Source organism: Arthrobacter sp. 179 (genome assembly GCF_052379645.1).
Taxonomy (GTDB): domain Bacteria; phylum Actinomycetota; class Actinomycetes; order Actinomycetales; family Micrococcaceae; genus Arthrobacter_H.
The window spans coordinates 1-84,594 of record NZ_JBQSYU010000016.1 but is presented as its reverse complement, the minus strand read 5'-3'; the positions used below and the strand labels follow the sequence as shown (position 1 = coordinate 84,594).

82 protein-coding genes and 1 pseudogene are annotated in these 84,594 nt (G+C 66.4%); 47 read left to right on the top strand and 36 right to left on the bottom strand.

What is annotated here, in order from left to right; translation table 11 throughout:
* Positions 1-839: helix-turn-helix transcriptional regulator (locus ACT3UE_RS10975; RefSeq protein ID WP_444566690.1), on the top strand; the 839-nt coding region annotated here is incomplete at its 5' end.
* Positions 840-1,152: 313 nt separating this feature from the next.
* Here the strand turns inward: ACT3UE_RS10975 and ACT3UE_RS10970 are convergent.
* Positions 1,153-1,431: a helix-turn-helix domain-containing protein gene (locus tag ACT3UE_RS10970; RefSeq protein ID WP_444566689.1), complete on the bottom strand. Its 279-nt coding sequence runs from the start codon at positions 1,429-1,431 to the stop codon at positions 1,153-1,155.
* Between the two features lie 132 nt (positions 1,432-1,563).
* On the opposite strand from ACT3UE_RS10970, the gene ACT3UE_RS10965 reads away from it, so the two are divergent.
* Entirely contained in the window at positions 1,564-2,160 is a 597-nt protein-coding gene (locus tag ACT3UE_RS10965) for a sce7726 family protein (RefSeq protein ID WP_444566688.1), read from the top strand.
* Here the strand turns inward: ACT3UE_RS10965 and ACT3UE_RS10960 are convergent.
* Positions 2,157-3,206 (bottom strand): beta family protein, encoded by a 1,050-nt coding sequence (locus ACT3UE_RS10960; RefSeq protein ID WP_444566687.1) that lies wholly within the window; start codon positions 3,204-3,206, stop codon positions 2,157-2,159. The genes ACT3UE_RS10965 and ACT3UE_RS10960 overlap by 4 nt on opposite strands.
* Positions 3,207-3,925: 719 nt before the next feature.
* Positions 3,926-4,252 carry a winged helix-turn-helix transcriptional regulator gene (locus ACT3UE_RS10955; protein WP_444566686.1) on the bottom strand — a complete coding sequence of 109 codons (327 nt, stop codon included), beginning with the start codon at positions 4,250-4,252 and terminating at the stop codon, positions 3,926-3,928.
* 90 nt (positions 4,253-4,342) lie between these two features.
* Between ACT3UE_RS10955 and ACT3UE_RS10950 the strand changes: the two genes are divergently transcribed.
* A complete protein-coding gene (locus tag ACT3UE_RS10950; RefSeq protein WP_444566685.1) occupies positions 4,343-5,137 on the top strand; it encodes an NAD(P)H-dependent oxidoreductase in 795 nt (264 codons plus the stop codon).
* A gap of 145 nt (positions 5,138-5,282) precedes the next feature.
* Here the strand turns inward: ACT3UE_RS10950 and ACT3UE_RS10945 are convergent, their stop codons facing one another.
* The gene (locus ACT3UE_RS10945) at positions 5,283-6,146 is read right to left on the bottom strand and encodes a TIGR02391 family protein (protein WP_444566684.1); all 864 of its coding nucleotides are present in this window, start codon (positions 6,144-6,146) and stop codon (positions 5,283-5,285) included.
* A gap of 775 nt (positions 6,147-6,921) precedes the next feature.
* Between ACT3UE_RS10945 and ACT3UE_RS10940 the strand changes: the two genes are divergently transcribed.
* Complete coding sequence (locus ACT3UE_RS10940; protein ID WP_444566691.1) at positions 6,922-7,308, top strand: hypothetical protein; 387 nt, start codon at positions 6,922-6,924, stop codon at positions 7,306-7,308.
* An 846-nt stretch (positions 7,309-8,154) separates the two neighbouring features.
* On the opposite strand, the pseudogene ACT3UE_RS10935 reads toward ACT3UE_RS10940, so the two are convergent.
* The 4 genes and pseudogenes from ACT3UE_RS10935 to ACT3UE_RS10920 form a co-directional block, all read right to left on the bottom strand.
* Positions 8,155-8,589 (bottom strand): annotated as a pseudogene (locus ACT3UE_RS10935) (TniQ family protein); the annotation flags it as partial.
* On the bottom strand, positions 8,558-9,622 hold the full coding sequence (locus ACT3UE_RS10930; protein ID WP_444566683.1) for an ATP-binding protein: 1,065 nt from the start codon (positions 9,620-9,622) through the stop codon (positions 8,558-8,560). The gene ACT3UE_RS10930 and the pseudogene ACT3UE_RS10935, both read right to left, overlap by 32 nt.
* Positions 9,619-11,634, bottom strand: coding sequence for a transposase (locus tag ACT3UE_RS10925; RefSeq protein WP_444566682.1), 2,016 nt, complete (start codon positions 11,632-11,634; stop codon positions 9,619-9,621). Before ACT3UE_RS10925 ends, ACT3UE_RS10930 begins: the two co-directional genes overlap by 4 nt.
* Positions 11,627-12,364 (bottom strand): TnsA-like heteromeric transposase endonuclease subunit, encoded by a 738-nt coding sequence (locus ACT3UE_RS10920; protein ID WP_444566681.1) that lies wholly within the window; start codon positions 12,362-12,364, stop codon positions 11,627-11,629. Before ACT3UE_RS10920 ends, ACT3UE_RS10925 begins: the two co-directional genes overlap by 8 nt.
* 205 nt (positions 12,365-12,569) lie before the next feature.
* Between ACT3UE_RS10920 and clpB the strand changes: the two genes are divergently transcribed.
* Positions 12,570-15,182 (top strand): ATP-dependent chaperone ClpB, encoded by a 2,613-nt coding sequence (gene clpB, locus ACT3UE_RS10915; RefSeq protein ID WP_444553413.1) that lies wholly within the window; start codon positions 12,570-12,572, stop codon positions 15,180-15,182.
* Here clpB and ACT3UE_RS10910 read toward each other — a convergent pair.
* Positions 15,179-15,775, bottom strand: coding sequence for a septum formation family protein (locus ACT3UE_RS10910; protein ID WP_444553412.1), 597 nt, complete (start codon positions 15,773-15,775; stop codon positions 15,179-15,181). The two genes, clpB and ACT3UE_RS10910, sit on opposite strands and share 4 nt — an antisense overlap.
* Positions 15,776-15,970: 195 nt before the next feature.
* Here ACT3UE_RS10910 and ACT3UE_RS10905 point away from each other — a divergent pair, with 195 nt between their 5' ends.
* A complete protein-coding gene (locus ACT3UE_RS10905; protein WP_444553411.1) occupies positions 15,971-16,198 on the top strand; it encodes a DUF3073 domain-containing protein in 228 nt (75 codons plus the stop codon).
* Between the two features lie 109 nt (positions 16,199-16,307).
* Positions 16,308-17,252: a Sir2 family NAD-dependent protein deacetylase gene (locus tag ACT3UE_RS10900; protein WP_444553410.1), complete on the top strand. Its 945-nt coding sequence runs from the start codon at positions 16,308-16,310 to the stop codon at positions 17,250-17,252.
* A gap of 106 nt (positions 17,253-17,358) precedes the next feature.
* Here the strand turns inward: ACT3UE_RS10900 and purM are convergent, their stop codons facing one another.
* The 6 genes from purM to ACT3UE_RS10870 are packed head-to-tail and all read right to left on the bottom strand — an operon-like array spanning position 17,359 to position 22,484.
* Complete coding sequence (gene purM / locus ACT3UE_RS10895) at positions 17,359-18,501, bottom strand: phosphoribosylformylglycinamidine cyclo-ligase (RefSeq protein WP_444553409.1); 1,143 nt, start codon at positions 18,499-18,501, stop codon at positions 17,359-17,361.
* A 14-nt stretch (positions 18,502-18,515) separates the two neighbouring features.
* Positions 18,516-20,066, bottom strand: a complete 1,551-nt coding sequence (gene purF / locus ACT3UE_RS10890) for an amidophosphoribosyltransferase (RefSeq protein ID WP_444553408.1) — start codon at positions 20,064-20,066, stop codon at positions 18,516-18,518.
* Between the two features lie 47 nt (positions 20,067-20,113).
* Positions 20,114-20,449 carry a hypothetical protein gene (locus tag ACT3UE_RS10885; RefSeq protein ID WP_444553407.1) on the bottom strand — a complete coding sequence of 112 codons (336 nt, stop codon included), beginning with the start codon at positions 20,447-20,449 and terminating at the stop codon, positions 20,114-20,116.
* Positions 20,450-20,452: 3 nt separating this feature from the next.
* Entirely contained in the window at positions 20,453-20,836 is a 384-nt protein-coding gene (locus ACT3UE_RS10880) for a sterol carrier family protein (RefSeq protein WP_444553406.1), read from the bottom strand.
* A 3-nt stretch (positions 20,837-20,839) separates the two neighbouring features.
* Positions 20,840-21,838: an asparaginase gene (locus tag ACT3UE_RS10875; RefSeq protein ID WP_444566680.1), complete on the bottom strand. Its 999-nt coding sequence runs from the start codon at positions 21,836-21,838 to the stop codon at positions 20,840-20,842.
* A gap of 34 nt (positions 21,839-21,872) precedes the next feature.
* On the bottom strand, positions 21,873-22,484 hold the full coding sequence (locus tag ACT3UE_RS10870; protein WP_444566679.1) for a class I SAM-dependent methyltransferase: 612 nt from the start codon (positions 22,482-22,484) through the stop codon (positions 21,873-21,875).
* A gap of 53 nt (positions 22,485-22,537) precedes the next feature.
* On the opposite strand from ACT3UE_RS10870, the gene purD reads away from it, so the two are divergent.
* Positions 22,538-23,824 (top strand): phosphoribosylamine--glycine ligase, encoded by a 1,287-nt coding sequence (purD, locus tag ACT3UE_RS10865; RefSeq protein WP_444566678.1) that lies wholly within the window; start codon positions 22,538-22,540, stop codon positions 23,822-23,824.
* A complete protein-coding gene (locus ACT3UE_RS10860) occupies positions 23,824-24,729 on the top strand; it encodes a phosphoribosylaminoimidazolesuccinocarboxamide synthase (protein ID WP_444553402.1) in 906 nt (301 codons plus the stop codon). Before purD ends, ACT3UE_RS10860 begins: the two co-directional genes overlap by 1 nt.
* A 31-nt stretch (positions 24,730-24,760) precedes the next feature.
* On the opposite strand, the gene ACT3UE_RS10855 is transcribed toward ACT3UE_RS10860, so the two are convergent.
* The gene (locus ACT3UE_RS10855; protein ID WP_444553401.1) at positions 24,761-25,999 is read right to left on the bottom strand and encodes a helix-turn-helix domain-containing protein; all 1,239 of its coding nucleotides are present in this window, start codon (positions 25,997-25,999) and stop codon (positions 24,761-24,763) included.
* A gap of 171 nt (positions 26,000-26,170) precedes the next feature.
* On the opposite strand from ACT3UE_RS10855, the gene ACT3UE_RS10850 reads away from it, so the two are divergent.
* Complete coding sequence (locus ACT3UE_RS10850) at positions 26,171-26,476, top strand: hypothetical protein (protein ID WP_444553400.1); 306 nt, start codon at positions 26,171-26,173, stop codon at positions 26,474-26,476.
* 97 nt (positions 26,477-26,573) lie between these two features.
* Here ACT3UE_RS10850 and ACT3UE_RS10845 read toward each other — a convergent pair whose 3' ends face one another.
* From ACT3UE_RS10845 to ACT3UE_RS10830, 4 genes are all read right to left on the bottom strand, one after another.
* Entirely contained in the window at positions 26,574-28,382 is a 1,809-nt protein-coding gene (locus ACT3UE_RS10845; protein ID WP_444553399.1) for an ABC transporter ATP-binding protein, read from the bottom strand.
* Entirely contained in the window at positions 28,379-30,166 is a 1,788-nt protein-coding gene (locus ACT3UE_RS10840; RefSeq protein WP_444566677.1) for an ABC transporter ATP-binding protein, read from the bottom strand. Before ACT3UE_RS10840 ends, ACT3UE_RS10845 begins: the two co-directional genes overlap by 4 nt.
* Before the next feature lie 235 nt (positions 30,167-30,401).
* The gene (locus ACT3UE_RS10835; protein WP_444553397.1) at positions 30,402-31,355 is read right to left on the bottom strand and encodes a metallophosphoesterase; all 954 of its coding nucleotides are present in this window, start codon (positions 31,353-31,355) and stop codon (positions 30,402-30,404) included.
* A gap of 29 nt (positions 31,356-31,384) precedes the next feature.
* On the bottom strand, positions 31,385-33,553 hold the full coding sequence (locus tag ACT3UE_RS10830) for a transglycosylase domain-containing protein (protein WP_444553396.1): 2,169 nt from the start codon (positions 33,551-33,553) through the stop codon (positions 31,385-31,387).
* A 265-nt stretch (positions 33,554-33,818) separates the two neighbouring features.
* On the opposite strand from ACT3UE_RS10830, the gene ACT3UE_RS10825 reads away from it, so the two are divergent.
* Together ACT3UE_RS10825 and ACT3UE_RS10820 are read left to right on the top strand one after the other, a co-directional pair.
* Complete coding sequence (locus ACT3UE_RS10825; RefSeq protein ID WP_444553431.1) at positions 33,819-34,244, top strand: RidA family protein; 426 nt, start codon at positions 33,819-33,821, stop codon at positions 34,242-34,244.
* A gap of 82 nt (positions 34,245-34,326) precedes the next feature.
* Complete coding sequence (locus tag ACT3UE_RS10820) at positions 34,327-35,232, top strand: NUDIX hydrolase (RefSeq protein ID WP_444553395.1); 906 nt, start codon at positions 34,327-34,329, stop codon at positions 35,230-35,232.
* A 143-nt stretch (positions 35,233-35,375) separates the two neighbouring features.
* Here the strand turns inward: ACT3UE_RS10820 and ACT3UE_RS10815 are convergent, their stop codons facing one another.
* Positions 35,376-36,053 carry a Crp/Fnr family transcriptional regulator gene (locus tag ACT3UE_RS10815; RefSeq protein WP_444553394.1) on the bottom strand — a complete coding sequence of 226 codons (678 nt, stop codon included), beginning with the start codon at positions 36,051-36,053 and terminating at the stop codon, positions 35,376-35,378.
* A 203-nt stretch (positions 36,054-36,256) separates the two neighbouring features.
* Here ACT3UE_RS10815 and ACT3UE_RS10810 point away from each other — a divergent pair, with 203 nt between their 5' ends.
* Positions 36,257-37,438, top strand: a complete 1,182-nt coding sequence (locus tag ACT3UE_RS10810) for a MarP family serine protease (protein WP_444553393.1) — start codon at positions 36,257-36,259, stop codon at positions 37,436-37,438.
* 5 nt (positions 37,439-37,443) lie between these two features.
* Here ACT3UE_RS10810 and ACT3UE_RS10805 read toward each other — a convergent pair whose 3' ends face one another.
* From ACT3UE_RS10805 to acs, 3 genes are all read right to left on the bottom strand, one after another.
* Positions 37,444-38,427, bottom strand: coding sequence for a DUF2332 domain-containing protein (locus ACT3UE_RS10805; protein ID WP_444553392.1), 984 nt, complete (start codon positions 38,425-38,427; stop codon positions 37,444-37,446).
* Positions 38,428-38,459: 32 nt separating this feature from the next.
* The gene (gene aroQ / locus ACT3UE_RS10800; RefSeq protein WP_444553391.1) at positions 38,460-38,912 is read right to left on the bottom strand and encodes a type II 3-dehydroquinate dehydratase; all 453 of its coding nucleotides are present in this window, start codon (positions 38,910-38,912) and stop codon (positions 38,460-38,462) included.
* Between the two features lie 103 nt (positions 38,913-39,015).
* Entirely contained in the window at positions 39,016-40,998 is a 1,983-nt protein-coding gene (gene acs / locus ACT3UE_RS10795; RefSeq protein WP_444553390.1) for an acetate--CoA ligase, read from the bottom strand.
* 246 nt (positions 40,999-41,244) lie between these two features.
* Here acs and ACT3UE_RS10790 point away from each other — a divergent pair, with 246 nt between their 5' ends.
* The 3 genes from ACT3UE_RS10790 to ACT3UE_RS10780 are packed head-to-tail and all read left to right on the top strand — an operon-like array spanning position 41,245 to position 44,065.
* Positions 41,245-42,495: a hypothetical protein gene (locus tag ACT3UE_RS10790; RefSeq protein ID WP_444553389.1), complete on the top strand. Its 1,251-nt coding sequence runs from the start codon at positions 41,245-41,247 to the stop codon at positions 42,493-42,495.
* Positions 42,496-42,545: 50 nt separating this feature from the next.
* On the top strand, positions 42,546-43,313 hold the full coding sequence (nth, locus tag ACT3UE_RS10785; RefSeq protein ID WP_444553430.1) for an endonuclease III: 768 nt from the start codon (positions 42,546-42,548) through the stop codon (positions 43,311-43,313).
* Positions 43,310-44,065: an NUDIX hydrolase gene (locus tag ACT3UE_RS10780; protein WP_444553388.1), complete on the top strand. Its 756-nt coding sequence runs from the start codon at positions 43,310-43,312 to the stop codon at positions 44,063-44,065. Before nth ends, ACT3UE_RS10780 begins: the two co-directional genes overlap by 4 nt.
* A gap of 10 nt (positions 44,066-44,075) precedes the next feature.
* Here ACT3UE_RS10780 and ACT3UE_RS10775 read toward each other — a convergent pair whose 3' ends face one another.
* Entirely contained in the window at positions 44,076-45,791 is a 1,716-nt protein-coding gene (locus tag ACT3UE_RS10775; RefSeq protein ID WP_444566676.1) for a bifunctional 3'-5' exonuclease/DNA polymerase, read from the bottom strand.
* Between the two features lie 133 nt (positions 45,792-45,924).
* Here ACT3UE_RS10775 and ssd point away from each other — a divergent pair, with 133 nt between their 5' ends.
* The 7 genes from ssd (at position 45,925) to ACT3UE_RS10740 (ending at position 51,015) form a co-directional block, all read left to right on the top strand.
* Positions 45,925-47,112 (top strand): septum site-determining protein Ssd, encoded by a 1,188-nt coding sequence (gene ssd, locus ACT3UE_RS10770; RefSeq protein WP_444566675.1) that lies wholly within the window; start codon positions 45,925-45,927, stop codon positions 47,110-47,112.
* On the top strand, positions 47,109-48,365 hold the full coding sequence (locus ACT3UE_RS10765; protein WP_444566674.1) for a TadA family conjugal transfer-associated ATPase: 1,257 nt from the start codon (positions 47,109-47,111) through the stop codon (positions 48,363-48,365). Before ssd ends, ACT3UE_RS10765 begins: the two co-directional genes overlap by 4 nt.
* Complete coding sequence (locus ACT3UE_RS10760) at positions 48,353-49,228, top strand: type II secretion system F family protein (RefSeq protein WP_444566673.1); 876 nt, start codon at positions 48,353-48,355, stop codon at positions 49,226-49,228. Before ACT3UE_RS10765 ends, ACT3UE_RS10760 begins: the two co-directional genes overlap by 13 nt.
* Positions 49,228-49,794 (top strand): type II secretion system F family protein, encoded by a 567-nt coding sequence (locus ACT3UE_RS10755; RefSeq protein ID WP_444553383.1) that lies wholly within the window; start codon positions 49,228-49,230, stop codon positions 49,792-49,794. The genes ACT3UE_RS10760 and ACT3UE_RS10755 overlap by 1 nt, the downstream gene beginning before the upstream one ends.
* 171 nt (positions 49,795-49,965) lie before the next feature.
* The gene (locus tag ACT3UE_RS10750; RefSeq protein ID WP_444553382.1) at positions 49,966-50,202 is read left to right on the top strand and encodes a DUF4244 domain-containing protein; all 237 of its coding nucleotides are present in this window, start codon (positions 49,966-49,968) and stop codon (positions 50,200-50,202) included.
* Positions 50,203-50,210: 8 nt separating this feature from the next.
* The gene (locus ACT3UE_RS10745; protein ID WP_444553381.1) at positions 50,211-50,591 is read left to right on the top strand and encodes a TadE family type IV pilus minor pilin; all 381 of its coding nucleotides are present in this window, start codon (positions 50,211-50,213) and stop codon (positions 50,589-50,591) included.
* Entirely contained in the window at positions 50,581-51,015 is a 435-nt protein-coding gene (locus tag ACT3UE_RS10740; RefSeq protein WP_444566672.1) for an Rv3654c family TadE-like protein, read from the top strand. The genes ACT3UE_RS10745 and ACT3UE_RS10740 overlap by 11 nt, the downstream gene beginning before the upstream one ends.
* An 8-nt stretch (positions 51,016-51,023) precedes the next feature.
* On the opposite strand, the gene ACT3UE_RS10735 is transcribed toward ACT3UE_RS10740, so the two are convergent.
* Both ACT3UE_RS10735 and ACT3UE_RS10730 read right to left on the bottom strand, forming a co-directional pair.
* A complete protein-coding gene (locus tag ACT3UE_RS10735; RefSeq protein ID WP_444566671.1) occupies positions 51,024-53,342 on the bottom strand; it encodes a DEAD/DEAH box helicase in 2,319 nt (772 codons plus the stop codon).
* A gap of 47 nt (positions 53,343-53,389) precedes the next feature.
* Positions 53,390-54,055, bottom strand: a complete 666-nt coding sequence (locus tag ACT3UE_RS10730) for a GNAT family N-acetyltransferase (protein ID WP_444553378.1) — start codon at positions 54,053-54,055, stop codon at positions 53,390-53,392.
* Positions 54,056-54,231: 176 nt separating this feature from the next.
* On the opposite strand from ACT3UE_RS10730, the gene trhO reads away from it, so the two are divergent.
* Positions 54,232-55,158: an oxygen-dependent tRNA uridine(34) hydroxylase TrhO gene (trhO, locus tag ACT3UE_RS10725; RefSeq protein WP_444553377.1), complete on the top strand. Its 927-nt coding sequence runs from the start codon at positions 54,232-54,234 to the stop codon at positions 55,156-55,158.
* Here the strand turns inward: trhO and ACT3UE_RS10720 are convergent.
* Entirely contained in the window at positions 55,113-55,676 is a 564-nt protein-coding gene (locus tag ACT3UE_RS10720) for a GNAT family N-acetyltransferase (protein WP_444561093.1), read from the bottom strand. The genes trhO and ACT3UE_RS10720 overlap by 46 nt on opposite strands.
* Before the next feature lie 65 nt (positions 55,677-55,741).
* Between ACT3UE_RS10720 and ACT3UE_RS10715 the strand changes: the two genes are divergently transcribed.
* From ACT3UE_RS10715 to proC, 6 genes are all read left to right on the top strand, one after another.
* Complete coding sequence (locus tag ACT3UE_RS10715) at positions 55,742-57,400, top strand: DUF7059 domain-containing protein (protein ID WP_444553375.1); 1,659 nt, start codon at positions 55,742-55,744, stop codon at positions 57,398-57,400.
* Between the two features lie 11 nt (positions 57,401-57,411).
* On the top strand, positions 57,412-58,053 hold the full coding sequence (locus ACT3UE_RS10710) for an ArsR/SmtB family transcription factor (protein WP_444553374.1): 642 nt from the start codon (positions 57,412-57,414) through the stop codon (positions 58,051-58,053).
* Between the two features lie 130 nt (positions 58,054-58,183).
* Positions 58,184-60,922: a type I DNA topoisomerase gene (topA, locus tag ACT3UE_RS10705; RefSeq protein ID WP_444553373.1), complete on the top strand. Its 2,739-nt coding sequence runs from the start codon at positions 58,184-58,186 to the stop codon at positions 60,920-60,922.
* A 17-nt stretch (positions 60,923-60,939) separates the two neighbouring features.
* The gene (locus ACT3UE_RS10700) at positions 60,940-61,959 is read left to right on the top strand and encodes a Ppx/GppA phosphatase family protein (protein WP_444553372.1); all 1,020 of its coding nucleotides are present in this window, start codon (positions 60,940-60,942) and stop codon (positions 61,957-61,959) included.
* Positions 61,960-61,976: 17 nt separating this feature from the next.
* Positions 61,977-62,834 (top strand): sugar phosphate isomerase/epimerase family protein, encoded by an 858-nt coding sequence (locus ACT3UE_RS10695; protein ID WP_444553371.1) that lies wholly within the window; start codon positions 61,977-61,979, stop codon positions 62,832-62,834.
* Positions 62,835-62,918: 84 nt separating this feature from the next.
* The gene (gene proC / locus ACT3UE_RS10690) at positions 62,919-63,788 is read left to right on the top strand and encodes a pyrroline-5-carboxylate reductase (protein WP_444553370.1); all 870 of its coding nucleotides are present in this window, start codon (positions 62,919-62,921) and stop codon (positions 63,786-63,788) included.
* Between the two features lie 14 nt (positions 63,789-63,802).
* On the opposite strand, the gene ACT3UE_RS10685 is transcribed toward proC, so the two are convergent.
* Entirely contained in the window at positions 63,803-64,441 is a 639-nt protein-coding gene (locus tag ACT3UE_RS10685) for a potassium channel family protein (RefSeq protein WP_444553429.1), read from the bottom strand.
* A 25-nt stretch (positions 64,442-64,466) separates the two neighbouring features.
* On the bottom strand, positions 64,467-65,885 hold the full coding sequence (locus ACT3UE_RS10680) for a TrkH family potassium uptake protein (protein ID WP_444561091.1): 1,419 nt from the start codon (positions 65,883-65,885) through the stop codon (positions 64,467-64,469).
* Positions 65,886-66,087: 202 nt separating this feature from the next.
* Between ACT3UE_RS10680 and ACT3UE_RS10675 the strand changes: the two genes are divergently transcribed.
* The 6 genes from ACT3UE_RS10675 to ACT3UE_RS10650 all read left to right on the top strand — a co-directional run bounded on the left by ACT3UE_RS10675 (position 66,088) and on the right by ACT3UE_RS10650 (position 70,688).
* The gene (locus tag ACT3UE_RS10675; protein WP_444553428.1) at positions 66,088-67,233 is read left to right on the top strand and encodes an acetoin utilization protein AcuC; all 1,146 of its coding nucleotides are present in this window, start codon (positions 66,088-66,090) and stop codon (positions 67,231-67,233) included.
* Between the two features lie 52 nt (positions 67,234-67,285).
* On the top strand, positions 67,286-67,897 hold the full coding sequence (locus ACT3UE_RS10670; protein ID WP_444553368.1) for an ArsR/SmtB family transcription factor: 612 nt from the start codon (positions 67,286-67,288) through the stop codon (positions 67,895-67,897).
* A gap of 165 nt (positions 67,898-68,062) precedes the next feature.
* Positions 68,063-69,403, top strand: coding sequence for an NADP-specific glutamate dehydrogenase (gdhA, locus tag ACT3UE_RS10665; RefSeq protein WP_444553367.1), 1,341 nt, complete (start codon positions 68,063-68,065; stop codon positions 69,401-69,403).
* A gap of 89 nt (positions 69,404-69,492) precedes the next feature.
* The gene (locus tag ACT3UE_RS10660) at positions 69,493-70,044 is read left to right on the top strand and encodes a flavin reductase family protein (RefSeq protein WP_444553366.1); all 552 of its coding nucleotides are present in this window, start codon (positions 69,493-69,495) and stop codon (positions 70,042-70,044) included.
* A 205-nt stretch (positions 70,045-70,249) separates the two neighbouring features.
* The gene (locus tag ACT3UE_RS10655; protein ID WP_444553365.1) at positions 70,250-70,462 is read left to right on the top strand and encodes a helix-turn-helix domain-containing protein; all 213 of its coding nucleotides are present in this window, start codon (positions 70,250-70,252) and stop codon (positions 70,460-70,462) included.
* Between the two features lie 127 nt (positions 70,463-70,589).
* Positions 70,590-70,688, top strand: coding sequence for a 30S ribosomal protein bS22 (locus tag ACT3UE_RS10650; RefSeq protein ID WP_003792170.1), 99 nt, complete (start codon positions 70,590-70,592; stop codon positions 70,686-70,688).
* Between the two features lie 118 nt (positions 70,689-70,806).
* Here the strand turns inward: ACT3UE_RS10650 and ACT3UE_RS10645 are convergent, their stop codons facing one another.
* The gene (locus tag ACT3UE_RS10645) at positions 70,807-71,625 is read right to left on the bottom strand and encodes an HAD family hydrolase (RefSeq protein ID WP_444553364.1); all 819 of its coding nucleotides are present in this window, start codon (positions 71,623-71,625) and stop codon (positions 70,807-70,809) included.
* Positions 71,626-71,727: 102 nt separating this feature from the next.
* On the opposite strand from ACT3UE_RS10645, the gene ACT3UE_RS10640 reads away from it, so the two are divergent.
* Entirely contained in the window at positions 71,728-71,982 is a 255-nt protein-coding gene (locus ACT3UE_RS10640) for a glutaredoxin family protein (protein ID WP_444553363.1), read from the top strand.
* Between the two features lie 5 nt (positions 71,983-71,987).
* Positions 71,988-72,635 (top strand): redox-sensing transcriptional repressor Rex, encoded by a 648-nt coding sequence (locus ACT3UE_RS10635; RefSeq protein ID WP_444553427.1) that lies wholly within the window; start codon positions 71,988-71,990, stop codon positions 72,633-72,635.
* 6 nt (positions 72,636-72,641) lie between these two features.
* On the opposite strand, the gene ACT3UE_RS10630 is transcribed toward ACT3UE_RS10635, so the two are convergent.
* Complete coding sequence (locus ACT3UE_RS10630) at positions 72,642-73,484, bottom strand: hypothetical protein (RefSeq protein ID WP_444553362.1); 843 nt, start codon at positions 73,482-73,484, stop codon at positions 72,642-72,644.
* A 172-nt stretch (positions 73,485-73,656) separates the two neighbouring features.
* Here ACT3UE_RS10630 and ACT3UE_RS10625 point away from each other — a divergent pair, with 172 nt between their 5' ends.
* From ACT3UE_RS10625 to ACT3UE_RS10600, 6 genes are all read left to right on the top strand, one after another.
* Positions 73,657-74,319, top strand: coding sequence for a histidine phosphatase family protein (locus ACT3UE_RS10625; RefSeq protein WP_444553361.1), 663 nt, complete (start codon positions 73,657-73,659; stop codon positions 74,317-74,319).
* A gap of 7 nt (positions 74,320-74,326) precedes the next feature.
* Entirely contained in the window at positions 74,327-74,962 is a 636-nt protein-coding gene (locus tag ACT3UE_RS10620) for a TlpA family protein disulfide reductase (RefSeq protein WP_444553360.1), read from the top strand.
* Positions 74,959-75,753: a cytochrome c biogenesis CcdA family protein gene (locus ACT3UE_RS10615; protein ID WP_444553359.1), complete on the top strand. Its 795-nt coding sequence runs from the start codon at positions 74,959-74,961 to the stop codon at positions 75,751-75,753. Before ACT3UE_RS10620 ends, ACT3UE_RS10615 begins: the two co-directional genes overlap by 4 nt.
* A complete protein-coding gene (gene resB / locus ACT3UE_RS10610) occupies positions 75,753-77,432 on the top strand; it encodes a cytochrome c biogenesis protein ResB (protein WP_444553358.1) in 1,680 nt (559 codons plus the stop codon). The genes ACT3UE_RS10615 and resB overlap by 1 nt, the downstream gene beginning before the upstream one ends.
* An 18-nt stretch (positions 77,433-77,450) precedes the next feature.
* Positions 77,451-78,512 carry a c-type cytochrome biogenesis protein CcsB gene (ccsB, locus tag ACT3UE_RS10605; RefSeq protein ID WP_444553357.1) on the top strand — a complete coding sequence of 354 codons (1,062 nt, stop codon included), beginning with the start codon at positions 77,451-77,453 and terminating at the stop codon, positions 78,510-78,512.
* A gap of 170 nt (positions 78,513-78,682) precedes the next feature.
* A complete protein-coding gene (locus tag ACT3UE_RS10600) occupies positions 78,683-78,910 on the top strand; it encodes a hypothetical protein (RefSeq protein ID WP_444553356.1) in 228 nt (75 codons plus the stop codon).
* 34 nt (positions 78,911-78,944) lie between these two features.
* On the opposite strand, the gene ACT3UE_RS10595 is transcribed toward ACT3UE_RS10600, so the two are convergent.
* The gene (locus ACT3UE_RS10595; RefSeq protein WP_444553355.1) at positions 78,945-79,370 is read right to left on the bottom strand and encodes a PLDc N-terminal domain-containing protein; all 426 of its coding nucleotides are present in this window, start codon (positions 79,368-79,370) and stop codon (positions 78,945-78,947) included.
* Between the two features lie 54 nt (positions 79,371-79,424).
* Here ACT3UE_RS10595 and ACT3UE_RS10590 point away from each other — a divergent pair, with 54 nt between their 5' ends.
* Positions 79,425-79,694 carry a DUF4229 domain-containing protein gene (locus ACT3UE_RS10590; protein WP_444553354.1) on the top strand — a complete coding sequence of 90 codons (270 nt, stop codon included), beginning with the start codon at positions 79,425-79,427 and terminating at the stop codon, positions 79,692-79,694.
* Positions 79,695-79,705: 11 nt separating this feature from the next.
* On the opposite strand, the gene ACT3UE_RS10585 is transcribed toward ACT3UE_RS10590, so the two are convergent.
* Genes ACT3UE_RS10585 through ACT3UE_RS10575 form a run of 3 tightly spaced genes read right to left on the bottom strand, consistent with a single transcriptional unit; the run spans position 79,706 to position 82,724 of the window.
* On the bottom strand, positions 79,706-80,602 hold the full coding sequence (locus tag ACT3UE_RS10585) for a 1,4-dihydroxy-2-naphthoate polyprenyltransferase (RefSeq protein ID WP_444553353.1): 897 nt from the start codon (positions 80,600-80,602) through the stop codon (positions 79,706-79,708).
* Positions 80,603-80,645: 43 nt separating this feature from the next.
* On the bottom strand, positions 80,646-81,764 hold the full coding sequence (locus ACT3UE_RS10580) for an AMP-binding protein (protein ID WP_444553352.1): 1,119 nt from the start codon (positions 81,762-81,764) through the stop codon (positions 80,646-80,648).
* Positions 81,765-81,773: 9 nt separating this feature from the next.
* Positions 81,774-82,724, bottom strand: a complete 951-nt coding sequence (locus ACT3UE_RS10575; protein ID WP_444553426.1) for a 1,4-dihydroxy-2-naphthoyl-CoA synthase — start codon at positions 82,722-82,724, stop codon at positions 81,774-81,776.
* Positions 82,725-82,830: 106 nt separating this feature from the next.
* Between ACT3UE_RS10575 and ACT3UE_RS10570 the strand changes: the two genes are divergently transcribed.
* On the top strand, positions 82,831-83,979 hold the full coding sequence (locus ACT3UE_RS10570; protein WP_444553425.1) for a baeRF3 domain-containing protein: 1,149 nt from the start codon (positions 82,831-82,833) through the stop codon (positions 83,977-83,979).
* Between the two features lie 32 nt (positions 83,980-84,011).
* Positions 84,012-84,557, top strand: a complete 546-nt coding sequence (locus tag ACT3UE_RS10565; protein ID WP_444553351.1) for an SRPBCC family protein — start codon at positions 84,012-84,014, stop codon at positions 84,555-84,557.
* The last annotated feature ends 37 nt before the right edge of the window (positions 84,558-84,594 follow it).

Below are 84,594 nucleotides of genomic sequence, written 5' to 3'. Positions count from 1 at the left end.
GATCGTTCAAGGTCAATCGTGGCTTGATGTCCGCAACGCTGGCCAGCTTGGACGGGGACGCCAAACGTGCCAATGAGATTGTGCGAGAGACCGCCCAGCTAGTCACTCCGGGGCAGAGCCCCGCCCAAGAGGCGCTCATTGCGGTAAGGCAGGCCCGTATCGCGATGATGACGCGCGACCACGAGGTCGCGTCGTTCTACTTCGCGCGGGCCTGGAAGGTTGGTGCGGACCTGATGAATCCTCAATTTCTAAGATTCCATGGGGACTACATCGATACGTTGCTAGCTTTGGGGCAGCGCGAACTGGCGACAGAACTTTTTCAGGAGCTTGAGGTTGCTGCTGGGAACACCCCGTCGAATTGGGCTGCCCTTACCCTGAGACGGTGTGAGGCAAAGCTTTTGGACGGAGAGGAATCCCTTCAAGCATTCGCTGAGCTGGTGGAGTCGTGGATTGATGGAAACTACGAGTATTTGCGAGCGAGAACATTATTTTCTTATGCCGACAAGTTACAGGAACTTGGCCACGGCAGGCGGAGCATGGAAGCCAGACGCGAAGCCTTGAGCATCTTCCATGAGATAGGGGTGAGCTCAAAGATAGAGCCCTGCCACGATGAACAACCGGCCTCAGCGGGATCGCCGCTCCTAGAGCTGCTCGACGGTAAGGAACTGCCCGTTGTCCGGCTACTCGCCAAGGGATACAAAAACCAGAGCATCGCACATGAATTATTCATTTCTGTACGCACAGTCGAGCTGCGATTGACCAACGTGTACCGCAAATGCGGAGTCAAGTCCCGTTTTGAGCTCATGAAACTCATCGCCGGCCAGCTCGACGAGGAATGACGGGTTGGGCGTTTCCGTGCTTGGTTTCTAGGGGCTGGAATAGCTGTTGATGTGTCCCTGTCCGCTATCGGCTATCTGTTCGAGATGAGTCAGCCCTTCCTGGACCGATGTAGGTGGGTTCACTAGAGGTCTAAGGGTTTAGGCCCGTGGGTTCCGGGTATTTGGCGAAATCGCTGGGGGCACTTCGGTTCAGGCTTCCACCCGGCTGAAACATGAGGTCCCGCGCGGTCGCCACTACTCCGAGTTCGGCGCGTTCGCCGGGCTCAATACTTGGTTGCCGCGATCGGAGGGGCCGAGGGGCTCTGCTATGTGGTCAAGGGGTTCGGCGCCGGGATGACGTGAGTTCCTGGGTGACTTGGCCGAGGGCATCCCACGGCAGGTCGAGTTTGTGCCAGATCCGGTGCAAAGTGAAAAGTCCGGGGTTCGTTGTCGTGCCGTTTTCGATCTTTCTTAGTGTACTCAAGGAGAGTTCCGTGCCACGAACCATTTCGTCTTGGGAAATTCCTCTTCCCAATCGGGCTGAGTGGATGTAGGCGCTGAGTTTTTCCCGAGGGATAGGGAGGCGCCACTGGCTAATTTCGGCTCGTCGCAAGCTCGTTCTCTTTCGATAGTTGTTACAATCGTAACGTTACTATCGTCGCCTTTATAAGCAGAAGGGAAATGGCGAATGCGTGGAGGAAGTAACATCCATAGGGATCTACAGGGACTTAGGCAGGGTTAAACGATGTACGACTCCGACATACGAGCGGCCCTACGGGGGCGACTCGAAACACGCTTGCATGGTCAGCCGCACCTGCTCGTCCCAGAAGTCGAAGTCCGATGGGGGACCCCGGTGAGAATCGATGAGATGCTCATCACCGATAAGGTCTCTGGATACGAGATCAAAAGCGACAAGGACAGTGTCGCCCGGCTCGAACGCCAGATCCGCGGATACAACCCCTTCGTGCAGCGGGCACACCTCGTCGTCGGAAACCGGCTACGGGCCCATGCGACATCCCTCCTGCCCTCATGGTGGGGGATCTGGTCTGCCACGCCGGGGGCAGCGGGAGTAAAGCTCAAAGAAGTTCGCAGGGCACGGCGCAACCCCGAGTTCAACCCGATCATGCTCACCACATACATGTCACGGTCGGACTTGACGGGGAAGCTCCGTGAGCTCGGTGAGGCCCGTCTCTCAACGCGGACGGTGGATGAAATGCGTTTCCTCTTGTTGGACCGGCTCGGCCCCACCAAGACCGCGCAAGCAGCCATCACGGTGATGAGGACGCGCGAAGACTGGGTAGCGAAGTCACGGAGGGCTTCGCAGGCCCTGTCTGTCGCCTAAGGTGTACCGGCCGGTGGTGCCGCTGGCGGTGCCGTGAGCTGATCCTCGACCAGGCGCAGGTGATGTTGCAGGGCAATGGTTCGCCATGCTTCAGGGCTGCCCTTCGGTTTTCCGACGGAATGGACCACATCGTCGATCGTGGAGTCGCCGAGGCTGAACGCGCGGCCCGCGAACATGTGCAAGGCGACGAGGTTGTCGCAGCACATCTTGAAGCCGGCCCCCATACCGCCTGTTGGTGCGACTTGGCGTTCGATATGCAGCTCGTCGCCGGCTGAATAGCGCAAGTGTCCATAGGTAGGACGCCCGCGGCCCGGCTGCTGGGGTGGAAACAGGGCGTAGTCGCCGAAACTGACGTCTTGGTTTTGTGCATTCAGGCGGAGCCACAGCCACCACTCCCGGCGGGTGAAGTCCCACTGCCCTGCTTGTGTGCAAGTGGTGGTGTCGGGGGTACCTGCCACGATGACGGGAGTAGCGGCCGGGACTGCACCGAGGATGGCCTGCGCATGGTGCTCCAGGGAGTCCAAGGCATGCTGTTCGGTTGAGTCACCCCAGTCGATCAGTAGTTCGACTGCGGTGGCTGGTAGGTCCAGGGTGTTGGCGCAGTTCTTGACGAACTTGGCGAGTGCTGGAATGTCGGGGCAGGGCGCCGTAACGCGGACGAGTGCCTTTCCTGCTGTTTTTGCGAGTGGCTTTGCGCTGTTGAGCACTGCGTTGTCGTCCGTGGTGCTCAGTACCGGGGCCAGATGGTGTGTGGGTACGCCGGGCAGGCTGATGAGGGCGTTGAGGGCAACCCACCAGTTTGTGCGTTCTGGACGGGTTGAGGCCACGCGGCTGAGGTCCACAAATGAGGGCTTCCACCATTGGCGGCGGAGGTTATCGATGAAAGATGCTGCATCTGCGCCGATGGATTTGTTCGTGCCTGTCGGGTCCCAGAGCGCGTTTTGGATTTCGAATACCGGCTCGACTGGGCAGCTGATTTGCTGGGTGGAGAGCGCAGCTAATTCGGCCCTTTTTGCTTTGAGGATGGGGACGTAACGCATTGTCATACTTCCGTTCTGCCGTTCTGCGGTTCTGCGGTTCTGCCGTTCTTGGCTGGACTGCTCGCTGGGTCTGGATCGCTGGTGGACGGTGTTTGGCTAACTACCGGGACTTGAAGTGGCCTCTGGATTATCTTTCTTGATGCCTCCTGTTTAACGGTTTGTGATAGCACCCTACATACGACAGACAAATGGATGACAGGGCATCTCATTTCATTTTCCGTTGAGTAAATTTCCGCAGGTAAGCTTTCAGGATTTCCACGCGATGCGCTGAACGTCTCCGGAACGTTGCCAACTCAGGGTAGTCCGCAGTAATTGCTAGCCTCGCCGTGCGAGTTGCATTGCCATATGAAACGAAAGATCGACTCGAAAAGAGCACAAATGTATGCGGAGCCCCTGCGGGTTTTGCGGCCGCAAGGAAAGACGAAGCAATGAAGAATATGCGAGCCCACAGTGAATATCTGGTAGTGCCCACTAGCGTTGTGGACGTTGCCGAACTCCTGTGAGTGGCTTCCGGACATAAGGCTGCCACTGTGTGATGAGCATCAACGGCAAAGCGCCATAAGCAGGTGGCGGACGGTCTGAAGGCGACTAGCGACAACGCCAAAGGGATCGATGAGGCCGTCCGCTGGGGGAACGCTCTGCGGGCAGGTGCCCACGAACTCGACACAGCAATTGCTCGGGCTGATCCCGTTATGTGTGAGACGCGGCCTGAGGCCACTATGTGATCAAGACTGGGCGTATCCAGCTCCCCATTGATCAAGTTGGGTCACGATCGGACCCAGGGTGCGCCCGAGCTCAGTCAGCGAATATTCAACGCGTGGGGGCACTTCAGCGAACACCTCACGGTGGATGATCCCGTCGGCTTCCAGATCGCGTAGCTGACGGGTCAGTGTCCGAGTACTCACTGGGCTCAGCCGGCGCTGCAACTGACCGAAACGAAGCGTCGATTCCAAGAGATGCTTCACAATGGTCATTTTCCATGTTCCACCGAGAACCGCGATGGCGACCTCGACCGGGCATATCTCCATGGCAGTTCGAACAGGATCGCGCATCCGAGCAACCTCCAATACTTTCCAAACTGCCACTATAAGCCAAAAATCACCCTACTTACGAAGTCGACACAAGATTGCAATCATGAACCTATGACAACTTCGCGAAAAATTCTCTGGGTCAGAGCTTTCCCCGAACCCCACTCGCTGAACGGTTCCCTCCGATCCGCGGGCATCGACAAGCTAGTTGGTATGGACCACCAGGTGGTGACCTCGCCCCTTTACGAAATGGGCTGGAATCCCGTTGTGACCGGCGACGGCATCGTTCCCCCTGGGACTCGATTCAACGCAACCACCGACTCCCGTCAGGCCTACCTCGAAGGCCGGCTGCCCCACGACGTATCGGCGGAGCAGGAGAAAATCCGGGCCGCAGATGCGATCGTCGTTCAATTCCCTCTGTGGTGGTACGGACTGCCCGCGATACTCAAGGGCTGGATCGATCGCGTGTTCATCAGCGGCTTCGCCTTCGGCAAGAACCCCGACACCGGGAAACGGCTTAGGTTCGAACAGGGACCTTTCCGCGGCAAACGCGTGCTCGTCGTCATGACCCTCGGCGACAGGGAACGCGCCATCGGTCCGCGAGGGAAGAGCGGCGAACTCCACGAGCTGCTCTTCGGGCTCCTCCACGGGACCTTCGCCTATACGGGAATGGATGTCATTGATCCGGTAGCTTTCCCCAGTGCTGACTTCACCGACTCCCAAAGCTACTACCTCGCGGAAAAAAGACTCGGGCGCCGTCTGAGCCATCTCTTTGATGCTGAGCCAATTCCGTATCGGCCTCAGTTTCAAGGCGACTACACGGCGGAATGGGACCTCGAGCCTGATGTCCGGCCAAATGAAACGGGCCTGTCAGTCCACGTCATGACCACCGAAGAACTAGGCCGCTGACCAGGAACGCCACCAAGAGGTGATCTACTGCGCCGGATGCGTTCTCGGGCGTCACGCATCGCTCCATCCGAATCTCGAACGGCCGCCTACGAGGGGGCGTCGAGCACCAGAGACTACATCTCCGGGCATTTCATAAGGCGATTCTTCACCGGGCGGGATCATTCTCGAAGCGGTCTATCTGGCACTGGTCGAGTAAATGGGCGAGGAAGCTGTACGCGGCAAGGCGCTCCATTGCTTGCTGCTCAGTGAGCTCGTCTCTAGTGTGGGTAGTAACGTTTCGGACAGTCAGATTCAGGCCAGTAGCCAGGGCGTTTAAAGCTTTGGCGAGAGGTTCAAGACCGCCGCGCATGCTCTTGGCGGTTTTGTCGTCGACGGGACCGGGCCAAGTAAGCTTGGGACGGCCATCGGCTGCCTCACCCGCTGACAGGGTCTGTTGCCAGAACACGGTGTCATCCACGTCGTTGCGGTCAAGCTTCTGCTTCCAATGGACCGTCAGCCCTTCAGCTGCTTCGCGGACGGCGACGCGGAACTGGTGCGCCGTCCAGTGCGCAGCTGCACCCGACCAGATCACAGGGTGCAGCTGCGCGGGGGAAAAGCTTGGCAGGCTAGAGTCCGCGATGCTCTGCGCGTCGATGAGCATGGCTTCCAACCGGCCTTTGACGTTTGCAGCTGTCATTCGAATGTCGCGCGGTGCAAGCGGAGCCTTGGGTGATGACATGAACGACCAGTTGGAAATCGGGTCGATAACACCCAGCCCTGCGACGGAAATGTACGCCCCAGTAACGGCGACGCCGCGTGCTGCCAGCCCGGCGGCCTCTGCCACATCGAGTTCGAGGCGGCGCACCAGCGCAGAGTCAACTCCGTTCTTAACCCAGACGGTTGGAAGAAGCCCGCGGGAAGACAGATGATCAGATTCTTGTTGCGTTTCCATCCATGCATTGAAAACCGCCTCGAAGCGTTGAACAGCATCGAGTAGGCGCCGCAGATAGTCCTCACCATAGTCGCTCAAATCATTCCCCCACATTCAGATCCCACGTCACTGTCTCAGGCTTCAGCTTATTCCGGATCCCGTTACCCAACAGCGCTGCCCGTATGCCGGTCCTCCACCGGACATCGACCGGGCTGACCAGCACACATGAGAAGCGGCGGCCATCATCATCCCTTTTACCCTGTCCGGTGATTCGTCCGATGAACGGGCCACTTGCGGACTTGAGCCCGGAGGATTTCTGCCGTGGAAGCTGGAATCAGCTTCCGTAGAGATGGCACACAAGGGCGTGGACTCTCTTGTTGAGATACCGGGCTAGCGTCGGAATTTTGCTTATTCACAAGGCGCGCCCCTTCATGGAGGTCTATCAGGAGCGGAGCGGCCCTTGCGGGCCTCCGGCCAGCCGTTCGTACGCCTCGGTCCAGTGCTCATCGGGAAGGAGCTGCCACTGGGTGTTTAGGTTGCTTTGCGGGACTGTACGTGTGAGGTCTTCGAACTCTGTGAGGGGACCGCATGTGTGAGATAGGGCGGCGAGGAGTTGGTGGCGTGTGGTCGTGTAGCTCAACGGTTCGTAGGCCCATCCGTCCCGTCGCAGCACGTCGGTGACGTCGGAGATCGGGTGGGTTGTGTCGTGCGCCGGCCACCGGGGCACGAGTTCTGATCTCCATGTAACTGACCACCAGAAGATGTTGCCGAGGTGGGCCTCCGCGGGCAATGGTGCTCGAGTTGCCCGTTTGGAGTGTCCCTTTCATGGGGGTGGGGACCAGACCAGGGGTTCTCCCGGGGCCATCCCGTATTCGTGTTGGAGGAATCCCAACGCTTTGGTGAAGTCGCTCTCGTGTTCGGTGCGTGCGGTGGGCCGCTGTGTCTTGAATATGGCGTATTGGCTGGATGTGGGGTCCATTCCGAGTGGTGGTGGTGCCAAGGAGATGTCGCCGCCGGTGAAGGCTTCCCAGAAGTGTCGGATCAGGTCGGGGCCTGGATTGGTTCTGGTGGCCTGGTGCAAGGCCCTTTGGAGGTCGGCCGGGTCGTGGGCGACGACGCGGCGGATCCTGTAGTTGATGGGTGGTGGAGAGTCGAGGAGTCGGTTGAATTGGTGTTCGAGGCAGGCTATCTGTTCGGCCCATTTAGTTGCTGCGAGGTGTTGTACGTGTGTTCGGGCTTGGTGTTGGAGTTGGCGGGGTAGGCCGAGTTCGAGGGCGAGGTGGCTCCAACGGGATGCTCTTCCGAGGTGGAGGAGGAGCATTGACTGGGTTGCGCGTTCCCCGGGGTCGTCAGTGGGGGTTTTGGTGTTGAATCCGGGCCAGAGGACTTGGGGGATCCATTCGGCGGGGGGCGATATGGGTTTTGTCTGGTGCTCGGGGAGGAGTAATTGTTCAGCGTTTTGCGTCGGATGGGACGAGTTGGTTGACCAGTCGGCGGGGTGCGCCGGCCAGCTTCTGCCGGTTCGGAATGCGAGTTGCTTGTTCGCGGAAAGGTGGCCGTGCTGTCTTAGGCCGACTGCAGTCAGGATGGGGCCGAGCGCGGATGCTTGTGCGGTTCTGGGTGGGCCTAGGAGGCCGGTCTTTGATGGATCGTCTAGGAGCCGTTTGAGGTTGGGGCCCGTTCCGGGGGTGGAAGAGAGTTCGGTGTAAGCGTTCCAGGCTTCAAGGAGGGTGGCTACTTGTCCGCCGAGTCCGGGGGGTTGTGTGGCGGTGTAGCTGATGAGCTTTTTGAAGGCGTGGGCTTTCTGGTGGGCGGTGACGAACTCCCAGGGACCGAAGGGGTGGAGGGCATCCGGGGTCGCGGCTTGGTCTCGGAGTGCTTGGTGGAGGGTTTGTTGGGCTTCGATGAGTTCGGGTGGGGCCGGCCGTGTGGAGGCTTCGCGGAGGTCTTGATTGCACCATTCTCGAACGGAGCTGCGCCCTGTAGTGGACGGTGTTGTGGGGGTGCGTTCGGTGCAGCGGTGGGGGAGCGCGGTGCGGCTGAGCCAACTGGACGGGGTCCATTGGCTGGAATCGCAGGCGGGGCAGGAGATGTTGAGCAGGATTTGGTGTGTGGGGCAGGTGAGGGCCCATTCGGTTTGCCAGTCTGTACTCCAAGCGCCTGTTTCAGCGAGGCAACGAGGACAGTATTGTGAAGGTGCGTCGGATATGTAGGGTTTGGCGACGGACCGGTTGTCCTGGAACTGGTAGCCGGTGGGTATCCTTCCCAAAGCTGCCGTAATCTTGGCTAAGTGTTCCGGCACGTGCGCCAGGAGACGGGCGGAAGTCTGCTCGTTGGGGATACCGAGGGCAGTAAGGAATTGGCGTGGCGTGAGCCCATACCGGTGACTGGCGCGGGCGGCCCAACTGTGGATGGGTTCCTTGGGCATCGGCGGGACGTGGATGGGCCAACGGGTGCGGTGCTCAACAGGTATGAGTTCGTCGAGGCGCCGCCTACGTGGGAGTGCTGATTCATCTCCTTGAGGAAGCGGTTTCGGCAGCATTGTCGATGACCACCTTCTTGACTATGTCGTAGGTGATCGTTTCGGTGCCGGTTGTGATGGCTGCCGCGCAGGCCCTGTCCATCAGGTTCGTTACGGAGGCGATGTGGCCTTGGGTGCGTTCGAAGAGGTAGTCCCCGAGGCCGGTCAGGGTTCCCTCGGTATTGTTGGCTAGCTTCAAGTGGGATTCGAAAGATGAGAGTAGGCGTTGCCATGCCCGATTCCCGGATTCCGTGGAAAGAGTGAACGGGGCTACCGGGCAGGAAGTGGTTCGGCGGGAAGTCTGCGACAGTGACGGGTCCCCGCCGAGTCCTTCGTCGAAGAATTTCTTGCGGGAGAGGCCGACTCCCACGTGGATGAACGTGGCAGCAGATTCATTGGCCAACCATTTGAGGTGGTTGCTGACTTCCACGCCGGTGCGGTGGTTGAAGTTGATGAAGTGCAGGTCGTCCAGGACGATAAGGCGCGTTTCAGTGCTGTGGATGCAGTCCATTGCCAGGGTGCCGAGTTCTGCCTTTGATGTTCGGGTGGCGGCCGGGTGGTCATAGAAGCGAAGGATTTTCTGGTTCAGCTGTTTCAGGGTCATCCCAGCGGAGAGCGGGATGAACGCTACGGGTAGCCGGGGGTTTCCATCGGCGGTTGTGTGTCCGTACCGTCGGCGTTGTTGTTGGTCGAAGTGGCGGGCGTAGCTGCTGGCGATGGTGGTTTTCCCCAAGCCGGGGAGGGCATCGAGTGCGACGGCTCCGCGGACGCTACTGCCGTCCCGGTGGGATGAGGCCATAACTTGATCGATGAGGTCGTGGGCGTTCTTCAGCTGCGGGGTTTTGACTGTGGCGGGGTTCGAGTTCCAGACGTTTCTGGCCTGGTTGTAGTCTTCTAGCGTTTCGGGGTCGAGTCCGCGCATTTCGTCCATGGTCAGGGTCCGGAAGTCCGGCCGGATCCCGGTGTTAACGAAGTCGATCCACCCGGCCTTGGTGCCCAGGTTGAAGTGCTTTGTTCCGTGTTGCCTGAGCCAGTCGGCGTAGGGGTTGCTCATTCGTCGAAGACCTCGAATCCTTCGTTTTCGGGCCCGGTGTCGTTTTCGAAGACGTCCAGGTCGTCGCGGGTGCCGGTGGCGTTCTTGGTTTTGGCGCGGGTGAGCATGTCGATGATTCCTGGGGTGGATGCAAGATCACGTGGATCGGTGTCCCCGTCGCTGCTCTCGTCTGGGTGCGCTCGTGTTGCGCTGACCCTTTTGGCGATGTTTCTGGCGCGTCGGTCGGTGACCTTGTTCTCGTGCCAGTCCTCCAACAGCGCAATAACGGCGGATTGCGGGTCGTGGAACCTGTTTTCGCTGATGCTGAGGCGCCTCGTGTAGTCGGCTGCTTCGGCGCTGAAGGGGGTATCCAGGAAGTGTGCGTGTTCCCATTCGAGCTTATGCCACGTCCCGTCTGCGGGGTCCTTAAAGTGGACCCACCTGACGTCGTCCCTGTCGACGTAGATTGGCCATTTTCCGGGAAACTTTCCGGTGTACGCAGATTTTTGGCCACGGTACGGCGAAATGCCTGCCCCGTCGTACCGTCTACCGTTGACTTCGACCCCATAGTGATGAATCTGTCGCCACTCCACTGCAAGGAATTCCATGACCACGTCGTCGTTCGCGGGAAGGCGAAGGACACCTGATTGGCTAATGCCGCGTTCGAACATCTGGTTTGGGGTGAGCATGATGTCGGGCATGTGGGGGTCCCGCAAACTATCGTGGGGGGTTTCGTGGTAAATGCCCACCCATTCGCGGATTATCTGCTCGAGCTCGGAAACGAAGAAGAAGGCCGACTTCTCCACGTCCTTGCCCCGCGAGAAGACATCCGGTCCCTTGTAGGCGGGCAGGTGTTCGAGGAGCGATTGCCGGAGGGTGCGGAAAAACCTCTCGATCATGGCCTTGTCCGTGGGTTGGATCGGGCGAGCAGGTTGCACATTGATTCCCAGCCGGTCGCAGACAGCGAGCACGTGACGTGAGAGGTATGCCTTGCCATGGTCCACGATGATGCTGTCCGGAAGGAGCTCGTGACTGGCCTTGCTCCCTTCCTCCGCGCTAACCTGCTCCGGTATCCCGATATAGGGCCCTGTGGGCGCATTTTTGGCTGGACCCCACTTCTGCGGTGTGACGGTCTGGTGAAGAACGGAGGCGACGTCGACCGATTGGGCGGCGACGGGCCGCAGCGTGACCCCAGTTACCGCCCTGGAATGAACATCCATTGCCACGGTGAGTTCCACGTTGACCCAGCGGCAGGAAACGGGTTCCATCGCAAAGACGTCCAGGCTGTTGGTGTCCATGACGATGAACTGCCCGGGCCGGTCAGCTTGCAGCCGCCCGTAGGGACCGTCCGGGCGGCCGGCGACTGACCGGCGCTGTTTCGCGGCACCAAACGTGTACCGGCCCTTGTCGAGCTGCTTCACCCGGATATACGCGACGGACCTGGACGGCGGCTTCTGGTCGGGAAAGCTTGCAGCGAAGGCACGATTCGTTTTTGAGATGACTGTTCCGATGGTGGGGTTCGATGCATCCCGGTACGAGGCCAGGACCTCTTGGCAGATCGCTTCCCATCCCGGGTCCAACAGGTCCCGGGATTCCCGTGCGAGCCTCGTGTCGACTAGCCCGGCCAGGCCTCGGTCCTTGTACTGCTTCTTCAGTCGATAGATGGTGCTGACGCCGACACCCAGGGTTTGTGCCGCGATCTCGTGGCGTTCTTTGGTCCGCTTGTCGCCGATTCCTGCCTTGAACAGGCCGTCGAGGACTTCGGCCCGCTTGGCTATGGTTTCGAGCTGCGACTTGGAGAGAGAGTCCAACAAGGCACGGTCTGTGGTCTTGAATCCGTCTCGTTCGGACGCCTTATCGCGGGGGAGTGGATCGATGTTGCTTGCTCGCCCCACGAGGGAATTGATGGTGGTCCGGCGCATCGTCGCACCAGATGACAGCAGGACGGTGTCTGCCTGGAATTCGGTGACTTTCCACCGCTGGCCATCCAACCAAACGAAGTTCCCTACGTTCAGGTCCAATACCTCATCCATGGGACGTCCCTGCTTCCAGAAGGACTGTCCGGCTAGACAGGGGAACGTTCATATCGACGTGCCACCTGCCGGACCAGAGCATGGCCATCACTGCCATCCGCAGCATCTTCGGATCCGCCAGTTCGGTAGCTGCCTGTTCGAGCTGGTCCAACGTCATTCCAGGCAGCCCGAGAGGTTCCAATTCGTCCAATAGCGCCGGGTACAGGAAGCGGGCCCGCCGTCCGACGGCGATGAAGCGCAGGTTGCGCATGAAGGCCGGTTCCCCGCCGGACCAGACCTCGTAGGTCCACCCTTTCGCGTGGCATAAGCGCCCGGTCCATGCGAACTGCTCCTGCACCTTCTGGTTGGCAAGCTTGTCCGCGGGCTTCACGTCAACAAGGGTGAAATTGCCGTCGCGGTGGCTGAAGAGCATGTCGGGGATGTGCCGGCGCAGGTGGGCGCCGTCTTTTCCCTGCAATTGGAGTGGTTGCGTTGCGACGGCTGTGATGTTCGGGTCGAAATCAGCCGCCCAAAGGCGGTCGCGTTCAAGGAGGCTTTCGTAAACGACTGTTCTTTGTGTCTTGGCCAGCCAGAACAAGCCGGGGAAATTTCGTTGGCCCTTATGCGAGGGCGGTAGACGGATGGGATCGCCGCTGATCACTTCATGAGCATCGACCAGCGCGAGTTTCGTCACTTCGAGATCTTCGGAGCCTGTGCGGCGGAACCGGACCTCGGTAGCGAGTTCCTCCATTTATGAAGTATGTCACATCTTTCTTGTTTAGTCCGGATTAATTCTCAAAAAATTCTCATGACAATAGGAAATTCTCATTTTGAGCAGGATCCTACAGCACTCCCGGTTCCGGGTCTTCGCCCCGGGAATAACCCATCCCCAAATAGAGTTGAGTCAGGTAGACTCAAGTTTGAAACGAGGATGGACCTCCCAGGAAAGGATCCACATGGACGCCAAATTCACCACCAAGAGCCAGGAAGCCCTCTCGGCTGCCGGCATGAACGCCTCCACCGCGGGCAACGCGCAGGTCGAACCGGCGCATCTGCTCAAGGCGCTGATGGACGACCGCGGATCGTTGGCCGTCGAATTGCTGAAGAAGGCCGCGGTCGACCCGGACCAGGTCTCCGTCGCCGCCAGCGGGGCGATTCGTGACCTGCCGGCTTCCTCGGGCAGCACCGTCGCCCAGGCCCAGTACTCACGGTCGTTCCTGCAGGTCATCAACGCCGCAACGAAGGCCGCCTCCGATTTGGGCTTCGGCCGGGTATCGGCGGAGCACCTGCTGCTGGGGTTGGCGGCCGACGCCGGGAGGACGGGGGAGATCCTGCGATCCGCAGGGGCCTCCGAACAGGCACTGAAGGCCGCGGTCGAGGGGCTGCGCGGGGATCATCCGCGCGATACCGAAGACCCCGAAAGCACCTTCGAGGCCCTGGAGAAGTTCGGTACCGACCTGACGGCCATCGCCCGTTCGGGCAAACTCGACCCGGTGATCGGACGTGATGCCGAGATCCGCCGGCTCGTCCAGGTGCTCTCCCGCCGGACGAAGAACAACCCGGTGCTCATCGGTGATCCGGGCGTCGGCAAAACCGCAGTGGTCGAAGGGCTGGCCCAGCGGATGATCGCCGGCGACGTCCCCGAATCATTGCGCGGCAAGACGCTGATTGCCCTGGACCTCGGATCGATGGTTGCGGGCGCCAAATACCGGGGCGAATTCGAGGAACGCCTCAAGGCGGTCCTGGAGGAGATCCGGGATTCGGACGGACAGATCGTCACGTTCATCGACGAAATCCACACCGTGGTCGGTGCCGGGGCCTCCGAGGGCGCCATGGATGCCGGCAACATGCTCAAGCCGATGCTGGCCCGCGGCGAACTGCGGCTGATCGGGGCCACCACCCTGGACGAATACCGGCAGAACATCGAGAAGGACCCTGCCCTGGAACGCCGTTTTGCGCAGGTCTATGTCGGCGAACCCAGCGTTGACGACACGATCGGCATCCTGCGCGGTCTCAAGGAACGCTACGAGGCACACCATAAGGTAGAGATCGCCGACTCGGCGGTGGTGGCCGCGGCCACCCTGTCCAACCGTTACATCTCCGGTCGCCAGCTGCCGGACAAGGCCATCGATCTGGTTGACGAGGCCGCCTCCCGGCTCCGCATGGAAATCGATTCGGCTCCCGAGGAGATCGACGAGCTGCGCCGCGTGGTGGACCGGATGACGATGGAGGAGTTGGCCCTCAAGGGCGAAAACGACCCCGCCTCGCGGGAACGCCTCGAGGCACTGCGTGCGGATATGGCCGACCGGCGCGAACGGCTCGATGCCCTGAACGCCCGGTGGGACGCCGAAAAGGCAGGCCTGAACCGTGTCGGCGATCTGAAGGTCCAGCTCGACGAGCTGCGCTCACGGGCCGAGCGGATGCAACGGGAGGGGGACCTGGAGAAGGCATCGCGCCTGCTCTACGGTGAGATCCCCGAATTGCAGCGGCAGCTCGACGCCGCCCAGGCCGAAGAGGCCGAAGGCGCCCACGAGGAGACGATGGTCTCCGATGAAGTCACCGCCGATGACATCGCCGAAGTGATCTCGGCCTGGACCGGGATCCCCGCCGGACGCATGCTCCAAGGCGAAAGCCAGAAATTGCTGGACATGGAGTCCCTGCTCGGGCAGCGGCTGATCGGCCAGTCCAATGCCGTCACCGCGGTCTCCGACGCCGTGCGACGCTCCCGGGCAGGGATCGCCGACCCCGACCGGCCCACGGGCTCGTTCCTGTTCCTCGGACCCACCGGCGTGGGCAAGACGGAACTGGCCAAGGCGCTCGCGGACTTCTTGTTCGACGACGAACACGCCATGGTACGCATCGACATGTCCGAGTACTCCGAGAAGCATGCGGTATCCCGGCTCGTCGGCGCCCCTCCGGGGTATGTCGGTTATGAGGAAGGCGGACAACTCACCGAAGCGGTTCGCCGTCGGCCGTATTCGGTGATCCTGCTGGACGAGGTGGAGAAGGCCCATCCCGAGGTCTTCGACATCCTCCTGCAGGTCCTCGACGACGGGCGCCTGACCGATGGGCAGGGCCGTACGGTGGACTTCCGCAACACCATCCTGGTGCTCACGTCCAACCTGGGTTCACAATTCCTGGTCGATCCCGCGCTGGACGCCACAGCCAAGAAGGAAGCGGTCATGAACATCGTGAACACCTCGTTCAAACCCGAGTTCCTGAACCGCCTGGATGACGTCATCCTCTTTGATCCGCTCTCCCTGGACCAGCTGGGCCGGATCGTGGAGATCCAGGTGGCCACCCTGGCCCGTCGACTCTCCGAACGGCGGCTGAGCCTGCAGGTCAGCGACGAAGCCCGGGAATGGCTGGCCAGGACCGGATACGACCCCGCGTACGGGGCGCGACCCCTGCGTCGGCTGGTCCAGCGCGAAATCGGGGATCGTCTGGCCAAGGCGGTGCTCTCCGGGGCAATCGTCGACGGGGACACCGTGGACGTCCAGCTCGATGCCGAGGCGGAGGCACTGACGGTCAACCGGTCCACTGCCGCGCCGACAGGCACCGCCAGCTAGGTGGAGGTCGTTTCGGAGGCCGGGAGGAGCGAGACCGTCGTCGTTCCCTCCTCCAGCGCGAGGAAGCAGGCGACACTGCGATCCCCGGCCTCCCAGGTTCCCGAGGAGGGGCGGCTGAAGGCATAGTTCCAGTTGCCTTCCAGCGCAGCCTCGGGATCGAGCTCGATCGCCCGGCAGGCCTCTTCCGCCTTCGTGGTCACCCGTGGATCCCCGGGAAAGGGGACGTCTTCGAGGGTCTCGAGGCCAATGAGCTGGGCCGCATGCGGCGTCGAGCAGGTGACGATCGTCGCCGGCTCGAGCGGGGAACTGAACTCCGCCAGGCAGTCGCCGACCTCGAATTGCGAGGCAGGGGCCTTCTCCGCGATGATCCCGTCGATCCCCGGGGAGCTGTTGCGCGCCACGCTGTCCGTGGGTTCGGGGTCCGGTTGCCTGGACTGGACCAACCGGGTGACGCCGAAGACCAGGATCAGGATGATGCCGATGGAACCGATCACCAACCAGACGGGGGCGATCCCGAACCGGTGGGAGACTTGGGTCCGTGCCGACCGCGCTGGTTGGTAACCCGGCGGTTGCTGATCGGGGGGCTGCTCCACGGACGCTCCCTTCAGGACGAGTGCGGCGATGAGAGTATTACCACCTACTCTAACGGGCGCCCGGGAGTCGTCGGGACGGCACCCGACTGGGAAACATGTTAACCTTGGAATACGAAAGAAACAGCCACATTCTCCGGGGCCTTCCTCCTCACGTGAGGGACCACCTCCGGATCTAGCGATAAAGGGGGTCACGCCATGGGGCGCGGCCGTCAGAAGGCAAAAGCGACACGACAGGCCAGGGATATCAAGTACTATTCCCCGGCCACTGATTTGTCTGCCCTGCAACGCGAGCTCGGACAAGGCCGCGGTCATGGGACAGGCTCCTCTGCGCATGCCGACGATTCCTACGACGCGGACTACGCGGAGTATGCGGACAGGTATTCCAGCGATGACGACGAGGGCGAATCCCGTCGGATCGGCTGACCACGGCATCCCCTCGATGCGGTGGCAATGAGTTCCACCCGATACGGTGCACCGACGCCGGACGACACAACCGTGTCGCCTGTGTACTTCTTCATGCCCGGAAGCCAGGATGATGCCCATGGACCTGCCGATCGCCAACGCGCACCGGGCGGCGATCCGTTCCATCGAGCGGGTCGTCGCCGAGTCGGCACCACCCCAGGCCCCTGACGTCGCCCGGCGTGGCATCACCACGATGCTTGAGGGTGGATCCGTCCTGGCCCTGACCGGTGCCGGGATCTCGACCGACTCGGGGATCCCCGACTATCGCGGCCCGAACGGTTCCCTGCGCTCCCATCGGCCAATGACCTTCCAGGAGTTCAAACACGATTCCGGGGCCCGCCAACGCTATTGGGCCCGCAGTTTCGTGGGATGGCGCAGGATGTCCGGATCGGAGCCCAACGAGGGGCACCGGTTGGTGGCCTCACTTCAGCAAGCGGGATTCCTCAACGGCGTCGTGACCCAGAACGTTGATGGCCTGCACCGTCTCGCAGGATCCACCGAGGTGTTGCCTTTGCACGGGGACCTCGATGAGGTGAAGTGCCTGAACTGCGGCTTCGTGGAAAACCGTGTCGATCTCGACCGGAGGCTGGTGGAGGCCAATCCGGGATACCTCGATCGGATCGTCGTGGACCCCGATTCGGTGAACCCCGACGGCGACATCACTCTCAGTGCAGACCAGATCGCCGACTTCACCATGGTCGGGTGCCTGTCCTGCGGCAGCATGGAACTCAAACCCGACGTCGTCTACTTCGGGGAGAACGTCCCGGTGGAGCGCAAGGAGACGCTGAAGCACCTGGAGAAGGGCTCCCGGGGGCTGCTGGTCATCGGGTCGAGTCTGGCGGTCATGAGCGGCTATAAGTTGGTGCTCAACGCCGTGGCCGCCGGGCGGCCGGTGGGCATCATCAACGGCGGGCCCAGCCGCGGCGATGCAAAGGCCGACTGGAGATGGCGCACCCGGGTCACCCCTGCCCTGCATGAACTGACCCGGGCCCTGGGCCTCGAAGACCCCAGCTAGAGCCCTGGCGCATCCCGGATCGGCGGGTTGGTCCGCTGGCCTGGAGCTCCATGACGACCGCCGCGCCCCCTGAGCGGGAACGCGGCGGTCGGCAGGGGAAACCGGATCAGCCGGCGTAGGCCCCGCGCATCAACACGGCTCCGCCGTCGACGCCCTTGGCACCCTGGACGAAGTCCGTACCGGCGCTCGACGCTTCCTCCGTGACGGTCCCGACCGTCCCGGCGACCCAGGAGGGGACACCGCGGTCGTTCAGCCGGGCCACGGCAGCATCTGCCGATGCGCCGTCGACGATCGCGATCATGCCCACCCCCAGGTTCAGCGTGCGCTCCAGGTCGGACTGGGGGACACCCCCCAGCTCACTGATGACGGTGAACACCGCCGGCAGCGACCAGGTCGAACGGTCCACCGAGGCCATGAGTCCCTGTGGCAGCACGCGGGCCAGGTTCGCCGCCAGGCCACCACCGGTGACGTGGCTGAATCCGTGCAGGGCCATGGTGCTGCCGGTATTGAGGTGGCCCATCAGGTCCAGGCAGTCCGCCGTGTAGATGCGGGTCGGGACCAGCAGTTCCTCACCCAGCGTCCCACCGAATTCCGGGACCTCGCGTTCCAGCGACCAGCCGGCATGGTTGATGACGCTGCGGACCAGCGAGTAGCCGTTGGAATGGATGCCCGAAGAGGCCATGGCGATGACCACGTCACCGTCGCGTACCCGTTCCGGGCCCAGTAGGGCATCGGCTTCGACGGCGCCGGTTGCGGCCCCGGCGATATCGTAGTCATGCTCCCCGAGCAGCCCCGGGTGCTCGGCGGTTTCCCCGCCGACCAGCGCGGTATCGGCCAGCGAGCAGCCCTCGGCGATGCCCCTGACGATATCGGCGATACGCTCGGGGACCACCTTGCCGCAGGCGATGTAGTCGGTCATGAACAGCGGCTTGGCCCCGACCACGACGATGTCATCGACGACCATGCCCACCAGGTCCTGGCCGATGGTGTGGTGGATGTCCATGGCCTGGGCGATCGCGACCTTGGTCCCGACACCGTCCGTGGAGGTGGCCAGCAGGGGCTTGTCGTAGGAGCGCAGGGCACTGGCATCGAAGAGACCGGCGAAACCGCCCACTCCGCCGATGACCGAATCATTATGGGTGGCCTTGATGGCGTCCTTCATGAGTTCGACGGCACGGTCGCCGGCCTCGACGTCGACACCGGCGGTTGCGTAGGTGATGCCTGCGGATCCGGGCTGGGAGGAAGTCATTCTGGGGGCGTCCTTTACTGGGAGCTCGGGGTCTTGTCGGCGGGGGAGAGGGTGTCCTCGAACTCTGCGTCCGGTCCGGGATCGCAACCGCGGCTGCCGGCATCGGGACGCTCAAGCAGGTTCTTGCCCAAACGGTCCTGGTCGGGCAGCTTGATCGGGTATTCCCCGGAGAAGCAGGCGGTGCACAGACGCTCGCGCGGCTGCCGGGTGGAGGCGATCATCCCGTCCTGGGAGATGTAGGCCAGGGAATCGGCGCCGACGGAGGTGGTGATCTCCTCGATGGTGGCCCCGTTGGCGATCAATTCGGCCCGGGAGGCGAAATCGATGCCGTAGAAGCAGGGCCATTTGATGGGAGGCGAGGAGATCCTGACATGGATCTCCGCGGCCCCGGCCTCGCGCAGCATCCGCACGACCGCCCGCTGGGTGTTGCCGCGGACGATGGAATCGTCGATGACGATGACGCGCTTGCCCCGGATGACCGGTTCGAGGGCATTGAGCTTGAGCTTGATGCCCAGCTGGCGCAGCGTCTGCGAGGGCTGGATGAAGGTCCGGCCCACGTAGGCGTTCTTCACGAAGCCATGGGCGAAGGGGATCCCCGACTCCTCGGCATAGCCGATGGCGGCCGGGGTGCCCGATTCCGGGACGGGGATGACGATATCGGCGTCGGTGGCGCTCTCGCGCGCCAGCTGGCGTCCCATGTCCACCCGGGATTCGTAGACCGACCGGCCGCTGATCGCGGCGTCGGGGCGGGCCAGATAGACGTATTCGAAGACGCAGCCGGCTGGGGTGGCGGGAGCGAACCGCTGGGAGCGGATGCCCTCGTCGTCGATGGCGATGAATTCGCCGGGTTCGATCTCCCGGATGAAGCTGGCGCCCACGGTGGCCAGGCCTGCTTGTTCGGAGGCGATCACCCAGCCCCGGGAGAGTCGACCCAGGACCAGTGGACGGACCCCGTGGGGGTCGCGGGCGGCATACAGGGTGCCTTCGGTCATGAAGACGAGGCTGAAGGCCCCCTGGAGCTTGGGCAGCAGGTCCAGGGCGGTCTGCTCGAAGGTCGTTCCTTCTTCGCCGCGCAGCAGGGCGGTGACCAGGGCCGTGTCGGTGGTGTTGCCCTGGGCGAGTTCGCCGCGGAACTTGGAGCCCTGCTCGGCCACGACCAGTTCCATCAGCTCGGCCGAGTTGATGAGGTTGCCGTTGTGGCCCAGGGCGACCGTGCCGTCGGCGGTGGCGCCCAGGGTGGGCTGGGCATTGGCCCAATGATTGGAACCCGTGGTCGAATAGCGGCAGTGCCCGATGGCGATGTGCCCGCTCATGGAGTTCAGGGTGTTCTCGTCGAAGACCTGGGACACCAGCCCCATGTCCTTGTAGACGTTGATCCGCTGGCCATCCGAGGTCGCGATGCCCGCGGACTCCTGACCGCGGTGTTGGAGGGCATAGAGGCCGTAGTAGGCGAGCTTCGCCACGTCCTCGCCCGGGGCCCAGACACCGAAGACCCCGCATTCGTCCTGCGGGCCCTTCTCGTCGGCCAAAAGATCATGTGAAAGCATTCCGTCACCACGCACCATGGTCATCATTCTTGCACGTTGTGGGTGCCCGGAAGGTCCCGAAGCTGCTACTTTGACGCGTTCCCGTCATCCATGGGTACCGCACGGGCCCGGGTGGAGCGCCGACGCAGGACCGCATCGACGGCCAGGAAGGCGATGGAACCGAGCAGGACCCCCGCCAAGGCGAAGACCACGGCGAAGAAACCGAATACCGATCCGCGGGTGAACTCGGCTCCCGGATCCCCGGCCAGGGCGGTGAACATGGCCGCCAGGACGCCGATGAAGGCCCCGACGCCGACGAAGGGCCAGAACTTCGGTGAACTGGACACCGAGACCTCGACGGACTCGGAAGCGGAGCCGCGGTCGCGGTCGGGGGGAACGGGCGCGGAACGGGGTGAATCCATACCCTAAAGGATACCGAAGAGCGGAAGATGTTCGGACAGGTCCGCCCGCAACCCCGAGGCCGAGAGCGAACCGGAGGCCACCGCTTCGGACCAGTCCAGTTCACCGGTGGCCAGCGGCAGCCAGACGGCGGCCTCGAGTTCGATCACGTTCGGCGGGGTGCCGCGGGTATGGCGCGGGCCGGCCACGCATTGGGCGACCCCGAAGGGCGGGACCCTGACCTCCACCGAATTGCCCTCGGCCCGTTCTGAAAGCTCTTCGAGGGCGTAGCGCACCGCCATCGCCACCGTGGGCCGGGGCAGGTCGGCGCGGGCGTCCGCGTCGGTCCGCCGCCAGGTGGACAGCGCCGCGAGCCCCTGCTCGGCGGGGATCCGTCGTCGTACGGCCATGTCCTAGTCCAACAGATCCAGGACCGGCTTGGCGACACGGATCCGCCCCACCGGTCGGCCACCACCCAGGACGGGTTTGTTGATCTTTTCCAGGACGGCGGTCATCGCATCGATCTCGACGGCGTCGACGGAGGCCAGCAGGGTCAGACCGACCAGCGTGGCGGCCCGCGCATTCCCATCACGGATCTTCAGGGCGCAGGAGACACCATCGGAGGTGCCCAGGATCAGCACCCCTTCGGCACCGAGCTTGGCGATGACGCCCAGATCCTCCATGACCACCGTGTTCTCCTCCCCGTGCCCGTGCACGGCCCAGGGGTAGTCGAGCATGGCGGTGGCGATCGTGGTGGCGCGGGCGTCGGAGGATTTGTTGCCGGGGGAGCGGGAAAGCCGTCCGGTGGCGGAGGCCAGGCCCCGCAACGAAATGGCGGGCACCGGGGCCCCGCATCCGTCGACGGCCAGATGGGTGATCTTCTCCCCGGCGTAGTCCTCCACGACCTCGACCACCCGGCGTTGCAGGGGATGATCCGGATCCAGATACGTGGCGGTGTCCCACCCGTTCTCGGTGCAGGCCCAGAGGAAGGCGGCATGCTTGCCCGAACAATTGAAGGCCAGGCGGGACGGGGAACCGCCCGAACGGATCGCCTCCATCCGGGTGGCTTCATGCCGGGGCCAGGCCGCGGGGCATTGCAGATCGTCGTCCGTCAGCCCCGCCTTGGACAGCATCGAGGCCGCCAATTCCTGGTGCTCGGTGCTGCCGACGTGGCTGGCGCAGGCCAAGGCGACCTCCGCGCCGCGCAAGGGGACCCCGGATTGCATGGAGGCCAGTGCCTGGAAGGGTTTGAGCGAGGAACGGGGGTACATCGGGGCGTCGATATCGCCCAGCGCGTGCAGGACCGCCCCGTCGGCCCCCAGGACGACGGCAGTACCGGCATGGCGCGACTCGACGAGGCCGCTGCGGTCGATGACAGCCAGGTCGGCGAAGTCGGAGTGGGTCTGTGGCATGCCCCCAGTGTATTCGCCGCCCCGCCGATCCGGCTCAGGCATCCGCGGACGCGCGGCCCAGGACGGCGACCAGGAAATTCGTGTCCCCGGGGTGGGGGCGCAGATCCCAGCTGGAGAACAGCCCGTCCACCGTGAAGCCGGCGGCCCGGGCGTCGGCCAGGAAGTCCTCCGGGGCGTAGCCCCGATCGGTGCCGAACCCGATGACGGCCCGGCCTCCGGGGGCCAGGACCGAGTGGAATCCCTGCAACACCTCCGGGGCGGTGCCCGGCGCCAGGAAGGCCATGACGTTGCCGGCGCAGACCACCAGGTCGAATACCGCCCCTTCCGCGGACAGCCCGGAGTCAGAGAGATCGCCGACCCTCCAGCCCTGCTCCGGGAACGCGGTCTTCGCCGCCGCAAGCAGCACGGGGTCGGCGTCCATGCCCAGGACCTGGTGGCCACGTCGGCCCAGTTCCCCGCCCACGCGTCCCGGGCCGCATCCGGCGTCCAGGATCCTGCTCCTCCGCGGGAGCATGGCATCGATCAGACGGGCTTCACCGTCGAGGTCGGCGCCTTCGGCCCGCAGGGACTCGAAGCGTTCGATATAGGACCGTGAATGTCCCGGGTTTTCCTTGCACTGGGCTTCCCACAGGGTTTCTTTACGCACGGGGACCAGCCTACTCACGCCGGGGGCCATCCGCCCCGGTAGGCTAGGGGATCGTGAAGGTACTCGTCATTGGCCCGGGCGGCCGCGAACACGCCATTATCCGTTCCCTCCTCGACGATCCATTCGTCACCGAGGTCCATGCAGCACCGGGCAACGCGGGCATCGCCGGCGACGTGCCGGTCCATGCCATCAATGCCCAGGATCCGGAGGCCGTCCTTGCGTTGGCGCGGACGCTGGAAGCATCCCTGGTGGTCATCGGGCCGGAAGCCCCGCTGGCCGCAGGGGTCGCCGATGCCCTGACCGACGCGGGCATCCCGATCTTCGGCCCCTCGAAGGCCGCAGCCCAGCTCGAGGCATCCAAGGCCTTCGCCAAGGAGATCATGGCCGTCGCCGGCGTCCCCACCGCCATGGCCCGGGTCGCCACCGATGCCGCCACCGCGGCCGACGCCCTCGATGCCTTCGGGGCACCCTATGTCGTCAAGGACGATGGGCTCGCCGCGGGCAAGGGGGTCGTGGTCACCGGGGACCGCGACGAGGCCCTGGCCCATGCCACCGAATGCTTCGCCGCCGGCGGCAGCGTCGTCATCGAGGAATTCCTGGACGGGCCCGAGGTCTCCCTCTTCGTCCTGTCCGACGGCCGGCATGCCGTTCCGCTGGCACCGGCCCAGGACTTCAAACGCATCTTCGACGACGACCAGGGCCCGAACACCGGGGGCATGGGCGCCTACAGCCCGTTGGAATGGCTCCCCGAGGGGTTCGTTGACGACGTCATCGAACGGGTGGCGGCACCGACCATCAAGGCGATGGCCGACCGCGGGACCCCGTTCACCGGGGTCCTGTATTGCGGGCTGGCGCTGACCCGCCGTGGCATCCGGGTCATCGAGTTCAACGCGCGGTTCGGCGATCCCGAGACGCAAGCGGTCCTCGCCCGGCTCAAGACCCCGTTGGGCTCGCTGCTGCTGGCGGCGGCCCAGGGCACCCTGGACGACGTCGAACCGCTCACCTGGCGTCCGGAGACGGCCGTGGGTGTCGTCGTGGCCTCGGCCCGCTACCCGGAGGCACCGGTGACCGGGGACGCCATCACCGGGCTCGACGAGGCGGCAGCCCTCGAGGGGGTCAGCGTCCTGCACGCGGGAACGGCGCTGGACGATGCCGGGACCACCGTTTCCGCCGGGGGCCGGGTCCTGGCGGTGGTCGGACTGGGGCGTTCCCTGGCAGCGGCCAGGGAACGCGCCTATGCGGGAATCGCACGGATCGGCCTCGCGGGCAGCCAGCATCGCACCGACATCGGCCTGCGTGCGGAACAAGGAAAAATCATCGTCGAACCGGAAGGCCACTGATGACCGACTTCACCACCGAGACCCTGGAACTACCGGGATGGGACCACCTGTATTCGGGGAAGGTCCGCGATCTGTACACCCCCGCGGGGATCGACGCCGAGCAGTCGGATCGCGTCCTGGTGGTCGCCAGCGACCGCATCAGCGCCTATGACTTCGTCCTGGACACCCCCATCCCCGATAAGGGCAAGGTCCTCACCCAGCTGTCCCTGTGGTGGTTCGACCAGCTCGACGGATTCGCCAACCACGTCATCTCCACCGAAGTGCCCGACGCCGTCGCCGGACGGGCCATGGTCTGTCGGAAACTGCAGATGTACCCGGTCGAATGCATCGCCCGCGGATACCTGACCGGGTCGGGGTTGGCCGAATACACGGCTCACCAAACCGTGTGCTCACTTCCCCTGCCGGAGGGACTGGTGGACGGCTCGGCACTGGAACCGGCGATCTTCACCCCCTCGGCGAAGGCCGAGGTCGGCGAGCACGACGAGAACATCACCTTCGACGCCGTCGTGGAACGGGTCGGGGCCGAGGTGGCCGGGCAACTGCGCGACCTGACCCTGGGCATCTATACCCGGGCGGAGGAGATCGCCCGTGGGCGCGGCATCATCCTGGCCGACACCAAGGTCGAATTCGGACTGGACCCGGCCACCGGGACCATCACCCTGGGCGACGAGGTGCTGACCCCCGATTCCTCGCGCTTCTGGGATGCCCGCACCTACGCCCCGGGGCGGGCCCAGCCATCCTTCGACAAGCAGTTCGTCCGCGATTGGCTCGTCTCCGATGACTCCGGGTGGGACCGTGCCGGCACGACCCCGCCACCGCCGCTCCCGCAGCAGGTCGTCGAGCGGACCCGGGCCCGCTACATCGAGGCGTACGAACGCCTGACCGGGAAGACCTTCACGGCCTGAGCGGGCGGGCCCCGCCGGCCACGGAGGGTCCCTAACGCCGTGAAGCGCGGATCTCCGTGGCCAGCTCGATCGCCAACGAGGCGCGGTCCGGGGAACCGGCCAACGCAAAGGCCTGCTGGGCCCGGGCGAGATGGTCGATGGCCTCGGTGCCGTTGCCCATCCCGACCATGCAGCGGGCCGTGAGCAGGTCGATTTCGCCCTGGAGGTGCTGGGAGAGGATCTCGCGGTCCTTCTCCACGGGGGCCAGTTCCTCGAGCGCCTGCTCGGGCTGGCCGTTCAGGTGCAGCCAGCGGGCCCGGATCAGGCGCAGTTCCAGGGCCTCGGCCGGGTTGCCCCCGATGACGCTGATCGCCAGTTCGGCCTTTTCGATGCACTCCAGGGTTTCGGGTTCGACCACCCCGGCGGTCAGCCGCATCGACGCCGAGGCCTTGTTGAAGCGGGCCCACTGTTCGATGTCGCTGGCCGGCAGCAGGCGTTGGGCGGCCAGTTGATGGTTGCTCAGCCCCGAGACGATGTCCTGGCGCTTGAAGGCCACGTTGCCGATGGCCCAGTAGGCGTTGCCGGCGGTCTGGCTGGGGGCGCCCTCGGCCACCGCATCCGCCAAGGCCTCGCAGCTGGTCCAGGCGGCGTCGAGCTGTCCGGATTCGGCCAGCGAGGCGATGAGGGAGAACAAGGCGCCGATGTAGATCAGCGAATCACCGGGCAGGTTCTTGCCCAGTTCCACGGCGGTGATCGCATGTTCGACGGCGATATGCAGCTTGCCCAATCCCAGATAGGCATTGGCCACCAGCGTTTCGGCCCGGACCTTCAGCGCCAGGGACTCGTCCGTCAGCGGGTGGTTCAGGACCTCCTCGGCCGTGGTGCGGTATTCATCGTGACGGCCCTGGTCACGCAAAGACTCGGCGCGCAGGAACATCATGTTCCACCACGCACTTGAATTCTTCAGCCGCAGCGCCACCGAGGCCGCTTCGGCAGCGGTTTCCCCGGCATCGGAATATTCGCGGGCGGTGAAGGACTGGCGGGCACGGTGCTCCAGGAGGACGAACTCGGCTTCATCGGCCGAAACCGGGGTGTTCCACGAATCCATGAGTTCGCGGTCCAGGTTCAACCGGGAGGAGAGCTCGGTGATGATATCCGAGGTCGGCTCGCGGCTTCCGGTCTCCAGCAGGGAGATGTAGCTCGTGGAGTATTTCCCGTGTCCGAGCTGGGCCTGGGTCAATTTCATCTGCTGGCGAGCATGGCGGAGCTTTTCGCCGAATTTGATTCCCATGGAAACCCCTTAGAACGAACTGGAAGTGAATAACTCGGTGTTATTCGAAAAGGTCTGGTAGCAAACCTTGACGAAACATGTTCCCTCCAATTTACAATGAATGTTAAGTGATGCGCCACTCACTGAGGTATATATCGAAGAATTCGTGGCGACCCACACAAGGAGAAGACATTGAAAAAGCTTGTTGCAGCGCTCGCGGCCACGGCCGCCCTGGCGGCCGGTTCGGTTCTGGCCGTCGGCGATTGGCCCCACGTCACCCCCAACGTCGGTGACTGGCCGCATTCCTCTGTAGCAGTCGGCGACTGGCCACATGCCACCATCAACGTCGGTGACTGGCCGCACGCCACGATCAATGTCGGGGATTGGCCGCACTCGGCAGTTGCCGTGGGCGACTGGCCGCACGCCACGATCAACGTGGGCGACTGGCCGCATTCGACGGTGGCCGTCGGCGATTGGCCGCACGCAGCCATCGCCTGATCCCGGGGTTCCGGAAGGAACGCCGCAGGAGCATTGATGTCAGAAGGAAATGGTCCGGTCCCTCCGGGGGCCGGACCATTTTCGTGCGTGCCGGACGCTAGTTCAGGCTGTCCTGCCACGCGTCATGCAGGGCCGCGAAGCGTCCGCCGGCCCGCACCAGTTCGTCGGGAGTGCCGTCTTCGACGATCCGTCCGTCATGGACCACCAGGACCCGGTCGGCGATCTCCACGGTGGACAGCCGGTGGGCGATGATCAGGGCCGTCCGTTGGCCCAGCAGCGTCTGGAGGCCGCGCTGGACCAGCCGTTCGCTGGGGATGTCCAGGGAGGAGGTGGCCTCGTCCAGGATGAGCACCGCAGGGTCGGCCAGGAAGGCGCGGGCGAAGGAGATCAACTGGCGTTGGCCCGCGGAGACCCGACCTCCGCGCTTATTGACATCGGTGTCGTAGCCGTCGGGCAGGGACTTGATGAACTCGTCGGCCCCCACGGCCCGGGCCGCCAGGACGATCTCATCGACGGAGGCCCCTGGTTTGCCCAGGGCGATGTTCTCGGCCACGGTTCCCGAGAACAGGAACGCCTCCTGGGTCACCATGACCACGGCCCGGCGCAGGTCCTCATTGGCCAACCGGCTCAGCTCGACCCCGTCCAGGGACAACGACCCGTCGGAGAGGTCGTAGAACCTGGCGATGAGCTTTGCCAACGTCGATTTCCCGGCGCCGGTCTGGCCCACGACGGCCACGGTCTGGCCGGCGGGGATGTCCAGGTCGAATCGTTCCATGATCACCGGCCCGTCCCCGTAGCCGAAGACCGCCTGCCGGAATTCGATATGCCCGGTGGGCTCCTCCATCGGCTCGGGCTCCACCGGTTCCACGACCGTGGGTTCCTCCTCGAGCAGCCCCGACACCTTTTCCAGGGCCGCCGTGGCGGCCTGCAGGGAGTTGTAGAACATGGCGATCTGGTCCACGGGCTGGAAGACCCGTTTGCCGGCCAGCAGCAGGCCGATGAGCGTCCCGACGTCCAGGGTCCCCTCCAGGACCCGGAAGCCGCCGAAGAGCAGCAGGGCGGCCACCGTCAGGTTCCCGATGAGGACCAGGGACGGTTGCAGGACACCGAAGAGGTTGATGGAACGGATGGAGTTGTCACGGTAGTCGTGGGCGACCTTGCGGTAGCTCTCGTTGTTCTCGCGTTCCCTCCGGAAGGCCTTGACCGCACGGATCCCGGTCATCGTCTCCACGAAGGAGGTGATCAGCCGGGCGGAGAAGACCCTGGACTCGCGGTAGACCAGTTCGGAACGCTTCTGGTACCACCGGAAGATCACCGAGATGGGGATGAGCGCGCAGAGGATGACCAGCCCCGAGCGCCAGTCCAGCAGGAAGATGCTCACGGCGGTGAAGGTGATGAACACGATGCCGGAGGCCAGTTCCGAGATGCCCTGATCCAGGAGTTCGCGCAGCGTCTCCAGATCCGAGGTCTGCCGGGAGATGATTCGTCCGGAGGTGTACTTCTCGTGGAACTCCAGGCTGAGCAGTTGGGTGTGCCGGAAGACCCGCATCCGCAAGGTCAGCAGCATGGCCTGGCTGACCTTGGCCGTGCAGAGGTTGTACCAGCCCAGCAGGATCCCCGCGAGCAGTCCGGCCACGATGTAGAGCCCACCCGTGAGGGCGAAGGGGGCGGTGTCCCCGTCCATCAGCCGGGGCAGGGCCCAGGAGATGGACCATGCGACGATCAGCGGGAAGGAGGCCCGCGCCAGGTTGGAGACGATCACCAGCACCACGGTGAGGCTCAGGAGGGGTTTCTGCGTGGCCGCCAGTTGTTTGAGCAGGGCCCAGGACCGGGACCTGACCCGGGCCCGGTCCTCGCGGCCGAGCAGGATCTGGTCTTCGTTCTCGACGCCTCGGGTGCCGCTCATGCTCCGGGCCCCTTTCCGGTGTTGGTCTGCAGGACGTCCTCCACCGTGGGCGGGTCGTCCAGGCTGGCGATCACGTAGCGGTAGTGGGCGCTGCGGTTGAGGAGCTCGGTGTGGGTTCCCACGTCGTCGATCCGTCCGTTGCGCAGCAGTGCGACCCGGTCGGCGAGCATCACGGTGGAGGGCCGGTGGGCGACGATGAGGGTGGTCATGTCGGCGACCACCGCCCGCAGGCGTTCGGTGACGGCCTCCTCGGTGCGCACGTCCAGGGCCGAGAGCGGGTCATCCAGGACCAGGACGCGGGGTTTGGCGGCGATCGCCCGGGCCAGGGCGATGCGTTGGCGTTGGCCCCCCGACAGGGACAGCCCCTCCTCGCCGATGACCGTGTCGACGCCATCGGTGAGATGGTGGGCGAACTGGGCCTGGGCGACGTCGAGCGCCTCCGCCAGGGCCGTGCGGGGGTCGGTCCCCGGGGGGAGGGAGGCGCCCAAAAGGATGTTCTCGGCGATCGAGGAGGAGAACAAGGTGGTGTCCTCGAAGGCGACGGATACCGCGGTGCGCAGCTCGGCGAGATCGTAGTTGCGCACGTCCACGCCGTCGATGGCCACGGAACCGCCGGAGGTCTCATACAGTCGGGGGATCAGCTGCAGCAGGGTCGACTTGCCGCTCCCGGTGGTCCCCACCAGGGCCATGGTCTCTCCGGGTTCGACCTCCAGATCGACCCCGTCCAGGACCGGGGCGCTCCCGGGGCGGGCATCGGGGTAGCTGAAGGAGACGTCGTGCAGGCTCAGTCGTCCGTCGGGGCGTTCCGGGTGGATCGGGGTGGCGGGGGAGTCGATGGTGTTGACGGTGTCCATGACGTCGAAGTGGCGATCCAGGGCGGTCTTGGTCGTCAGGGTCATGCCCAACAGCATGCCGATGCCCTCCACCGGGGCGGCCAGGACGGCGGCGGTGGCGAAGAAGGTCGTCAGGTCCCCGACGTCGAGTTGGCCTTGGGCCGTGAGCCAGATGCCCACCAGCAGGGCCGCCCCGAGGGTGACTTCGGGGATGGAGACCACGAACATCAGGAAGCCGGAGAGCGTGCGGGCCTTGCTGATTTCGGTATCCCGCAGGCGCCTGGCCCGGACGCCGAATCCCTCGAGGGCCTCGCTGCCGCGGCCGAAGGCCTTGATGACCCGGATGCCGTGGACGGATTCCTCCACATTGGTGGCCAGGTCGCCGGCCTGGTCCTGGCTGAGCCGGCTGGCGATGCGGAAGACGTTGCGGAAGTAGAAGGCCCGGATGGTGATCGGGATGGCCCCGACCAGGTAGATCGCCCCCAACAGCCAGCTGCTGGTGAACATCAGCGTGAGCCCCACCAGGACGGTCACCGTGGAGACGATGAGCATGATCGAGCCGAAGGCCAACCAGCGGCGGAGAAGCCCGAGATCGGCCATTGACCGCGAGAGCAGCTGGCCGGACCCCCATTTATCGTGGAAGGCCACGGGGAGTCGTTGCAGATGCCGGTACATCCCCACGCGCAGATCGGTTTCGATGCGTGCGGCAGGGGTGATCACGAAGATCCGGCGGAAGAAGACCAGGACCGCTTCGGCCAGGCCCAGGGCGGCGACGATGCCGACACTGAACCAGACGTCGGCCGATGAGCCACCGGCATGCAGGACGGACTTGACCATCTGGCCCAGGACCTGCGGGATCGTCAACGCGACCACGCCGGCTCCGAGGGCGCAGAGGAACCCCGCGAAAAGGCGGGGGACGTAGGGGCGGACCTGGGGGCCGAGCCGGCTCACGGTCTGCCAGAACGACGCTGGGGCTTGGGGTTGTTGCTGACTATTCTGGTGTTGCACCACGGAGGGCGTCCTCGATCTGTTGTGTTTGCCTACAGCAATCAAAGACAGCGTACAACCACCGGTTGGGTTTCATCAATCAGCGAGGTGTCGTGGTCCACCGGGAGCGTGGATCGTGGGCCCGGAGGCGCCGGGAGAGGATTTCCGACGTGGTTCCCGGGCCATTGTCACGAGGGTTTCAGTCGCGGGCGGTCAACGTCAGCAACACGGCCTCCGGTGGGCAGGCGATGCGCACCGGGGCGTATCTGGAGGTCCCGATGCCTGCCGAGACCTCCAGGGGGACGGTCTTGCCCCGGTGCTCCCATTCGGTCAGACCGCGGGCCCGCCAGGTCGGCAGATCGCAGTTGCTGACCAGGGCGCCGTAGCCGGGCACGCAGATCTGGCCACCATGGGTGTGGCCGGCGAAGATGATGTCGGCACCGGAGTCGGTGAACTGGTCCAGCACCCGCTGGTAGGGGGCATGGGTCAGGGCGATGCGCACATGGGGTGCTTCGCCGGCGGTGGAGGAACCGCGGGGCCAGCCGGCGAACTGCTCGAGCTTCAGGTGGGGGTCGTCCACGCCCGAGAAGTCCAAGCGGACCCCGTTGAGCGGTTTGGAGATGGCCCGGTTGGTCAGATTGGTCCAGCCCGCGGCGCCGAACCCTGCATGCATCTGCTGCCAGGGCAGCGTGAATTTGGCCAGGTTGCGGGGCTTGTCCCTCCCGCCGGTGAGGTAGCGCAGCGGATTCTTCAGACGCGGGCCGTAATAGCAGTTGGAGCCCGGCACGAAGACCCCGGGGAAGGCCATCAACGGCTCAAGGGCCTCCAGCAGTTCCGGGACCGCATCGCGGTGGCTGAGGTTGTCGCCGGTATTGACCACCAGGTCGGGGGCCAGCCCGGCCAGGGAACGAAGCCAGCGTTTCTTGGCATCCTGGCCCGGCACCAGATGGATATCGGACAGATGAAGCACCCGCAGGTCAGGCATCCCCGGCGGCAGGAGCTGGACGGTCTCGTGGCGGATGGTGAACGCGTTGCGTTCCAGCAGCCCGTAGCCGATGGCCAGCCCGGCCAACGAGGCCCCGATGCCGGCCGCGGCCCCCGCGACCGGGACCACCCGTTTGACGGCCTGCGTGATGTCCTGTGATGCGCCCATGGCGTGGGTGCCCTCCCTCGTCCTAGCCGTTAATCGTCGTCGTTGTTGTCGTCACCGGCGTCACCGGCGGGACCGTTGTCCGGCGAATCGCTGTGGTCCGGGGATTTGCCCGGCTTCGAATCCTTGCTCCCGAAGCCCTTGGCCGGATAGTAGTCGATGACGTCCTTCGTGTATTCAAGCCACAAGGGCGCGGCCAGGGTCGAGGAGTCGGGGTTGGAATAGCGCTTGCCGTTGATCTCCACGCCCTTGATCTGCGCGTTCCCATCGAAGCGGCCCGTCCAGGCAGCGGTGGCCATGCCCGTGCTGTAGCCCACGAACCAGGTGGAGGACGCGGTGTTGTTGGTGCCGGTCTTGCCGGCGATCGGCTTGTCGATGGTGCCCTTGGCGACACGGGTGCCGGCGATCCGTTTCAAGGTGCCGTTCAGGTTGGCGATGACCTGCTCGTCGATGACCTGCTCGCAGGATTCGCCGGGGACCTTATAGGAGTTTCCGGCGGCGTCGGTGACCGAGGTCAGGGCCCGGTTCTTGCAGTATTCGCCCTTATTGGCGAAGGTCGCGAACGCGGTGGCCTGGGCCAGCGGGGTGATCGGATCCGCGCCGATCACGAACGAGGGGTTGGCCCCGGTGATCGGTTTGCCGGTCGCGGCGTTCAAGAGCCCGACCCGCTCGGTGACGTCGGCGATCTTGCACAGGTCGAGCTGGGAGGCCTCGTTGACGGTCGCGGTGTTGATGGACCAGTACAGTCCGTAGTCCGCGGTCATCGGTTTGCGGAAGCCCGCGTCGAAGTTCTTCGGTTCGTAGCCGCCGTCGACGGTCACGTAGCCCTTGGGCATGCAGGAGGCCTTCCAATGGAAGTTCGCGTCGTACAGCCGGCGTTGGGCGTTGACCTTGTCCCACATATGCCGGCCGTCCTCCAGCCAGGCGATCGCGGTGTAGGGCTTCATGGTCGAGCCGCCCTGGAAGCCGTTGGTGCCGCCCATGGAGCGGCCCGCGGTGAGGTTGTAGGTCGTGTATGACGAATCGTCCGGATCCGAGCCGTACTTCTTGTTCTGGGCCATGGCCAGGATGTTGCCCGTGCCCGGTTCCACGGTGACGATGGCCGAGCCCATGTTGGAGCTGTCGTCGGCGGGAATGGTCTTCGTGGTTTCCTTTTCCGCTTCCTTCTGCAGGCGCGGATCCAAGGTGGTCTTGATGGTCAATCCCCCGCGGTAGAGCAGCGTCTCGCGTTCCTTCTTCGTCTTGCCGAAGGCCGGATCCTTCATGATCTCGTGGGAGACGTAATCGCAGAAGTAGTTCGCCGACTTGGCGGCCACGCATCCGGATTTCACGTCCTTGGGCTTCAACCCCAATTTCGTCTTCACGGCCTTGTCATATTCCTTCTTCGTGATCGAATCCGTCTTGAGCATGGCACCGAGCACGGTGTTGCGGCGCTTGAGCGTCAGATCGGGGTTCTTGATCGGATCGAAGGTGTTCGGCCGCTGGACCATCCCGGCGAGCATGGCCGACTGCTGGATGTTCAGGTCCTTGGCATGGACGGAGAAGTAGCGTTCCGCGGCGGCTTCGACACCGTAGTTGGTCCCGGAGAAGAGCACCAGGTTGAGATATCCCTGCAGGATCTCCTTCTTGGTGAATTCCTTTTCCACGGAGATCGCCAGCTTGGCCTCGCGCAGCTTATCGGCGAGGTCCTTGGTACCGGAGTAGGTGATGTCCGATTTATCGGCACCACTGAGGAACTTGGCGTTGATCAGCACGTTGTTCACGTACTGCTGGGTCAACGTGGAGGCGCCCTGCTGCGAGGAGCTGGTGAAGTTGTGCGCGGCAGCGCGGGCGATGCCGCGCAGGTCCACGCCGTTGTGCTCGTAGAAGCGTTCGTCCTCGATGGAGACGATGGCGTTCTGCATGTCCTTGGAGATCTCGTCGAGTTCGACCGGCGTGCGGTTCTCCGCGTAGAACGTGGCCAGGGTCGTCCCGTCCTTGGCCACGACCTTGGACGGCTGGGACAGCGGCTCCTGTTTCAGCTCCGCCGGCAGTGCGTCGAAGAAGTCCATCCCGATCGCTGCGGTGGAGCCGGCCACGGAGGCTGCGGGCACCAGCATTCCGGCAGCCAGGACCCCACAGAGTGCACTGACCCCGAAGAAGGCCACGATCTTGCCGAGGGTGGTTGCAGTGTTGAAGAAGGGGGACTTTCTAGACGCCATGCGGACCAGTTTAGCCGGAGGGGCTAACGTATTCGGTATGACGAAATGGGAGTATGCGACTTTACCGCTGATAATTCACGCCACGAAGCAGATCCTGGACCAATGGGGAGATGACGGTTGGGAGCTTGTCACCGTCATTCCCGGGCCCGACGGCAATGCTCCAGTGGCCTATCTCAAACGCCCCAAGCAGTAGTCCGAAAGGAAACCTGAAATCGTGGAAAACCAGCCTTCATCCGCTGTCGAACAGCGTCTTGCGGAACTCGGGATGACCCTGCCCCAGGTGGCAGCACCCGTGGCCGCCTATGTGCCTGCAGTGATCACCGGCAACCTCGTGCACACCTCGGGACAGCTGCCGTTCATTAACGGCGAACTCACAGCAAACGGAAAGGTCGGTGCGCAGGTCGACGCCGATACCGCCAAGGAACAAGCCGCCACGGCGGTGCTCAACGCCATGGCCGTGGTGAAATCGATGATCGGCGACCTCGACCGGGTCACCCGGATCGTCAAGGTCGTCGGATTCGTTTCCTCCGACCCGTCCTTCACCGGCCAGCCGGGCGTGGTGAACGGGGCGTCCGAGCTGCTGGGCACCGTCTTCGGCGATGCGGGCATTCATGCCCGGTCGGCCGTCGGCGTGGCGGCCCTGCCGCTGGACGCCTGTGTCGAAGTTGAATTGATTGCCGAATTCAGCTGATTCGTCACGACCCGTCGTCGGGGGCGTGTCCGGTCGGGGCGGGGGACCGCGTCCAGCGGAATCCGCCACACCCCGCACCGGCATGCTCCGGCGACTTTTTCCGCTCCCGCCGTCCCAATACGGGGCGGCGGAGAGTTGGATCACCTATGGCAGCCGCACCCCGCGTGCCGCCCGGAAGGCCTCGTCCGTCGTCTTGTTGAGGGACTCGCCCCGGGGGGTGGAGACCTATCTCACGTACCGCCCGGGCGGTTCCCCGCTGGGGTCGGTGGCCTTTCCCGGCGGAAGCTTCGAAGCCGGCGACGACGAGAACACCGACTGGTTCGGTCCGTCGCTGGGCTGGTGGGGCGCCCAACTGGGGGTGCTGGACCACCGCTTCGCCCGGAGCCACATCATCTGCGCGGTGCGCGAGCTCTTCGAGGAGACCGGTATCCTGCTGGCCGGTTCCGACGCCCTGTCCATCGTGGAGAACACCAACACCACCGAATGGATGCAGATCCGCGAGGCCGTCGCCGGACAGGACATTTCCTTCACCGCGATGCTGGCCAAGCGGGGGCTGGGACTGCGGACCGACCTGCTGCGTCCGCTCTCACATTGGATCAGCCCCGATTTCGCCCACCGGCGTTTCGACACCCGCTACTTCGCCGCGGCCTTGCCGCCGCAGCAACAGGCCCGCCTCCTGCAGGGCAAGGGGGTCTGGGGCGCCTGGAAGTCAGCCGCCGAGGTCCTGAAGGGCCGTGCCACCTCGTCTCTGGGTGATGAAGTCGACCAGCAGGACACCCGCGGGCAGGAACTGAGCAGGATCACCACACCCGCCGTGGAGTTCATCCTGGAGAAGGTGGCCACCACCCGCGGCACGGTGGCCTATCTCTCCCATCGCCGCCGGATGAAGTCCTACCACCCCAAGCTGACCCAGGTCGAGGGGTCCTTCTACCTCGACGTCAGCATCAGTACCGCCACGGAGGGCGGAGCCGGCGCCCGCGGACGCTGAACCGGGTCCAACGTGGCCGAGCCCTGCAGCACGGCCGGCCCGGCGCTTAAACGAACGACCCCCACCCCGGGACCCCGTCGTGGGGCGTCCCCGGTGGCGGGGGTGGAACGAGGGGCGGTGGGTACCGCCCGGAGGCTACGGCCCTAGCGCGAACGCTGGCGTAGACGCTGGATGTCCAGGATCACCACGGCGCGGGCTTCGAGCCGGAGCCAGCCACGCTGGACGAATTCCGCCAGGGCCTTGTTCACCGTCTCGCGGGAGGCCCCGACCAGCTGGGCCAGTTCCTCCTGGGTGAGTTCGTGGGCGACCAGCACCCCGTCGGTGGCCGGGCGGCCGAAACGGTCCGCCAGATCCAGCAGGGCCTTGGCCACGCGGCCGGGGACATCGGAGAACACCAGATCGGCCAGCGACTCGTTGGTCCGGCGTAGACGGCGGGCCAACGCCTGGAGCAGCTGCACCGAGACCTCCGGGGAGTTCTGCAGGACCTTGCGCAGGTTCTCGTGGCGCAGCCCGGCCAGACGGGTCTCCGACACGGCGGTTGCCGTGGCGTTGCGCGGGCTGGGGTCGAACAGGGCCATTTCCCCGAAGAGTTCACCCGGACCGAGGACGGCCAGCAGGTTCTCCCGTCCGTCCGGGGCGGTACGCCCGAGCTTGATCTTGCCCGAAACGATGAAGTAGAGCTGGTCGCCCTGATCCCCCTCGCGGAACACTGATGCCCCGCGTGACAAATCGACCTCGATCAATTCCTCGGTCAGGGCGGCGAATACTTCGTCGCTGAGCGTCGTGAATAGTGGTGCCCGGCGCAGTACCTCGATGTCCATGAATTCTCCTTGCAAGTGTGATGGCGCTTGTCCTATTGTGCCGTAGTCAGAACCGATGTGACACCTTCCACAACGATAGTGGCATGATTTCAGCCCTCAGCACCAATGTTTGACCCGGGCGTGCCCGTAGACTGATGGAGCCGTGCGGGCACCGGCGCCTGCCGGAAACCCGCCGCAGCCCCACGCGACGGTAGGAGATATTGGTGATTTTCGGGTTCAGCTGGCTCGACATCCTGCTGTTGCTGTCGTTCGTCGCCTTCCTGATCTCGGGTCTGCGCAAGGGATTGTTCGTCACCCTGGGCGGGGTGGTCGGCCTGGTGGCCGGCGGGGTCGGAGCCTTCTACGCGATCCCCTTCGTCTCCAGCTGGGTCACCACGGCCGGCTGGCGGGTCTTCTGGGTCATCGCCACCGCCGTCGTCCTGGTGCTGCTGGGACATTCCATCGGGGTGGCGGTCGGCAACCGGGTGCGCCTGCTGCTGAACTTCCCCGTCATCAAGACCTTCGACCGGCTCCTGGGCGGGATCACCAACGTCGTCGTCGCGGCCCTGGTGATCTCGGCGATCGCCTTCTCCGCCGCGAGCATGGGCCTGCCCTTCCTATCCCAACAGATCGCCTCCTCGCAGGTGATCAGCACGATCCGCAATGCCACCCCCGACCCGGTCTCCTCGGCGATGGCCAAGGCCCGCTCGGTGGTCATGGGACAGTCCATCCCCGATCTGATCGAACCCTTCGCCCCGGCCCCCGACGGGGCCGCGGCGGAGGCGGAGCCGGAAGCCATCAACACGGTGGAGGAGTCGGTGGCCAAGATCACCGGGACGGCCTTCGCCTGCGGGGTCAACCAGACCGGCAGCGGCTTCGTCGTCGCGCCGGACCGGATCCTGACCAACGCGCATGTGGTCGCTGGTATCGCCGAACCGGTGGTGAACACCGCCGACGGCCGGGCGCTCCCCGCCCGGGTGGTCCACTTCGACTCCACCCAGGATCTGGCCGTGCTGGCGGTGGACTCCCTGGGACTGGATCCGGTGAAGGAAGGCCGGGATCTATCCACCGGGGATTCGGCCACCTACATGGGCTACCCCGAAGGCGGCCCGTTCCAGGCCCGGGGCGCCATCGTCCAGTCGCTGCGCAGCATCTCGGTGCAGAACATCTACGGGGCGGACGCCTCCACCCTAGAGATCTACCAGCTCGGCGCCGACGTCCAACAGGGCAACTCCGGCGGCCCGCTGCTGGACGATGCCGGGAAACTGGTCGGGGTCATCTTCGCCAAGGCCAAGGGCGACACCGAGGTGGGATATGCGCTCTCGCTGCAGGAAGTCGGCCCGGTCCTGGAACAGGCCTCCGACTATTCCGAAACCGTGTCCACCGGGGCCTGCTCGGCGCACTGAGCCCTTCAACCGATCCAATCCAGTGTGGCCCCGTGCTGACCGGTGTAGGCCAACGGGACCGAGTCCAGGGCCAGCGTGAACCGGTCCCCCTGGACCGAGTCGACGGTCCGGCCGGCCTCATCGAGGAAGAAGTTCTCGTTGGAGAGCCACCGGCAGTCCAAGGACCTGACCGAGGCGGCGAAGCGGGCCCGGTCGGCCGGTGACAGATAGGCCAACACCGCCGAATGGAAGACGACGGCGGCATGGGTGTCCGGCACCCCGGCCACCAGCTCGGCGACCCGGTCGTTCAGGTCCCCGGCCAGCAGCGTCGGCCCTTCAGGGCCCAGGGACGCCAACCTCCCCAACGCCGCGCGCAGGGTGGCCAGCCGGTCCTCCTGCCCCGGCCAGACCAGGCATTCAAGCCAGCGGACCGTGGAGGCATCGGTGCCGTCCAGCGGGTTCAGGTCCACCCCGGTCCGCGAGGCGACCCGGGGCAGGGCCGGGGGCAACGGCGGATTCCCCGTGGTGGTGCAGCGCAACAGGGGGCTCCCGGTGCCTAGTCGGGGGCCGTCGTCGTACTCATAGGAGTAGAGGTCGGGCAGCAGGCAGAGCCCGGCGGAGGGGCCGACCTCGATCAGGGCCAGGGGCCGTTCCTCGGCCGCGGCGATCAGCCCCAGGGCCGGAAGCAGGGTGGCGCACCGGCGCGGTTCGTTGGTCTGGGTGCGCCGGGCCAGGACCACCTCGGCGACCTCGGACCAGCGGTCGCGCAGGAACCGGGCCAGGGTGTCGGCGTCCTGGTCCGGACAGCCCAGGAAACGGCTGGCCGCGAACACCAGATTGGGTTGGCGTTTGGCCGCCGGCAGGGTCGCCACCAGTGCGGCCAGCTCCCGGTCGGCGGCGACCCGGGAAGCCCAGGCGGCATAGAGCGGTGAATGTCCGGCGAACCAGTGCCGGGCGAACTGGTCGTAGATGGCCGCGGTCGCTGCCACCGGCTCGTGCGTTTCCTCCATGGGCTGCTCCTGCCTGGTGGGGGTCCTTCAGCTCAGGGTAGACCGGCGAGCTGGTCGATGGCATACCCATATCCATTGAGGCCCGCCCCGATGATGATCGCGGTGGCGACGGGGGAGATGAAGGAATGATGACGGAATTCCTCCCGGGCGTGGACGTTGGACAGGTGGACCTCGACCACCGGAAGCCCGACCGCCGAGATGGCATCGGCGATCGCCACCGAGGTATGGGTGTAGGCCCCGGCATTGAGGACGATGCCCGACGCCGTATCGCGGGCCGCCTGGATGGCATCGACGAGCACGCCCTCGTGGTTGGACTGCAGGAAATCGGCCGCCAGGCCATGTGCGGCGGCCCGGTCCCGGCACAGGGCCTCGACGTCGGCCAGGGTCGCGGTGCCGTAGATCCCCGGTTCGCGGGTTCCGAGCAGGTTCAGGTTCGGCCCGTTCAGGACCAGGACGCGGCGGGGTTCCGAAGTGGTGACAGTCATGCCCTCATTAAACCCCCACGCCCCGCCTACACATGGTGTATGACGGGGCGTGGCAGCAACAGTGTCCCGGCGGGGCGGAAAGTCCCCGCCGGGACCGGGTGGATCAGTGGCGCACGGAATCAGCGATTTCCTGCATCACCGAGGCGTCCGCCAAGGTGCTGGAATCCCCGACCTCACGACCCTCGGCGACGTCCTTGAGCAGGCGGCGCATGATCTTGCCCGACCGGGTCTTGGGCAGCTCGGGGACCACGAAAATATCGCGGGGTTTGGCGATCGGGCCGATCTGCTTGCCCACGTGGCTGCGCAGCAACTGCACGACGTCCTCCCCGTTGCGTGCTTCGCGCTGGAGGATGACGAAGGCGTAGACGGCCTCCCCGGTGGTTTCGTCCTTCGCCCCGACGACGGCGGCCTCGGCCACCAGGTCGCTGGACACCAGCGAGGACTCGATCTCGGTGGTGGAGAGCCGGTGGCCCGAGACGTTCATGACGTCGTCGACCCGGCCCAGCAGCCAGAGGTCGCCGTCCTCGTCGCGTTTGGCCCCGTCGCCGGCGAAGTACATGCCGTCGAAGCGGGACCAGTAGGTGTCCTTATAGCGCTGCATATCGCCCCAGATGCCGCGCAGCATGGCCGGCCAGGGGTCGCGGATGACCAGGTAGCCGCCCTCGCCGTTGGCCACCGCTTCGCCGTTCTCGTCGACCACGTCGATGTTGATGCCCGGGACCGGGACCTGGGCCGACCCCGGCTTGGCCGCCGTGACGCCCGGAAGCGGGGCGATCATGTGGGCGCCGGTTTCGGTCTGCCACCAGGTATCGACGATCGGCGTCGGATTCTCCTTGCGCTCCCCGTTGGCCCCGGCATTGGAACCGATGACATCGCGGTACCACATCCAGGCTTCGGGGTTGATCGGTTCGCCCACCGACCCCAGCACGCGCAGCGAGGAGAGGTCGTAGCCGTCGGGGATGTCGCGGCCCCATTTCATCATGGTGCGGATCGCGGTGGGGGCGGTGTACAGGATGGAGACGCCGTACTTCTGCACGATCTCCCACCAGCGGCCCTGGTGCGGGCTGTCGGGGGTGCCCTCGTAGATGATCTGGGTGGCACCGTTGAGCAGCGGGCCGTAGGTGACGTAGCTGTGGCCGGTCACCCAGCCGATGTCGGCGGTGCACCAGAAGACATCCGATTCGGGGTGCAGGTCGAAGGTGTCGCGGTGGGTGACGGCGTTCTGCACCAGATAGCCGCCGGTGGTGTGGATGATCCCCTTCGGCTTGCCGGTGGTCCCCGAGGTGTAGAGGACGAAGAGCGGGTGCTCGGAGTCATGGCCTTCGGCGACATGCTCGGGCTCGGCGGTGGCCACGACGTCGTCCCACCACACATCGAGTCCCTCGGTCCAGGCGACGTCTTCGCCGTTGCGCTTGACCACCAGGACGTTCTGCACCGAGCCGGCGCAACCGGCCACCGCCTCGTCGACGGCCGGCTTCAGCGTGCTGGGCTTGCCCCGGCGCCAGGTCCCGTCGGCGGTGACGACCAGCTTGGCTTCGGCGTCGTCGATGCGGCTGCGCAGGGCGTCGGCCGAGTAGCCGCCGAAGACGACCGAGTGGATCGCGCCGATGCGGGCGCAGGCCAGCATGGTGATGACGGCCTCGGGGATCATCGGCAGGTAGACGGCGACGCGGTCGCCCTTGCCCACGCCCAACGAGCCGAAGGCGTTGGCGGCCCGCTTCACCTCGGCGGTGAGCTCGGCGTAGGTGTAGCGGCGGGTATCGCCGGGTTCGCCTTCGAAGTGGATGGCGACCCGGTCGCCGTGGCCGGCTTCGACGTGCCGGTCCAGGGCGTTGTAGGCGGCGTTGACCTTGCCTCCGACGAACCACTTCGCGACCGGGGCTTCGGACCAGTCGAGGGTTTCGGTGAAGTCGGTCTCCCAGGTCAAGGCCTCCCGGGCCCGATCGGCCCAATAACCCAGCCGGTCCTCGGCTGCGCGCTGGTACAACTCCTCGCGGGCCACCGCCTGGGCCGCGAATTCGGCGCTCGGCGCGAAGCTGCGGTCCTCATGGGAGAGGTTATCGAGGGTGGAGTGCTTGTCCGACACGGTGCGGATCCTTTCGGCGCGGAATTAAGTGCTGTGAGTCAGGTTACAACCGATCGCCGCTCGTGGTGGCCTCGATCACGCAGTGAGACGCCCACCGTGCGGATTCTGCGGTGAACGGTAGCCCCGAGGCGCCCCGGAGGCTGAAATGGCGTCGGAAAGGGTGCGGCGTTGGCCGTCCCCCGCCGATAGGCTGGGACCCACAGTCGATTGCAGACCGTCACGAAGTGGGCGGCGAAAGGAGTCATCGTGGCTAGTTCCTCCGCCGATTCGTCGGGGGCCGCCCCGGCCCTGGCCGGTCCCTTCACCCTGCGCGAAGTCGTGGTGATGGCCGGTGCCTTGCTGCTGCTGGTGGGATCCGTGTTGCCGTTCCAGATCGGCGCCGGCTCCTATGCCAACGTCTGGAACCATCAGACGACCGCCTTCAACCAGTTCATCTCGCTGGCCCTGCCGCTGATCATCGGCGGGGCGTTCGCCTGGCGCCGGCTCGCCGGCAGGACCAAGGTGACCGCTGGTTCCCTCACCCTGGACCAGCTGGGTTCGGTGGTGTCCCTGCTGGGGATCCTGTACTTCTTCATCTCGTCGGTGATGTCGATGAACCCGGCGTTCCTACTGGGACTGGTTGGCGCACTGGTCATGGCCGCAGGCACGACGGCGGCCCCCTACATTCCCGGGTTCGTGCTTGATTTCGCGCCCGGTCAGACGGCCCTGCTGACCCGTCCGATCCGCCCCAGCGCCCCCCGCGCCGACACCCGGCCCGCGGAGTCGAACGCCCCGGCTGCGGCCACCCCGTCCGCCACCGGAACGGAACCGTCCACCGCGGACCGGCCGCACGATCCGACGGCGGAGGCCACGGTGGCGACCGCACTGGCCGCCGGACACAGCACGACGCCCGAACCGGTTCCGGGTGCCTGGCCGGTATCCGCGGACGCCGACCGGGCCGCCGACACCACGGACGGCGTGGACCCGCAGCCCGCCGCGGCAGAACCCGATGAGCCCGAGGAGCCCGAGGCGCACGAAGGACCCGAGGCACCCGCAGCGTCGGAGCCGTCCGAGCCCGCCGGAGGAGGCGAGGAACCTGAGGCAGCGGGACCCTCCACCGATGCGGGGGCCCTGCCGGTCGTCGCCGATCGCCGGTCCCCGGCCGTCGAGGAGGACATCGTGGGAACCCCGGCAGCGCAGGAACCCGCCGCCGAAGCCCCGGCACCGCAGACGACCGTGCATCCGGTGGCCGCCGGCAGCGACACCGCCACCCGGCAGGACGCCGAACAGTCCTTCGCCGCCACCAGCGGAGGGAACGCCGCGGCCTCCACGGCCTTCTGGTTCGCCGTCCCCGACCGCCGCACCGCGGTCAACGAAGCCACCGGCCGCAACTCCTTCGTCCTGGAACCGGGGGAGTGGATCCTGGCCCTGGAGGACCGTGGATATGAATTCCTCGTCCAGACCTCCGACGGTGCGGTCGGGGTCCTGCGCGATCTGAGCCGGATCGAGCGAGCCTGACCGTGACCGCCGAGCGCCCCCTGAAGGCGACGCCCCGTGACCGGGAAACGATGATCGGGCTCAAACGCCGGGCCCGGAAGATCAACCGGGTCCTGGCCGAAACCTACCCCTATGCCGTCCCCGAACTGGACTTCGAGAACGCCTTCGAACTCATCATCGCCACGGTCCTGTCCGCCCAGACCACCGATGTGCGGGTAAACGCGGCCACCCCGGCGCTCTTCGCCGCCTACCCGGACCCGCTGTCCCTTTCCGAGGCCCAGCTCGAGGACGTCCAGGAGCTGGTGCGCTCCACCGGGTTCTACCGGACCAAGGCCAGCAACATCATCGCGCTGGCCCGGGCCGTGGTCGACGAGTACGACGGCGTGGTCCCCTCTCGTCTCGAGGATCTGGTCACCCTGCCGGGGGTCGGGCGCAAGACGGCCAACGTGGTGCTCGGCAATGCGTTCGGCCTCCCGGGCATCACCGTGGACACCCACTTCCTGCGGTTGGCCCGCCGACTGGGGTGGACCCTGGAAACCGATCCGGTCAAGGTCGAGCATGCCGTCGGGGAGCTCTTCGAAAAACGTGATTGGACGATGCTCTCGCATCGGATCGTCTTCCATGGCAGGCGCATCTGCCATGCCAGGAAGCCGGCCTGCGGCCAATGCCCGATCGCCACGTTGTGCCCGTCCTACGGGGAAGGGGAAGTCGACCCGGTGAAGGCGGCGAAACTGCTGAAATATGAGCTGGCGCCCGGACGTGAGGACCTGCTGGATTTGATGCGGTCGGGCACATCGCGGCGCGAACTGCGGGCGCTGGGCTTCGGGTTGGGCGCATGAACGCTCGGCAGACCAACGGCCAGGCGGCCCCCGGACGGCAGGTGACATCGGGGCTGGCGCGCGAGGACCTGCTGGAGGTGATCGAACGCCACCGTCCGATGGCCGAAGCCGGTGACGCGGGGGTCAGCAAGATGCCCTCCTCGTGGATGTTCGATGGCATGGACCACTCCCGGGCCCGCCGGGCCGCGGTGCTGATCCTTTTCGGGCGGTTGGACGACATCGATGCGACGGCGGCACCGCTGACCGCACCCGCGGATCTGGACGTGCTGTTCGTCGAAAGGGCGGCGACCCTGCGCAATCATCCGGGACAGGTCGCCTTTCCCGGCGGGGCCATCGACGACACCGATTCCTCCAGCCGGGCGGCGGCGCTGCGCGAGGCCGAGGAGGAGACCGGGCTGGACCCGGAAGGCGTGGAGATCCTGGGGCAGCTGCCGCCGGCCGAACTTCCCGTCACCAACTTCGTGGTGACCCCCGTGCTGGGCTGGTGGAAGCTGCCCTGCGAGGTCTTTGCCGTCGACCAGGGGGAATCGGCCTCCGTGTTCCGTGCCCCCGTCGCGGATCTGGTGGATCCACGGAACCGGCTGAGCATCGAAGTCAGCCGCAGAGGCCAGCAGCACCGGTCGCCGGCTTTCGACCTGCAGGGCCGGCTCATCTGGGGGTTCACCGGGATCGTGTTGTCCCGGCTGCTCGACGACCTGGGATGGTCCCTTCCCTGGGATCCGTCCAGGACCAGACCCCACCCGTTCTCCTGATCGGAGGGGCTCAGTCGGCGTCGGCGTAGGATTCCACGACGGTGACCCCGACGGGGAACTGCACCGGGACGGTGCCGAAGAGCAGTGTTGCCGCCCGCTCGGCGGCCTCCTGGACCATCACCGAGACCCGTTCGGCCGCTTCGCGGGGGACATGGAGCATCACTTCGTCGTGCAGGAAGAAGACCAGTGCGCCGTCGTCCCGTCCAGCGGCCCGGGCGGCCCGCAATCGCAGGCGGATCTCGGCCAGCCAGCACAGGGCCCACTCCGCGGCGGTTCCCTGGACCACGAAGTTCCGGGTGAACCGCCCCCGGGCCCGGGCCGCCGCATCGGCCCGGCGTTGTTCCTCGGCGGAGGCGGCACGCTGCCCGGTGAGCCAGGCCTGCGAGGCAGCGGGGGAACCACGGCCCAGGAAGGTCTGCACGGACCCGCCGGATTCCCCGGTCCGGGCGGCCCGTTCCAGCACCCCGATGGCCTGCGGGAACGTCCGGGTCAGCTGCGGCATGAGGCGTCCGGCCTCACCGGTGGTGGAGCCATACATGGCCCCGAGCATCGCGATCTTGGCGTGGGCACGATCCCCGCCGAACCCCTTTTCCGCGATGCCCTGGTAGAGGTCCTGCCCCCGGGCGGCCTCCGCCAGCGGGGTATCGCGACCCAGGACGGCCAGGATGCGCGGTTCCAGCTGGGCGGCGTCGGCGACGACCAGCAGATGCCCGGGGTCGGCCCGGGCGGCATCGCGGATGGTGTGCGGAATCTGCAATGCCCCACCGCCGCGCGACGCCCACCGTCCGGTGACCACCCCGCCGACCACGTACTCGGGCCGGAAACGGCCCTCATGGATCCACTCGTCCAGCCAGACCCACCCGTTGGCCGAATGCAGCCGCGAGAGCTTCTTATAGCGTTGCAGGACCTCCAGGGCCGGGTGGGAGAAGTCGCGCAACTCCCACTGGCCGGTGCTCTTGGCGTCCACGCCCACGCGGTGCAGGGCCTTCAGCAATTCGTGGGGGGAGTCCGGGTTCAGTCCCGGGGCGCCCAAGGCGGCACGCAGCTCGGCAGCGACCTCCTCCATCCGCGGCGGACGAACCCCGGGGGCGGGGCGGGGACCCAGCTGGTCGACCAGGAGCTGTTCGTGGACCCCGCGGTTCCACGGAATGCCCTGGTGCTGCATCTCCGCGGCCACCAGGGCACCGGCGGATTCGGCGGCCAAGAGCAATTGGAGCCGACGCCCCGGCTGGCTGCCGGGTACGGAACGCTGCTGTTCCCGGAATTCTGCGGTGACGGCCTCGATGGAGGTCTGATCGTCCTTCGGCTCGGAAAAGAGCGCCCCCTGGTTCTCCGGCACCCGGGCCGGCGGCAGGGACCAGGCGGGTTCGCCGCCGTCGTCCCCCGCGGCCCCGTCCGCCCGCAGGGAAGCCAGATATTCGGTGTTCGTCGCGGCCGGGGCATGACGCAGGATGGTGCGGTTCAGGCTCAGGTCACTGGCCCGCTCCACGGTGCACCCGGCGGCCAGCAGGCCCGGATACCAGTCGCTGGTGCGCCCCCAGACCCAGCGCAGCCGCCGTGGCCCCAATTCCTGGACGGCACCGGCCAATTGGTCACGGAGCAGGACGACGGGGTCGGCCTCGGCGACACCGGACCCATCCAATAACTGCACGACGGCGGTGGCCGCCCCCTGGTCGGGGGCCGCCTGGGCGGTGGAATGGGTGGCAAGGACTGCATAACCGGGCACCGTCCCATTCTGACAGGGACACCGGAGCCGACGGGCCCTGCACAGCCGGTGTCGGAAGGCAGCGGCCCGCGCAGCGTCCACAACGGGCGGGGCGGGGCCCTGCCGTGGCCGGGGCCCGCGGCACGGTGGGCTCATGGACCAGTCGCCAGCCTTCACCCCGTCGGCCCCACCCACCGGCGCTGCCGTCCGGGAGGTGGGCCAGCCCACCCGGCCGATGCCACCGGCCGGGCGCGAGGAGGCCGGCGGGGGTGAATCGGCGGGCACCGGCTGTCTCCTGGTGACCCGCGATGAGCAGCTGGCCGATCACGTGGCCCTCATCGCTGCCGCGTGCGGGGTGGTCCTGCTGCTCCACCGAAGCGTTCCGGAAGCGGTGCCGGACGGATGTTCCATGGTCTTGCTGGGCCCCGATGCCGCACCGGAGTGCCCGGCCGGCGGATTCCGGGTTCCGGTGGTCCTGATCGGGTTCGGCCGTGACGGTGAGGACCTCTGGCGGGCCGCGGCCCGGGACCCGGGAGCCCGGGTGGCGGTGCTGCCCGAGGCAGCAGCCTGGCTGGGGGAGTATCTCGGGGAACGGGCCCTGCATTCGGGGCGGGGACGGGTCACCGTGTTCTCCGGGGCCACCGGGGGTGCCGGCACCACCACCTTGGCCGTGCTCGCCGCGGTGGGAGCCGCCCGCCGCGGTGTCCGGAGCCTGCTGGTGGATGCGGATCCGCATAGCCGGGGGTTGTGGCCACTGCTGGGCCGGCCGGCGGTTTCCGGGGTTGGCTGGGAGGACTTCATGCGCTCGAGGGGCCGCATCGCCCCCGGGCATCTTGCCGAGGTCCTGCCCTCCAGCGAGGGCACCACCGTGCTGACCTGGACCGGGGGCCTGCCGGCACCGGTCCCGCCGGCGATGGTGAACGAGGTCATCGCCGCCTCGCGCAGGACCTTCGATACGGTCGTGGTCGATGCCGGCAGGACTGCAGGGGTGGATCAGACACTGTCCTCGCTGGCGGACTCGGTCATCGTGGTGGCCCCGGGTACCATGACCGGCACCGGACCACCGGTGCCCGGTGACGGGCCTGCCCACCGAAGCCCCTGCCGCCTGGTGGTCACCGGACGCCTGCCCACCGGGGTCGATGCCGGCCGGCTGGCCTCCGCCACGGGGCTGGAACTGCTGGGATACGTCCCCGCAAGCGCCGCATTCTCCGCGGCGGCCGGGGAAGGACGGCTGGGTGGGGTGCTCACGCGCCGCCGGTTGCGCCGTCGACTCGCCGGCATCGTGGGGTGGTCCCTCCCGCCTGTGGACGACCCGGCAGACACCGGACCGGTGGCCTCATGAGCCTCAACGGGTCGCCCGCCGCCGGGGCCCGGGACCAGCCCACCGGTCGGCGTCGCTGGGATCCGCGGGCCTCGGCCCGGTCCGGTGGTCCGGACCTCGACGAACGCCTGCTCGAAGAGGTGCGGCGACGGGCCCTGGGCGGGGCCGGACCGTTGACCGGCGCGGATCTGGCCGACGCGGTCCGGGCCTCGGGACTGGTGGTCGGCAGCAGTAGTGCGGCCCAGGTCATCCGCCTGCTCCAGGAGGACCTGCAGGGTCTGGGCCCCTTGCAGGCCATCGCCGATGAACCGGGCACCACCGATGTCCTCGTCGACGCCGAGGGACGGGTCTGGCGGGACGGCGAGGAGGGGTTGTGCCGGACCGCGTTGCATTTCACCGACCCCGAACGGATCAGGGCCCTGGCCGTGAGGTTGGCCGCCTCGGGAGGGCGGAGGCTGGACGGGGCCCAACCCTTCGCCGACGTCGTCGTGGGACGCTACCGCATCCATGCGGTCCTGCCTCCCATCTCCACCGGCGGCCCCCTGATCTCGGTGAGGATCAGACCAGGTCGGTCCGCGGGACTGAAAGCGCTCCTGCCCGGGGGCACGTCCAACCCCTGGCATCCGGTGTTGCTCGCCGTGGTCCGGGCCCGGCTGAACTTCCTGGTCAGCGGGGGCACCGGCAGCGGCAAGACCACGCTGCTCGGGGCGCTGCTGGGGGAATCGGAACCCACCGAGAGGCTGCTGATCGTGGAGGACGCCCGGGAACTGGAACCAGACCATCCCCATGTGGTGGGCCTGCAATGCCGGACCGGGAACATCGAGGGGGCCGGGGCGGTGGGGATGACCGAACTGGTCCGGCAGGCCCTGCGCATGCGCCCGGACCGGTTGGTGGTGGGGGAATGCCGCGGTGCCGAAGTCAGCGACTTCCTCACCGCCATGAACACGGGGCACGACGGCGCCGGCGGCACGGTGCATGCCAGTTCCGCCGCCGCGGTCCCCGCACGGCTGGCGGCCCTGGCGGCCCTGTCGGGAATGACCGGCACCGCGCTCGCCGTCCAGACCGGCAGCGCCCTGGACCTGGTCATCCACATGGGCCGGATCGGAGGACGCCGCACCCCGCTGGAATTGGGGCGGCTGGTCCCCGACGGGCACGGGTTCCTCACGGTCTCTCCGGTGCTGCACCCAGGGACCGATCAGGCCCTGCGGCCGGGACCTTCGGCCCCATGGTTGGCCGGACTGTTGGCCGAAAGGTCGATCCCATGTCCCTGGTGATCCTCGCCGGCAGCGTGTTGGCCGGGCTCGCCTGCTGGTTCCTGCCGACCAGCCGGTCGCTGCCTTCCGTCCCCGCAGCCGCTGCGGGACGGCCCGCTGCCGCGAGGAGGACGCAGGAGCCCGGAGCCGGCGGAGACCCGGGCAGGAAACGCCGATGGTTCCATCGCCCCGGCCCGGCATCGGGGGCGGGGCTGGACGACCACGTCGAAATGATGCGCCAACTGGCCGCCTTGCTGCGTTCGGGGCGCCACCCGGGGGAAGCCTGGCTGCTGCTGGAATCCAGCTGGGACCTGAGGATCCCGCACGCCGGGGAAGCCGGAAGACCAGCCGGCGGGTCCGCTGTGGGAGGCAGGGGCCCACGGGCCGGTGGCGCTGCCGGCGCCCGGGACATCGTGTCGGGATGTCGGGCCGTCCGGATCTGCCAGGAAACCGGTTCGGGGTCTTCGGCGGGAATCGAACGCCATCTGCGTGACCGGCCGGAATTCCGGCACGCCTGGCAGCGGCTGTTGTGGTGCATCAGCCTCTCGGAGTCCACGGGGGCCGCGTTGGGCGATCTGCTGCACCGCCTGGCCGACCAGCTTGAAGCCGAACAGGACCGTCGCCGGGCCCTCGAGGCTGCCTTGGCCGGACCACGGATGACGCAGAAGCTGCTGGCCTGGTTGCCTGCCCTGGGATTGGGGTTGGCCCAACTCATGGGGGCGGACCCCCTCGGAACACTCACCGGAACCGATCTGGGACGGATGTGCCTGGTGGCCGGGGGTGGACTCTGGTGGGCCAACGCGCTGTGGAGCAGGCATCTATTGGGGCCGCCCCGGCCGCATCGGCGCCGGGGGCGCACCCGGGGGGCGGGACGGAGCCGGTGATGGTCCTGGTTGCCGCGCTCCTGGCCGGGATGACGGCCTGGTGGTCATTGGCCGTCCGGCGCGGCCCGTGGGCCGGACCCGGCCCCGCCGCCGGCCCAGCGACAGGGGCCGGGAAGCAGGCCTCCGGAGCCGGGGACCAGCACCCGACGACCGCGGATGTTCCGCTGTTGCTGGAACTGGCCGCGACCTTGCTCGACGCCGGGCTTCCGGTCAACGGGGTCCTGGCGACCCTGGCGCGTGAGGTGGCCCCCTGCCGGGGGTTGCAGCCGGTGGTCCGATGCCTGGACCTGGGCATCGACTGGCAGCGGGCCTGGCAAGCCGCCCCCGCGGAGCTGCTCGGAATCGGTGAGGCGTTGGCCTTCGCCCACCTCACCGGGGCGGCCACGTCGGGCCTGCTCCGTTCCGCCGCGGACCAGGCCCGACGGAGCGAGGCCAGGAGAACGGAGAAGGAAGCGGCCGAACTGGGCGTGAAGATGGTCATCCCGCTGGGCGTCTGCGCACTACCGGCCTTCATCTGCCTCGGGATCGTTCCCGTGGTCATGGCCCTGCTCCCGGCGCTGGGCTAGCCGGACGGGCGTCTTCATGGCCCCGTGGCCGCCGACGGATCCCTCACAGGTGGTGGCGGCCACGCCGTTGTCCAGAGCGTGCCGGCCCCGCCCCCGCCCCCGGCCGTGGGCACCGGAGGGTGGAGGCAGGTCCCGTGCCGGGGCCCGTAGCCGGAAGGAATGGAGAACATCATGAACGAGCAGGACGAACAGGTCGACCCCGGAGGCCACACCAGGGCCGGCGGCCCGGAGGACGCCGCGGAAATCGGCTCCGGGTCGGGAAGCGGTGAGGAGGGGATCGCCACCGCTGAATTTGCCATCGTGGCCCTGGCCGCCGTGGGGTTTGCCGGGTTGTTGGTGAGCATCCTCAGCAGCGGGGGTGTCCGTGAGCTGCTGATGGGCCTGGTGCGTCAGGCCCTGTCCTTCTAGGACCGGTGGTGATCGTCAATCACCAGCGAGGCAGCAGCACGGCGGAGTTCGCCGTGCTGCTGCCGGTGGTGGCCGCCTTCCTGGCCCTGGTCCTGGGGGTGGGTGTCTGCGGCAGCACCCAGGTCAGGGTGGAACAGGCGGCCCGGGCGGCAGCCAGGGAACTGGCCCGGGGTGAACCTGCCGCCCACGCCGTGGACACCGGACATCGTCTGGCGGGGGAGGGCGCCTCCGTCCGGATCGGATCCGCGGGCCGGTATCGGAAGGTGGAGGTCACCCGCACGATCACGCTGCCCTGGCTCTCCGACCGGGAGTTCCTGGTGCTCAGCGCGCAGGCCCAGGCGCGAACCGAGGCCGACCCGGGCGGGCCGGTGGGCCACGATGGTCGCTGAACCGCGACCCGTGGGGGTCTGCGTCCGCTGCCCTGCAGGATCCGAGCGCGGTTCCGGGACACTGCTGGTCGTGGGCCTGGTCGCCGGCCTCGCCTTCTGCCTGGTGGTGGTCCTGTCCGTGTCCGCGGTGGCCACCGCGGCCGGTCGGGCGGCCAGCGCCGCCGATCTGGCGGCATTGGCCGCGGCCGACGCGGCCCGCGGCCTGGCCCCGGGTGAACCGTGCACCGTCGCTGCCCAGACGGCCGCCCGGAACGGGGCCGGCCTGGCCCAATGCCACAGGTCAGGGACCGGAGGAGTCGTCGTCGACGTCCGGACCAACATCCCGCTCGGGCCGGGGCTTTCCTGGCTGGCCCCGCTGGGGGTGGAAGCCACGGGTCGTTCCAGGGCCGGTCCCCCCACGACCGCCTGGACCCCTCCGGGGTGATCAGGCAGTCATGAAGCGTGCCGCAGCAACAGCCCCAGCAAGGCGATGGCTCCTGCCTTGTCCAAGGGGTTGTTGCGATTGCCGCATTTGGGGGACTGGACGCAGGAGGGGCATCCTGCGTCGCACTCACAGGCGCTGATGGCCTCCCGGGTGGCCCGTAGCCAGACGGTGACCTGCTCGAAGGCCCGCTCGACGAAACCGGCGCCGCCGGGATGTCCGTCATAGACGAAGATGGTGGGCATCCCGGTGTCCACGTGCAATGCAGTGGAGACCCCGCCGATATCCCACCGGTCGCTGGTGGCCACCAGCGGGAGCATGCCGATGCCCGCGTGTTCGGCGGCGTGCAAGGCCCCGGGGGCGGCATCGGGAAGGATTCCCGCCGCCGCCATCTCGCGTTCGGGCACGGTGAACCAGATGGCCTTGGTGAACAGGTCCCGGGCCTCGAGTTCCAGGGGCTCTTCTCCGAGGATCTCGTTGGAGACCAACGCCTTGCGTTGGAAGGAGACCACTTGCGTGGTCACCTTCACCTCGCCGAAGTGCACCTGGACCGGGCCCCAATCCAGGGTGCGCAGGACCTCGAGGACCCCGATGGTGGTGATGTCCCGGGCCTGGGTGTAGAAATCAGGGGTGGCCCGCTGGACCAGCACGCAGTGGTCCTGCTCATTGAGCTCCTCCACCACATAGGTGGTTCCTTGATGCACATAGACCGCCCCGGTATGGGCCTGGTATTGGGTCTGTGGGGACCCCATGGTTCCCAGCAGGGCGCCGGTGGCGGCATCGATGATGTTCATCGGGCCACCGCCGTCCGCCCGCAGGTTCACCATCGAGGCGGCGTTCTCCGGGTGGGTCCAGAACCAGCCCGACGGGCGTCGGCGCAGGTACCCGCGGTCCACCAGCGAATCCAACAGTCCGGCCGCGCTCGCGCCGAACAGTTCCACCTCCTCGGTGCGCAGCGGCTGCTCGGCCGCCGCAGCACACAGGTGGGGGCCCAACACGTAGGGGTTGGACGGATCGAAGACGGTGGCTTCGACCGAAGTCTCGAAAATGGCTTCCGGGTGGTGGACCAGATACGTATCCAGCGGGTCGTCGCTGGCGACGAATGTGGCCAGCGCATCCTGGCCCGCCCGGCCGGCGCGGCCGATCTGCTGGAAGAACGAGGCCCGGGTCCCCGGCCAACCCGCCACCAGCACCGCATCCAAACCGGCGACGTCGATGCCCAATTCCAGTGCCGAGGTCGACGCGATCCCGAGCAGTTCACCGGTACGCAGCTGGGTTTCCAGGTCCCGGCGTTCCTCGGGCAGGTAGCCGGAACGGTAGGCGGCAATACGGCCGGGCAGCGACGGGTGGACCTCGTCGACCAGACGGCGGGCGATGCTGGAGATGGTCTCCGCCCCCCGCCGCGATTTGATGAACGCGATGGTACGGACCTGACCGCTGACCAGATGGGCCAACAGCCCGGCGGTCTCGGCGATGACCGTGCGGCGGACCGGGGCACCGTTCTCCCCCCGCCCCTCCAGCAGAGGGGGTTCCCAGAGCGCCACCGCGGTCTGGCCATGGGGGGAGAAATCGACGGTGACCTCCCGGGCCTCGGCCCCGATGAGTCGTCCGAAGGACTCGGCGGAATCGGCGCTGGTGGCCGAGGCCCCGATGAACACGGGGTCGGCACCGTAGTGGGCGCAGATCCGGCGCAGACGCCGCAGCAGGTTGGCCACATGGGAGCCGAAGACCCCCCGGTAGCTGTGGGCTTCGTCGATGACGACGTAGCTGAGCCGGCGGAAGAACCGGGCCCACCCCGGATGGTTGGGCAGGATCCCGAAATGCAGCATGTCCGGATTGGTCAACACGAGATTGGCATGATCGCGGATCCACCGGCGTTCGCCGGGGTCGGTGTCCCCGTCGTAGCTGGCGACCTTCACCGTGGGCAACCCCAAGCCGATCAGTGCGGAACGCTGGTCGGCGGCCAGCGCCTTGGTGGGGGAGAGGTAGAGCACCACCGAACCGGTGGTCCGCAGGCTGACCGTCTGGTCCAGCTCTGCCCGGTGGATCGCGTCCAGGGCAGGCAACTGGTAAGAAAGGGACTTGCCGGAGGCCGTGCCCGTGGCAACGATCGTGTGATGGCCCTCGTGGGCACTGTGGGCCGCTTGCACCTGGTGCAACCAGGGAGTCTGGACGCCGCACCGTTCGAAGGCCTCCACGACCTCCGGATGCGCCCACTCCGGCCACGGACCATGGACGGCTTCACGGGCCGGGATGACGTGCAGATGCGTCAAGGCCTCGGGGGACTCGCCATGGCCCAGTTGCTCGATCAGTGCGTTGGGTTCTCTCACCGCATCAGTGTGGCATCACTGACCGACGGAACGGGGACCGGAGATGATTAGTCCTTCTTGCCCTCGAGGGTGACGATGCTGCCGATGGGGGTCCAGCCGAGGTAGTGGTACAACGCCTGCCCGTCGGTGGAGGCCACCAGCAGACCCTCTTCGACGTCATGCTCCAGGGCGAGGGCGACCAGTGCGCGCATCACCAGGCTGCCGAGCCCACGGCGGCGGAAGTCATCGGCCGTGATGATCCGGTCGAAGACGGCGTATTCGTCGACCATTGCGACGTGCCCACTGGCGGCAACGACGTCGGGGTCGTCCTCCAGGTGGATGGAGACGTAGGCGTGCTTGCCATCGCGTTCGGTCTCGATGGTGAAGCCCTCGGCCGGGCGGGGCGACTCCACGTCGTGTCCCGAGATGTCGGCGACCATCAGGGCCTCATCCGAGGTGACCACGCCCAAGCCGGCGGCCAGGGCCGCCTCGGTGACACTGAGGGAATCGCCGGTGACGATCGTCAGCCGGCGGGCAGGGTGTTTGTTCAGCGTCTCGCTGACCGCCACGAGCTCCTCGGAGGTGGGGTCGTTGATGATGTATTCCCAGTCCCCGCTCGTGTCATGGCGCAGGGCGGCATGGACCCGGCCCTCGGTACGGCTTTCATAACCGCGGGCACCGACCCAGCCGGTGACCCAGACGCCAATCAATTTGTCAGTTGCAGTCGATCCCATGCTCCAGACAATACCCGGTGCCGCGATCCACTGCAGAGTCGGGAGGGCATTTTCGGCACTTCGGTAGCGAATTGTTAACGACGGCGACCACCGCATGGACCGCTGGCGTCGGCGCGGGTGGGCGCGGCCCCGGGCCCGACGCGCTCCGAGGACGATGGCCGCCTTATCCTTGAAGGATGGCCCAGCACCGCATCGCCCTCTTCTACGTCTTCAAGCCGTTGCCCGATCCCGAGGCCATCCGCCTGTGGCAGCGTTCACTCCTGGAACAATGGCAACTGCGCGGGCGCATCCTCATTTCCCCCGACGGGATCAACGGAACCGTGGGCGGGGAGATCCGTGCGGTGAAGCAATACCTGAAGGCCACCCGCGAATACCCGGCCTTCCACGGCCTGGATGTGAAGTGGAGCGAGGGTGGCGCCGAGGACTTTCCGCGGATCTCGGTCAAGGTCCGTCAGGAGATCGTCTCATTCGGGGCCCCGGGCGAATTATCGGTCACCGACGACGGGGTGCAGGGCGGCGGCCGGCATCTGAACCCCCGCCAGCTGCATGAACTCGTCGAAAACCGCAGGACCTCCGGGGAGGAGGTGGTCTTCTTCGATGGGCGCAATGCCTTTGAAGCGCAGATCGGCAAATTCCGCGACGCCGTGGTTCCCGACGTCCAGACCACGCGCGACTTCGTCAAGGAACTCGACTCGGGAAAATACGATGACCTCAAGGACCAGCCGGTGGTCACCTATTGCACCGGGGGCATCCGCTGCGAAGTGCTCTCGGCGTTGATGCTCAACCGGGGGTTCACGGAGGTCTACCAGCTCGAAGGCGGGATTGCGCGCTACGGCGAGCAATACGGGGACCGTGGACTGTGGGAGGGATCGCTCTACGTCTTCGACCGTCGGATGCACCTGGAATTCACTCCCGAGGCGGTGACGGTCGGACGTTGCGTGGGCTGCCAGGACCCGACGAACAAGTTCGAGAACTGCGCCACGGCCTCATGCCGGAAGTTGCGGTTGTTCTGCGCCGGGTGTGCCGCCGATGACCAACTGCGGCTATGCCCCGACTGCTATGCCTTGGGCCAGAGGCCGGCCGAGGCGTCCTCCACGACCTGATCGGCCTCTTCGGTCGCGAAGACCTCGAAGCCGCGGGCCCGGTAGTTGGCCAGGGCGGCGGGACCGTCCAGGGAACAGGTGTGGACCCAGACCCGGTGCACCGCGGCGAACCCCTCCCACCGCGTATGCAGGTCCCAGGCCCGTGCCGTCCCCTCGCTGAGCAGCACCCCACCGAGACCCAGACCGAGTTGTTCGGGGAAGAGGCCGAAGTAGATGATTTCCACGACCCCGTCGGCCGAACCACCGAGTTCGATGTACCCGGCCGGCGCGCCGTCGACCGTCAACACCCAGGTCTCGCTGCCCTCACGCTGGACTTCTGCCGCCCACTGCTGCCGGGTCAGCCCCAGCCGATCCACCCAGTTCCACGACCCGCCCACCGAGCGGTAGAGGAACTTGCTGTAGTCGGCGGTGATCCCCGGGACGCGTTCGATCCGGCACCCCCGGGGCAGCGGGCGTGCGGCAGGGGTCAGGGACCGGGCGGAAGTCATCTGCAGGGATGTCGTGGTGACCAAGGTCAAGGCTGCTCCTGGGGTTCCGGTGCGGGTCGATGCATCGGAAGCCTATCCGCCGCTAGGCTCGAACGGTGAATACCTCGGCCCCCTTCTCCGTCATCAACCATGCCCCCCATAGCAACGAGCAGGATCTGCTCGATGCCCTGGCCGACGATCTGACCCGGGCCTGCTATCACCAGGAGGCCGTGGCCACCCTCCTCGGAGACGCGTCCCACGAGGCCCTGGGGCGGGACCAGATCGTGCCGGCGAAGCTGGTGGTCGAACGGTCCCTGGGCGCCGGGGGCGCCGGGGCCCTCCCGGTGCTGGTCGGGCTGTGGTTGCTGGGGATGTCCTTCCCCGACGAGGCCCTCCAGATGGCGTTCCCGCGCACCGGTACCGCCGGGCTGTCCCGGCTTCAGCTGATCGAACCCGACGGCGAAGGATTCCGTGCCGCGGTGGATCTGCGCCCGCACGCCAGCGATGTCGTTGCGCAGACATGGATCGCCAGTGACCTCGGGGCCCACCAACGGCCCGGGCCGTTGCGGCATGACCACGTCCTGGGTGTCGGCCGCGCGTCGGCGACCCTGGCGCAGGCGGTCATCCGCCGGCCCGTAGAACGGGCACTCGAGCTGGGCACCGGATCCGGGATCCAGCTCTTCTACCTGCTCAGCCATTGCCGACGCATCGTGGCCACCGACATCTCGGATCGGGCGCTGGCCTTTGCCCGGTTCAACCTGCTGCTGAACCACCGGGTGCTCGGAGTGGATCCGGAACGACTCGAGGAGCGGGTCGGGCTTCGCCTGGGGTCCCTGCTTGAACCCGTCGCCGGGGAGGAGTTCGACCTCGTGGTCTCCAACCCGCCCTTCGTGATCACCCCCCGCTCGGCGAGCGAACGGCCCGAAGACCGGTACACCTACCGGGATGGAGGGATGCCGGGGGACTCCCTCGTCGAATCCCTGGTGCGGGACCTTCCGGACGTGCTCGCTCCCGGAGGGACGGCGCAGATGCTGGCGAACTGGGAGATCCGAACCCAGGCGGCGTCGGATGACGGCGAGAACCACGTAGATGAGATGACACCGGGTGAGGAGTCCCCTGATGCGTGGGAGGCCGGTCCTCGCTCCTGGATCCGCGAGGGCACTGAAGCGTGGTTCATCCAGCGCGATGTCACCGCACCGGAGGTCTATGCCGAAACCTGGTTGCGCGATGCCTCCCAGGGGCGTGACCAGGAGGCCCATGACGCGGCCTACCGGGATTATCTGAGGGATTTCGCCGACCGCGACGTGGCCGGGATCGGTTTCGGGATGCTCTGGCTCCGACGGCCGGCCCAGCCGGACCGGTTGCCGTTCGGCCTGCGTTTCGAAGAGATCACCCATCCCCTGGAGCAGCCCGTCGCCCCGTATCTGCAGGCGCAGATCGAGGCCACCGACTCCCTGCTGGGGCGTGACCGGGCGGAGCTGGTCCTGGTGGTCGCCGACGACGTGACCGAAGAACGCCACCAACGACCCGGCGCGCAACATCCCGGGGTCATCCTGCTGCGCCAGGGGGCCGGATTGCGACGCACCACCCTGCTCGGTTCGGCGGAGGCCGGATTCGTTTCGGCCTGCGACGGAGAATTCAGCGCCGGCGTGCTGGCCCAGGCCGTGGCCTCCCTCGTGGAAGGGGACGAACGGGAGACCGCGGCGAACCTACTGGCCAGTGTTGATCGACTCGTTACCCAGGGGTTCGTCACCGAAGTGCGAAACAAAGGCTAAACTTTTTCCGTATGACTCAGAACACATCCGGAGAAGAGCCGCCCGTTGAGGCGAAGTTCCGGCGACAGGCCCAGAAACCGGTGGTCATCGGCGACCCGCAGGCCATCCGTGCGTTGGCCCACGAGGCCCGGTTGGAGGTCCTCGAAGAGCTGTTTGCCTCGCAGTCCACCCGCACCGCGACCGAACTTGCCTCGCGCTGCAACCTGACGCCCAGCGCCATGAGCTACCATCTGCGGGCCCTGGAGAAGTACGGCTACGTCGAACGTGCAGCCAGCGAGGGCGATGGCCGGGAACGCCGTTGGAAGGCGGCGGGGGACCAGTTGGTGGTCGGATCCTTCAACGACTCGACGGCAGCCAAGAATTCCTTCCTCAACGTCCAGCTCAACGCCTTCCGCGAGCGGCTCAGCGTGGAGATCAACCGTCGCGATGAGGAACGCAAGGCAGGAATCGAACCTTCCCCGAACCGACCACCGGTCCTGACGACCGGCATGGTGTTCCTGCGCAAGGAATTGCAGGAGGAGTTCGCCCAGAGGGTCTACGGGCTGGTGGACGAATACGAGGCCCTGGCGCAACCGGATGAGCGCGGGGTGGAAGGCGAACGCATCTACTACATGCTCTCCTTCCTCCCCGAGGCACCTGCCACCGATTCCTGACCCGCGCAACGCGGCGTTGACCACACCGGGAGGTCCTGGCTTGCGGTTGGTGTGCCCGAAGCGGCTAACCTAGTGCAGAATGAGCAGGTGCGCCCCCAACGGCGTGCCGTCAGCGGCAAATAGGAGTGTTGTGCCCCCCAAGGCCAAGGAAAAAACCGGCAAGAAGCTCGTGATCGTCGAGTCACCGGCCAAGAGCAAGTCGATCGCCAAGTATCTGGGCGATGGCTTCATCGTCGATGCCTCGGTCGGTCATATCCGGGATCTTCCCCAACCCTCGGAGCTGCCGGCGGAACTGAAGAAGTCCTCGGTCGGCAAGTTCGCCGTCGATCTGGAGAACGACTTCGAGCCCTATTACGTGGTCTATCCGGACAAGAAGAAGAAGGTCTCGGAACTCAAGGCCGAACTCAAGGATGCCGACGAACTCTATCTGGCCACCGATGCGGACCGCGAAGGCGAAGCCATCGCGTGGCACCTGTTGCAGGTCCTCAAACCCAAGGTCCCCGTCTACCGTCTGGCCTTCACCGAAATCACCCGCGAAGGTATCGCCCGGGCCATGGAGAACGTCCGTGAACTCGATACCGATCTGGTGGACGCCCAGGAGACCCGTCGGGTCCTGGACCGGATCTACGGATACGAGATCTCACCCGTCCTGTGGCGCAAGGTGGCCCGCGGTCTCTCCGCGGGGCGTGTGCAATCGGTGGCCACCCGGCTGGTCGTCGAACGTGAACGCGAACGCATGGCCTTCCGCTCCGCCTCCTACTGGGATCTGGCCGGGGAATTCGCGACCACAGCGGGAGAGTCCTTCCGCGCCAAGCTCGTGGCCGTCGACGGGGGCCGCGTGGCCGCCGGCCGTGACTTCGATGACCGGGGTGGACTGAAGACCCCGAAATCCGGCACCGCAGTCGTCCACCTGGACGAAGCAGCGGCGACCTCGCTGGCCGCTGGCCTGCAGGATAGCGATTTCGCCGTCACCAGTGTCGACACCAAGCCCTATACCCGCCGCCCGGCGGCCCCGTTCACCACCTCGACGCTGCAGCAGGAGGCCTCGCGCAAACTGCGGTGGTCCTCGAAGTCGACCATGCAGGTCGCCCAGCGCCTGTACGAAAACGGCTACATCACCTATATGCGTACCGACTCGGTGTTCCTCTCCAACGAGGCCGTCTCGGCGGCCCGGAAACAGGCCGCCGAACTCTATGGGCAGGAATCGGTGCCCTCGAAGCCGCGGATGTACAAGGCCAAATCCGATAGCGCCCAGGAGGCCCACGAGGCCATCCGGCCCTCCGGTGACGCCTTCCGCCGCCCCCGGGACGTGAAATCCCAGTTGGGGGCCGACGAATTCCGGCTCTACGAACTGATCTGGAAGCGCACGGTCGCCTCGCAGATGGCCGACGCCAAGGGCTCGACCGCTTCGGTCCGGCTGGCCGGGGAAGCCACCGACGGCCGCCGCGCTGAATTCTCCGCCTCCGGCACGGTCATCACCTTCCGCGGTTTCATGGCCGCCTATGAAGAAGGCAAGGACGTCTCGGCCGCCGAGGAAGCCGAGAAGGATGCCGAGCGCCGGCTGCCGCAGCTGGCCCAGGGCGACGCCCTGGTGGGCACGGATGTCACGGCCTCCGGCCACGAAACCACCCCTCCGCCGCGCTACACCGAGGCATCGATCATCGCCGAACTCGAAGAGCGGGAGATCGGCAGGCCCTCGACCTTCGCCCCCACGATTTCGACCATCATGGATCGCGGATACGTCAGCAAACGCGGTGGCGCCCTGGTGCCGAGCTGGATCGCCTTCTCGGTGATCCGCCTGCTGGAGGAACACTTCGCCCAGTACGTCGACTACGGATTCACCGCACGGTTGGAGGACGACCTCGATGAGATCGCCGCAGGACATCTGGCTCGCTCGGCGTGGCTGAAGGACTTCTACTTCGGTGACGGGGAGGAAAAGGGTCTGCAGGGCCTGGTCGAGAACCTCGGCGACATCGACGCCCGGGCCATCAACTCGATCGACATCGCCCCGGGCATCGTGTTGCGGGTGGGCAAATACGGCCCCTATCTGGAACGTCCCGCCCCGGCCGGCTCCCCGGAAGGCACCGACCCCGAACGGGCGAACGTCCCCGAGGATCTGGCCCCCGATGAGCTCACCGCCGAGAAGGCGACCTACCTGATGGACAATGCCGGGCCCTCGGAGCGCCCGCTGGGCATCGATCCGGAGACCGGACGCGAAATCGTGGCCAAGGACGGGAGATACGGACCCTTCGTTTCCGAGGTGATCGTCCCGCCGACCGAGGAGGAGCTGGCCGCCAGGCCGGTCGAATACTACAAGAACGGCAAGCCCAAGCCCCCGAAGAAGCCGGAGAAGATCAAGCCGCGCACCGGTTCGCTGTTCAAGTCGATGTCCCTGGAGACCATCACCCTCGAGGAGGCCTTGAAGCTGCTTTCCCTGCCTCGGGTGCTCGGGACCGATGCCGAAGGCGCGGAGATCACCGTGCAGAACGGTCGCTTCGGGCCGTATTTGAAGAAGGGCTCCGACTCGCGTTCCATCGGGACCGAGGAAGAGATCTTCAGCATCACGCTGGAACAGGCACTGGAGATCTACTCCCAGCCCAAGCAGCGTGGTGGCCGCGCCGCGACCCCGCCCTTGGCGGAATTCGGGGACGACCCGGTGTCCGAGAAGCCGATCATCGTCAAGGAGGGCCGCTTCGGGGCCTACATCACCGATGGGGCCACCAATATCACGGTTCCGCGCGGGACCGCGATCGAGGACCTGACCCGCGAGCAGGCAGTGGAGCTGCTGGCGGACAAGCGCGCCAAGGGTCCGGTCAAGCGGGCTGGCAAGGCCCCGGCCAAGCGCCCGGCAGCCAAGAAGAAGAAGTAGCGCAGGCGGGGTCAGAGATGCGACTGGGTGTCCTCGATATCGGTTCGAACACGGTTCATCTGTTGTTGATCGATGCCTACCCGGGGGCCCGGCCCACGGCCTTCGCCTCGCATAAGCGGCCGCTGTCCCTGGTGGCCTACCTCGATGAGGACGGGGCGATCACCGAGGACGGCCAACGCGAGCTGCTTGACTTCGTCCACGAGGCCTCCTTGTTCGCCACCCGTCACCGGGCCGAGGACCTGCTGGCGTTCTGCACCTCGGCGATCCGCAGTGCCAGCAACGGTCCCGCCGTCTTGGACCGGGTGGTGCAGGAAACCGGGATCCAGCTGGCGGAGCTCTCCGGCGAGCAGGAATCGGGGATGACCTACCATGCGGTCCGTCGCTGGTTCGGGTGGAGCTCGGAAAGGATCCTGGACCTGGACATCGGCGGTGGGTCGTTTGAAATGGCCTACGGGACCGACGAGTTTCCCGAACTGGCCCTTTCGGTCCCTCTGGGTGCCGGCAGGTTGACCCGTGACTGGTTGCCCGGGGACCCGCCCCGCACCTCCGATGTGAAGGCGCTGCGGGCCCACGTCAAGGAGACCTTGGCCGAACCGCTGGCGCTGATCGCCGAGCATCCGAAGCCGACCCTGGTCACCGGGACGTCCAAGACCTTCAGGTCCCTGGCCCGGATCACCGGGGCCGCCCCGAGCGCCGAAGGGATCCATGTCAAACGGGTCCTGCGCCTGGATGACCTGAAACTCTGGACCCGCCGGCTTGAAGCCATGACGACCCTCGAACGCACCGAGCTGCCCGGGGTATCCGAAGTGCGCGCACCGCAGATGCTCGCCGGGGCCATCGTGGCCTCCGTGGCGATGAACACGCTGGGGGTGAAATCCCTGCGCATCTGCCCCTGGGCGCTGCGTGAGGGGCTGATCCTGCGCCGCTTCGACCATTTGATCTTTGACGGACCTTTACCACTGGGGAGTAGCGTGGGAGTTGGCCACGTCGAACTCGGCCAACTGCCGGGATTGCCCACCGTGGGCGCGGTCGATTGAAAAGAGGGAGCCAGGCAATGTCGAAGGATCCGATCCAGGTGGGGTTGTCCAGCGCGTCGGTGTTCCCGCTGAACGTCCACGATGCCTTCGCGGTCTCGCATGATCTGGGCTACGACGGCGTCGAGGTGCTGGTCACCGGAAACCATCTCTCGCAGGACCCCCGCAAGCTGCACGAACTCAGTACCCGTTACGATCAACCGATCCTGGCGATCCACGCCCCCACGCTGCTGTTGACCCAGCAGGTCTGGGGTGACGCCTGGTCGAAGATCGAGATGTCGGCCGCGATGGCCCGTGATGTGGGCTGCGACATCGTCGTCGTCCACCCCCCGTTCCGCTGGCAGGGGGGCTATGCCACCGGTTTTGCCGACGGGGTCAAGAAGATCATGGACGATTACGGGGTCCGCATCGCCGTGGAGAACATGTATCCCTGGCGGGCCCGCGGTCGTGAAGCCAAGATGTACCTTCCGCACTGGAACCCCGTGCCGCAACCCTACGAATACGTCACCTGGGACTTCTCCCATGCCGCCATCGCGAACGTGGACTCGTTGGAGTCCATCAAGGCGCTGGGGAGCCGGCTGAGCCACGTCCACCTCTGCGACGGGGTCGACAACGGCAAGGACGAACACCTGGTCCCCGGACGGGGCACCCAGCCGGTCGCGGAATCGTTGCAGTTCCTGCGCGACAGCGAATGGGACGGCCACGTCGTCGTGGAGGTATCGACCCGCAAGGCCAAGGGAGCCGGAGGGCGCGAGGAATGGCTCGCCGAGACCCTGCGCTTTGCCCGGAAGCACTTGGAAGCGGTCGACCCCCCCGCCGGCACCAACGAGGCAGGCGATGCCGGGAACACCTCGGATTCCTCCACGCTGCGTTCCTGAGCGGACCACCGGGCCGCTGCCCGGCCGATCGCCGACGAACCGTCAGGGACTACGCCCGCCGGAGCCCCGTGGAAGAATGGTTCCATGGCATCTTCGAAACACACTCCTGACACCACGTCGACCGGCCGGCGTCTGGCCTTCATCGGCACCGGCAACATGAACGGGGCGATCCTCCGCGGCATCCTCGCCGGTGGCTTCGACCCCCGATCCATCACCGCCACGGTGCGTGGCAGCGAAAAAGCGGAGCGTTTGGCCGCCGACACCGGGGTGCGCTCCCTCGCCACCACCGTGGACGAGACCGCCAACCAGCAGGCGGTCGCCGCGGCGGACATCGTCTTCGTCGGGGTCAAACCGGTCGGGATCCAGGACGCCTGCCGCGATATCGCCGCCTCCCTCCCGGCGCAGGCCGTCGTCGTCAGCGTGGCCGCAGCGGTCACCATCTCCATGATCGAAGAGGCCCTGCCGCAGGGACAGCCGGTCGTGCGCGCCATGCCGAACACCCCGATGACCGTCGGCAAGGGCGTCGTGGCCCTGGCCGGGGGCACCTCGACCGGCGAGAAGGACCTTGAAGCGGTGTCCGCGCTGCTCTCCGAGACCGGCATGGTGCGGATCGTCTCCGAAGACCAGATCGACGCCGTCTCGGCAGTGAGCGGTTCCGGACCCGCCTACGCGTTCTACCTGGCCGAGGCGATGGCCGCCGCGGGTGAGGAGCTGGGGCTGGAAGCCGGGTTGGCCCGGGATCTGGCGCGGGCCACGGTGGCCGGCGCCGGGGTCATGCTCGACGAGCCCGACGCCGATCCCTCCGCGCTGCGCACCGCCGTCACCAGCCCCGGGGGAACCACCCAGGCGGCCTTGGAGGGCTTCGACGCCGCCGGCGTGCGGGCCGGTATCGGCTCCGGGGTCAAGGCGGCCACCGAACGGGCCGCGGAGATCACCCGCGAACTGGCCGGATAGCCCGCCGGCCGGCCCTACGGTCGGGAGGCGAACCGCTCGAGCAGGTCCACGTGTCCCGACACGATGAGGATGTCCCGCCGCGTGACCTTGGTATCGGGTTGGGCGTAGGTGAAATCCTCGCCGGGGGATTTCACCCCGACGATGGTCACGCCGTATTTGGACCTGACCTGGGATTCGCCCAACGTGAAGCCCTGGGTCTCCGTCGGGGGATACATCTTCACGATCGCGAACCCGTCGTCGAACTCGATGAAGTCCAGCATGCGCCCGCCCACCAGGTGGGCCGCGCGGACCCCGGCGTCGGCTTCCGGGTAGACGACGTGGTTGGCGCCGATCCGCGAGAGGATCTTGCCGTGCGATGGGGTGATCGCCTTGACCCAGAGGTGCTCGACGCCCAGATCGACCAGGTTCACGGTGATCAGCACGGAGGACTCGATCGAGGTGCCCACCCCGACCACCGCCGAGTTGAAATCCTGGGCGCCGAGTTGGCGCAAGGCATCGACGTTGGTGGCATCGGCCTCCACCACATGGGTGAGCGTGCCGGCCCACTTCTGCACCAGATCCTGGTTCCGCTCGATCGCCAGGACCTCCCGGCCCTGGCGCACCAGCTGATTGGCCACCGCCGCGCCGAAGCGGCCCAGACCGATGACCAGCACCGGGGCATTATGTTTCGACGAGTTCTCAGCCAATGATCGGCCTCTCTTCGGGGTAGTGGTACAGCTGGTTGCGTTGGCGCAGGCTCAGTGCCGTCGCCAGTGTAATGGTGCCCACGCGTCCGGCAAACATCAGCGCGGAGAGGACATACTTGCCCTCGGGAGGGAGCTCGGCCGCAAGATTGGTGCTCAGCCCCACCGTGCCGAACGCGGAAATCGAATCGAAGAGGACCCGATCCAACGGTTCATCACTGATGGACAGGATCACCCCGGTGCCCACGCTGACCAGGGTGGCCCCCAGGACGGTGACGGAGATCGCCACACGCATGGTGCTCTCGGGGATGCGGCGTCCGAAGGCCTTGATGTCCTTATCGCCCCGGGCCTCGGCCACGATGGCCAGGAACATCACCGCGATCGTGGTGACCTTGATGCCCCCTGCCGTGGACGCCGAACCCCCGCCGGCGAACATCAACGCGTCGGTGAGCAGCAGGGTGGAGGATTCGAGCTGGTTCTGGTCCACCAGGGAAAAACCCGTGGAACGGGTCATCGCCGAGGCGAAGAACGAGTGGATGAGCTTATCGGACAGGCTCATCCCGCCGATGGTCTGCGGGTTGTTCCACTCCATGAGACCCCAGCTGAGGCTGCCCACCAGCAGCAGGATGCCCGACACCACGACGGTGAGTTTGGTGTGGAGGTTCCATTTGCGGAATTTGCTGCGGAAGACGATCAGCACCATGAGGGCCGGGAAACCCAAGGACCCGATGATGGCCCCGACGGTGATGGGGACCAGGACCCACAAATCGGTTTCGTAGGGGACCAGGCCATCGGAGTGCGGGGTGAATCCGGCGCTGTTGAAGGCCGAGATGGCGTAGAAGATCCCATGCCAGATGGCTTGGCCGATGGACTCGCCCAACACCAGGAAACGCGGGGCCAGGGCCAATGCCAGCAGCGCCTCGATGGTCACCGAGGTGGTGATGACCACCCGGAGCAAGGTGCCGACCTCACCGAGGCGCCCGACGTTTTGGATGTTCATGGCCTCCTGGGCGCGCAGCTTGCCGCGTACCCCCAGCCGCTTGCTCACCGCCAGGGACAGCAGTGAGGCCAGGGTCAGGATGCCCAGCCCGCCGATGAAGATGCCCACGATGATGACCACTTGGCCGAAGAAGGACCAGTGCACCGCGGTGGATACCACGGTCAGCCCGGTCACGCAGACGGCCGAGGTGGCCGTGAAGAGGGCATCGTGGAGCGGGGTGAATTCCCCGGTGGAGGAGGCCACCGGCAAGGACAGCAGGGTCGTGAACAGGGCGATGACCAGAAGGAACACACCGATAGCCAGCCGGGCCGGCGACGTCGCTGCGACGGTGTCGACGAAGTCTCGCACCCCGTGGAGGATACGCGGTACGGCGTTCCCCCAGCTGAGCGGGGTGGCTGATGGTGTGGAGGACATGGTCGCGGGCTGCTCCGGGAAACGATGGCTCCGGGCGTTTCCCGGCACTGTCCACAGTAGAGTACCCGTGCGCGGCACGGTGGTGGACACCCGCCGCGGCGGAGACATCCACCCGCGAAAGGCGGATATCGCGTAGCCTGAGCCCGTGAGCTTGAGTACACCGCCGTCACCGCCGACCGAGGTCCTCTGGAGCGAGGAGCTGATGTCCTACCGCTTCAGCGAAAGTCATCCGATGCATCCCTCGCGTCTGGATCTGACGATGCGCCTGGTCGAGGGGCTGGGGATCCTGGAGCGCAGGAACATCTCGCTGCTTGCACCGGAGGTCGCCACCGACGAGGAACTGGCCCTGGTGCACGACCCGGAGTACATCTCCGCCGTCCGGTACGCCGGGGAACATCCGGACGAGATCAACGAGGAACGCGGGCTGGGCACCGAGGACACCCCGGCCTTCGCCGATATCCACGCGGCCAGTGCCCGCTTGGCGGGCGGGTCGCTGCAGGCAGCCGACGCCGTATTGGCCGAACGGGCCCTGCACGTGGTCAACTTTGCCGGCGGCATGCACCATGCCTCCCGCGGCAAGGCCAGCGGATTCTGCGTCTACAACGATGCCGCGCTGGCCGTCCAACGGCTTCTGGACGGTGGAACGCAGCGGGTCGCCTATATCGATGTCGATGCCCACCACGGGGACGGAACCCAATCGATCTTCTGGGACGATCCCCGGGTACTGACCATCTCCTTGCACGAATCAGGCATGTCCCTGTTCCCCGGAACCGGGTTCGCCAACGAAACAGGAGGATCCGAGGCCATGGGCAGTGCCGTGAACGTCGCCCTGCCCGCCGGGACCACAGATGCCGGCTGGCTGCGGGCCTTCCATGCGGTCGTGCCGCAACTGGTGGCCGCCTTCGAACCCGAGGTCATCGTCAGTCAGCACGGCTGTGACGGGCACGGCGAGGATGATCTGAGCAACCTGCGGCTGAGCATCGACGGGCAGCGGCAGAATGCACTGGATATATCCGATCTGGCCCAACGCCACTGTGGCGGCCGGTGGATCGCCACCGGCGGTGGGGGATACAACCTCATCCAGGTCGTCCCCCGGGCTTGGAGCCACCTGGTGGCCATCGCCGGCGGCCGGCCCGTCCCGTTGCGTACCGAGGTGCCGGGGAGCTGGTTGGCCTACGTGAAGGAAAAATATGGTGCCACCGGTCCCGCGTTGATGAACGACGGCGTCGACCTCTGGTGGCGCTCCTGGGAAGTCGGCTACGATCCGGCGGATTTCATCGACCGGACCATCATGGCCACGCGCAAGGAGGTCTTTCCCGTCTTCGGGTTGGACCCCTGGTTTGATTGAGCGCCGCCCGGGGCGGGATGCCCGGAAGAACTTCTGCGGATAAGGTGATGGAATGACCTTCGACGATGTCTTTTCCGTCCTGGCAGATCCGACCCGGCGCAGGATCCTCGAAGCCCTGCGCGAAGAGGAGAACTCCGTCGGTGACCTCGTGCAGCTTCTTGAAGTATCCCAGCCGACCGTATCCAAGCATCTGAAGGTCCTGCGCGAAGCCGGGGTGCTGCGCATGCGGGCCGACGGCCAGCGGCGGATCTATTCCGTCGAACCCGGGGCATTGCACCGGGCCGCCACCTGGTTGGCCGCCTTCCCCGGCCACCCCGGCACCGAAGCGGCGGTGACCGGGCTCACGGGCGCAGAGTACAAGAAGGACATGGCATTCGGCAATGCCCGCGACGCGGCGGGTAGCGGTGACGGCACCGACGAGGAAGCGACGGTTCGGGCCCTGGAGGTGGCAGCTTCCTACCGCGCCGCCCAACAGCGCGAACAGGATGGGCTTCCGACGGTTGACGCGACGGACCTCGAGCACGAAAACCCCGCCATCCCGGGCTCCGGGAATGCTCCGCAGCAGCTGGGCCGGACCGTGGGGCGGACCGTCGAACAGGTCACCGGCCGGGCCCAGGATCTGCTGGAAAGGCTGCAGAAACCGAAGTTCGGGCGACGCCGCTAGGGGCGGTGGACGGGCCGTTCCACGTTACGGGCGATTCACGGATTTTTTACGATCGGTTGGGTTCGATGCCCTCCGACGTGTCATTGTTCTTCTCGGAGCGCCGACGCTCACCACCCCCCCATGGGTGCCGTCGCGCCCACCTCTCAGTTCTTGAAGGAGTACCCCTTGGATCAGAATCTGCTCGATATCCGGGAAGACGTTTTCCACCGCAACCAGGGTGAATCCGAATTCCACCAGGCCGTGACCGAGGTGTTCGAAAGCCTCAACACCGTCATCGGCCGGCACCCCGAATACGCCGACGCCGCCATCCTGCAACGCATGTGCGAGCCCGAGCGCCAGATCATCTTCCGGGTCCCCTGGGTGGACGATGAGAGCAAGGTGCAGATCAACCGCGGCTTCCGTGTCGAATTCAACTCGGCGCTGGGCCCGTATAAGGGTGGACTGCGGTTCCATCCTTCGGTCTACCTGGGCACCGTTAAGTTCCTGGGCTTCGAGCAGGTATTCAAGAACGCACTGACCGGCATGCCGATCGGCGGCGGCAAGGGCGGCTCCGATTTCGACCCGCGCGGCAAGTCCGACGGTGAGGTCATGCGCTTTTGCCAGTCCTTCATGACCGAGCTGTACCGCCACATCGGCGAATACACCGACGTCCCGGCCGGAGACATCGGCGTGGGTGGCCGGGAGATCGGCTTCCTCTTCGGCCAGTACAAGCGCATCACCAACCGCTATGAATCGGGCGTCCTGACCGGCAAGGGCATGGGCTGGGGCGGTTCGCTGCTGCGTCCCGAAGCCACCGGCTACGGGGCCGTGCTGTTCGCCCAGGAGATGCTCAAGACTCGTGGCTCCAGCCTGGACGGGCAGCGGATGGTCGTCTCCGGCTCCGGCAACGTGGCCATCAACGCCATCGCCAAGGCGCAATCCCTGGGGGCCACCGCCGTGGCGGCCTCGGATTCCAGCGGATACATCGTCGACGAAGCCGGCATCGACGTGGAGCTGTTGCGCGAGATCAAGGAAGTCGAGCGCGGCAGGATCAGTGACTACGCGGATCGACGCGGCGGGAACGTGAAATACGTCGAGGGCGGCTGCGTCTGGGATGTGGACGCCACCGTCGTGCTGCCCGCCGCCACGCAGAACGAACTCGAGGCCAAGGATGCCAAGCGACTGGTGGAAACCGGCGTCCTGGCCGTCGCCGAGGGTGCGAACATGCCCTGCACCGCCGATGCGATCGCCATCTTCCAGGAAGCCGGGGTGCTCTTCGGCCCGGGCAAGGCAGCCAACGCCGGCGGAGTGGCGACCTCGGCCCTGGAGATGCAGCAGAATGCCAGCCGTGACTCCTGGAGTTTCGGGCATACCGAACGCCGGCTCGAAGAGATCATGGTCGGCATCCACACCACCTGTGCCACGACGGCCGATGCCTACGGTAAGCCGGGGAACTACGTGGCCGGGGCCAATATCGCCGGGTTCATGAAGGTCGCCGACGCGATGCTCGCCCTGGGAGTCATCTAGGGGCCTTGGACCGGACTGGACGGGCCGGCGATGTCCCGGGCACCGCGGTGTCCGGGACATCGTTGCGTCCGGGGTGTTTACATGGGGGGATGGAGAACACCGAAGCACTCGCCGCCCACCGCATCGACCCCGAGGCGCTCGAGCAGGACGACATCGACACCTACCGCCTGCTCGCCGGGGACATCGCCTCGGGGGCCGCAGTGGTGGCCACCCGCCGTTATGGCCGGGACATCGCCGCGACGGTCACCGGATTCCTGGACGTCTCCTACGATCCGCCCACCATGCTGGTCAGCCTCTACGCGGACGGACGCATCGGGGAGGCGGTCTCCGAGTCCGAAGGCTGGACGCTGTCGCTGTTGAACGGGGAGCACCAGGGGATCGCGAACTGGTTGGCCAGCCCCGCCAATCCCGTCCATGGCCTGTTGAGCCAGGTCCCCTTCCGGCGCGCCCCGGTCAGTGGGGCCGCAGTGATCGAGGGGGCCATCTCCTGGTTCGAGCTGAGGACGACGGCGGTGCACGAGGTGGCGACACATCTGGTGGTCGCCGGGGAGGTCGTCGCGATGGGCACCACCGACGACGACGCCGGCGCGAACGATCCACTGATCCACTTCTCCCGTGAATACCGCCATTTGCGGCGCTGACCGGCACCAGGGCTCCGAGGCGCCTGCTTCGCGCTGTCCGGGGCCTGGTCGGGGGGAACACCGGAGGGCCGGGTTGCTGCGACGGGTTTCACAATCGCATCACCAGCCACTAGTGTGGTCTGCTAGATGGTACTGCGTACGGGTTTTTCCACGCGATGCCTTGCTGGGGTGTTCCTTTATCATCCGAACCAGGAGAATATTGCCGATGGCCGACGCTAAGAACTTTTCGAATGCGCGCTTCATGACGGTGGCGGAAGTCGCCGAGATGATGCGTGTGTCGAAAATGACTGTGTATCGCCTGGTGCATGCGGGAGACCTTCCGGCAGTTCGCTTCGGTCGTTCCTACCGCGTGCCGGAGACCGCCGTCGAGGACTACCTGAAAACCGCGCGTGTGGACGGGACGTCGGAGACCGCCTGAGGGCGTGGTCCGCACGGTCGCCTTGGGCAAGGTAAACTAGTAGGGAACATTTAACGTCCGCGATGGTTGCTGCCTGCTCCCCGCGTGGTCGTCAGCAGAAATCAATCATTAGTCTGTGAGGAACCAAATGGGCTCAGTTATCAAGAAGCGCCGCAAGCGGATGGCCAAGAAGAAGCACCGTAAACTGCTTCGTAAGACGCGCCACCAGCGTCGCAACAAGAAGTAGCACGCGGCGGGACAGGATCCCGCCCCTGATGCTTGACGGCGGGGTTCCACCTTCGGGTGGGGCCCCGCCGTCGTCATGTCCGGGCCTTGCCGGAGGCAGGGCCCGCCCCACCCGGCTCCTAGGGGCGGAAGCGTCGGCGCATCATCCGCAGGCCGCGCCAGAGCCCGTAGACGGCGCCCGAGACGGTGGCCGCCCGGATGCCGATCGTTGCCGCATGCCGTCCACGGCGGAAGTCATATACGGGCCAGTTGTGGGCCAGGGCGTGGCGGCGCAGGCGTACATCCGGGTTGATGGCCACCGGATGTCCGACGACGGTCAGCAGCGGCACGTCGTTATAGGAATCGCTGTAGGCCCAGCTGGTCGAAAGATCCAGGCCTTCGCGGGCCGCCAGCTCGGTCACGGCGGTGGCCTTGGCCGGGCCATGCAGGATCTCGCCGACCAGCCGGCCCGTATAGACCCCCTCGTGTTGGTCCACCACGGTGCCCAGCGCACCGGAAAGGCCGAGCTTGTCGGCGATCACCTCGGCCACTTCCAAGGGGGTGGCGGTGACCAGCCACACCGGCCGGCCTCCGTCCAGATGCGCCTGGGCCAGCGCCCGGGTCCCGGGCCAGATCCGGCTGGCAATGAATTCGTCGTAGATCTCGTCGCCCAGGGCGCTCATGTCATCGACCAGGATGCCGGCGGCCAGGGCCAGCGCCTGGTCCTTGATCCGGTGGACCTGCGCGAGGTCCTCGCCGCGCACCATGAAGCTGATCTGCTGCACGCCCATCCACAGGGCGTGGCGCAGGCTGAACGCCCCCCGGCTATACATCTTCCGGGCCACGGCGAACAGACTGGCCCCGCGCATCATGGTGTTGTCGACGTCGAAGAAGGCGGCGGCATGCCCGGGGGATGGTGGGGCTGCCGGTACATGGGCGGCTCGGGGCTGCTCTGGCATCTGGATAGTCTATCCACCGAGACGGGCCACGCGAGCGGTGCCGTGCGTCACGGGGAGGATCGTTTCTGCCCGGCCGCGGGGGAGTAACGGTAGGTTTGGAGTATGGATTCTTCGCTTCAACCACCCCGGGTCAGGCTCTTGAGCCGGACCGGATGCCACCTCTGCGGGGCCGCCCGCGCCACCGTCCAGACGGTGACGGCACGGCATGGAGTCGCGTGGGACGAGGTCCTCATCGATGACGATCCGGCCCTGATGCAGCAATTCGGCGAAGAGGTGCCGGTGCTGTTGGTGGATGGGGTGCAACGCGATTTCTGGGTCATTGATGCGGATCGGCTCGAGAAGTTGATCAGTGCGTGAATCCGATGGAAAAGGCACTTCCCGAGGCGACGCTGAGTCGCATGACCGGCTATCTGCGCGCCCTGGAGGCCATGCGTGAGGTCGGTCGCCCGACGATCTCCTCGGAGGTCCTGGCCGCCGCCGCCGGAGTGAATTCCGCGATCCTGCGCAAGGACCTCTCGCTGTTGGGGACCTTCGGGACCCGGGGCGTCGGGTATCGGATCGAGGTGTTGGCCGAGACCATTTCCGAGACCCTGGGGTTGGAACGGGATTGGCGGGTCGGCATCCTCGGTGCCGGCAACCTGGGCCGCGCCTTGGCCGGCTATGCCGGTTTCCGTGAAGGCGGGTTCAGCATCCAAGCGGTCTTCGACATCGCCGAAACCGTCATTGGCGATGCCGTGGGCGGGCTGGCGGTCCGTCCGGTGGGTGAACTGGCTGCGGCCACGGCCGAACTGGGGTTGAACATGGCCGTGCTGGCCGTCCCCGGACCGGCGGCCCAGGAACTCTGCGACCGGGTCGTCGGTGCCGGGATCACCAACATCCTCAGTTTCGCCCCGGTGATCCTCCAGGTTCCCGAGGGCATCCACATGCGCCGGGTGGACATGGCCCGGGAACTGCAGATCCTGGCCTACCACGCAGGCTTCGGGGCGGGCCGCCCGGCAGACCAGGACTGAGGGCTGCTAGCGGAAGCCGCCCCGCTTACGCTGGGCCATCGCCTTGACGTAGTTCGAGGAGGGCGTCAGCCAGGCCAGGACGATGCCGGCCACGCCGAGCAGGATCACCAGGAGCGAGATCGGATCCGACGGGGTGAACAACCCGAACAGGGAGATCGCCGCTAGGACGGTGCCGGTGATGCGGGCCCCGTTGCTGCCCTTGCGGATGAAGCTGGCGATCAGCGCGTAGACCCCGGCCACGACCACCATCATGATCAGGACGACGACCTTCAGGGCGCTGATCATCGATTCGAGGTCGATCCCGGCGTCGTCGAGCTGCTGCTGGGTCTCGGGACCCTGCTGCGCGATGGCTTCGCGGATGGCCTCAACGACCATGGCGTTCGGCAGGAAGATCAGGATCAGCGCCTGCACCAGGGTGATGATCCCGGCGCCAATGATCAACCAGAATGCCGCCTTGAGCTGTTTCGGGGGTGCCGGCCGCGTGCCGGGAGTTCCCCCGAAGCCCGCTGCCCCACCGTCCGGCTGCTGGCCGTAACCGTAGCCATAGGGGGAGGGGGCGGGATTCGCATGGCCCTGTCCCACCGGGGGCAGGTTCGGCTGACCGGGCTGGCCGTAGCCCGGAGGCAGGCCCGCCCCCGGCTGCCCGGAGGAACCGGGGCCCTGGGTGCCCTGGCCGTACTGGCCCGGCTGGCCCGGAGGGTTCTGGCCGTATTGGGGGGACCCGGTGGCGTCGGCCCCGGTCTCGGGCAGGCGTTGTCCGAACTGCGGGGGACCGGGAACCGGGGGAGTGGTGCCGTCGTTGGTGGCATCCGGGTCCTGCTGCGGGTCCTCGGGGGTGGGGGTGCTCATCGTCTGTCCTCCATTGGTGTTGCGTACGGTGGGCCCAGCTCCCAGACTAATGCGCCCGACCCCTGTCGGGGCATCATCACGAAGGCTGACACTATGCGCCCGCGAGGGATGCATGAAGTGGATCACCGTCCTCCTTTTAGGCGACGCCGCAAAGGTTTGAGACACTAGATGCATGCCTGTCGCCACCGTCCACCTGCTCCGCCATGGGGAGGTCCACAACCCGGACAAGGTGCTCTATGGCCGGTTGCCCGGATTCCGCCTCTCCGATCTCGGCCGCACCATGGCGGATCGTGCCGCGGAGTACTTCGTGGCCCAGCGCGACGCCGGCGCGTCAATCGTGCATCTGGCGGCCTCGCCACTGGTCAGGGCCCAGGAAACGGCCGAGCCGACGTCCAAGGCCCTGGGCCTGCAGATCGCCACCGATGATCGACTGATCGAAGGCGGAAACCATTTCGAGGGACTCTCCGGAGTCAAGGGGCAGCTGCGCAACCCGCGGCACTGGCCCTACCTCATCAACCCGTTGCGTCCGTCCTGGGGGGAGCCCTACCGGGTCCAGGTCGAGCGCATGATGGCCGCGGTGAAGGATCACCGCGACCGGGCCGTTTCACTCGGCGGCCCCGGAGCCCAAGCCGTGCTGGTCAGCCACCAGCTACCCATTTGGGTGACGCGCCTGGCCGCCGAAAACAAGCACCTGTGGCATGACCCCCGGAAGCGGCAATGCACGCTCACGTCGGTCACCAGCCTGGATTTTGAGGGGGAACGGCTCGTTGCCGTTCGTTATACCGAACCCTGCGCTGACCTGCTGGCCAACGCGGCTAACATCCCCGGAGCCTGAAGAACACATGCCGTCCCATCCGTCCCGCCTGTCCGATTCACCGTTTCCCGCCCGACGACACGTCCTGCGCTCCGCCGCGCTCTTCGCCGCCGTCCTGCCGCTGGCCGCCTGCGCCGCGACCGAGGACCCGCTGGCGGAACAGGCCAAGGCCGGCAACGGGAAGAACTACATTGCCGGGGACGGTTCCGTCCAGGAATACGACCAGGCAAGCCGCGGGAAACCTGTGGAACTGGACGGCACGACGTACGAGGGCAAAACCATTGACTCGGCGCAGCTCAAGGACCAGATCACCGTCCTGAACTTCTGGTATGCCGCCTGCGCCCCGTGCCGGCTCGAGGCGCCGCATCTGGCCAAACTGAGCAAGGCCTTCAAATCCAAGGGCGTGCAGTTCTACGGGGTGAACGTCCGTGATGGCCAGGACACGGCGCACGCGTTCGAACGCACCTTCAAGATCGACTACCCCTCGATGCCCGACGCCGACGGATCGATCCTGCTCTCGATGACCGAATACGTCCCCCCGCAGGCCGTGCCCACCACGCTGGTGCTTGATCGCCAGGGCCGGGTGGCGGCCCGCCTGCTGGGTGAAGCCGATGAGTCCACGCTGAAGGCACTGATCTCCGACCTGGTCTCCGAGTCCGCGTGATCGCCGGGCTCGTCACTGCCCTTCCGGCGCTGGGCGTCCAGGGCAACCCCTTCGCCGAGGCCGTCCAGGACGGCTCGCTGCTGCTCTCGATCCCGGTGGCCGTCCTCGCCGGGCTCGTCTCCTTCCTATCGCCCTGCGTCCTGCCGTTGGTTCCCGGGTTCCTGGGCTATGTGACCGGGCTGACCGGGGCGGATCTGGCCGAACAGAAACGGGGCCGGATGGTCACCGGCATCGGGTTGTTCGTCCTCGGCTTCAGCGTGGTGTTCATGCTCATCGGGATCGTCTTCACCAAGGCGACCGTCTGGCTGGCCCGGGACGGGGACTGGGTCACCCAGGCCCTGGGCCTGGTGGTCATCGTCATGGGCATCGTGTTCATGGGCGGATTCTCCTGGTTCCAGCGTGATCGCAAGATCCACCACCGGCCCCCGGCAGGTCTCTGGGGTGCCCCCGTGCTGGGCATGACGTTCGGTCTGGGATGGGCCCCATGCATCGGGCCCACCCTGTCCGCAGTGCTGATCATGAGTACCGGCCCCGACGCGAATGTGGCCCGCGGTGCCCTGCTGACCTTCACCTACTGCCTGGGCCTGGGGGTGCCGTTCCTGCTCATCGCCCTGGGATTCAGGAGGGCCGCGGGGACGTTGGCCTTCTTCAAGCGCCACCAGGTGGCCGTCATGCGCGCCGGCGGCCTCCTGCTCATCCTGTTGGGCCTCGTGATGGTCACGGGGCTGTGGGGTGAATGGGTCGTGCAACTGCAAACATGGTTCGCCAACGAGATAAGGTTGCCGATTTGATGGCCCTGAACAGCAAGTCCAATCACGCATCGTCGGGTTCCGCGGGCGGGAAGAACCCCCGGGGAGGCCGCAAGCCCGAGGTGGCGGTACCGTCCCTGGGGCCCTGGGGCATGGTGAGGTGGGCCTGGACCCAGCTGACCAGCATGCGTACCGCCTTGTTCCTGCTCCTGTTGCTGGCCGTGGCCACCGTGCCGGGATCGCTGTTCCCGCAGCGCCCGGTGAACCCGACGGAGGTCACCGCCTACCTGGAGAACAAGCCGGTGCTGGGGGAATGGCTCGATACCTTCCAGCTCTTCGACGTGTTCTCCTCCGTCTGGTTCTCCGCGATCTACCTGCTGCTGTTCATCTCGTTGATCGGCTGTGTCTTTCCCCGGGCGAAGAAGCACTACAAGACCTTGCGCACCCCGCCACCGCGTACCCCGGCCCGGCTGTCGCGGCTCCCCGAGAACGGGAGCTTCGAACTGGCCGACGATCCGGCCGCCCGCAGCGACGGGGAGGTCCTCGACCGCTCCGCCGCCCTGCTGCGCAAACGCGGTTACCGGGTCGAGAAACGTCCCGGGGGCACGACGCCGTCGGTGGCCGCCGAACGCGGCTACGTCCGTGAAATCGGGAACCTGGTCTTCCACTTCTCGCTCATCGGCGTCTTGGCCTCCGTCGCGATCGGTGGGGTCTACGGGTACACCGGCCAGCGGATCGTCGTGGAGGGTGAGTCCTTCGTGAACACGCTGGTCTCCTACGACTCCTTCAATCCCGGAACCGGTTTCAAGGAAGGCTCGCTGAGCCCCTTCTCCGTCGCTCTGGACGACTTCGATGTCACCTACGACCGCGAATCGACCACACACTTCGGCCAGCCCATCGACTTCCATGCCCAGGTCACCACGTCCGAACCCGGCCAGAAGCCACGGAAGCAGGATCTGCGCGTGAACCATCCGCTGCGGATCGGTGGCACCGCCGTCTATCTGGTGGCCAACGGGTACGCCCCGGACATCGTCGTGCACGACGGCAACGGCAAGGTGGCCTACTCCGGCCCGGTGGTGGCGGTGCCGCAGGACGAGGTCTTCACCTCCCTGCTGGTCCTGAAGGTCCCCGACGCGGCCCCCGACCAGCTCGGTTTCGTCGGCCTGTTCCTCCCCACGGCGGGGATCACCGCCGAGGGGGTGGGGGTCTCCCTAGATCCGAGCCCGACGGAACCGCAACTGCAGCTGAACTCCTACTACGGTGACCTCGGTCTGGACTCCGGGGATCCACAGAACGTCTTCGTCCTGGACACCGACGACCTGAACGAACTGAACAGCAGGAAGCTGGACGCCGGCGGCCTGGTCGTCAATGCCGGCCAGACGGTGGAACTGCCCCAGGACAAGGGCACGATCACCTTCAAGGGCATCAAACGCTACGCCGCCCTGGACGTCCACCACGATCCGGGCAAGCTGCCGGTGGGCATCTTCGCCGCCTTGGCCCTGATGGGTCTGGCCGTTTCCCTGTTCACCCCCCGCCGGCGTGCCTGGATCAAGGTGCACCCCGCCGCGGGCGAATCGGGTGGCTCCGGGGAAAAGAGTGGGCGTATCATCGAATACGGAGTGCTCGCCCGTGGCGAGGACCCGCGTGTACGGCAGGAAGCCCGGGAGATTCGCACACTTCTTGAGCGTGAATTCACCGGCACCGACCGGACCGAAGTTTAGGAGACAGAGGAAAAACGCATGCCCACGATCAACGAAAACCTCGGCGCCTACAGCGACCTCTTCATGCTGCTGGCGGCCATGGCCTACGCCATTGCCTTCATCGCCTTCGCCTGGGATCTGGCCAAATCGAGCCGCACCATCCGTGAACTCGAATCGGGCCTGCTGGCCGAGGAGGCCAAGCAGCTGGCCATGGCCGGTGCCGCCGGAACGGGATCCGCACGTGGCGCCGCCGCGACCAGCGCTCCTGCTGGTCCGCATGCCCCCGCCGAAGACGATGGCCTGCTGGTCAACGAATCGATGAACTACACCCGGGATGCCGGCAAGCGCACGGCAGCCCGCATCGGAGTCTCGGTGGCCTGGATCGGCGTACTGATCCACGGGTTCGCCGTCGTCTCCCGCGCCATCGCTGCCGGCCGGGTGCCGTGGGGGAACATGTACGAATTCCTCACCACCGGCGCCTTCCTGGTGGCTGCGGTGTTCCTGGTCGTGCTGCTGCGCAAGGACCTGCGCTTCATGGGGACCTTCGTCATCGGCCTGGTGACGTTGATGCTGTGTGCCGCGACGATGGGCTTCCCCACCCCGGTCGCGCATCTGGTCCCGGCGTTGCAGAGCCCCTGGCTGGTCATCCACGTCTCCATTGCCGTCCTGGCCTCTTCGCTGTTCACGATCACCTTCGCGTTGAGCGTCCTGCAGCTGATGCAGGCAGACCGCCAATCGAAGCTGGCCGCCGGCAAATCCGATAAATTGGCGTTCCTGCGTCTGGTTCCCAGCGCGGCCGCGTTGGAGAACTTCGCCTACCGGATCAACGCCGTCGCGTTCGTGATGTGGACGTTCACCCTCATCGCCGGTGCCGTCTGGGCCGAAGCCGCCTGGGGCCGTTATTGGGGCTGGGACACCAAGGAAGTCTGGACCTTCGTGATCTGGGTGGTCTTCGCCGGCTACCTGCACGCCCGGGCCACCCGTGGCTGGACCGGCACCCGGTCGGCCTGGTTGAGCATCATCGGCTACCTGTGCATCGTCTTCAACTTCACCGTGGTGAACCTGTACTTCAACGGCCTGCACTCCTACGCGGGAGTCTAGCCACCGCCGGATCCCCGAGGGGCCCGGGAGGAGACCGCAAGGTTTCCTCCCGGGCCCTCTTCGTCCAGAGGGTGGCCTCGGGACGGCAGGCGGGAGGCGGGACCGCAGGGAACGACGCAAGCCCCGGCAGTGTGCCCTCCGGCGCCCGGGCGATGACCTAGAGTGGTTTGATGCCCTCAGCCCAGGACCCCCTGCCCTTCCACCGCACTGCCATGTTGCCGCTGCTGCTGGCCATGGTCGCCATCGCGCTGGCGCTGGTTTCGACGTTCCTGGCGGCACTGGTGGCCAAGCTGGTGCTGCTGGGGCTGGCCATGCTCTTCGTGGTGGGCTGCGGTGTGAGCCTGGGGATCCTCTTCGCCCGCGTCCGGAAGGAAGCAGCAAAGCAGCCTCGCGACTGAACTGTGCAGGGCCCCTTCGGCCCAGGAAGGGTGCCTAGCTGCTCGGCGGGTTCGAGTCCTGGTCGGAGGAATGCGTCCCATCGTCATGCGGTGGGTTCTGGTTCTTCCGGGCTTGCTCCTCACGGGCCCTCAGCTCGGCCTCACGGCGACGCAGGTCCTCCTCCTTGGCGCGTTGGCGCCGTTGGGTTTCGAGGCTGCGCAGGAAGTCCGGGTCGTCGTCGGGGGCCGCCGGGCCACGGGTGGGCCGCTGGCCCTGGGAGGGGCCCGAGCCCGAGTCGTCCGGACGGCCGAGCCAGAACCATAAGAGGGCCCCGATGAGCGGAAGCAGGATGATGGCCAGGATCCACCAGGGCTTGGCGATGCTGCGCACCCGGTCCGCCGGTGTCTGCACGCACTGGATCACTGCGTAGATGGTGACGGCGAGGGCCACCAGTGCACCGAGCATCAAGTTTCTGACCATGGATCCATTGTAGTGAAGAAAACGTGCCGCTGCTCCAGCCGGTAGAATCGAAGAGTGCAGTTCCTCAAGTACTCCCTCATCCGTCTGGTCCTCTTCTTCGCGGTCTTCGCCGCCCTGTACTGGTTGTTGGGCTTTTCCCCCTGGTTGGCCGCCATCATCGCGGCCGTGATCGCCTTCTGCGTGGCCTATCTGTTCCTGAACCGGATGCGGACTGAAAGCGTCCGGCAGGTCCAGGGACGGGTGGAGGAGCTACGCCGGAGCCCGGGGACCCACAAGGGGACGGTCGAACGTGAGGACGAGGACGCCGAGGACGACTTCCAGTAGTCCAGCGCGGATCAGCCCTGCTGACGGAGCACGACCGTCACGACCATGCCGATGGCGAAAAGCACGCTGTAGCCGAGGTTGATGAACCCGGTCTGCCGTAGCACCGGGATCAGGGCCGCGCGCCGACGGGTGCGCAACATGACCCAGGACGGCATCAGACACAGCGGGGCGATCAGGACGACGAGCATCAGCCAGGGGAAGTCGGCCACGACCAGCAGCGGCAGCAGCAGGGCCAGCCCCAGCATCAGCACATAGGAGATGCGGGCCCCGTCATCGCCCAGACGCACCGCCAGGGTCCTTTTGCCGACCTCGCGGTCGGTGGGGATGTCGCGCACGTTGTTGGCCATCAGCAGGGCCGTGGCGATCAATCCGGTGGCACAGGCACCGACCCAGGCGGTCGCAGGCAGTTCGAGGACCTGGGTGAACGTGGTGCCCAGGGTGGCGACGAGGCCGAAGAACAAGAAGACGAACACCTCGCCCAGGCCCTGGTAGCCGTAGGGCCGGTCCCCGCCGGTATAGCCCCAGGCCGCGAAGATCGCGGCGACCCCGACCAGCAGCAGCGGCCAGGCCTCGGACAGGACCACCAGGGCCAGCCCGGCCACCGCGGCGGCAGCGAAACAGCCGAAGGCAGCGGCCTTGACCCGGCCAGGCTTCGCCGCGCCGGAGCCGGTCAGCCGCAACGGGCCGACGCGGACGTCGTCGGTGCCGCGGATCCCGTCGGAGTAGTCGTTGGCGTAGTTCACGCCGATCTGCAGCAGCAAGGACACCAGGGCGGCCAGCCCGGCGCGGATCCAATGGACTTCGCCCGCCACCCCGAATGCCGCCGCCGTGCCGATGATGACCGGGGCGATGGCCATCGGGAGGGTGCGCAGCCGGGCGCCTTCGATCCATTGGGCGGGTGTGGCCACGGCAGGGTCCTCTCGGGTGGGTGCTGGCTGTTGGTCCAGCGTCCTATTCTCTCCCTGCCGCCGCCAACTGGGAAATTGCCGCCCGACGGTCGGGTTTGCCGCCCGGGAGGGCAGGAAGCTCGGGGACCTGCAGCAACCGGCGGGGGACGGCCGCGGGCCCCAGCGAGGACCTGACGGCATCTCGGATGGATTCTCCGGTGGCCTCCCCGGTGACCAGTGAACCGATGGCGGAGCCCCATTCGGGGTCGGGGACCCCCACCACCAGGGCGGAGCGGACCCCGGGGACCGCTTCGATGGCGGCAGCCACCGCGGCGGCGGAGATCTTCACGCCACCGGTGTTGATGACATCGTCGATGCGCCCGAGCACGTTGAGCACCCCGTCCTCGTAGCTGCCCAGGTCATCGGTGGTGAACCAGCGCCGCCCGGCGGCGTCGAGGAGGAAGCGCTCGGCCGTGTGGGCGGGGTCGTCCAGGTAGCCCGCGGCCAGGACGTCCCCGCCCAGGCGGATCCTGCCGGCGGCGACGTCGAGGTGCACCCCGGGCAGCGGTTTGCCGTCGTATACGCAGCCACCGCAGGTCTCGGTCATCCCATAGGTCCGCACGATGTTCAGGCCGTGGGAGCGGGCGCTGGAACGCAACGATTCCGAGGCGGCCCCGCCGCCGAGCAGGATCGTGTTGAACCGACGCAGCACCGCGATGGTTTCCGGTGCTGGATCCTCCAGCAGGCGGGCCAGCTGGGTGGGCACCAAGGAGGTCAGGCGCACCTTGTCGGTCAGCTCGCCCGCGGCAGCGGTGAAGGCCTGGGCAGTGAACGAGCCGGCCAGGTCCATGGCCCAGGGACGGGTTCCTGCGTAGAGGCTGCGCGTGAGCACCGCCAAGCCGGCGACGTAGTGCACGGGCAGGGCCAGCAACCACTGTCCTTCGGTACCCAGATGTTCGGCGGCGGCCATGGACGAGGCCGCCAGGGAATCCGTGGGCAGCACGGTGCGTTTCGGTGTCCCCGTGGAACCAGAGGTCCGGACGACGGCGGCGGTGCCCTCCGGGACGTCCTGCGGGGTGTCGATCCGGTGGCTGCCCGCTGCCTCGCCGGGCAGGATCTCGACCGCCGGCCCCTCGTCGTTCAGGGTCGCGGCGAGGGCTTTCAGGATCTCTGCGATGTCCATCCCGGGCTCCTAGAAGTAGTAGGGGTGCGAGGACCAGTCGGGTTCGCGTTTGGCCAGGAAGGCATCCCGGCCTTCCACGGCCTCATCGGTCATGTAGGCCAGGCGGGTGGCCTCCCCGGCGAAGACCTGTTGGCCGGCCAGCCCGTCGTCGGCCAGGTTGAAGGCGAATTTGAGCATCCGGATCGCCTGCGGTGACTGGCGGGCGATATCGGCCGCATATTCCAGGGCGACCTCCTCGAGGCGCTCATGGTCCACCGCCTCGTTGACGGCTCCCATCGAGACCATGTCCTCGGCGGAATATTCGCGGGCCAGGAAGAAGATGCCGCGGGCATTCTTCTGGCCGACCTGCCGGGCCAACAAGGTCGAACCGTAGCCGGCGTCGAAGGAGCCGACCGTGGCGTCGGTCTGCTTGAACTTGCCGTGCTCACGGGAGGCGATGGTCAGGTCGGAGACCACGTGCAACGAGTGGCCGCCGCCGGCCGCCCACCCGTTGACGACGGCGATGACGACCTTGGGCATGGTGCGCATCAGCCGTTGGACCTCGAGGATGTGCAGGCGCCCGGCCCGGGCCGGGTCGATCGACTCGGCGGTCTCGCCGCCGGCGTAGCGGTAGCCGTCCCGGCCACGGATGCGCTGGTCCCCACCGGAGCAGAAGGAGTGGCCCCCGTCCTTGGCGGAGGGGCCGTTGCCGGTCAGCAGCACGGTGGCCACATCGGAGGTCATGCGGGCATGATCGAGGGCCCTGAAGAGTTCATCGACGGTTCCGGGGCGGAAGGCGTTGCGCACCTCGGGCCGGTCGAAGGCGATGCGTACGGCGGGCAGATCACGGAGGATCCTGCCCTGGGCATCGCGTTCCACCTGCCGATGGTAGGTGATGTCCTCGAAATCGAAACCCTCCACGACCCGCCAGCGGATGGGGTCGAAGAGATCGGATACCTGGGGTGGAAGTACGTTTTCAATCACGCCCACGAGTCTAGCGCCAGCAGGGTCGTGGACCTCGCCCGGGCGGGTTTTTCGACACCCTGTAGAATGAAGTGTCCACTGGAATCAGGAGGACACGTTGGAAATGATCACCCGTGCCGATCTACCGTTCTTGGCTGAAGCCGATACGGCGGCACTGCATATCTCGATGTTCATGCCCACCCACCGCTTCGGCGACCAGTCCCGGGCGGACCAGCTGCGTTGGAAGAACCTGCTCAGCGCGCTCGAGGAATCCCTGGAAGGGCGTCTACGCCCGGCCGAAATCGACGACCTGCTCGCCCCTGCCAGGCAGCTGCGTGACGATGCCTGGGCTTGGCAGCACATGAGCGACGGGGTCGCATTATTCATGCGGCCGGGGTGGCACGCCAGCTACCGGGTGCCGTATTCCGTCCCCGAATTCTCCACGGTCGGTGACCGGCTGGTGCTGGGGCCGCTGTTCCGGCTGCTCTCGGGCGATGAACAATTCCTGCTGTTGGCCGTCAGCCAACGCAACCTGCGCCTGCTGGAGGGCGACCGCCAGCAGATGGCCGAACTCGAGCTGAACGGGGTGCCCACGGCCCTGCGCGACGTCGTCGAGGCCCAGGAACCCCGGTCGGACACGATGGCCCGGCCGGCTGCCGACGCCGGAACCAAGGGCGGTTCGGCCGTGTTCTACGGCCACGGTGCCGCCGATGAACACTTCAAGAAGAACGAAGTGACACGGTTCGTGCGTGAAGCCGCCAGCGGGTTGCGTCCGCTGCTGTTCGAACGCGGACTGCCCCTGGTGCTTGTGGGCCCCGATCTGCTCGTGAGCGAATATCGGGGCGCCGGGGACTATCCCCACATCCTGGACGACGCCGTGATCCGCAACCCGGACCCTCTGTCCTCCGGTGAATTGCATCGGCTGGCCTGGCCCGTCATCGAAGACCGGTTGCGTGCCGAGAGGTCGAAGCTGATCGAGCAGTTCCGTTCCCTCCATGGGACCGGAAGGGTCTCCAGCGATCGTGCCGAGATCCATGAAGCCGCCCTGCACGGGCGGATCGAGACCCTGTTCATCCAGGCCGATCCGTGGTGCTGGGAGCAGGCTGCTTCCGGACCCCACACCATCGTGGCGCTGGGACGGGACGACCGGTATGCCGGCTGCGAGCAAATCGAGGCGGCAGCGGTCGCCACGATGGGCAGCGGGGGACTGGTCCATGCCAGTTCGGAACCGGCCGACCCGGACAGCCCGATCTCCGCGATCTTCAGGTACTGAACACCGCGGGGGTAGGGCGGTAGGCTCCGAGGATGGAATCGTTGCGAACCCAACAGGATGTCAACGCCACCGCGGATGTGGTGTGGAGTGTGCTGCAGGACGGTGCCCAGTACTGCCGCTGGGTCCCCGGGGTCGAGCACGTCGATGGAGGCATCCAGGACGGCCAGTCCATCACGCTGCTCGGCCCGGAGGGCCAGGACAGCACCCGGATGCAGGTCACCACGGCCACGAACCGCCGGAGCATGACCTGGCGGACGGGCCCCGGGTGGGGATTGGACGCTTCGGAGATCACCTTCGAACTGGCCGAGACCGAATTCGGGTGCACGGTGGTGCTCGACCGCCGGGACTCGGGGCTCCTGCACGGCCTGCTGGGGGACGACGAGGAGGACCCCAAGGCCCGGCTCGACGAACTGGCCAGGAACCTGGCCCAGGCCGCCGAGACCCGGGGAGCCCATGAGGAGGTCCGGCAAAGCCCCGACGGGGATCCCGGGGAGGGCACCGGCATGGGTATCTCGGGGGCGGACGTCGAGCCGGATCCCGGCCCCGGGGTGCCGGGGCCGGACCGGGGGACTGCCTGACGACGGCGGGGCCCGTACCCGCAGGCTGGTTGCGGGG

Bases quoted from the DNA above. Each gene is read 5' to 3' on its own strand.
- ACT3UE_RS10965 (WP_444566688.1), top strand. From the start codon at position 1,564: ATGTACGACTCCGACATACGAGCGGCCCTACGGGGGCGACTCGAAACA.
- ACT3UE_RS10960 (WP_444566687.1), bottom strand. From the start codon at position 3,206: ATGACAATGCGTTACGTCCCCATCCTCAAAGCAAAAAGGGCCGAATTA.
- ACT3UE_RS10955 (WP_444566686.1), bottom strand. From the start codon at position 4,252: ATGCGCGATCCTGTTCGAACTGCCATGGAGATATGCCCGGTCGAGGTC.
- ACT3UE_RS10950 (WP_444566685.1), top strand. From the start codon at position 4,343: ATGACAACTTCGCGAAAAATTCTCTGGGTCAGAGCTTTCCCCGAACCC.
- ACT3UE_RS10930 (WP_444566683.1), bottom strand. From the start codon at position 9,622: ATGAGCAACCCCTACGCCGACTGGCTCAGGCAACACGGAACAAAGCAC.
- ACT3UE_RS10925 (WP_444566682.1), bottom strand. From the start codon at position 11,634: ATGGATGAGGTATTGGACCTGAACGTAGGGAACTTCGTTTGGTTGGAT.
- ACT3UE_RS10920 (WP_444566681.1), bottom strand. From the start codon at position 12,364: ATGGAGGAACTCGCTACCGAGGTCCGGTTCCGCCGCACAGGCTCCGAA.
- clpB (WP_444553413.1), top strand. From the start codon at position 12,570: ATGGACGCCAAATTCACCACCAAGAGCCAGGAAGCCCTCTCGGCTGCC.
- ACT3UE_RS10905 (WP_444553411.1), top strand. From the start codon at position 15,971: ATGGGGCGCGGCCGTCAGAAGGCAAAAGCGACACGACAGGCCAGGGAT.
- ACT3UE_RS10900 (WP_444553410.1), top strand. From the start codon at position 16,308: ATGATGCCCATGGACCTGCCGATCGCCAACGCGCACCGGGCGGCGATC.
- purM (WP_444553409.1), bottom strand. From the start codon at position 18,501: ATGACTTCCTCCCAGCCCGGATCCGCAGGCATCACCTACGCAACCGCC.
- purF (WP_444553408.1), bottom strand. From the start codon at position 20,066: ATGGTGCGTGGTGACGGAATGCTTTCACATGATCTTTTGGCCGACGAG.
- ACT3UE_RS10885 (WP_444553407.1), bottom strand. From the start codon at position 20,449: ATGGATTCACCCCGTTCCGCGCCCGTTCCCCCCGACCGCGACCGCGGC.
- ACT3UE_RS10880 (WP_444553406.1), bottom strand. From the start codon at position 20,836: ATGGCCGTACGACGACGGATCCCCGCCGAGCAGGGGCTCGCGGCGCTG.
- ACT3UE_RS10875 (WP_444566680.1), bottom strand. From the start codon at position 21,838: ATGCCACAGACCCACTCCGACTTCGCCGACCTGGCTGTCATCGACCGC.
- ACT3UE_RS10860 (WP_444553402.1), top strand. From the start codon at position 23,824: ATGACCGACTTCACCACCGAGACCCTGGAACTACCGGGATGGGACCAC.
- ACT3UE_RS10855 (WP_444553401.1), bottom strand. From the start codon at position 25,999: ATGGGAATCAAATTCGGCGAAAAGCTCCGCCATGCTCGCCAGCAGATG.
- ACT3UE_RS10845 (WP_444553399.1), bottom strand. From the start codon at position 28,382: ATGAGCGGCACCCGAGGCGTCGAGAACGAAGACCAGATCCTGCTCGGC.
- ACT3UE_RS10835 (WP_444553397.1), bottom strand. From the start codon at position 31,355: ATGGGCGCATCACAGGACATCACGCAGGCCGTCAAACGGGTGGTCCCG.
- ACT3UE_RS10830 (WP_444553396.1), bottom strand. From the start codon at position 33,553: ATGGCGTCTAGAAAGTCCCCCTTCTTCAACACTGCAACCACCCTCGGC.
- ACT3UE_RS10825 (WP_444553431.1), top strand. From the start codon at position 33,819: ATGACCCTGCCCCAGGTGGCAGCACCCGTGGCCGCCTATGTGCCTGCA.
- ACT3UE_RS10820 (WP_444553395.1), top strand. From the start codon at position 34,327: ATGCTCCGGCGACTTTTTCCGCTCCCGCCGTCCCAATACGGGGCGGCG.
- ACT3UE_RS10815 (WP_444553394.1), bottom strand. From the start codon at position 36,053: ATGGACATCGAGGTACTGCGCCGGGCACCACTATTCACGACGCTCAGC.
- ACT3UE_RS10805 (WP_444553392.1), bottom strand. From the start codon at position 38,427: ATGGAGGAAACGCACGAGCCGGTGGCAGCGACCGCGGCCATCTACGAC.
- aroQ (WP_444553391.1), bottom strand. From the start codon at position 38,912: ATGACTGTCACCACTTCGGAACCCCGCCGCGTCCTGGTCCTGAACGGG.
- nth (WP_444553430.1), top strand. From the start codon at position 42,546: ATGATCGGGCTCAAACGCCGGGCCCGGAAGATCAACCGGGTCCTGGCC.
- ACT3UE_RS10780 (WP_444553388.1), top strand. From the start codon at position 43,310: ATGAACGCTCGGCAGACCAACGGCCAGGCGGCCCCCGGACGGCAGGTG.
- ssd (WP_444566675.1), top strand. From the start codon at position 45,925: ATGGACCAGTCGCCAGCCTTCACCCCGTCGGCCCCACCCACCGGCGCT.
- ACT3UE_RS10765 (WP_444566674.1), top strand. From the start codon at position 47,109: ATGAGCCTCAACGGGTCGCCCGCCGCCGGGGCCCGGGACCAGCCCACC.
- ACT3UE_RS10760 (WP_444566673.1), top strand. From the start codon at position 48,353: ATGTCCCTGGTGATCCTCGCCGGCAGCGTGTTGGCCGGGCTCGCCTGC.
- ACT3UE_RS10755 (WP_444553383.1), top strand. From the start codon at position 49,228: ATGGTCCTGGTTGCCGCGCTCCTGGCCGGGATGACGGCCTGGTGGTCA.
- ACT3UE_RS10750 (WP_444553382.1), top strand. From the start codon at position 49,966: ATGAACGAGCAGGACGAACAGGTCGACCCCGGAGGCCACACCAGGGCC.
- ACT3UE_RS10740 (WP_444566672.1), top strand. From the start codon at position 50,581: ATGGTCGCTGAACCGCGACCCGTGGGGGTCTGCGTCCGCTGCCCTGCA.
- ACT3UE_RS10730 (WP_444553378.1), bottom strand. From the start codon at position 54,055: ATGGGATCGACTGCAACTGACAAATTGATTGGCGTCTGGGTCACCGGC.
- trhO (WP_444553377.1), top strand. From the start codon at position 54,232: ATGGCCCAGCACCGCATCGCCCTCTTCTACGTCTTCAAGCCGTTGCCC.
- ACT3UE_RS10710 (WP_444553374.1), top strand. From the start codon at position 57,412: ATGACTCAGAACACATCCGGAGAAGAGCCGCCCGTTGAGGCGAAGTTC.
- ACT3UE_RS10700 (WP_444553372.1), top strand. From the start codon at position 60,940: ATGCGACTGGGTGTCCTCGATATCGGTTCGAACACGGTTCATCTGTTG.
- ACT3UE_RS10695 (WP_444553371.1), top strand. From the start codon at position 61,977: ATGTCGAAGGATCCGATCCAGGTGGGGTTGTCCAGCGCGTCGGTGTTC.
- proC (WP_444553370.1), top strand. From the start codon at position 62,919: ATGGCATCTTCGAAACACACTCCTGACACCACGTCGACCGGCCGGCGT.
- ACT3UE_RS10680 (WP_444561091.1), bottom strand. From the start codon at position 65,885: ATGTCCTCCACACCATCAGCCACCCCGCTCAGCTGGGGGAACGCCGTA.
- ACT3UE_RS10675 (WP_444553428.1), top strand. From the start codon at position 66,088: ATGTCCTACCGCTTCAGCGAAAGTCATCCGATGCATCCCTCGCGTCTG.
- ACT3UE_RS10670 (WP_444553368.1), top strand. From the start codon at position 67,286: ATGACCTTCGACGATGTCTTTTCCGTCCTGGCAGATCCGACCCGGCGC.
- ACT3UE_RS10660 (WP_444553366.1), top strand. From the start codon at position 69,493: ATGGAGAACACCGAAGCACTCGCCGCCCACCGCATCGACCCCGAGGCG.
- ACT3UE_RS10655 (WP_444553365.1), top strand. From the start codon at position 70,250: ATGGCCGACGCTAAGAACTTTTCGAATGCGCGCTTCATGACGGTGGCG.
- ACT3UE_RS10650 (WP_003792170.1), top strand. From the start codon at position 70,590: ATGGGCTCAGTTATCAAGAAGCGCCGCAAGCGGATGGCCAAGAAGAAG.
- ACT3UE_RS10645 (WP_444553364.1), bottom strand. From the start codon at position 71,625: ATGCCAGAGCAGCCCCGAGCCGCCCATGTACCGGCAGCCCCACCATCC.
- ACT3UE_RS10640 (WP_444553363.1), top strand. From the start codon at position 71,728: ATGGATTCTTCGCTTCAACCACCCCGGGTCAGGCTCTTGAGCCGGACC.
- ACT3UE_RS10635 (WP_444553427.1), top strand. From the start codon at position 71,988: ATGGAAAAGGCACTTCCCGAGGCGACGCTGAGTCGCATGACCGGCTAT.
- ACT3UE_RS10630 (WP_444553362.1), bottom strand. From the start codon at position 73,484: ATGAGCACCCCCACCCCCGAGGACCCGCAGCAGGACCCGGATGCCACC.
- ACT3UE_RS10625 (WP_444553361.1), top strand. From the start codon at position 73,657: ATGCCTGTCGCCACCGTCCACCTGCTCCGCCATGGGGAGGTCCACAAC.
- ACT3UE_RS10620 (WP_444553360.1), top strand. From the start codon at position 74,327: ATGCCGTCCCATCCGTCCCGCCTGTCCGATTCACCGTTTCCCGCCCGA.
- resB (WP_444553358.1), top strand. From the start codon at position 75,753: ATGGCCCTGAACAGCAAGTCCAATCACGCATCGTCGGGTTCCGCGGGC.
- ccsB (WP_444553357.1), top strand. From the start codon at position 77,451: ATGCCCACGATCAACGAAAACCTCGGCGCCTACAGCGACCTCTTCATG.
- ACT3UE_RS10600 (WP_444553356.1), top strand. From the start codon at position 78,683: ATGCCCTCAGCCCAGGACCCCCTGCCCTTCCACCGCACTGCCATGTTG.
- ACT3UE_RS10595 (WP_444553355.1), bottom strand. From the start codon at position 79,370: ATGGTCAGAAACTTGATGCTCGGTGCACTGGTGGCCCTCGCCGTCACC.
- ACT3UE_RS10580 (WP_444553352.1), bottom strand. From the start codon at position 81,764: ATGGACATCGCAGAGATCCTGAAAGCCCTCGCCGCGACCCTGAACGAC.
- ACT3UE_RS10570 (WP_444553425.1), top strand. From the start codon at position 82,831: ATGATCACCCGTGCCGATCTACCGTTCTTGGCTGAAGCCGATACGGCG.
- ACT3UE_RS10565 (WP_444553351.1), top strand. From the start codon at position 84,012: ATGGAATCGTTGCGAACCCAACAGGATGTCAACGCCACCGCGGATGTG.